The organism is Shewanella sp. A32 (assembly GCF_029167175.1).
GTDB lineage: Bacteria > Pseudomonadota > Gammaproteobacteria > Enterobacterales > Shewanellaceae > Shewanella > Shewanella yunxiaonensis.
Genome location: NZ_JARFTS010000002.1, coordinates 115024 through 230366, shown reverse-complemented (window position 1 = coordinate 230366; position 115343 = coordinate 115024). Strand labels below are relative to the sequence as shown.

Below are 115343 nucleotides of genomic sequence, written 5' to 3'. Positions count from 1 at the left end.
TGCCAGAGGACCAGAGTCACTCGCGACATTGCGCTATTTTGAGCATCTTGATAACGCTGCAAGAATAGTGCTTGGCAATCACGAATTGAATCTGTTCGGGATTAACGCCGGATTTCGTAGCCCCCGCCCATCTTGCCAGTTAACTGAGCTTATCCAATCCCATGACTTTCCACGGCTATTGGAGTGGCTTCGATTACAGCCGTTATTGCAAGAGATGCCCGAACATCAGCTGGTAATGACACATGCGGGAGTTCCGCCACAGTGGGATCTATCCGCGTTGCGACGAGAAGCTACTCGCGTATCTGATGCCCTGCAACGTGCAAACTACCTCGAAGCAGTCATCAGCCCCATGTATACTGATGCGCCCGAGGGATGGCATGCAGATCTGCAGGAGTCTGAATTGATCCGCTACTGCATTAATGCACTTACCCGTATTCGTTTTCTCTACACCGATGGCCGATTGGATTTTGCCTGCAAATTGCCCCCGGATGAATGTGATATAGAAGAGCTAAAGCCTTGGTTCAAATTTCCTTCGAAAACCGATGAATTAACTAAGGTTTTTGGCCATTGGGCGGCGTTGATGGGTGAGACTGGCAACGCCAAAATCCAAGCACTGGATACCGGGTGCTGCTGGGATCAATATCTTACACTTTGGCATCTGGAATCGAATCAAAAAATCACCCAGTCCAGGTTGAAAAAAGGTTAAACTAACGCGATTTTTGGCCGATATTTTAGCGATTGCGCTTTATAAAAATTAACCTAATTACCAATCATAAATTGTTCCGGAGTAATGTATGAAGTTAAACATGGCCACACGAGTAATCGCCGGGTTTACGGTGGTGACCTTGTTATTGCTAATACTTGGTGCAGTGTCTTGGCTAACGAATGACGAGTTAAAAAAGGCCACTCAAGTGACTCAAAAATTGAGCATTCCGGCACTTGATACCACTAACTCGTTGTCGGAAATTCTCAGCGAACAGCAAAGACTGATCCTGGTGGCGTTTCATACGCCCTACTCTTCTGGGATGCCAGAGATAACCGGCAAATTTGAACAACAGAACGCAACTTTTGATAATCAATATAATGAGTTATTAACCCTGCTGCAGGGCCAACAAAATATCCAGACCATCCTGCCCGAAGTTAATAGTAGTTACCAAGCGTTTACCGAGCTAGGTAAACGGATAATGGATAATAAATTGCAGGCGCTCAAGATCCAGGAAAGTCTTGAGAAAAGACGAGAGCAACTGGACTCAAATACTGATGATGTCGGTTCAGTGTTACTCGACTTAGTAGATCTAGAGAGCAATGGTGATGCAACTAAACGGGATATCGCAGCCGCAGCCTCGGCTGTCGATAGCAACATGACCAGCATGGCCAGTACTGTATATGATCTCATCGCGGCTAAAGATCAAAGTAAATATGACCTGATTAACAAAGAGTTGGGTTATATCATCAATGATGCTCAAACAAAAGTTGCTTATATCGCTCAACACGGTGAAGGCATCGTCAAGGCTAGTACGCTCAAAGACATCGCCCAACAGACTGGCGCGATTTTCAAACAATTGCAGGGAGCAGACTCTATTCAGGCGCAAAAGGGACTGGAAGTACAACTACTCACCAGTACTCAAAATGATTTGAACCAATCAGAAACGCTTAAAGGTAACGCGGTTACCTCAATGAAACATCTTTCTACCGCGATTGAGAAGCTGTCGAATGATATCAATGCTGAAGTGCTGAATAGCATCAATTCCGCCAGCCTGAAAACACTGTTTGTAGTTGTGATCGCGATTTTAGTCGCTATCGGGGTAAGCATCGCTGTTGTAAAACCGCTGACGGCTGCATTGAAAGAGATTAATCATGCGCTCAGAGTCGTAGCCTCGGGGGATCTGACACATAAACTGGATGATTCAGGTCATGATGAATTTGCTGAGTTATCCGGCAACTGTAACCGGCTTATCGACAGTCTGAGACAATTAATCACCAGCATTCTTGATCGCTCTAACCAGCTTGCCTCCGCCGCAGAAGAAACCTCTGCAATTACAACGCAAGCAACGGCTAGCGTGCAAGAACAGAAAGCGCAGGTTGACCAAGCTGCCGCCGCCACCACCGAGTTAAGTTCAAGTGCACAGCAGGTATCAGTAAGTGCTGACCATGCATTAGCACAAATCAAGAAGGCTGACGAACAAACGCAGAATATGCATGGCATTGCAGAAGAAAATCGGCGCACTATTGAATCGTTGGCGAATGAGGTGGCAAAAGCTGCCAAAGTAATTAATAAAGTGCATGCCGACAGCGCTACGATTGGCACCATTCTCGATGTCATTCGTGGCGTTGCAGAACAAACAAATCTGCTGGCGCTTAATGCTGCAATTGAAGCGGCAAGGGCTGGAGAACAAGGACGCGGATTTGCCGTGGTTGCCGATGAAGTTCGCAGTTTAGCATCGCGCACACAACAATCTACCAGTGAAATTCAGCAAATGATTGAGATGCTGCAAAAAGGCACTAAAGAAGCAGTAGCAGTCATGGAATATGGTCAAACTCAGGCAAAACTCTGTGTAGAAAAAAATGAGATTTCTAACCAAGCGCTGGTATCGATCAGTGACTCGGTGCATCAAGCTTATGATGCTGGCACACAGATTTCTGGCGCCGCACAAGAACAAAACATTGTTAGCCAGCAAGTGTCTGAGAAATTAGAAGATATTGCACAGATTTCTGATGAAACAGCGATTGGGTCGGCTCAGACAGCAGAGTCAAGTCATCAAGTGGCTAAACTTGCTGAGGAACTGCAATCCTCAGTACGAGAATTTAAAGTTTAAAATTTAAAGGATATACAAAGTAAAAAGCCGCATATATGCGGCTTTTTATTCAACGATTATTCTTCTTCACCGCCACCGGCACCGCCTAAACGTTCTTTAATCGCCGAGGTGATAATGCTACTGCCAAAGCCGTTAGCTTCAGCCCACTGAAGAATGGTCTTACCGTCCGATTCAGTTGCTTGTAGTTCATTGCCAGAAAGACGCTTGGCAATATATTCGCCGGTTTCTTCTGATTTTGATTGGAAAGCTATGCGTAGCAAACTAGTTCCATCACAGACAACTCCAGGATAAATGTTACGTAGTTTTACGCGATTCTCTTTCAATTTTTTACGTAACCGGTTCTTATCGTTAGATTTTACATAATCACAAATACCCGCAATAAAAGCGGCATCATCCGCCTTTGCTGGCGTAGGTATTGAGATTGAGGATACGGCGACCAGCGCAGCTATAGCCACAGGGAATAAGCGCATCATTCACTCCTTATTTATTGTTTTTGTTCCAGTTTTCACTGAGTTTACTCAGAGGTTTTAAATACTTGAAGGATTTTACACACTTTTAACGTATTTGAGAAAGTGAAATTCTAGGCCATCCGCACTGTGTCCAACTTCTTCTGAGGATTTGATCCAGTTCCCATCATCCCAATGGGGAAACCAGGTATCACCTTCAACGTCTAGTGCTATCTCTGTCAGATAAAGGACATCGGCTTGAGGGAGGGCTTCAGCGTAAAGCTGACCACCGCCGATCACCATCAATTCCTCACAGACATCAGCTTTGGTCATCGCATCTTCAAATGAAGAAGCAACTGTTACGCCAGGGAGGATATAATCGCTTCTCCGTGTAATCACAATGTTTTGTCGCCCAGGTAAGGGCCGACCGATTGATTCATAGGTACGCCTGCCCATAACAACCGGTTTGCCCATCGTCACTTGTTTAAAATGGCGTAGATCTTCCGGTAAATGCCAAGGCATCTTGTTATCTTTACCGATGACACGATTATTAGCCATTGCGGCTATCAAGGCGATGCGCATGAAGACTCCGTTGCAAACAGATTAAATAATTGGGCGGGTACGATAATACACGAGCGAAGGCATTGCCAATCCAACCGATAGAGCCCCCAGAATAAATAGTGTTTTAACCCCATTTAACACGACCTGGTTCAATACTTCACTGCGCACTTCGGAGTGAGCCGCCAACTCCACCATTGCAATGACCGTGTTATAGGCGTAGGAACCAGGGATCATCGGAATAATAGCCGCGACGCCATACAACAGCGGCGGAGCCAAATGCCGCTTGGCAAAAATAATGGTCATCACACCTATTAAAGCCGCCGCCATGAATGTTGCCCATTCAATTGGCATAGATAGAAATTGCAGCAAAATTGTGCGAAAGCAGTGGCCGACCGCACCAGCCAGTGCGCAATAGGGTAAAAAGCGCCGTGGTACGTTAAATAACATGGCAAAACCCACGGCAGGAAACGACGCAAAAAAAGCATCGTCAGCTAACTTAAGCAGCAGTTCCATCACTTCAACAGCCCCCCTAATTGCATCGCAATGGTGATACCAATAACGGAGGCTACTGTCATTAAGGTTGCTTGCCCCCAACGTGCAATACCCACATTCATATGGCCTTTCACCATATCCGATATGGCATTAATCATCGGGAAACCAGGGACTAACATCAGCACTGACGCAGCGACAGACAATCTTGGCGTAGTCGTAAGTGGGTACATGAATCCAACTTGCGCCAACATACTCGTGACAAATGCCGTAACGGCAAAATTCACTAGTACATTAAAGTGCTTAGCGGCCATCGCCAAGCGCACATACATCCCAATGGCTGAGGCAAAAAAAGTAATAGAGCAAGCTGTCGCATCGCCACCAGAAAGATGACAAAAACTACCACACGATAGCGCGACAAACGGAATAAGAACCCATTTGGGGTAGGTCCGAGGATGGATGTGAGCTAAACGTTTACGAACGTCGTTAGGCCCATAAAGCCCCTTTTCTGTTAACAGGCAAATTCGCTGGAGTTCACAAACAACAGCCATGTTGATGCCGTGTTGGCGAATGCGCCGTGTGGTTGTCACACAACGTCCGTGCACCAGGCTAGTCAATACAAGGGAATTAGAGGAAATCGACAGTTCAACGCTTGCAAGGCCAAGCGCCTGACCAAGGCGCTGACTTAACTCTTCGACTAAGTCAGATTCAGCGCCATAGGCTAACAAAAGTTGAGCAGCCCGGACTACCTGCCGGGTGATATCATTTTGGGTATCAGCATACACAGGAGTTCAGGCTCTCTTTTATCAGCGATTAACGTTGGTATATAACCTCGACGTCATAATCGTCGTCATCGAAGTCATCGTCAAATTCATCATCATATTCTTCGTTGAGATCGTCAGCGTTTTCCAGATGATCACTACCCCATTTGAACTCGACCTCGTCATCCGGGTCATTATCCTGCTCTTCTGCCGGCAATTTGCTGATGAAGTCATATAACTTCTCAGCCAGTGCCGCAGTTCCCTCGCGGGTATAAGCAGACATGGTATATACATCACCTTCCCAACCTAAGTCTGCGACTACCTTGGCAACTTTTTCCTGAAGTTCTTCTGCAAGCAATAAATCCGTTTTATTGAATACCAGCCAACGGGGTTTCCCTGCAAGTTTAGGCGAATATTTTTCCAACTCAGCGACGATAGAGCGTGCAGATTCTGCAGGATCCGAACCATCAACGGGCTCAATATCCACAATATGCAACAATATGCGACAACGCTCCAGATGTTTTAGAAAACGGATCCCAAGACCAGCCCCCTCTGCCGCACCTTCAATCAGACCGGGGATATCGGCAATCACGAAACTTTGTCCAGGACGTGGGTTAACCACCCCCAGATTCGGCACCAGCGTAGTAAAGGGGTAATCAGCCACTTTTGGAGTAGCACGCGAAACGGCACGGATGAAGGTAGATTTGCCCGCATTTGGCATACCCAACAAGCCTACATCCGCTAACAATAACAGCTCCAAACGTAAACTACGGACTTCGCCGGGAGTTCCCATCGTTTTTTGCCTAGGGGCACGGTTGACACTGCTCTTAAATCGGGTATTCCCTAAACCATGAAAACCACCTTTAGCCACCAACAGTTTCTGGCCGCTTTGAGTCAAATCACCCAACACTTCGTCGGTGTCTTCATCAACAGCGCGGGTGCCAACTGGGACCCTGAGTACCAGATCCTGTCCCCCATGGCCAGTACAATCGCGGCTACGACCATTTTCACCACGCTCTGCGGCATGAAAGCGCTCAAAGCGATAATCGATCAGTGTATTGAGATTTTCGTCAGCCAGCAGATACACGTTACCGCCGTCACCACCGTCGCCGCCATCAGGGCCACCATCAGGCAGATACTTCTCACGCCTGAAGCTGACGCAGCCGTTTCCACCATCACCGGCTTCGACTCTAATCACCGCCTCATCAACAAACTTCATAAACTCTCCTGACACCCCTGAATGTTCGAATTATATCCGCTAATTTCAGCGGGCACCAAAAACAAATAATACCAAAACAAAAGCCCCACCAATGGCGGGGCTTTGCAGTAAAGGTCGAGATTACTCTTCGATGCTAACGAACTTGCGGTTGTTAGGACCTTTAACTTCAAATTTCACTTTGCCGTCAGCCAGGGCAAACAGAGTATGGTCACGACCGATACCTACGTTTACACCAGCGTGGAACTTAGTACCACGTTGACGAACAATAATGTTGCCTGCCAGTACAGACTCACCGCCAAAGCGTTTTACACCAAGACGTTTACTTTCTGAATCGCGGCCGTTACGAGTAGAACCGCCAGCTTTTTTATGTGCCATGAGTCAGACTCCTAATTAAGCATTGATTGCTGTGATTTTGACTTCAGTGAACCACTGACGGTGGCCCATTTTCTTCTCGTGGTGTTTACGACGACGAAACTTCTGAATAGTTACTTTTTCGTCACGACCGTGGCTAACAACAGTAGCAAGCACTTTGCCACCAGCAACCAACGGAGTACCCACTTTTACGTCTTCACCATTAGCAACCAATAATACTTGGTCAAATTCAATGGTTTCACCTGTAGCAACTTCGATTTTTTCTAAGCGTACAGTGTGACCTTCAGCAACACGGTGCTGCTTACCACCACTTTGAAAAACAGCGTACATAGCTATTTTACTCCGAAATTCCTAACACACCGGCCATCTTCCGGTCCGGGTGCTACAAAAACTTTAATGACAATGGGCGCGGATTCTACGCGAAGAATCACCAGCTGGCAAGCCTAAAATAGCCGTGATTAAAAAAAGCCGGCCTTATCGCCCACAAACGCTGCTTAACTACTGTCTTATACAATAATTTTAGGTAAACTTTGCTACATTATAACACTTTATCGGGGCTCGCGCGGTCCCGCTCAATCAGAGTCTACTATGGATTTAACCATTATCCGTCAGCTGGCTGATGCGGATATGCAAGCAGTCAATCAACTGATATACAAGCAGCTGGAATCCGACGTTGCACTGATCAATCAATTGGGCTTTTACATTATTAATGGTGGTGGCAAAAGAATGCGCCCACTGTTATCTGTATTGGCAGCTCGAGCTATCGGTTATGAAGGACAAGCTCACCTAAAGCTGGCAGCCATTGTTGAGTTTATCCACACCGCATCGTTACTCCATGATGATGTTGTGGACGAGTCGACTTTGCGCCGAGGTCGAGAAACCGCTAACGCCCTATTTGGTAATAGTGCCAGCGTTCTGGTTGGCGATTTCCTTTATACCCGAGCCTTCCAGATGATGACTGAGCTGGATTCAATGGTGGTGTTGAAGGTACTGGCCGATACCACGAACGTGCTGGCTGAAGGCGAGGTCTTGCAATTAATGAATTGTAACGACCCAGACACAACAGAAGCCAGCTATATGCGAGTGATTTACTGTAAAACGGCCAAACTATTTGAGGCTGCGACGCGCCTAGCGGGGGTACTGGCAAACTGCCCACCCGAGATGGAACAAGCGCTGGCTGATTACGGTAAATATCTTGGTACTGCATTCCAATTAACCGATGACTTACTGGATTACACTGCCGAGACTGAAGAACTGGGTAAAAATATTGGTGATGACTTGGCAGAAGGAAAACCAACTCTGCCACTTATTTATGCAATGGCTCATGGTGACGAACATGCACGTCAGGTGATACGCAAAGCGATTGAAGAAGGTAATGGTACCGAACATATTGAAACCATTGTCGACACGCTAAATACCTGCGGAGCACTGGATTACACTCACCAAAGAGCTTTGCAAGAAGCTGACAAAGCGATTAGCGCTGTCGCGATTTTACCTGAAAGTGATTTTAAGCAGGCATTAATCAGTCTTGCAAAAATAGCGGTTTCACGTAGCAATTAAGGTATAACCTCGGAAATACGCAGTTTTGATAATAAAAAAGCGGCATGATGCCGCTTTTTTATTTAATTGGTATCGAGCTTATTTTACAAAGTCGACACCTAACTGAATATCAGCTTTCAGCGTATCAAGCATGCTATCTCGTGCTTTGATTTCAAATTCACTGAGTTCGCCACATGGCAATAATTGTTCGATACCATTTTTGCCGAGCAATATTGGTTGCGCAAACAAAGGTGCAAACTCACTGCCACCATCGACATAGGCACATTCCACGACGTTTGCTTCGCCTTGCAAGCCCCTAATCAACGACATGCAGAAGCGGAAAGCAGCTTGCCCCATGGACAAAGTGGCACTACCACCACCCGCTTTGGCATCAACCACCTCAGTGCCTGCATTCTGGATACGTTTAGTCAAAGCAGCCACTTCTTCATCGGTGAAGCTGACGCCTTTTACCTGTGACAGCAAAGGCAGGATAGTGACGCCACTGTGACCACCGATAACCTTGATCTTAACGTCGGCAATATCAATACCTTTTAGCTCAGATATAAAGGTTTCAGAGCGGATAACGTCAAGGGTTGTCACACCAAACAGCCGGTTTTTATCGTAAACACCCGCTTTCTTCAAAACCTCTGCGGCAATGGCCACCGTGGTATTGACTGGGTTGGTAATTACGCCAATTAATGCTGTTGGACAAACTACCGCGACTTTTTCAATTAAGTTCCGCACGATACCGGCGTTAATATTGAATAGATCCGACCGATCCATTCCCGGTTTACGCGCGACACCAGCGGAGATCAGAACAACATCTGCACCTTCGAGAGCCGGAGATGGATCTTCACCCGCAAAACCTTTAACCTTCACGGCGGTTGGAATATGGCTCAAGTCTACGGCAACACCGGGGGTAACCGGTGCAATGTCATACAGTGATAAATCAGAACCAGCAGGCAACTGGGTTTTTAACAGCAGAGCGAGGGCCTGACCAATACCACCGGCGGCACCAAGTACGGCAACTTTCATAGTACTCTCCGTCATTCTCGGGTTTTTATGTGACACAGATCTTATTTTGTGTGGCAAAAATCTATGACATCAATAGGTAAATAGCAATTATCCATTAGTCACATAAGACTTTATAAAGCTTCGAAGGCATTCTCGAAACATTGCTAATAACAATATAGGTCCAGCCTTTATTTCTCTCAAATTAAGCCAAACTGAATTTTTATTCACAAAAAATGACTATTACTTGACAGTAAATTCAAAAATATGCAGTATACGCCGGTCAGGATGAATAGAGACGCTGGACAAATATGACCGCGACCAAGAACCAGGACGATCTGATTAGGACGTTCAAAGCTATTTTAAAAGAAGAACGCTTTGGCTCTCAGAGTGAAATAGTTAACGCTCTCCAGACCGAAGGTTTTACCAACATAAATCAATCCAAAGTATCCCGGATGTTAAGTAAGTATGGGGCAGTACGCACCCGCAATGCCAAGCAAGAGATGGTTTACTGTCTCCCAGCTGAACTTGGTGTTCCTACCGCGGGTAGCCCACTGAAAAATCTGGTACTTGATGTCGATCATAATCAGGCAATGATTGTGGTAAGAACCAGTCCAGGAGCCGCGCAATTAATTGCGCGATTACTAGACTCTATCGGCAAACCAGAAGGGATCCTAGGCACGATTGCCGGTGATGATACCATCTTCATCTGTCCATCAAGCATCAAGGGGATCGAAGATACCCTGGAAACAGTAAAATCACTGTTTAATTATGCGGAGTAATACCAAGAAAATAACAAACGCACGCTAAAGTGCGTTTGTTATGGCTAACTTACAACTCACTGTAATGAATCATGAAATCCAGAGATGGTGCAAAAAATGATGACCCGGTTACAGCCTGAGTGAAATGCATCAAGTGGTCATGGTTCCCTTCGCCATCACCAAACACCATACTGTGAAGCATTTTTTCAAAGTGAGTCGGCGTTTTGCAGGTCGCAATAAACATTAACCCTTGGTGCTTCACAGTACCAAACGGCAAACTTTGACGTAGAATCTCCATAGATTCACCATGCTCATCCTTGAGATTCACTCGTTTAATATGTGCAGTCAAAGGCTTATCTTCAGACTCATATTCGATATTATCCTGCTTAGTCCGACCAATAATATCTTCCTGTTTCTTGGTTGGTAAGCGCTGCCACTTACGCAGATTGTGTACATACTTTTGGACGTGTATGTAGCTTCCACCTCTAAATTCAGGATCTTCTTCCCCCACCAGAGCCACCTGCTGACGGTTTCGGCCTTTCGGATTTTCTGTCCCGTCTACGAAACCAGTAAGATCGCGAGCGTCCATGTAACGGAACCCTCGTTCTTCGTCATCCAGTTCAGCTAACCCCTCAAGCATGCCGTAAACTTCATTTGCAACTAAATGCAGTATGTCCAAACGGTCACAACGCAGATGGAAAAACAGGTCATATTCGATTGCAGGGGCATCACGGTCGCCACTTTCCATTGCTGGGAATGGGCGCAATTCCGCCGGACGAGTGTCTGGGTATAACGCATCCCAGTAATTGGCACCAATCGCGACAAATCCGTTGAAGGCACTGTCTGCATATTGATCTGCCAATTCATAAATATACTGGGCAATATTGGCGAGGCATGGGCGCATCTGAGCCTCAACACCATCATTGGCATTGAACATCAAATAGACAGCGTGTAAATTGCCTTCCGCACAGATACCTAGTTGTTCCCGGGGCATATCTAGTGAGTCCATCCCAAAATCCTTTATCAGCTTAAACCGTATTCGGCACTATTATCCGTTACTTGAGCCAAAATTTACACTGAAACAAAGGGTTTTGAGATCAAAGCCATTAATATCCTGCTACTTGTCCGTCTTTGCGGCTTTCGGAAGCACCGCAATATACGCCAGTTTGCAAATCTCTCGCGATGGCCTGATAACCACCAAAAGCCCCCAGTGAATCCCGCAGAATGTGCCCTTTTTTCATCAATTCGCGTCGAGTTTCCATCGGGAACCCAGACTCAAGGCTTACGTAACCACCATCAGTCATCTGCTCCCCTGTCGGTTGAGTGGAGCCGGTATGTAAAATACGAGGTGCATCTCCTGCTTCTTGCAAATTCATACCAAAATCAATCAAATTGATAAGTATTTGGGCATGCATTTGGGGTTGCGTGGCACCGCCCATCACGCCGAAACTAAGCCAAGGTTTACCGTTTTTGGTCACAAATGCGGGAATAATGGTGTGAAATGGCCGTTTACCTGGTGCATAGCTGTTAAAACGCCCGGGAGTCAGATCAAACAATTGTCCGCGATCTTGTAGCACAAAGCCTAAATCTGGAGGCGTCATACCAGAGCCCATACCACGATAGTTACTCTGGATCAGAGACACCATGTTACCCTCGTTATCAGCGGTAGTGAGGTAGACAGTATCACCATGTTGTAGGTTAGGATTGCCCGGTTCTACGCTCCTTGCGGCTCGTTCCGGATCGATCAATTTTGCGCGTTGATAGTTGTAATCTTGCGAAATCAAGTCTTTAACTGGGATCTTATTAAAATCGGGATCTGCATAGAATTTGGCACGGTCCGCAAATGCCAGCTTTTTCGCCTCGACAAATAAATGCACATATTCAGGGCTGGTCTGTCCCATCGCCTTTACATTGTAGGGCTCCATGGTCTTTAAAATCTGTAATGCGGCAATGCCTTGGCCGTTAGGAGGCAGTTCCCAAACATCATATCCGCGATAATTAGCTGATACCGGTTTGACCCATTCGCTATGATGACTGGCCAGATCGTCGTAACTCAAATAGCCACCCTGAGCTTTCATATAGGCTGCGATACTGCGAGCAATACTTCCTTTGTAAAACTCATCTCTACCGCCCTTGGCTATTTTTTCCAGAGTATTTGCCAATGCAGGATTCTTGAATATTTCACCGGTTTTTGGCATGTGGCCATTGGGCATATAGGTCTCTTTAAAACCCGGATATTTAGCCAAACGCTTGCCACTCAGCTGCATGTAGTACGCAATCAATTCCGAGACGGGAACGCCTTCTCGGGCATAGCGAATCGCTGGCGCAAGATTGCTTTTCATCGGTAATTTACCGAACTTACTGTGAAGCTGATACCAACCATCAACCGCCCCCGGCACTGATACGGGTAACGGCCCGTAGGGTGGTAAGTAATCCAAGCCTTTTGCCTTAAGTATTTCCAGCGTCAATGATTTTGGGCTTCTGCCAGAAGCGTTAAGGCCATAGAGCTGCTTATCTTTCGCACTCCAGACAATGGCAAAAAGATCGCCACCGACCCCAGAACCTGTGGGCTCCACCAATCCCAACATCGCATCTGCGGCAATCGCTGCATCGACCGCACTACCACCGTCTTTGAGGATATCCAGCGCTACTTGAGTTGCCAGTGGCTGGCTAGTCGCAGCCATCCCATGCACTGCATAAACTGCTGAGCGGCTGGCAAATGCCTTCCCCGTTATCCTGTCGTAAGCTAATGCATCAGCAGTGGAGAAAATCAGCAGCGACACAACCGTTAAAAACGACCATCGATAAATATTGATCATAGCGTTAGTCGAAACTTTTACCTTCGGATTAGATGTGAACATAGTCGGTTGAGACCGGTGATTACACAATGCAATAAACGTAACATAACAGTGACATACTGTTCATAACGAGCAATGTATTGAAACAATTCTCTCGATGACTACCTCCTTTCGTAATTCTCCGCTAACACGCCATATTTCAACTAAACTAGAAGGCAATGAAAATACTCAAAAAAATAATCAGGGAGAGTGGTATGTATGAGATAGGGTTTCTGCTGCTGGCAGTGCTGGTGCTCGGCTACCTTTTTCGTCACCGCTGGCAAACAAAAAAAAATAAAGAATCACGTGCTAGAACAGCTCCCCCGAAAGCATCCCCCTTTAAAGCCGTTAGCATTGAGTGCACTGGCTTTCCGTGTAAAGCGGCGGCCCAATTATCGGGGAAACGTTTTCTGCCGCAAGATGCCCCTAGCTTGCCATTAGCCACATGTGATAACCCAGACTGCAAATGCCGCTATATGCACCACGAAGATCGGCGAACTCCCGGCACAGGTCGCCGTATTCATGTTGGTCTAATTACCGATTTATACGGTCATAATGGGGAAGCAGAAAGGCGTAAAAACCCTGCTGGCCGCAGATATATGGATACGTACAAGCTTGGATAGGTTGCGGTAACACAATTGGGACATTATTGACTGACAAGATTTAAGGCTCAACGCAATATTCACAACAATCACACCACTACAGTGTCAAAGTCGTCTTACCACAGGTGCTCGGTGCGGCTTTGCCCAACCTCTGCCGTACAAGTTAAATTCATGCCAATTTCCGCAAGGTCACTTATTTAATAAGTCGGAAACATTGAACACTAAATAGGTTCATGGCGCCTCATATAAAAATCGAGTAATGAAACTTTGTTCATATCCTCCAGCATAAAAGCAGCTCTATAGGTTGCGGATCCAGAAACGTATAGATTTCCATCCACAACTTTGATTGGTGGTAAATTCGGAGCTGGAAAGCAATCGTGGGAATTTAGTTACCAATACTTCTCTGTTGTGATCTGCCCTGGTGCTCGCCGCAAGTTTTTATGTAATCCCCGCGCCGTTAAAAGTTCAATTGTGCTGTGGATCATCCCCGGGTTTCCACATAACATCACCTGAGAATCTGTGGCTGTAATTGTGATACCGGCTTGCCGTTCAATTTCGCCGGAGGCAATGCCATCGGGAATTCGGCAATGTAACATCCCGGATTGCGTTTCGCGGGTCACGCTGGGCAGGAAGCAGAACTGCGTATTCTTACGAGCCAAGGTCTGCAACTTATCAAGATATGCCAAATCAGCCACTAGTCTGGCACCGTAGACCAATATTACTTGCTCAAATCGTTGCCAAGGTTCGGCAGTGTCTAACATCGACAAAAATGGTCCGACGGCCGTCCCAGTCGCTAACATCCAAAGATGTCGTCCCTGTAGCTTGCCAGAGGGCAATTCCGGTAACGTCAGGAATCCGGTAGCAGGAACATTGACCTCAACAACATCCCCTGGTAAGAGCAAGTGCAATGCTGGCGATAAACTTCCGTCGGGAACGGTGACCGCCAAAATTTCGATGTAGTTGCTGCCAGGCGCATTCACTACAGAATAGGCCCTGGCAACTCGCTTGCCTTGTATCTCCATCCCCAGCTTAACGAATTGTCCCGCAATAAAAGGGCCAATATCGACAGCTATCTTCAAACTGAAGAGCCTACTGTTCCAGTCAGTCCGCTCAATCACTTTACCGACGTGCCACATAGTCTCTCCACCGAATGAGTCACCTAACTAAAGTTAAGCATACGCCACACGACACATAACAAAAACCCCTTCCATTGAAGGGGTTTAAGCGACGATACATTTGGATTCAGCTCGCGGTATCTGTAGTAGCATTATCGCTGTTAAAACTGTCACGAAACGCCGTTAATCCTTTCTGAACATACTCATAGGTGGCATTGACACCGTCAGCGATATCCCCATTTAGTACGTTTAACTTATCCAGGATATTCCGCGCCTCAGCAAAACCATTGTCGATGGCGCTACCAATAACATCCATGAAGCCACTAAGCTGGTCTGCTGCACTTTTATCTGGATTTTGTTGTTGATAGACCGAGAAAAACTGCGTCGCAAAATCCACAATTCGTCCAGCGGTAGCTTCCGGCGAATAATCCATTTCTTGCTGTTGTGATAGTTGCGGCGCCGAATTTCCCATGGGCCCGGCCAATTCCTGATTAATAGCATCAATTGCTGTCCGGTAAAGCAATTGCATGGGTTTATCACCGCTGCTTATCGACACCTGTTCCTGTGCTGAAGCAATCGCCTGATTCATCAATTGCTGGCTAATATGACGGGCACTTTTACTGCGGGCGACTTCAGATACGGCTTTACCGTGGTTGCCATCCACCACCGCCGCTTTATCGGTAGCGACCTTAGATACCTGGTAACCATGATTTTGGATTTCCATCATTTAGTCCTCGCGCATATTAAGCATTCATCTCATTATCGACCATTTTTTACACAAATTTAGATCAATTCAGATTTAAGTGCGGCAAGTAACATCGACATACCGGAGCGAACAAGCAGCACGACCATGGCATATAGCAGGCGAAACAAGAGGCGGTAGAGGTGTTTAACATCAAACAAAATATAGGATTGCGGGATTTTAAATTTACAACAGATTGTCACATTGAATGTGTTAAATTAGCATAAAGCTAATTTAGCTATTGCGTAAACTAAAAATATTACCTAAGTTAGATTGTGCGCCACATCACAAAAAATGTTAGAATGCCGCCATTAATCATTTGGAACAGCTGAAAGGGAGAGTTAAAGGTGAAGACCACATATGTCAGCCGAACACCCACTAGCACAGACTGCACAAAAAATGCGTCATTAAGCTGCCAAAACTGTAGCCGACTAATTGAGATTGAGGGCGAAATGCTATGTTACCGGGGGGGTAAAATCACCGGTCTACGCCCTGTGTCCGAACAAGATGGCTGCGTTAATCTCCTCTGTGATGGCTGGCAAACACGTCAAGCTGACAACAAGTAACTCTTTTCCACTCTACTAAAGTCCTGCCATTGTAGCTTGTTCGGCGGCGGCATGTGATGTTCCCAATAAATGCCAATCCATATCGTCGTGTATGGGCAAAGATAGCTTTTTGCACAGCGTAAGACCTCGTGTCGACACAATCAGCCCCGCCAGTAATTCAATATGCAACTGCTGCAACGCACAATCACCCAATCCACGTTGCTTTAAGGTAGCAGCTAAGCTGCGCCAATCTGTAGTGACCCGTTTACTGGTTCCTTCAAGGCTTACCAATAGTGCAATATTTTCCATAGCATTACCTTTTTATAGATAAAGTTGACTACAGAACAAGTATGCAATCGCACAACTGAATCGCTACTGAATTACTTGTGGGTAATTTGCACAGAAATCAGCCAAATGTACTGAGAGTCAATCAGCACTTCACCTCATTTTTCGCTGAACTGTCACATTGTGACGATAGTATGGTGTTCACCGCTAACCGCTGAGATAACATTGTCGCTAACGTTAAAACCTTTTACATTTTTAAACAAAGTATTAGCGCAAATGTGATTATCTCTGACGCAGGAATTTGGTACTCTAAGTCAATTCTCAGGAAGTCAGTTTACCACCTGGATTGTGGGCCCTTTTAGTGCAGCGCTATTAGACAGTTAGTTAAAGGACCTAAGCATCATGGAATCCAAAGTTCAATATCCCCCTTTACCACTGATCCAAACCTGGGTTTGGATGATGGTCGAGTCAGGAAACCCCGAAATTCAAGCAAAAGGCCGAAACAATCTCATTGCTTCATTTGGAAGTCTGGCCAAAGCCAATGAGTATTTGCAGCAGAAAATGCAAAAATAACAGGCACAATAACTGTGCCTGTTATGCTTTGATAACATGTTTAAACTGCAGTAGATTTTCTTCTGGCAAGCACACTTTCATTAAGTAAGGCGAGCAGTTTTTCTGTGTCATCCCAGCCGATACAAGCATCGGTGATACTCTGACCATAGCGTAATGGTTGGCCGATTTTAAGTTCCTGATTTCCTTCAACCAGGTTACTTTCTACCATCAGGCCGAACACACTCTGCTCGCCTTGCTGTAGCTGCAGACATACGTCTTCGGCTACCTGCATCTGACGCCGATAATCTTTATGCGAATTGGCATGACTGATATCAATCATGATTTTGAGCGGCAATCCAGCTTTCTTTAATTGCGCTTTGGTTGCGGCAACAGATGCTGCATCATAGTTTGGTTCTTTTCCACCGCGCAAAATGATGTGGCAGTCATCATTTCCTTTGGTTGACACAATCGCTGAGTGCCCGAATTTAGTCACCGACAGAAAATAGTGCGAGGCACTGGCAGCCCCAATCGCATCAATGGCAATCTTGATGTTGCCATCAGTACCATTTTTAAAACCTACCGGGCAGGACAAACCTGAAGCCAGTTCTCGGTGTACCTGAGACTCAGTGGTACGGGCACCTATCGCCCCCCAGCACATCAAGTCCGCAACATACTGCGGCGTAATCATGTCAAGAAATTCACCGGCAGTCGGCAGCCCCATATCATTCAGATCCAGCAATAACTTACGGGCTTTACGCAACCCATCATTTAGCTGAAAACTTTTGTCCATATATGGATCGTTGATCAAACCTTTCCAGCCAACTGTGGTTCTGGGCTTTTCAAAATAAACCCGCATCACCACTTCAAGCTGGTCTTTATAACGTTCCCTGAGCGCTAAAAGGCGCTGACCGTACTCGAGGGCAGCTTCAGGATCGTGAATCGAACATGGTCCAATGATTACCAATAACCGATCGTCTTGAGTATGTAACATCTGGTGGATGCTGCGACGGGCATTGAATACAGTGGCCGATGCATTGTCCGTTGCAGGAAATCGTTCCAGAATAGCGATTGGTGGTAAAAGTTGCTTAACCTCTTTAATTCTCACATCATCATTCTGGTACGACATAGGATTCTTCTAACTCCGACTAATTAATCATAGGTGAGGCTCAAATCTAGCCTTTATGCCACCATGATGCAATGCTGAAAATTACCGGATTAATGCAGCGTCAGTACGTTCAATTTGGCTTGATAGCGCTTAGTCCAATTATCGTCGCGACTCAATAGCAGAGCTTTGCGTAAATTAGCTTCTGCCGCTTTTCGTTCTCCTAACATCCAGTAACTGCGTGATAATCCAAAATAGAATTCATGCCGATAATTCGCTTTTTCAATAGCTTGTCGATACCAACGAATGGCATCGCTAAAGCGTTGTTCGCGATAGGCTTGTTGGCCCATTCCGTAGTAATAATAAGGATTACGGATCCGCTCCAGCTCCAGAATACGATTCACGGCTATCCATTCATCAAGCCGGCCTTCCAGGTCAAGTAACACGGCAAGATTATAAAGTGTGGTCAAATTATTGGGTTCGAGCTGCAAGGCATGACGATATACAACTTCTGCCATCGGCTGCAGGTGATTGTTACGATACACAATCGCAAGATTGTTAAGCGCCGCAATAAATTGAGGTTGCAGCTGTAAACTGACTTTCAATAGCGCGTATGCCCTATTCCAGTCATCATTAATCATCGCTTCTGCCGCCAGATTATTGAAAAACATCGCCTGTACCATTGACTCATCAACTCTGTCGGTGCGATAGGCTCTTAAGGTTTCAGCAGGCACAAAATCCACCACTAGTTCAGTATCTGCAGCATCAAAGATATTGGGCTGCTCTAACGCTTTCAGACGCAGATTAATGTGGCCATTGAGCAAGTTAAAATTGCCTCGTTGATCCCAGACTGGGGGAACCGAGACACTTTGATAGATCACACCGACATCCAGCACTTTGGCCAATGCCGCAGTCAGTACAACCAACGACATGCAGTTACCGTGACGTTTATACAAAGTGTCGGCAGCAATTCGAGTGTCGTTATCCTGATAACGAAATCCACCGCGACTCGCACTAAGATAGTTAGCTAGCCATTTGTGTGCAGGTAAGCCTCTTCGTAAGGTTTGCTGCCGTTGGAAATCAGCTCTGATTTCGCGGATCTCATCTGGCGGCAACTGAAAAATCACATCCGGTGCGGGAATATCAGACACTGCTTTAAAATGCGCGTCCTGCCATAACGCAGAGAGATCCGTTGAGACTTGTGCCGTAGTCGAGCATCCCGAGACCCACAACAGACAAAGCAACACCATCAAAGGTATACGCAATAACACCATTAGCATCCCACATCACTTTGACAAATATTACCTCTATAAGCTTATGTCAGCTTTTACTGAAATGCAGATTATCTAGCCCCAGATGGCGTGGGAGTTGGCACACCGATATAACCCTGTCGCCCACGAAATTGATAAGCGCGATACGAAAACCCGTTGCAGCGGTAGTGCACATAAGGCGTATGAAATGAGCGACATCCTAACGGTAACGTTTGAATAAGTTGGATTTGCTGTTGATTACGCAAAAACTCTTGCCATTCATGTTGCTGTTTTAACTCATCTCTGATGCCAAAAATCTCTTCAGGCGACACATCGCTTTTGACAATCACTTGCCCTGCATGCACCAAACAGGGCCAAAAAATTAACAATAACAAGGTATAGCGCATCGTCTATTCCTTCTACACATAAAAAAACAGGGTCATATAGGACCCTGTTTCAGTATAAATGCTGTTATTGACTAATTAGGCATTTTTAACAGTAACGAATTCTGGATAGGCATCAACACCACAGTCAGCAGAATCAACACCGTTATATTCTTCTTCTTCACTGACACGGATGCCCATGGTGGCTTTCAGAATGATCCAAACGATCAGTGATGTGATAAATACCCAACCGAAGATACAAGCAGCACCCAGCGCCTGAGCGCCGAAGGTCGCATCAGCGTTTGAAACCGGCACCATCATCACACCGAACAAACCACACACCCCATGGACAGAAGTTGCGCCTACTGGGTCATCAATCTTGATACGGTCAAAGAAGACGATAGAGAAAACGACCAGTGCGCCAGCAACTAAACCGACGATACCAGCCATGACCAGTGACGGACTCAGAGGATCAGCAGTAATCGCTACCAGACCAGCCAAAGCACCGTTCAGGATCATGGTCAGATCTGCTTTGCCCCATACCACTTTACAGACGATCAGCGCAGATACAGCACCAAATGCGGCAGCAGAGTTAGTGTTCACAAACACCTTACCAACGGCATCGGCGTCAGCCATGCTAGAGATAGCCAGCTGTGAACCGCCGTTAAATCCGAACCAGCCCATCCACAGAATGATGGTACCTAATGTTGCTAAAGGCAGGTTACAACCAGGAATAGGCGTTACAGAACCATCTGCACCAAATTTACCTTTACGGGCACCGAGCAGTAACACACCAGCCAACGCCGCAGAAGCACCGGCCAAGTGTACGATGCCAGAACCCGCGAAGTCAGAGAAACCAGCGGCTTTAAGGAAACCCCCGCCCCAAGTCCAAAAACCTTCAACGGGATAGATGAACGCAGTCATCACTACGCTGAAAGCCAGGAAAGCCCACAGCTTCATACGTTCGGCAACGGCACCAGAAACGATTGACATGGCAGTTGCTACGAACACAACCTGGAAAAAGAAATCGGATTCTAGAGAATGTGATGCATCAGCAGCCTGAGTACCGATAAGTCCACCAAAACTAGGCAGCCAACCACCTTCAGTATTATCAACATACATGATGTAGTAACCCACCAGCAGGTAGGTCACACAAGAAATTGCATACAGCACAATGTTCTTAGTCAGAATTTCTGTGGTATTTTTCGCTCTGACCAGACCAGCTTCCAGCATGGCAAATCCAGCAGCCATCCACATTACCAGGGCACCGGAAATCAGCAGATAAAACGTATCCAGTGCAAAGCGTAGCTCTGTCACTGAAGCCCCCAATTTGGTTAATTCTTCCATCGTTTTCCCCTTTAAAGCGCTTCGTTATCAGTTTCGCCGGTGCGGATACGGATGACCTGCTCCAGATCGGTTACAAAAATTTTGCCGTCGCCAATCTTCCCTGTATGAGCCGCATTAGTAATGGCTTCAAGCAGGTGCTCAAGGTTCTCATCCTTGGTGGCAATCTCCAATTTTACTTTCGGCAAAAAATCCACCTGATACTCTGCTCCACGGTAGAGTTCGGTATGCCCTTTTTGACGGCCAAAGCCTTTTACTTCAGTGACAGTCATACCTTCTATGCCAATGCCCGCAATTGCCTCGCGGACATCATCAAGCTTAAATGGCTTGATGATTGCGCTGACTAATTTCATCGAGACCTCCCAAATTGCCTTTTTTGTGTGTGATGTTGACTTGAGCAATTCAATCATCAGGCCAAGATGTTAATTTTTTGTTTTATAATGACTTAGCTAAACATCGCCTCTTTTTTGCGCCTTTGGTTGCACCAAAATAGTTCATCACCAAACTTGTTGCACAAAGTTGATGCATCAAAATATCGACTTTGGCCTTATTGGTTCAATGAGTGGAACAGGTTAATTTGTCAGGGATTATTTACCGCGGAGGCGATTATGTTGGAAAGCACAGAGACCATTCTGGTGATCGTGGATGTGCAAGGTAAACTTGCCAGGATCATGGCGCAGACAGAGCGACTTCATCAGCAATTACAAATCCTCGCCAAAGCGATGCCATTGTTTGGCATTCCCGTGCTATGGCTGGAACAATTGCCTGATAAACTCGGACCTACCAGCGAAGAACTGGCCACTATATTGCGCCAAATCACTCAACCAATCGCCAAAGAACACTTCAGTGGCTGGCAGTGCAATGAATTTCGTCAGCAACTATTAACCAGTGGTCGTAAAAAAGTGTTACTGGCCGGGATTGAAACCCATATCTGCGTTTATCAAACCTGCTGCGACCTGTTAAATGCCGGCATGGAAGTCCATGTAATTGCAGATGCGGTAGACTCACGCAATAGCGACAATTGCCAGTTGGGGTTACAAATGATGCAACAACATGGTGCCTGGTTAACACAAACAGAATCGTTGCTGTTTGAACTGCAGCAGCAAGCAAGTGGCGACAGCTTCAGACAATTACTGTCGTTAATCAAATAACCCATAAAAATGTATGGTCCGCCTCGTTGTTGCAAGAATAAAATTCAATAACGAGGTGGGTCTGCGCTAATGTATTCGGAGTCTCTGTTGGAGGCTCTCGCCTACCGCTCCACGATGAGTTCCGCGCCGGAATATCCTCAAAAAGCCCAAAGCATCTTACTGCTGTTTTTTATGTCAGGTTTTACTCCGGTGGTACTGCCGTTTTCGTCATCTTCACTCTATTCATGTCATGCAAACTCAGGTTGCAGCTTTGCTGCATTAAATTGCTCTTTTGTTCTTAACACTGACCATACGATGCGCGCCAGTTTGTTTGCCAACGCCACACACGCCACATTGAATGGCTTGGTTGCCCTGAGCTTTATCAGCCATTCGCCAAACACCGCGCCCGTCTTCTCGGGTCTCGATAAAATCGCTCTCGCACCGTGAATGAGTAACGTGCGTAGATGCTTGTTACCACGCTTGCTTATCCCGAGTAATCGCGGCTTACCTCCGGTGGAGTGTTGATGAGGCACTAACCCCAGCCAAGCTGCTAAATCGCGCCCATTTTTGAATTGCGCAGCATTACCTAACTCGGCTACACATTGAGAAGCCGTGATGTCACCAATGCCCGGTATCGACTTCAATAACTGTGCATCACCGTGCGTAGCCAGTTGTTGCTTAAGCTTGATGTCTTGCTCGGCAATCCGCTCTGAGAGGTCATCATAATGCGAATGAAGCCCCGCAAGTTCAGCGATGAACTGCGCTGGCAGTTTTTCAGCATGCTCTGCCAACCACAGGAATAAACGCTTCATGACGCTATGGCCTCTTGGCAGACTGACACCAAATTCCAATAACAACGCCCCAATGCGTGACATACAAGCTGTGCGCTCTTTGATATAGCCTTGTCGCACGCGATGAATCGCTGACATCATCTGTGCCGCTTCTGTTTTTACCGCGACAAAGCGCATCGATGGCCGTCCGGCCGCTTCAGCTATCGCATCGGCATCAATAAAGTCGTTCTTGTTACCTTTGACGTAAGGTTTTACATACTGCGGTGGGATGAGTTTGACGTGATGCTCAAACTGCTGACAAAGACGCCCGAGCCAATGAGCACCACCACAAGCTTCAAAGGCGATAGTGGTAGGTGGTAGTTGCTGAAGAAAAAGAATGAGTTGTTTACGGGAAAGCTTCTTACGTACAACCGTTTTACCTGCACGGTCATGGCCTACAAGATGAAAGTTTGACTTGCCTAAATCGATACCGAGTACTTGAATAAACATGATGGTCTACCTCCTGTCTAGCCTAATCTCAGCATAGTCGCTGAGAAGGGAGGCGGACCATCACATTAAGTCCCCGCTATGCAGGGACTTTTAATCTTACATGTCGGTTATTTATAGGTAGCTTCGCGTTTCTTCGCTTCAGCATCCCATACTGGCAACACTTCTTTCTTAAATGCGGCTTTTTCAGAAACCAGTTTATTCATATCCAGACCCACCGCAGCCTGAGCTTTAGCTTTAGTCGAAATGTCTGGGATGGCAACGGGCTGTTTAACCCCTTTTGCACTTAACAGTTGCGCCAGTTTGATCCGCGCATTACCGGCAATCTCGACGGCAGAGCCAAGAATACGCAGTGCTTCAGTCGGGTTATGGGCATATACACCATGAGATGCAATGGAATAATCCCAACGCCATTGTGCATGACGGATATCTGTCAGAATCGGTTTCATTTCATCAGCAGTAGCACCTGCGGCCCAGGCAGCCCCCGCTTCAAAATGAGCATGCACCAATTGCTCTTCCGCTTTTGCTTTCAGTTCTTTCACTTTTTTCTTGCCGGCTTCGTACTGTCCCAGCATCACCTCTTTGCTGGCACTGTGGCAGCGAGCACAGGTTTCTTCAAAACGATCAAATGGATTGCCGACTTTATGATCGGTATAGCGCTTACCTTCTGCATTAGTGACTTTCGGCATATGGCAGTCAACACAGCTGACATTGTTTTGGCCATGCACGCTCATAGACCAAGTTTCATAGCCAGGGTGCTGTGCTTTTAGCATCGGAGCTTTAGAGATCTTGTTGGTCCAGTCAGCAAAGTCGAGCTTGTCATAGTAGGCTTCCATCTTCTCGACAGTCATACCGTCATCCCATGGAAACTTCACAAAACCTTTGCGGCCATCCACTTTTTCAAAGTAATACTCCACATGGCACTGTCCACACACCATCGATTGCTTATCCGCACGAGAAGCCTTATCAAATGGCTTACCGATAGTTTCAAAAGCACGTTGTGCAAACGGACGGCTGACACGCAGCTTTGGTGAACCTTTTTCGTGGCAATCAGAACAACCAATGGTATTGGTAATTTCAGCACCACCTTTGAACCACTTGCCGGTAAAGTAAGCTGACTCACCCTGATCTTCAATCACTCTTGGCACGTCCGGGCTTTTACAGCTCCAGCACGCCATTGGCATCGGGCCGTCTTCTGCTGAACGTGGCGCACCGGTACGCAACGTACTACGAACGTCGGTTACCGCATACATGTGACCACGCGGCGCATTGTAGTCTTTGGAAAAACCGTAACCAGCCCACAACACCACCAAATTGGGGTCAGCAGCCAGTAAATCGGTGTTTTCAGTGCTCTTGGCAGTGTCATGCCAGCTGTTGTATTGCTTGCTAAATTTGTCTTTATAGACATCGCTGCGAGGTTCAGTTTTATCACTGGCGAATGCGCCTGCAGTCAGGGCAGATGCAGCAACCAGTACACTAAGAGCAACCGATTTTTTGCTGATAATGTTCACCATCTCATCTCCGAATTATTTATTGTATGGGCATGCGCCACGATATGTACAAGATTGAAATTAGCGACAATGACCGTTTAAAAATATACCTCTTAGGAGATATCCACGGCCAAATTTGCGCCAGATCAAATTGTAAGAGCGATGTATGTCACAATTTTAACTGATTGTTAAGTAACTTTATTTTGTTCTAAAGTATCGATTCGTTATTTAGCATTTTTTTAATGGTTTTATACGGTTGCTCTGTTAAGCTGATTGCCTCATCAGCGTGGCCTGCCCACAGTTATGTGGTTAGATTTTGGAGTGATATTGATGAAACGCGGCAGCCTCACCGCAACCATCTTTTGGCTATTGTTATTATTGATCCTGTTGTCCAGCGGACTGGCAACATTTGCGATTGTGAATCTGAGTTATAGCCTAGGTGATGCACGTGCAATCAACGCTTCAGGTTCGTTACGCATGCAAAGCTACCGCTTATTGTTCTACGCGAATTCCGGCAGCGATCAAGCCGCACAAAAAATTCAGGAATTTGAAGATACCCTGTATTCAGATGCATTGAAACGCTCTATGGACTGGTCCAGTCCGCAAGCCCTCAAAGATCAGTACCAACTCGTCATCCGCAAATGGCAGGTGATGAAAACATTTGTACAGCAGGAAGACTCTCGTGATTACGCCGAATCAGTAAAGGACTTCGTTGATACCATTGATAAACTGGTATCGGAAATGGAGCACCATGCCGCATTTAAGCTGAAATTACTGGAGATCAGCCAGGTTATCGGCCTCGGACTGATGCTGATTATCGCGTTTGTCACCATGCATGTTATGCGGCGTAAAGTGGCGACACCGCTACGGCAGATGATGGAATCAGCAAACACCATTGCCAAGGGCGACTTTAATGTCACGTTGCCAGAAACTGAATACATTGAACTAAGTGCGTTATCAGAGGCGCTGCATTACACCGTCAAAGAGTTAGCCACGCTTTATGGTGATTTGGAATCGCAGGTACAAGAAAAGACGCTGGCGCTCACCAAAGCCAACAATGAGCTGACCTTTCTCTATGACAACCTGATCATGTTGAACTCTGGCAAGCTCAATGTTGAGCTGATGCGAAAGTCACTCATCAAACTGAAAAACTACGAACAACTTTGCCATCTACGCTTGATTATTCAACAGGATGGCGAGGAAATGGCGATTATCTCCGCCAATGATGATTGGCCGGAAGATCGCCCCGCCACCAAATTTGCCGTCACCTTTGAAGACAAGCAGTTAGGATTCCTGGAAGTTATTTCGCCACATCAGCTTAACAAGGTGTTATTCGATAACTTCGCCATTATGCTGGCGCGTTCCATCGTGATTCACAATGCCAGTGAAGAACGGCAGCAGCTGGCATTATTGGAGGAACGGGCCGTAATTGCCCGAGAGCTGCACGATTCACTTGGACAAGTGCTGTCATTTCTGAAAATTCAGCTCAGCTTGTTACGTAAAAGCCTAAACGGTAGTTGCAAAACCGACCAGGTCGAGAAACAGCTAAATGAACTGACTGATGGCGTCAGCACCGCCTATGTCCAACTACGGGAATTGTTATCCACTTTCCGACTGACGGTTAATGAACCTAACCTGCGCAATGCCATGGAAGGAATGCTGGATCAGCTTAGAGCCCAGACGGAAACCGAGATCATACTGGACTTCAGACTGCCGTCGCATCTCATGGGTGCGCACCAGCATATTCATATTCTGCAACTGACACGTGAAGCCACGTTAAATGCCATCAAACACGCAAATGCCAGTCAAATCAAAGTTTCCTGCGAACGAAATGCTGATAATATGTTGAAAATTGAGATCAGTGACAATGGTATCGGCCTCGATCATCTCAGGGAAAGGGATCAGCATTTCGGCATCGGCATTATGCATGAACGTGCCAGCCGCCTATCAGGCGATGTGAGCTTTTCCAGTAATGAATCCGGTGGTACATCGGTCACTCTGGTATTTCCACCACAGCAGGAGTCTGATAATGGCTAAGCCCTATTCCGTATTGGTCGTCGATGATCATCCATTGTTGCGTCGTGGTATCTGCCAATTGCTGGAATCCGATAGTGACTTTGTGCTGTTCGGTGAAGCGGGGAGTGGTATCGATGCCCTCGCTGCGATATCAGACAACGAACCCGATATCGTGCTGCTGGATCTCAATATGAAGGGGATGTCAGGGCTCGATACCCTTAACGCCTTACGTCAGGAAGGTGTGACTTCCAGAATCGTCATTCTCACCGTTTCTGATGCCAAACAAGATGTGATACGCTTGCTCCACGCCGGAGCCGATGGTTACCTGTTAAAAGACACCGAGCCCGATCTGCTGCTGGAACAACTCAAAAATGCGATGTCAGGACAACGGGTTGTGAGCAGCGAAGTCGCCGATTACTTGCTGGAACAACACAGTGAAACCAATGAAGAGGACTGGATCGCAGAACTGACCCCACGCGAGTTGCAGCTATTACAGCATTTGGCAGAAGGTCTGAGTAATCGCATGTTGTCTGAAGTGCTGCATATCAGTGAAGGTACGGTAAAAGTCCACGTAAAGAACTTGTTACGCAAGGCCAATGCCAAATCGCGGACAGAAATGGCCGTGCGCTACCTGAACCGTTAAAGCGCCCATCACCTGGAGTGGAGACTTTAGCCAACAATTAATTGCCTGCCAGGTAGCTGCACCAACTGTGCAGCACCGACTGAAAATCTTCCAGACCACAATCCGCCATAGATTCAGCATCATAGAGTGACAGTCCTTCTTCTTCCAATTCGGTACTGCCGTCATACCCCAGCACATTGGCAAAAATCCTGACCTGTTCGCGCTCCATCTCCAGAGTTAAATCGCGCCCGACCCAACGCCATTCCTGAATACTACCGTTCAGCAACGCGTCGATTGCATTTTCTAGCTTGAGGCACAATGCCTTGTCGTCAGCCAATTCCTCAGAAAACCAGCGGCCGAAAACTTCATGTTCCATACTGAAACTGGCAAAAGGCAGACCGGTAATGGGATTGCGCCGAAATTCGTATTCCATAGATTTTCTCACGCAGGGGAAACTTACTATTTTATTTTAACCCAGCAATAACGGGATTGCTGTTCAATCCTTGCACCAACACTTCTTTTTCCGGCCAGTCTGCGTTACTTTTTGATTATTGAACGTTATCAGGAGCTCCCATGCCGGAAGGACTCATCAGTGGTTTACTACTTAACGGCCCCAATATTGGTCAAAACATGACGCTTGAACAAGCGAGTCAGTGGCAGCCAGAAGATGGTTTACTGTGGATGCATTTTGACTATAAACACAAAAAAACCCGCAGTTGGTTGAAGAATGTCTGCAAATTGCCAGCACTGGAAACCGAAGCCTTGATGATGCAGGACACGCGGCCACGTATTGTGCGCGCAGGGAATGGCCTGTTGCTGGCGCTGCGAGGTATCAACCTTAACCCAGGCGCCGATCCAGAGGATATGGTATCTATCCGGTTGTATATCGATCATCAACGCATCATCAGCACGTGTAGTCGGCAATTGCTCTCGGTGAAAGAACTACAGGATGCCATCACTGACAGGCGCGGTCCGCAAAGCAGTGGCGATTTTTTACTGAATTTGTGTGACAAGCTGACTTCGCGCCAGATCGATTTTATCGACCAATTGGAAGACAAACTGGCGGACATGGAAGAGCTGCTGGTGTCTGACGAAGGCCGCGATTTACGGCTAGATGTTGCGGAAATGCGACGGCAAACCGTTGTTTTAAGACGTTATCTGGCGCCACAACGGGAAGCCTATATCAAGCTGCTGAGTGATACATCCACCATGTATGATGACAGCCAGAAGCGCCGTTTTGGTGAGATCAGTGACACGCTGGTACGAGGTATAGAAGATCTGGATTCTATCCGAGAGCGGGCCACCGTAGCTCAAGAAGAGCTGCAAAACCGGCAAACGGAAGCACTCAACAAACGCTTGTATTTTCTGGCACTCATCAGTGCGATTTTTCTGCCACTGGGATTTCTCACCGGGCTTTTAGGCGTCAATATTGCCGGGATCCCAGGCGCAGATAGTCATTGGGCATTTGCCGCATTTTGTGGATTTTTAATCTTGTTGGTCGGCATGCAATTATGGCTGTTTTACCGCTTTCGCTGGCTATAAAATGGGACGAATCTGCGTCCCATTTTCATTATCTGTCGACACTTATTTAGTGCTGTCAGCCTTGGCCGCATCTGCTGGCTTAGCAGCATCCGCAGGTGTTACCCCCAACAGTTCAACTTCAAAAATCAGTGTAGAGTTCGCTGGAATTGTGCCCATATCGCGATCGCCGTAAGCCAGATTAGCAGGGATCACAAACCGATATTTTGAGCCAACGGACATCAGCTGCACACCTTCAGTCCAACCAGGAATAACACGGTTCAGCGGGAATTCAATCGGCTCACCGCCGTGCTTGTCGGTACTGTCAAACTCGGTACCGTCAATCAGCGTACCTTTGTATTTCACTTTTACAGTGTCTTCCGCTTTTGGCTTAACGCCAGTCCCTTCCTGCAATACTTCATACTGCAGACCAGAGGCGGTAGTTTTTACGCCAGACTTGCTCTTGTTCTGATCCAAGTACGCCTGGCCATCTTTCAGATTCTTCTCTGACACTTCTTTCGCTTTAGACTGACGTTGGTCGTTAACTTTCTTATCCAAACCTTCAAGGATCTTCTGCATCTCGTCATCCTTGAGTTGGATATTGCCCGCCAGACCTTGCTTGAAGCCGGTCACAATCAGATCACGATCAACTGGGATCCCCAATTCTTCCTGTTCTTTAATATGGCTGGCCATATAACGTCCGATGGAAGCTCCGACACTGTACGCTTCCTTCTGCGTGTCAGTGTTCAGCTGTACATTGGTATCGCTTGCAGCGGTCTTTTGTTCCTGGTTACAAGCCGCTAGCCCAAGCACAGCCAGCGCTACCAATGAAAATTTATAAAATGGTTTCATGAAAAGCTTCCTCAGGATCTTCAGTTGGTTACAATTAACCTAAAATAGTTAGAGCGCCTCACTTTATACCAGTTGCCGGGAAGTTACAAAAGACAGATAGCGGCGACTGAAAGAGACTACAACTACATGTGTATACGGGAAACAGACCATTAACATTGGGACTAGTTCATGGATTCGTACCGTTTGATGCAATTTTATGCAGTGCTCCTATTTACGCTCCTACTCGGCGGTTGTTCACCAGGGCCACAGAGCAGTATCGCGCTACTGTCAGAACCCAGTTACAGTGCCAGTTTGTCTGAGGATGGTAAGTTCGCCCTCATCAGTAACAAAGACGGCATCTATTTTTGGGATGTGACCGCAGCACAACCGCGTTATCACTGGATCCAAGGCAGTCGTAACAATGACGTGATCGCGACCGCTATCTCGCCTAATAACCAATACGCCATCACCCTCAGTAATGATTCCGTGGCACTGTGGCATACCACCGATGGCAGTGCGGTAGGTTGGTGGTCGTTGTCAGCAACAGCGCAATGTGTCTCCGTCGCCAACAACGGACAGTTTCTGGTGGGGCTGGCAGATGGCAGCGTCATGGCACTTAACCTGCAGCAACAGCGACTAATTAAATTTCTTGGCCATACTGAAAAAGTGAATAGCGTGGCCATTTCGGCTGACGGCAGTTTAGCGCTCAGTGGCGATAACAATGCTGCGGTATTACTGTGGCATACCGGGAACGCGCAGATCCTGCAAACATGGCAGATGGCGTCGCGTATCCTCAAAGTCACTATGAGCGCTGATGCCAGCTTATTGTTTATGTCTGACAGCACGGGGAATGGCTGGATCCGCGATAGTCACAACGGCAAAAAAATCAGCAATTTGAAAATTCATACTCGGCAGATGAACTTTTCCAGCGCTCGCTTTATCCAACAAAACACCCGGTTACTGACAGGCACCCCCGCTCGGGAACTGCAGTTGTGGCAAGTAAAATCCGGCAAAAAAATCGCCGCTTGGCAGGTTTCATTACCTGAACGACCGTTTCCACAGAGCGCAGTCGTTTACTCTGTGTCACAATGGACAGGAAACAGCGTTCAGAGTCTTAGCAGTACCAGTCTGTTAGAGCGCTGGCAGATCCCGGAACAGAGGTAGAAAATGCAACAAATGGCGGACAGAATTGAAGAACTTGAAACAAAGCTGGCGTTTCAGGAACTCAGTTTGGAAGAACTGAATCAGGAAGTGATTTCCCTGAACAAGTTAGTGGCCGAGCAACAATTCCAGTTACAGTTGATTTTAACTAAATTGAAAGCCATTGAACCAAGCAATATCGCGACCCAGAGTGAGGAAACTCCACCACCGCATTATTGATGTGGAGCGGCCGAATTAGACGCAACGGAGGGATAACGTATGCTGACAATCATGACTCACGGACAGCCGGTATTAGCACAAACAGCTGCGCCGGTAACAGTGTTTGATGAACCGTTGAAAGCCCTTGCTGATGAAATGCTGCAAACGATGAAAGCCGCCAATGGCGTTGGCATTGCCGCACCGCAGGTGAACCGCAGCTTGCAACTGTTTATCATGGCGTCCAATCCCAATCCCCGCTATCCCGATGCGCCGGTGATGCCGCCGCAAGTGGTAGCCAATCCCCAAATATTACATTGGTCAGACGAGATGCAAAGTGGTGATGAAGGCTGTTTGTCGTTGCCCGGTGAACGTTGCAACATTCTACGACATCAAGCAATTGAAGTTCGCTATCAGGACCTGACTGGCGAGTGGTGTCAGGAGCAACTGACAGGGTTTGTTGCACGAATTTTCCAACATGAATATGACCACCTTAAGGGCATTACGCTCCGAGAACGCTTAGCACTGCAACAGGAGGCGCAATCTTGATATTGCGCGGTATTCGCTACTGTTCGATGTGCCTGTTACTGCTGTTACAGGGCTGCGCTTACAATAGTGTATTAATTGCGTATCCCGCTCAGCTCGCCAGTGCCAAGACTGCACTAAACAGTGCTGACCCCAAATCCGCAGTTGATAAGCTCGCCGGAGGGATACAAAGTCGTGACGGGCTGCTCTACGCTGAAGAAGCTGGCAGAGCAGCGCAGATCATCGGGGACTTCACCGCCAGTAAGCAGTACTTTCAATCAGCTGTCAGTGCCTACGAAAAATTTGACGATCAGGCGGTTGTCAGTCTGTCAGATGTCAGTGCTAAGGGCAGCAGTTTTCTGGTCAATGACAACGTCATTCCCTATCGTGGTGCAGGTTATGAGCGGATCCTGCTGCACCAGTATCAGGCGCTCAATTATCTGTTCAGCGGTGATGCTACGGGCGCATTGGTCGAAGTCCGACGCAGTAATGAATTACAACAGCTGGAACAACAGCGTTATGAAGCGTCCAGTAAAACAGTGCAGCAGATGGACAATGGTACCGTCAGTGCCGAAATGGACAGACTGTCACAAGCCTCAGGCAACCTTACCAGCTCGTTTCTTAGTGCCTATAGCTACTACGTCACCGGGCTGTTGCATGAATTGCTCGATGAGGCTAACGATGCGTTTATCGATTACCGCAAAGCCGCACAGCTCGCACCAGAAAATACCTATGTACAACAGGATTTAGTACGCTTAGCCAAAGCATTACAGATGCCACAATATGAGGAATTTAGGCAACGCTGGGGCGAAGCGCCACTGCCGCAAGCCAATCAGGGCAAAGTCATATTTATTGTCGAACAGGGGTTTGTGCCCTATAAAGACAGTTTTGGCGTACCGTTTACCATTAATGGCAACTGGCAGACCATAGCATTGCCCACCTATAAGGGCAGCTATATTGCGCCCGGCGGCGATACAATTGATGGACTCAGCCAGCCACTGGTAACTGAGCCGATCGTGAATATCGGTGCGCTGGCGATTACTGATTTGAAAGAGCAATTGCCCTGGTTACTGACCCGGCAAGTCGCACGGGTTTATGCCAAATCCGAGATGGCACGCAACGCAGAAGGTAGTAACGGACAGACTCTCGGAAGTGTGCTGATGCAGGTGTATAACGTAGTCACTGAACAAGCGGATCGCCGCAGCTGGCTGACCTTACCGGCACAGGCGCAAATCGCTCAACGTTATGTCGATGCAGGAAATTATCAGATTAATTTGTTGCATGGTAATGCCGAAATTGAAGTACAACAGGGTAAAACCACCCTGGTTTGGGTAATAGACACTGGCAATATAACGCGCTTTTATACTAGATTGATTTGACAACATGGAAATGGAACGGACTATGAAACACTTTAAGTTGCTTATGCTGATGGCGATGACCATTGGGCTCACCGCTTGTCAATCCAAGGTGGAATACGGTGATGCCACCGAGGTGGAAACCGTAAACGAGAATTTCGGTTCCACTGATTTACAAGCGATTACCGATAAAATGGTAGACAGCATGATGACGTTTCCGTCAGTGGTAGCGTTAACCGCTAACAACCGCCCCATCATTTTTGTCGATTCCGTTAAGAACAAAACCTCCGAACATATCGACACCGAGTCTGTGACGGACTCCATTAGCAACAAACTGCTGCGCTCCGGTAAATTCCGCTTCATTGATATGACTAAAGTGGATGCCGTGCGTAAACAGCTGGATTATCAGAACAATGCCGGGATGGTAGATCCTTCTACCGCTATCAAGTTTGGGCGGCAGATCGGAGCGCAATATATGCTCTATGGCAACCTTTCTAGCATAGTGAAACAGGATGGCAGCACTAAAGATGTTTATTACAAAATGACCATGCGCCTGATGGATCTGGAAACTGGTCTGATCGAATGGTCCGATGAAAAAGAGATCCGCAAAACCCGGAGCAAGTCGTTCTTGGGCCTGTAATCACCTGCTCATCAACAAAGCCGCCTAATAGGCGGCTTTTTTGTAACACTTCTGTTTTGGTGTTTTACATTATTTGACGTAATTTATAGCGCTGGGACTTTGGCCCACCTTCTCAACAAAAAACCACAAAACAGCAAGGATATAACAGTGAAATCGCTTACGCGGATTAAGCAATTTGGCCTTATAGCACTGGCAACTGCGGCCCTCGGAGCCTGTAGCACCAGCAATACCGAAGTTACCTCACGGGATAACGCCCCCTACCTGACGCAGGCACAAGCGATGGCGCGTTCAGCCAGAGTTTCCAATGTCAGCTATGACCTGAATTTCCAACTGGATGGCAGCGACAGCTTTGCCAATCAGGAGACGGTATATTTCACCCTGAGTGATACTAATAGCCCACTGACCATCGATCTGAACCGAGCCAATATTCAGCGCTTAGAAATCAACGGTCATGTGTTGTATCCCAATTACAACGGTATCTATCTGAGTCTTAATCCCAAGCTGTTACAGACCGGTGATAACCAGATCAAAGTCAGCTTCACGCGCAAGCATTCTACCAACGGTGAAGGCTTACATCGTTTTGTCGATCCCGTCGATGGCAGAGTCTATCTGTATTCCCATTTTGAACCCGCTGCGGCGCAGCAGATGTTTGCCGTATTTGATCAGCCGGATATCAAGGCCACTTACAAACTGACCGTACGTGCTCCGGCAGACTGGCAGGTGATCAGCGCCACCCGTGAAGACAGCATCAACAATGATGGTGATTTCCGCGTCTGGCATTTTCCGGTCAGCCCTAAATTAAGTGCCTACAATTTCTCGCTACATGCTGGTCCTTACCATATGTGGCAGGATGATAAGAGCGGCCCATATCCAATGCGATTGTTTGCTCGCCAGTCGGTTGCAGCGCAGGTTGCCCCTGAAGAATGGTTCCGTTACACCGCCGCTGGTCTGAAGTTTTTTGAGAATTACTTTGGCGTGCCCTACCCATTTAAGAAATATGACCAAGTGTTGGTGCCAGATTTTCTCTATGGCGCGATGGAAAATGCGGGCGCGATAACCTTCGCCGAAGGTCATTTCCTGCATAAAGCCAAAATGACCGCAGAACAGAAGCAGTCGCTCGCCGGTGTGATCCTCCATGAAATGGCACATCAGTGGTTCGGCGATCTGGTCACCATGAAATGGTGGAACGGTCTATGGCTGAATGAAAGCTTTGCATCTTTTATGGGCACGCTTGCCACCGCTAACGCCACTGAATTTGATTATGCTTGGCGCAGTTTTTATGCCAAAGGCAAACAAAGTGCCTACGAGAAAGACAGCCGGGTGACGACTCATCCGATTGAAGTACCGGTGCCAACAACCGGCAACGCATTTGATAACATCGACGCCATCACCTACTCCAAAGGGGCATCGGTATTAAAGCAGCTACGGCAGTTACTCGGTGAAGAAGTGTTCCGTAAAGGCGTCAGTGACTACCTGAAAACTTACGCCTGGCACAACGCCACACTGGATGATTTTATCGGCAGTCTGGCCAAAGCAGCGCATCGCGATCTTCATCAATGGACCCAAGATTGGCTTTATACCGCTGGCGTTAACACACTCGAAGCCAGTTACCAGTGTAGCAATGGCACCATTAGCAGCTTTAGCTTAGTGCAAACACCTGCGGCAACTGGGCAAACCGTACTGAGAGAACAAAAGGTTCAGGTGGCGTTGCTACGCAAGGGCCATCATGAACTGGAACTGATGAAAACCGTCCCGGTGATTTACCAAGGCGCTAACACCCAGATACCAGCACTGATAGGCGAGCGATGTCCGGATCTGGTTTACCCCAACTATGATGACTGGGGATTTGTCAAAGTGAAGCTGGATGAGCGCTCCTTTGCCACCGCCCAGAGCCAACTGGCAAACGTCAGTGATCCGTTGTTGCGTTCCATGCTATGGCAAAGTCTGTGGGATAGCGTTAAAAGTGGCGCCCTCCCCTTGAACGACTACCTTGATACCGTGTTTGTTAATCTGCCCAAAGAGAAAGACTACACGTTGATCGGTCAGATCCTCAGCACCCTGTATAGCAGTAAAAACTGGCTGGAACAGATGGCACCACTGCATGTCGATTACCGCGACAAGGCCATCAGAGCACTAGCTCAGATGAGCCTGCGATTGACCATGGAAACCGAGGGAAATAACGATCTGCAACGGCGCTGGTTTAATGCCTATATCGATTTTGCTCGTGACAGTGAATCACTCGCGCATCTGCAAGAGTTGTTACAAGGCACCAGCAAATTAGAGGGCGTTACCCTGGATCAAGATACTCGCTGGCGGATTGTGCGGCAGTTGAACCGTTACGACTATCCTGGCAGCAAAATGTTATTGCAACAGGAAGCACAGCGAGATCACAGCGATACTGGTATCAAAGCAGCGATTGCGGCTACCGTGATCCGCCCTGAAGCTGATATCAAACGTGAATGGCTGGCGCGCATTCAAAACGAAAGTGGCGAAGCCTATCCAAAACTGCGTATTGCCATGGCGAACATGTATCCGGCTGAGCAGCAATTGCTGAACGCCGCAACCGCCGAAGAGCGCTTGCAAACGCTCAGTCAAATGGATAAAACCAAAGGACCAGTGTTTATGCGAACTTATGCACCAACAATGATCCCAATGGCGTGTAACAACGGTTCGGTCGATCGGTTGCAGCAAGTAGTGAGTAATAATCCGCAGCTGTCAGTGATTACTATGCGTACCTTGATGGAGCTGTTGCAGGAAGAACAACGTTGTGTGGTGATCGCAGAGAAAATCACCCGTTAGCCGTTAAAGGCCGCGCCAGTAGCGGCCTTGTAAACGCTTGGACTGGCGTAAGGAGGCCGGAATGAGCTTAATTTCATTGATTGCCATGGTTGTTATCGGATATTTCGTTGTCAATCTGGTGAAGGATTATAACGGGCGCCAACAGCAGGATTCACGGCAATTGGAAGCCCTACAACAAGAAGTGGCAGATTTGAAACAGCGGGTCATTACCCTGGAAGCGATTGTCGTCGACAAAGATGAGGCGCTGAAACAAAAATTCCGTGACCTCTAACTGAGCCAGTAACAACAAGGGCACCACTATGGTGCCCTGTTTTTTTGGCTTACTGCAGCGAATTATAAAAATAGTTCGCGAATGTTGTGCAGGTCACTTTTGCCTTCGCTGAGTTCTTCCGGTGTCAAACCAGAGACTTCATGCGGGAATACCAGCCACTCATCGGAGGAATGGATATAGTAATCCGGCTTCATCGGTACCATGGTGTTTTTAGGCTTGTAATAAGGGCAAGCAATACGGATATCCCGCGGCATATTTAATCGCATCATCTGCGACAGCTTCTCTTTCAGTGCAAAGACGCTACGACCGGAGTCAAACACGTCATCCACAATGAGCAGACGATCATCGGCATTAGCATTCTCCATAATGTAATGCAAACCATGCACTTTGATCTCTTTGCTCTGCTTGTCGTTACCAATGCCATAGTAAGATGACGTACGTACTGCGATATGGTCAGTATCAACCTTTTTAAAATCAAAATATTCCTGAACCGCGATACCAATGGGAGCGCCGCCACGCCAGATCCCGACGATAAACTGCGGGCGGAAACCACTGTCATATACCTGAGCCGCCAGACGGAAAGAATCTTCCAACAATTCCTGTGCGGTGATATAGCGTTTTTCGATCATTGCAACGACCCCATCAAGTAACTTACCAATAACCTGCCATTTCCACTTGTTGCCTGATAAGCTTCGCTAGTGAGACTAGCATCAGCATGCATGTGAAAAATGGCCTCCGGTTTTGGGCGCGCATTTTATACCAATTTAGCGATTGCTGCTTTGCTTTATCCCGATACTTTTGTGAATTTCAGCAAAAGATGTGGCAAAAAGTCGGCTGGTGGCATCCATGCTAGCGGGCGGCGACGTCCGACATTGTAAAACCATCACAACGTCGTAAAATGCCAAATCGATATTAAGTGTAATGCAGGAAAGTAACATGACTGATTTAGCAACTATTGTTAAGCGTCGCTACACCAGCAAGGCGCTGGATCCGACTAAAAAGATCCCCGAAGAAAAAATTGATCAGCTAAAAACCCTGTTGCAGTATGCGCCGTCATCGGTGAACTCTCAGCCATGGCATTTTGTCATCGCCGCAACAGCTGAAGGCAAAGCAAAAATTGCCGAAGCTACCGCCAACTATGCGTTTAATACACCGAAGATCCTCAACGCATCACATGTTGTAGTGTTATGCACCCGCAACTATATCTCTGATGAATATTTAGAGCACCTCGTTGCGCAGGAACAACTCGATGGCCGAATTCCTGACGATGCCGCCAAACAGGCACTACAAAATGGACGCAAGTTCTTCGTTAATATGCATCGTTATGAAGCAAAAGATCTGCAACATTGGATGGAGAAACAAACCTATCTGGCATTAGGGACCTTATTGATGGGTGCCAGTGTGCTGGAGATTGGGGCGACGCCCATTGAAGGTTTTGACGCTACCACCTTGAATAGTGTGTTGGGGTTACGAGACAAGGGCTTTACCGCCAGTGTTATCGTTGCGCTGGGGTACAGTGACGCTACTGATTTCAATGCCAAGCTGCCCAAATCACGCCTGCCACAAAGCGAAACCATCGACGAAATTTAAGCTTTTGCAGGGAACAACATCCGGTTGTTCCCTGCCATTTCCCGGTCATTTTTAACTTGCGACGCCCTTGCGCTGTGGCATAGTAGGTTTATCGCCAGTCGAGGAAGAATGACGCTATGCTGTTAGCCAAGCCCGCTATCACCCAAACTGATGATGCTCTGGGCATGTCTCGCCATCAAGAGGACAACCCGTTGATTTGGCCTTTGATGAGTTTGCTTCGAACGTCAGTGCAGAGCTGGAAAATACATCATCTCGCCGCGGAATTACAGCAACGTGGGTTACTGAGCCAACTGGATGAAAATCCGGAAAAGGATCTGTTCAAACGCAATTTCCTGCTGATGAATGCCCTGTATGAATTGCAGGACATGCTGCTGCCACAACAGTGGCTACAAGTGCAGTCAATGGAGATAAAACTGTTTCGTCTCGTACCTGCAGATGCCAAATTGTTGCAGTTACACGATCAGTCGCTGCGCGATTACTATCAGGATTGGCGCAATTACGACACTTGTGCCAACGTTGTCAAAGAAATGCTCGCCTCATTCTGGCACTCTTATCAACAATACATCGGTGCAGTACCTGAACGCTTGGCTTACCTTGAAGCGTTGCAGATAATGGATCTCAACCGCGATGCCAGCGAACGAGATATTCGTCGGCAGTGGCGTAAATTGGCGCTACGTTGGCATCCAGACCGCCCGGACGGTGATGCGGCCAAGTTCCGGGAAGTTTGCGAAGCATGGCAGGTGTTGCGAGGTAGCTAAGGCTGCGCCGCGTCACATCTCACGTTGCCGCTTGCTCACCCCGTAGCTAAATTAAGTGATAATTAAGTGTGCCCATCTAAGCTCGGCACCAGCTGTTCTGACGATCTAACTGAGAATTAAGGAGTTTATTTTGCTCAAGCCCATTCTGGCCGCCGTGGTAATTTCCGTGGCATCCCTCTCCGCTCAGGCAGCGGATTTTATTGAAGGCAAACATTACACTCAAGTTGCCGATAAAGGCAGTGCCACCCCCAAGGTAAGTGAATTTTTCTCCTTTTACTGCCCTCACTGCTACCACATGTCGCAAAAATATTTGCCATTCATTAAAGCTAACCTTAAGCCCGGCGTTACCTTTGAAAGTAAGCATGTCGATTTTATGAATAGTGCACTCGGGACTGAGGTGATGAAATCGTTGGCGGTGATGGAACAACTGGGACTGGAAAGTCAGTTATTACCTGAAATGTTTAAAGCCATCCAAGGACCTACACCTGGCGAGCAATTCAAATCAACCGTTAACAGCCGTGACGATATTAAAGCGGTATTTGCCAAAGCCGGTGTTGATGCAGCTAAATACGATGCAACCGCTGACAGCAGCGCAGTGAATGACACTATCAAGTTATGGCGTCAGCAGCAGAACGATTTTCGTATCGACAGTGTGCCGACCTTTATCGTTAATGATAAATACATGATCAACCTTTCAGAAATGCACAGCATTAAGGATCTGGTCGACATCATCAATTACCTGGCAACTGAAAAAGATAAAGAAAAATCAGGTGGTAGTGTCGGCTGGCTGTTTCTAGCCTTTGCCGGATTAGCTGCCATCACTCGCCGCCGGGTGTAGCGAGCAATGAGGTAAAACGGGCCACCAGTGTGGCCCTTTTGTTATCCGTAAAAAGGCGGTTCAGCCACCGAACATACGTTTCCACCACGGCGAAGAATCACCGCAATTATCTGCCGGATGATAACTGTCAGCCAATGCCGGTGCCGCCACCACGGCGCGGCAATCCCGTTGCCTAGCAATCCCGGTATCGCGATCAAAATATCCTTGCACCACACCGTTTACCGGCGGTAACCGCAGCGACAGTGGCGCACGCTCATTCAGGAAATTACGATAGATCGCCATCGCACCGCTGCTGCCATAAAGCCCGGTTTTACCATTGTCGTCACGGCCAACCCAGATTGCGGCCACGTTACGTTCATCAAATCCAGCAAACCAGGAATCACGTTGGTCGTTACTGGTGCCGGTTTTACCTGCGAGCGTCACCCCCGGGAATGCCGCACCGAGTTTAGCTGCCGTGCCGGACTGGACAACTTGGGTTAAGGCATACTGCACCAGATAATTCACCGCGGGGTCAATTGCTTCGCTCTGGGGTAAGTAACTGACTTGTAAAGGCTGATTGTCTTTATCTAGCACTGCGGTAACCGCATTTAACTGCCGATAATGACCATTGTTCGCCAATGTCTGATAAATCTGCGCCACCATTAACGGAGAACCGTTGACGGCACCCAACAACATTGATGGATAAGCAGGCACTGACTCACGCCACCCCGATTGCCGCAGCGTCGTTGCGATGGCATCCAGACCTATTGCCATCCCGAGGTTCACCGTCGGCACGTTCATTGAGTTGGTCAGCGCTGTCAGTAACGGCACTTGTCCGCTAAATTGTCGATCATCATTTTTGGGTGACCAGGTCTGCCCCTGTTCGTTTTTCAGGGTAATGGGTTCATCTTTTAACGGGGTAAACAGGTTATATTTTGTGCCCTGCGCCAGTGCGGTAGCATAGACAAACGGTTTCACCAATGAACCGATTGGACGACGGATCTCTTCCGCCCGATCATAACCGTCATAACCCGGATTACGGTCCCCCACCATCGCGGCTATGCCATAGGTGTAACGTTCAGTTACCACCATACCCGCCTGTAGGCCACTGTTTTTACTATCGAGAGATTTGAGGGTCGCACTCACCGCTTTTTCAGCAGCTTCCTGCGCTAACGGATCGAGCGTGGTATATACCTTAATCCCGGACTGCTTCAGTAATGCATCACCGTAACGGTCACGCAGCTCCTGCTTTACTCGTGCAAAAAAGGCCGGCAGTTTCTGATGCACAGGCCGCGCCGCATTACGCAGCCCCAGCGGGGATGACACTGCCACCTTGTATTGATCCACATTAATTTTGTTGCCTTCCATCATCAGTCGCAGCACCAGATCGCGCCGTTCCTGAGCCCGCTGCGGATAACGCCAAGGGTTGTAATAAGACGGACCTTTAATCTCTGCCACTAATAGCGCCTGTTGTGCGACGGTCAGCTCGCCGATCGGTCGGCCAAAATAAAATTGGGAGGCCAACCCCATGCCGTGAATTGCCCGGTTATGGTCCTGCCCCATGTAAACTTCATTCAGATAGGCTTCGAGGATTTCCTGTTTGCTGTAGCGCGCATCAATGATCACGGCCATCAGGGCTTCACGGATCTTGCGGATCAGCGAGCGTTCACTGGAAAGAAAGAAATTCTTGGCCAACTGCTGGGTCAACGTTGAGCCCCCCTGCACGGTGCGCCCGGCGCTGAGGTTCACCATCGCCGCCCGCACAATTGCCAGCGGATTAATGCCATAGTGTTCGTAAAAACTGCGATCTTCGGTCAGGATCAAGCCTTCCACCACGGTTTCAGGGATCTCCTTCGTCGGGACAAACAACCGATCTTCGCCATCACCGGTCACAATCCGATCGAGTAATACCGGCTCCAGATGAAACACCGCCAATTGCCGATGATCGCTCAGGCGCTCAACTGACGCCACCCCATTAACATCGAAGCTCACCATCACCTGCTGTGCCGGTTGCTGACCTTCAGGGTGTAAAAACGGTCGACGCCACAATTCCACGCGGCTGGATGACGCTGAAAACTCGCCGATCTGCCTGGGATTTGCCACTTTACGATAACCCAGCAGTTTCAGTTCATCGATGAACTGTCCGTGACTGACCGGCGCACCGGGGTATAACGCCATCGAACGGCTGAAAATCTGCGCCGGCAGATACCATTTCTGCCCTTCAAATTTGCGGGCGATGATCTGATCCAGGTAGATACAATAAACCGCCAGCACCGCGGTAGTGACCAATGCTAGTTTCCAGCCTACGGACCACAATCCGCCCCAAAAGCTAGAGTTACCGCTGGCAGCCGCCTTTTTGGCGGGCTTTTTGTTAGTGGGCTTTCGGTTATTTTTCGCAGTTGTCATGATAATTCCACATCAGGACGACATAGTCCCCATTCTTTTCTTGGTGTACTTCGTCGGCAGGGTATTTGCCGGATCGTCTGGCCATAAATGCTTAGGATAACGACCCCGCATCTCTTTTTTGACCGCTTCATACGGACCACGCCAGAAACTGGCGAGATCAGCGGTCAATGCCAGCGGTCGTTGTGCCGGAGATAATAACTCCATGGTCACGGACAGTTTCCCCTTAAGCAGTTTTGGACTGTCTGACATCCCTAGCGCTTCCTGTAAACGCACACTCAGCAACGCACGACCGCTATCATCATAGCGAATTGGTGCATGGGTACCGGTTGCCATCGGCCAATGTCCTGGCAACCATTCCTCTAGCTGCTGCCGGGCAGACCAGGATAATCGGTTCAACAGTAACCCATAAATATCCAACTCCGCCAACTGCTTAAGTTGTGAGATGTCATCAAGATACGGTCCTAACCACACTTCTAACGAATCTAATAGCGCGCTGTCACTGCAATCCGGGAACAGCGTTGGATCTTCAGATTGTGCAAGGGTTAACCTGAACTGTAACTGTCTCACCCGATCGTCGAGATTCAGCAAATTCAGCCCCCGCTGGCGGATCACAGTCAGCAATGCCTGCCTTTTTAGTTGCTTATCAACTTTGGGTAATGCTTCACGTTTCAAAATTAATTTGCCGAGCCGTAATTGCCGCTCCGCAGAAAAACGGGCTTTAGCATCATCCCAGCCGGCTTCTTCTTGCCAATGGCACAAAAACGCCAGTTCCGTTGTTAGCAGCGCTGGCGGCAACATCGCGGCAAGATATGCCCGTCCGCTGCTGCGTCCCTCTTGTTCCTGAAAATCGGCGACGACCAACCACTCGGCACTGGCGAGTGCATCCTGACTGTCCACCGTTACCCCGGTGCCATTCGCCAGTAAAAACCCTGCCTGACCACGAGCTCTGGCGATTCTGTCGGGATAAGCCAGTGCCAGCAATAACGCGACATCATAATTGTTGGCAGCCTTGAGGTAATGCGCCGGAGACTCGCGTAGCTGACAGCGAGTTAGCCATTGCTTGACCTGATGATTGTCTGGTCCGCGAAGCAGTGATGGTAGCTTATCCAATACATCACAACCCGTGCCACCGCTGGCGCGCCCCGCTAGTAATGCGGCCAATAAACAGGCCAAGCCCAATAACTGTTGGTCATCACTGCCACGTGTCATTAACTGGGCTTTTACCATCATGTGTGCCAGCCGTGGTGACGCGCCAAATTGATACGCTGCCCGGCCATGTGCCGTCAGCTTATGCGTTTCATCGACCAACTCCAGTGCGGCTAATAATTCCCAGGCAACAGCTTCATTACCGGGATTTGGCTGGGTCAACAACGGTAATTCGGCTAAAGATTTCACGCCCCAGTTTGCAGCTTCCAGCACTACCGGAAGCAAGTCTCCGCTAAGAATTTCCGGATCATCGGCCGCAGCCAAACGCCCTTGTTCTTCCTGTGGCCATAACCGCAAACAAAAGCCAGCGCTGAGACGACCGGCACGACCAGCGCGCTGCTGCGCTGATGCCTGACTGATACGCTTCAGTCCAAGGCGGGTCACACCGGTACGCGGATTGAAACTCGCTTGCCGACGATAGCCACTATCGACCACCATAGTGATCCCTTCGATGGTGAGACTCGATTCCGCCACGTTGGTCGATAACACCAGCTTGCGTTGTCCTCGCGTTGGCGGCGCAATCGCCGCATCCTGCAATTCTGCCGGTAACTCACCGTAAAGCGGGTGAAGGGTGACATCTTGTGGCAGTCTGGACGCGAGATAATCCTGTAATTTCAAAATTTCGGCTCGTCCCGGTAAAAAGGCCAACAACGAACCGCGCTGCTGTGGCTCACTGACACCCAATGCTGCGGCGTCATTGAACATCGCAAGAATGACCTTGCCCATATGACTGAGCCAAGAGGGCATAGTGTTGCTATCGCGCAGATTTGTCGGTGGAGCACTATAGCTTATGCTGACAGGGAAACTCCGCCCGTCACTGCAAAGGTGCATCGCCTGTGGCATTAACTTGGTAAAATCCAGCCCTTGCAGGGTGGCGGACATCGCCACTATTTTGAGGTCGTCCCGGAGTGAAGCCTGCACTTCCAGCGCCAGTGCTAGACCAAGATCGGTAGTGAGATGCCGTTCATGGATTTCATCAAAGATCACTACCGCGACCCCCTCAAGCGTGGGGTCCTGCTGGATCATCCGCGTCAAAATGCCTTCAGTAATGATCTCCAGCTTGGTGTTGCTGCCAACACGCGTGTCACCACGGACGCGAAAACCGATATCTTGACCAAGCGATTGCTGGCGATTACGCGCCAGATAAGCCGCGATACTGCGGGCGGCAACCCGGCGCGGCTCCAGCATCAAAATTCGGCCATTAATTTCTGGCCAATCAAGCATGGCAAACGGCAACGCCGTAGATTTACCGGCACCGGTTGGGGCTTCAATAATAAGCTGATTGCTTGAGATCAATGCCTGCCGCACTTGCGGTAACAGACGTTGAATAGGTAGCGCGTCCAAATGATCTTAACTGGCAATAAAAAATTGGCTGACAGTTTACCCAGTTTCGCCGTCGCTGGCTAACCGGAGCTGGCAGCAAATACGACAGGCGTTATCATTAGCCTAAGAGCTCAACAATAAAGGAACGCGTTTTGACCACAGCAGCACCACAACGGTTATTTTTAGGATTTGCTATTGAACGCCAACAACTGCAGCAGTTAATTACCTTACAGCAAACGTGCTTAGCCGTATGTCATGGTGCACGGCAGGTCGCTGCCGACAACTTACATATGACACTGGTGTTCCTCGGCCAGACAACGGCACCAGTCAAACAACAGTTATTGCTTGAAGTGCCTAAATTGCCGTTAAAGCGATTTAGTGTTGCGCTTTCACAACTACAACTCTGGCCCAAACCGAAAATTTTATGTTTAACCGGTAACGCCGAGGCCCCCCTGATAACGCTGGCCAATGCCGCAGCCGATTTGTCAGAAACGCTGGGGCTAGCGCCCAAAGAACACAGTTACCGACCACATATTACCTTATTGAGAAAAGCGAAACGTTTACAGCATCCTGTTGTACCTGATGCACTACAGCTGTCGCCGACGACCTTAAATCTCTATCACTCTGTCAGTACCACCACGGGCGTCGAGTACCGGATCTTACAGCGTTGGCCACTTATTTGAACGACGCTGTTACAGCCTTTTCTCCATCCGCATGCAATCCAGCGTAATTCCTTTCGGAGAGTGGTAGCGAGCATGACCCAGTGGCCGCCAGCCACAGCGTTGGTAAAAGATCACAGCGTTCAGCGAGGACTCCAGTACTAATTTGCGTATATTTAGCGCAAACGCCTGTTGTTCCAGATGGTTCAGCATCTGTCGACCATAACCTTTGCCCATGGTATCGGGTTTGACAAACAGCGCTTCAACTTTATGGTTTGTCACGTCCAGCATACCGCACGCTACAATCTCTTGTTGCTGCTGCAGCAGATAAAATTCGCCAGCCACCATCTGTGCAAACCCTTGGGGCATTGCACCATCAGTCCAGCGCGATAACACCGCGGCGGGGTAATATCCTCGGCAGCCTGCCAGAATTGCTTGATTACGCAACTCCCACAAAGCTTCAGCATCATGTACTTTTGCTGCACGGATCGGCATCCATTAACTCCCGTTGCCATTCATATGATCAGAAAGGCCGCCATTTAGGCGGCCCATTCTTGTGTTGGGCTTACTTAGTCCATCAACATCTCGGCGATGGTGAGCATGCCATGAGTAGTTGCGCCGGCTGCCCACAAAGAACCGGCATCATCTTCAAATGCTGCGGCAAGGTCGATGTGTAACCATGGAATATCCTTTCCGACAAAGCGCCACAAAAAGGCTGCGGCATTCGATGCACCACCGGCGCCACCACCTTTTACCGGGCGGCTATTGGCAGTATCAGCATACGCGGACGGACACATCTCTTTGTGCCAAGGATCTAATGGCAGTGGCCATACATGTTCAGCGACACTTTCAGCCTTTTCTGCCGCCAGCTGCAATACCGCTTTCTGCGGCGAAAAGATTGCATTGTAGTTGCTGCTGACCGCCATTACCGCGGCACCGGTCAGTGTGGCAGCATCAATGATAAGCCCAGCTTTAGCTTCAGTAGCCGCCTGCAAACCATCAGCCAGCACCAAGCGACCTTCCGCATCAGTGTTCACCACTTCAACCGTAGTGCCATTTTTGTAGGTAATAATATCCCCGAGTTTATAGGCATGACCACTTACGAGGTTTTCAGCACAGCATAGATACAGTTTAACCCGTTTGTTCAGGCCGCGTTGAATGGCTAATCCCAAGGCGGCGGTTACGGTGGCAGCGCCCCCCATATCAGCTTTCATGCCGAGCATACCCTGAGAACTTTTCAGGCTGTAACCACCGGAATCAAACGTAATGCCCTTGCCGACCAATGCCACCGCCACCGGTGCATCTGGACCAGCTGGATTGTAGTCCAATTCCAACAGTGCTGGCGCTCGTTCGCTACCACGGCCAACGGCATAAATACCGGCCCATTGCTGTGCCAGCAGCTCTTCGCCTTCGGTAATACGATAGTTAATGCGCGCGCCACCTAGCTGCTGCAACCATGCTGCGGCCGCCAGCGCGAGTTTTACCGGTGAGAGGTTTTCAGGTGTTTCATTAATTAACTGTCGCGCGTAATTACTGCAGCTGGCACGCAGCGCCAGTTCCTGCTGCTGGGCTTCATCCCCCGTCCAAGCAATAGTATGTCCGCCCTTGGCAGTCACAAACCCCTGATGAAATGCCCATTGGCTATTCACATCCCATAACGGGCCTTCCAGTTGTACGTTGCTCACGCCCTGATTACGCAACTTGCGGGCAGCCTTCTGCACACTGCGTAACGGCATATCTTCTGACCGGTGGATGAGTGCGCCATCGCCAGCAAAACTCAAATCAGCCTTTCCCCAAACGGCTGCGGCGGCCTGATCAGTCAGTACCACCTTCATTACTTGATCCATGATATATCCTTGTTAACAACCAGCACCTAACAGTGCTTATTGCTATCAGTGTATAGCATCAGGCCAGAGGGCTAAAGTTGTCGCAGCACAGATATTTGTGAGAAACCGTAAAGCCTGCTAGGCTGTGGCGTTTTCATTTTCAGCGGTAATAAGGTGAGGTTATGAAGTTCAGCCCGCCACTACAACAGGCTACACTTGTAAAACGTTACAAACGTTTTTTAGCCGATGTGCAGTTGCCTGATGGACAACAGATAACGCTGCACTGTCCCAATACCGGCTCGATGAAAAACTGCCAGTTTCCCGGGGGCTCTGTTTGGTACTCATTATCAGCAAATCCCAAACGCAAATATCCTGGCACCTGGGAATTGATACAGAACCCGGATGGGCAGCTGATAGGTGTCAATACCGGCAGAGCGAATGAGCTGGCAGAGGAAGGGATCCGCAGCGGTGTTATCAGTGAACTACAGGGCTATGCTTGTCTGCGTCGAGAAGTCCCTTATGGCGAGGAAAATAGTCGAATTGACATTTTTCTCAGTGATGGTGAAAAGCCAGACTGCTATGTCGAAGTTAAAAATACGACACTGCTGGAAGGCGATTGTGGTTATTTTCCAGACGCAGTCACCGTTCGGGGTCAAAAACATGTAAGAGAATTGATGTCAGTAGTAGAAAAAGGGTATCGGGGAGTGCTACTGTTCCTCGTCCAGCATACAGGCATCAAAAAAGTCACCGCAGCACGGCATATTGACCCGGATTATGCGGACTTGCTTGCTCAGGCACAGACTTTGGGTGTTGAAGTGCTAGTGTACGCTACTTCCCTGAGCTCGCAGGAGTTTTGTGTAGAAAGGCAGTTACCGTTTCTGGATTAAAAGCGGGAAAAATAACGTAAAAGTTTGCTCAAATGGAAATTAGCAGACATATTCAAATATATGATCACCGATTTTTGGAAATGTTTGCCTAGGTAAAAAGATTCTGCTATAGATAGCGGCCGTTCTCAAAAACGCCCTATGACGCAAATTGAAACAGGAGATGCGTTATGCCTGAAGGCACTAAAACACTTGGTGTACTCGCTATCGCTGGTCTGAGTCCTTATCAGGAACAACCTGGTGAGGAGTACATGAACCCTAAACAGTTGGCGCACTTTAAAGCCATTCTGGAAGCCTGGCGTAAACAGTTGCGTCACGAAGTTGATCGTACCGTAACGCACATGCAGGACGAAGCAGCTAACTTTCCTGATCCGGTAGACCGTGCCGCCCAGGAAGAAGAGTTCAGTTTGGAACTGCGTGCTCGTGACCGTGAACGTAAGCTGATCAAAAAGATTGAAAAAACACTGAAAAAAATCGAAGACGATGATTTCGGTTTTTGTGAATCCTGTGGTGTAGAGATTGGTATCCGTCGTCTGGAAGCCCGTCCTACCGCTGATCTGTGTATCGACTGTAAGACGCTCGCTGAAATTAAAGAAAAACAGATGGCAGGTTAATTTCTGCTTCAAATAGCGCGGGGTTCACTTTTGCCCCGCGTTGATGTTGCCGTTGGTCACGATATGAATATCACCACCAGACCGGCCTACGTCGGGCGTTTCGCGCCATCCCCATCCGGTCCCCTGCATTTTGGTTCTCTGATTGCCGCACTCGGTAGCTATCTGCGTGCCCGCGCGTGTAATGGCAAATGGTTGCTGCGCATTGAAGATATCGATCCCCCACGAGAGGTTGAAGGGGCAGCTGACGACATCCGTCGAACCTTGGAACTATATGGTCTGCACTGGGATGACAAAGTGTTGTACCAGAGTCAGCGCTTTAATGCTTATCAACAGTGTATTGATCAATTGTTAGCTAAGGGTGATGCCTATTTTTGCCAATGTAGCCGTAAGCAAATTCAGGAAGAGATGCACGGTATCTATGATGGCCGCTGCCGCAATCGCAAACTCGGCGAAGGCGCAGTCCGTCTTTATAACCAACAAAAGATAGCTCGCTTTGACGATCTGCTGTTAGGAAATGTACAAGTAGACGGCGCCTTTGCGAGTGAAGATTTTGCGATTCAGCGCAGCGATGGTTTATACGCCTACCAGCTCGCCGTCGTACTGGATGACGCCTATCAGGGCGTAACCGAAATTGTGCGCGGCGCCGATCTATTGGAGGCCAGCTGTCGGCAGCTCAGCCTCTACTGCCAACTCGGATTGCCATTACCACAGTTTATGCATCTGCCATTAGCGTGCTTAAAACAGGGATTTAAGCTGTCCAAGCAAAATCACGCACAAGCATTGGATAAACGCCATCCACATGTTGCATTGCAGCAAGCGCTGTTATTTCTCGGGCAACCTGCAGTAATTGCAGATGACCCCACCAAAATGCTGGCACAAGCCGTCAGTCAGCTTGATTTAAGTCGGATCCCGAGACAAACCGAGATCCTCATTGGCCGCTGATATACTCATCCCCCGCTAATTGGTATATCATAGCCGCCAGTTTTATTCCCAAACTTTGTGATCAGATTTCAGAGGTGTCCTATTTTTCGCCGTATCACACAGTTCTGTAAGCAGTTGTTTGACGAAGGCCCATCCGCCAAACTTCCCGAAGAAGCCAATACAGACACAGCTTTAAGCCTGGAGATCGTCCCTCGCGATGGTCACAGCATCTCTCGTAAGCAAATTAGCGAAAATGCGCTGAAAGTGCTTTATCGCCTGCACAAATCTGGCTACCAGGCTTATCTGGTGGGCGGCGGTGTGCGTGATCTGCTGTTGGGCCTGGAACCTAAAGATTTTGATGTGGTGACGAATGCCACGCCAGAAGAAATCAAAAAGCTGTTCCGTAACTGTCGTCTGGTCGGACGCAGATTTCGACTGGCGCATATTGTGTTCGGTCGTGACGTCATTGAAGTGGCTACTTTCCGTGGTCATCACGGTGAGAGTAGCGAAAACATCTCCAAAGTTAATGCTGCTGGCAGACTCCTGCGGGATAACGTCTATGGTGACATTGACCAGGATGCCGAACGGCGCGATTTCACCGTTAATGCACTGTACTACAGCATTGATGATTACAGCATCCGCAGTTATGGCGGTGGTTTGCAGGATTTACGTAATCGCACCTTGCGGCTAATTGGCGATCCCGAAACCCGTTACCGCGAAGATCCAGTGCGGATGCTGCGTGCGGTACGTTTTGCCGGGAAATTGGGGATGCAGATTGATGCACACACTGCCGCACCCATCAAATCATTGGCTTTACTGCTAAAAGATATTCCGGCTGCGCGTATGTATGAAGAGGTGCTGAAACTGTTCTTCGCTGGTAAGGCGGGACAGAATCTGCGACTGATGCGCGAATACCACCTGTTTGAACCGCTATTCCCGTTGGTAGAAGCACAGCTAAAGGACAATCCGAAAGGACCCGCAATGCGCATGGTGACAGAGGTGATGCACAACACCGATGCCCGCATCAACGAAGATAAGCCAGTGACGCCCGCCTATTTCTTTGCCGCATTGTTGTGGTATCCACTGCAGGCAAGGGCTCAGGATATCGCATCAGAAAGTGGCTTAACTAGCTACGATGCGTTTTATGCCGCCATGGGCGACGTGTTAGAGCAGCAGTGCCAGAGCATCAGCATCCCTCGCCGGTTCAGTACACCCGCGCGTGATATCTGGCAATTACAGTTGCGGTTCGAACGTTCTAAGGGCGGTCGGGCATTTAAACTGCTGGAGCACCCCAAATTCCGTGCCGCTTACGACCTGTTATTGATGCGCGCCAATGCTGAAGGCGGCAATCTGGCGAAACTCGCCAGTTGGTGGCAGCAGTTTGTGGATGCCGATGACGAACAGCGTCAGGAACTGGCTAGCAGTGGTAATAAAAGCAGTCATCGCAACCGCAATGCCAGTCAACGGCGACGGCGTCCACGCCGTGATCAAGCCAGTGCCAGCACCGAGGTGACCGACTAGCATGCCATTGGTGTATGTCGCGTTAGGCGCTAATCTGGCGCAGCCACAACAGCAGCTAGATAGCGCTTGCCGCAAGTTAACGGCTTTAGCGACAGACCATCAGCTCCGCGTGTCCTCATACTATCGCAGCACTCCTATGGGTGAGGTGCCGCAGCCAGACTATGTCAACGCAGTCGCAAGCTTCAATACTGACCTCAAACCACTGGCATTATTGGAAGCGTTGCAGGCTATCGAATTGCAACAGGGGCGCACCCGCGAGGTTCGTTGGGGTCCAAGAACGCTGGATCTGGATCTGCTCCTTTATGGTGACGAAATTATCGACTTACCCAGACTGAAAGTTCCTCATTACGGCCTTAAACAGCGGGCTTTTGTGCTGGTGCCACTGGCAGAACTTTCCCCCCGCTTACAACTGCCTTGTGGTACATTAGTCAGTAATTTAATCGATGACACTATGCGCAATGCATTGCAGCGGTTGCCATCGAGCTGATAAACCGGCAGCAGCCATTGCTAAGCCCCGAGTGATGGCATATAACTCAATTCACACACGTGTTTGGAAGAGATACTTATGTCCAAAGTCACTATCACCACCCTGCTAAAGTACAAGCAGGAAGGTCAGAAATTTGCTTCGCTCACTGCTTATGACGCCAGTTTTGCCAAAGCCTTTGATGAAGAAGGTATTGATGTATTACTAGTCGGGGATTCACTGGGTATGGTTCTGCAAGGACAGGAAGATACCCTGCCGGTAACCGTTGAGGATATGTGTTACCACACCCGCTGTGTACGCCGTGGTATCAGCCGTTCATTGTTGGTGTCAGATCTACCGTTTATGGCCTATGCCACACCGGAGCAGGCACTAGAAAACTGTGCCAAGGTCATGCAAGCTGGCGCCGCCATGGTAAAACTGGAGGGCGGCCACTGGCTGATGCCAACAGTCAAGATGCTTACTGAGCGCGGTATTCCAGTCTGCGCCCACATCGGCCTGACACCTCAATCTGTGCACGTATTTGGCGGATTTAAAATACAGGGCCGCGATGAAGACAACGCCAAACGTATTCTCGATGAAGCCATTGGTTTCGAAGCCGCTGGCGCGCAGCTATTGGTTTTGGAATGTATTCCGGCGGCCCTTGCGAAAGCCGTTACCGAGGCTGTTAAAATCCCGGTTATCGGTATTGGGGCAGGTAAAGATACCGATGGTCAAATCCTGGTGATGCATGACGTGTTGGGCATCTCCACCGGCTACATTCCACGTTTTTCAAAGAATTACCTCAAACAAACGGGTGATATCCGCGCAGCGATTAGAGCCTACAATGAGGAAGTACAACAGGGACTGTTCCCTGCTGATGAGCATACATTCAACTGAACATCTTTTGGATCATTACGTAAATGTTGACAACCGCTAAGATTGAAGAAATCCGCGCTCGGATAAAAACCTGGAAAAACAAAGGTGAAAGCGTCGCGTTTGTGCCGACTATGGGCAATCTGCACGCTGGCCATATCAGCCTGATCACCGAAGGCAAACGACGTGCGGATCATGTGGTAGCTTCAATTTTCGTCAACCCGATGCAATTCGGCCCTAACGAAGATTTGGATGGTTACCCGAGGACGCTGGAAGCTGATCAGCAGAAACTGGTAGAAGCTGGCTGTGAGTTACTGTTTCTCCCAACTCCGGAGATCATCTATCCCCGTGGTCTGGCGGTGCAGACCTATGTTGAAGTTCCCGGACTCTCGGAGCAATTGTGTGGTGAAACCCGTCCAGGTCATTTCCGTGGGGCCGCCACCATTGTCTGCAAGTTGTTTAATATCGTGCAACCTGATATTGCGCTGTTTGGTCGCAAAGACTATCAGCAGTTGCAGATTATCCGCACCATGGTAGAAGACCTTTCCCTGCCAGTCGAAGTGATGGGCGTTGATACGGTGCGCGAGTCTTCAGGGCTGGCCATGAGTAGTCGTAATGGCTACCTCACCGCCGAAGAAAAGGCTAAGGCCCCTGCGCTGAAACGGACACTGGATGACTTAGCGGAAGCTATTAAAAATGGCACGGCAATCGAACTCGCCATCGCTGAGGCCAAGAGTACCCTGCAGCATGCCGGTTTGTGTCCGGATTATATCGAAATCCGTCAGGCACAAACCCTGGCCCCAGTGACTGAGACTGATAAAGAGCTGGTGATTCTGGCAGCCGTCTATTTGGGAAAGGCCAGATTGATCGATAACCTCGTTGTCCATCGCTGAAATGCATTACCGCCAGCACAATAACAGTGCTGGCGGGCAAACTGACTGAATGTTAACTAGGTCATATGTCCGCCCTGCCAAAACGCTAGCCAACCCCACCAAATTAGGTCATGATAATTAACATTGTAAACTTGGATAAGTTTGCCGATGTTATCTTATAGGGATCTGTTTTTATTTGTTTTATTAATTTCTTCAGCGACATATGTCAATGCTGAGGACAGTAAATTAATTTACAAATGTATCACAAATAACCAGATAGCTTTTAGCCAACAACCCTGCCCTGATAATTACACGCAATACCAGATTGAGTACCAGAATGGTCTGGCAAAAGAGACGCCAGAAAAAACCGCGGAGGTCGATCCACTGCAAAAAATCCTCGCCACGAAAGGGCTGACGACAGGTCAATTAGGCCGTTGGCTGGATTCTGAAATCAATCGCCTGCAGCAGGAACACGGCTATTTGGAAACGCTGCGCACCAATGAGTTACAAAAGCTAGAGCGGGAAAGATATTGGGAACATACCGCAACGACTGATAGTGGGTACTTGCAGAAACAGCAACAAATCAATCAACGTTACGACACACTGCAACAACGTAATCACCAGTCACTGGCAAAACTGCAGCAATATAAACAGCAACTCCCGGAACCACAGGCTCATCCTTGAGCCTGAAACGCATCAGGTACGCAAACCAATTCCGCGCGACACCAGATAATAGGCCAATAGCCATAATCCGGCACAAAAACCAATGATGACCGCGACAGATAAACCGACACTGATATCCGCAAAGCCGAGAAAGCCATAACGGAACACGTTGATCATATACACGATAGGGTTAAGTGCCGACACGCCTCGCCAGAAATCAGGTAATAACGACAGTGAATAAAATACCCCACCGAGATAGGTCAAGGGGGTCAGTACAAATGTCGGAATGATGCTGATGTCATCAAAATTACGGGCAAATACGGCGTTAATCAGACCGCCTAGAGCAAATAGCACTGAGGTCAAGAACACGGTTATCACTACCAGCAATGGATGTTGTAAGTGCAAGTCCACAAAGCACATTGCCACCACAGTCACGATTAAACCCACCAGCAGACCACGAGCCACACCGCCCGCCACGTAGCCACCGATCATGACATAATGGGGTACAGGTGCGACTAATAGCTCTTCCAGATTACGCTGAAACTTCGCACTGAAAAAAGATGAAGCAACGTTGGCGTAGGAGTTAGTGATCACCGCCATCATGATCAGCCCGGGGGCAATAAATTCCATATAGGACACCCCGCCCATCAAGCCGATACGACTGCCGACCAGATTACCGAAAATTAAAAAGTACAGCGTCATGGTAATGGCGGGCGGTAACAGGGTTTGGATCCAAATCCGGGTAAAACGGGTGATCTCTTTGATAACGATGCTTTTAAAGGCGATAAAATACAGGCCTTTCATGCGTTAGCTCCTTTGTCGCGCTCGACCAGTTCTACAAACAGTTCTTCCAAGCGGTTGGTTTTATTCCGCATCGACAGCACATCAATGCCCTGCGCGGTCAGCGCTGCAAATACGCTGTTGAGGCTATTAGACTTGGCCACATCGACTTCTAAGGTATTGGCGTCGATTAACCTTGCTTGAATACCGGGCAGTTCGGGTAACTGTGTCTGCGGCTGCTTGAGATCCAGCACAAAGGTTTCCATGTCCAGCTTCGCCAGCAAGGCTTTCATACTGGTACATTCCACCAGCACGCCGTTATCGATGATGCCGATATTACGGCACAGCATTTCAGCTTCTTCAAGATAATGCGTGGTCAGGATGATGGTGACACCTTCCTGGTTGATGCGTTGCAGGAATTCCCACATGGAGCGTCGCAGTTCAATATCAACCCCGGCAGTTGGTTCATCGAGAATCAACAGCTTCGGTTCATGCATCAACGCCCGGGCAATCATCAAACGCCGTTTCATGCCGCCGGATAACTCCCGCGCTTTGGCATTGCGCTTTTGCCACAGATCTAACTGCGTCAGATATTTCTCGGCCCTTACATAGGCTTCCGAACGTGGGACACCGTAGTAACCTGCCTGATTCACCACAATTTGCAGCACGCTTTCAAACTGATTGAAGTTGAACTCCTGCGGCACTAAACCGATACAAAGTTTGGCTTGTTCGAGTTCTTGATCCAGATCGTGACCGAACACTTCTACCTTGCCGCCGGTTTTATGGACCAGCGAACTGATAATGCCGATGGTAGTAGACTTTCCGGCACCGTTAGGCCCCAACAAGGCAAAGAAATCCCCCTGCTTTACCTGCAGGTTAATCCCCTTGACGGCTTCAACACCGCCTTTATAGGTTTTCTTCAGGTTTTCCAGCGCCAGCGCCACCCCTGCTGTCATCGGTTGTATCCTCTGTAGGGTAAAACAAAACTCCCGCCATAGCGGGAGTCAGATTGTCTGTCAAAACCACCTAATGCAGGTTATTCCTGAGGAATAACCCTGGCAATATAGGGGAGATTGCGGTATTGCTCCGCGTAGTCGATACCATAACCTACCACAAATTCATCGGGAATGGTAAAGCCGACAAAATCCACCGGCACATCGACTTCGCGACGATCGGGCTTATCCAGCAATGTGCACAACGCCAGACTTTTGGGATCGCGCAGCCGCAGCATTTCACGGACTTTGTTCAGGGTATTGCCGGAATCGATGAGGTCTTCGACAATTAAGACATCGCGTCCGGCAATGTCTGACTGGACATCCTTGAGGATCTTCACATCGCGGGAGCTGGTCATAGTACTGCCATAACTGGACACCGACATAAAGTCGATCTCCACATGACCGTTGATACGGCGACACAGATCCGCCATAAACACCACTGAGCCTTTTAACAGTCCCACCATCAACAGCTTATCTGTATGCTGATAATGGGCATTAATACGCGCGGCCAGTTCATCCAGTTTGCGATTGATCTCTTCTGCAGAGATCATCATTTCGATGGTGTGCTTCATACTTATCTCAATCTTCGATGCCGCCGCCAACCGGCTGATCATAGCCCCAGCGGCCCGTTAATGAATGTGCCACGCCCAGATGGTCGAGGATCCGGGCGACGACGAAGTCTACCAGATCCTGAACGGATTTGGGATGGTGATAAAAACCTGGCGCGGCAGGCAAAATCACCGCCCCCTGCTGGCTCAGACTCAGCATATGTTGTAAGTGAATGGTATTAAAAGGCGTTTCTCGCGGCACCAGGATTAACTGTCCGCGCTCTTTGAGTACCACGTCGGCCGCCCGTTCCAACAGATTATTACTCATGCCCGTGGCTACGGCGGCCAAAGTGCCGGTTGAACAAGGACAGATCACCATCTGCTTTGGCGCCGCAGAACCGGATGCGGGCGGTGAAAACCATTGATCCTTACCCAATACCCGTAGCGCTCCACTCGCGGGCATAATAGCCTGTAACTGTTCCGTGGCCTTTTCCGGCGCAGCACTGAGCTTAATACCATGCTCTTGCGCCAGTACCACTCTGGCGGCAGAGGAGATCATCAAAAATACCTGATAATCCGCTTGTAGCAGGCATTCCAACAGTTTCAGGCCATAAGGTGCCCCTGAAGCGCCAGTCCAGGCCAGACTGATACTATTCATCGCTGCGTCTCCGCATGAAAGCGAGCCTTAAGTGCGGCCAGTAATTTGCCGTGAATACCGCCAAAGCCGCCATTGCTCATGATGACAATGCTGTCACCAGCCTGTGCTTCAGCAGCCACTGTTTGCACGACATCCTCAAGCTTGTATAGCACAGCAACGGGAATCGGCGCATCCGCCATGGCTGCCGAAATATCCCAATGGATAGTATCTGCCTGATACAAAATCGCGTTGTCTGCATCATGCATCGACTCGGCGAGAGTGGCCTTGTGTACGCCACTTTTCATCGTGTTAGAACGGGGTTCCAGCACCACGGTGATATGACCATCGCCAACCTTAGCCCGCAGCCCTTGCAGCGTTGTGGCTATGGCTGTTGGATGATGGGCAAAATCGTCAAATACCTGAATGCCATGTATATCGCCAATCAGTTCCAGTCGTCTTTTAGGCGGAATAAACTGCATCAGCGCGGCGATGGCATCGGCCGGCTTTACGCCTACGTGACGCGCTGCAGCCACGGCCATCACCGCATTTTCCATATTGTGTTTGCCGAGTAATGACCATTCCAGTTTGCCCTGCGAGCCCCCCGCCAGAAACAACTCAAAATGATGTCCATCAGCGGCTAACGGCTCGATATGCCAATCCCCCACACCACTCATGTGGCTTACCGTTTCCTGTTCACTCCAGCAGCCCTTGGCGACAACCTCAGCCACAGCTTCACTGTCTTTCGGCCAGATCACCCTGCCGTTACCAGGCACTATCCGCAGCAGGTGATGAAACTGCTTCTGAATGGCCTTCAGATCGTCAAAGATATCGGCATGGTCATATTCCAGATTGTTAATTACCAACGTCCGCGGTTGGTAATGCACAAATTTGGAACGCTTATCGAAGAAGGCACTGTCATATTCATCGGCCTCCACCACAAAAAACGGCGAATTGCCGAGCCGCGCCGAGACACCAAAATTGCGCGGAATACCGCCGATAAGAAAGCCTGGCTGATAACCACAGGACTCTAAAATCCACGCCAACATACTGGCTGTCGACGTTTTACCGTGAGTTCCTGAGACTGCCAGCACCCAGCGTTCAGGTAAGATATAATCATGCAAAAACTGCGGGCCTGAGGTGTATTTCAGCCCGTTATCCAACACGGCCTCGACGCAGGGATTGCCGCGGCTCATCGCATTGCCAATCACCACCAAATCCGGTGCAGGGTCTAACTGGGCAGGGTCAAAGCCTTGGATCAGAGCGATACCCTGCTGCTCTAACTGAGTACTCATTGGCGGATAGACATTGGCATCAGCGCCAGTCACTTTATGGCCCATAGCTCTCGCTAAAATTGCCAAGCCCCCCATGAAGGTGCCACAAATCCCTAAAATATGTATATGCATGATGCAGTTCCTGCGCGTAACAACTGCCGCCTATTCTACCCATTGCCAACGGGATTGTCAGTGTAACCTCAGCATCCACAACTAACGTTAGCTGTCGCTTTTCATATATATAGAAGTAAAAACATCTAGACGGCTAAATTGACAGCTATCAGCCGATCCCCTATGCTGCGACAGATTGCCACAGCCATGTCTGTTGCATAAGCTGAAAAGACTTTTTGCCGGGTTAACCGCCACCATCGTTAAATACCGGGCTCATAAAAACAGAGAATAAGATTTTGACTACAAACACCAAACCTGAGGCTGCGCCGTCTGCGATAGCCCTATTACCGCTGTTACTGTTTCTGGTGCTATTTATTGGTGCCGGTCTTTATTTTCAGGCAAACGGCGTGGCGATGGCGTTTTATCAACTGCCAAGTCCGGTAGCGATTTTGCCCGCGATTGTGTTGGCAGTGTTGTTATCAAAACAAAAGCTGAATCAGACGCTGGATACCTTTATGGCCGGCATTGGGCATAGCAACATCATTGCGATGTGTCTGATTTATCTCCTGGCCGGGGCTTTTGCCTCGGTGGCTAAAGCGACCGGCGGCGTGGATGCGACGGTGGCACTGGGATTGCAGTTTATTCCATCACAACTGCTGTTACCGGGGTTCTTTGTGATAGCGGCCTTTATTGCGACAGCCATGGGCACTTCTATGGGTACTATCGCAGCAGTAGCCCCCATTGCACTGGGTATTGCAGAAGAAGCGAATATCGATTTAACCCTGATGGCCGGGGCGGTGATGTCTGGGGCGCTGTTTGGTGACAACCTGTCGATTATTTCCGACACCACTATTGCCGCTACCCGCACCCAAGGCTGTTACATGCGGGACAAGTTTCGGGAAAACCTGATTTTCGCCATTCCGGCAGCCATCATCACACTAGTACTGTTTACCTTGGCTTCTAAGGGCAGCGCGGCTATCCCATCACAGCAGGTGGATGTCGTAAAAGTTTTGCCGTATATCAGCATTCTGATCCTCGCAGTTTCAGGACTTAACGTGTTCGTCGTGCTGGCGCTAGGGATTGTCTTTGCTGGCGGTGTCGGCATGTATAGCAGCGATTACGGATTGGTTGCCTTTACCAATGATATCTACAAAGGTTTTGGCAACATGCAAGAGATCTTTGTGTTATCCATGTTTGTCGGCGGCCTGGCAGCACTGATGCAACAGCAAGGTGGCCTCGCGTTTATCAGTCACCGCATTGAAGGCCTCATTCGGCGCTTTTCTCGCGATGCAGGGGAAAACTCCAGCAGAGCAGCAGAATTGGGAATGGCCGGGATGGTGGCGCTGACCAACACTTGTGTCGCCAACAATACCGTATCAATTGTGATCAACGGCGATATAGCCCGGGAATTGGCGCAGCAAAATGCGGTCAGTGCCAAACGCGCGGCCAGCGTGCTGGATATCTTCGCCTGTATCATTCAGGGATTAATTCCGTATGGTGCGCAAGCGCTGTTGATTGCCTCGCACTTTAAAATCTCCCCGCTGCAAGCGGTTTCCGATGTCTGGTACTGCATGGTGCTGGCGGTGGTATCGGTGATTGTGATTGTGCTGCGGCCGCGCAGCCATTAATTGTACGTCAGGTATCAAAAAGCCCGCAACTGCGGGCTTTTCTTTAGCATCAAAATCGTTATTAACGATTAATTTGCGGATCTAATTCACCGGTCTGATAACGCTTGTACATGGCCTGCAGTGACAGTGGCTTGATCTTAGAGCCCATACCCGCACAGCCAAACGCTTCATAGCGTTCCACACAGATTTCCGCCATAGCTTCCATAGAAGCTTTAAGGAATTTGCGTGGATCGAACTCCCGCGGATTTTCCGCCAGGAATTTACGCACGGCACCGGTTGATGCCAAGCGCAGGTCAGTATCGATATTCACTTTGCGCACGCCGTGCTTGATGCCTTCTACAATCTCTTCGACTGGAACACCGTAAGTTTCTGGCATGTCACCACCGTACTGGTTGATGATCTGCAACCATTTCTGCGGTACGGATGAAGAACCGTGCATCACCAAATGGGTGTTAGGAATACGGGCATGGATCTCTTTGATGCGGTCGATACGCAGAACATCGCCAGTAGGTTTACGGCTGAATTTGTAAGCGCCGTGGCTGGTGCCGATGGCAATCGCCAAGGCATCCACATGGGTATCGGCCACAAACCGAGCCGCTTCATCTGGGCTGGTCAGCATCTGATCATGACTCAGGGTACCTTCAGCGCCAATGCCGTCTTCTTCACCGGCAGTACCGGTTTCCAGACTGCCAAGACAGCCAATTTCACCTTCCACAGACACACCACAAGCATGAGCAAAGGCAACGGTTGTGCGAGTCACATGCACGTTATAATCATAAGTGGCAGGGGTTTTCCCGTCTGACATCAATGAACCGTCCATCATCACAGAAGACATGCCCAGCTGAATTGAACGCTGACATACGTCTGGGTGAGTCCCGTGATCCTGGTGGATACACACTGGGATATCCGGATATTGTTCCAATGCAGCAGTCATCAGATATTTCAGGAACTGCGGACGGGCATATTTACGAGCACCCGCAGAGGCTTGCACGATAACCGGGCTGTCAGTCGCTTCGGCAGCCTGCATGATGGCACGCATCTGTTCCAGGTTGTTAACGTTAAATGCTGGGACACCGTAGCTATGTTCAGCAGCGTGATCCAGCAACTGGCGCAGAGAAATTAAGGCCATAATCTGTTATCTCCATTCATGGGCAACTCACATTGCCCGGTCCAATTGTCTATAAGCTTTATGATAGCGCTGCCGGTCATAGTCGGCAGCTTATGATAAGTTTTTTATCTCGGTTCAGTTAGCGCGCGCTTGCAACATAGCAACGGCTGGTAGCTCTTTACCTTCCAGGAACTCCAGGAAAGCACCACCGCCGGTTGAGATGTAGGAAACTTTATCCGCAATGCCGTATTTATCAACTGCCGCCAGGGTATCGCCACCGCCAGCAATTGAAAACGCCGGAGATGCCGCAATTGCCTCAGCAATGCACTTAGTGCCGGCACCAAACTGATCAAATTCAAATACACCGACCGGGCCGTTCCATACGATGGTACCGGCTTTCATAATGATTTCGGCCAGAACTTCCGCACTGTCAGGCCCGATATCAAAAATCATGTCATCATCCGCCACGTCAGCCACATCTTTTAATGTCGCAACCGCATCGGCACTGAATGCCTTGGCGACAACCACATCGGTGGGCACTGGAATATCACCACCACGACTCTGGGCATTAGCGACCAGGCGTTTGGCCTCATCAATCAGATCGGCTTCATACAACGACTTACCAACATTGTGACCAGCTGCTGCAATAAAGGTGTTAGCAATACCACCGCCCACCACCAGTTGATCGACAATCTTGGAAAGGCTGTCTAATACCGTCAGCTTAGTGGAGACTTTGGAGCCACCCACAATTGCCACCAACGGCCGTTTCGGGTTATCCATGGCCTTTGCCAGAGCTTCCAGCTCAGCCGCCAACAGTGGGCCGGCACAAGCTACCGGGGCAAACATGCCTACACCATGGGTTGATGCCTGCGCGCGATGCGCGGTACCAAAGGCGTCCATGACATAAACATCACACAGTGCTGCCATCTGCTTCGACAAGGCTTCATCATTTTTCTTTTCGCCCTTGTTGAAACGAACGTTTTCAAACACTACCACTTCACCGACAGCAACATCGACACCGTTCAGGTAATCGGTGACCAGTCGTACCGGGCAATCTAAGGCTTTGGCCAGATAATCCACTACCGGTTGCAGTGAAAATTCTGCGTTATACTCACCTTCCGTTGGCCGTCCCAGATGAGACATCACCATCACCGCCGCACCTTTTTCCAGCGCTAGCTTGATAGTGGGCAAAGAGGCACGCAAACGTGCATCACTGGTCACCACCCCATCGGCTACCGGCACGTTGAGATCTTCACGGATAAGCACACGCTTTCCTTGAAGATCCAGATCTGACATTTTAATAATCGCCATGTTCATGCTTCCTGTTCTAACTAAAATATGCGGTTGTATTGATAGCGGTCATTCCCTGCCACTACCCCAAAATTTACTCAGCTGGCTGAAACATTGCCAACGCCGTATCCAGCATTCGATTGGCAAATCCCCACTCGTTATCACACCACAATAACAGCTTGATCAGATGGCCATCGCTGACGCGGGTTTGCGTGCCGTCTACCACGCTGGAGCGAGGATCATGATTAAAGTCACATGATACCAAAGGCTCATCGGTAAAGCCCAGAATGCCATCCAGTCGGCCACGAGTCGCTTCCAGCAATACCTGATTCACCGTCGCAATATTCACCCGTTTGTCGACGGTCAGTGATACGTCGATAGCCGTGACATTGACGGTCGGAACTCGCACCGAGATCGCCTCAAATTTGTCTTTCATCTGCGGCAATATGCGCTCGATACCACGCGCCAACTTCGTATCGACTGGAATAATCGACTGACTGGCAGCACGCGTGCGGCGTAAGTCATCATGATAGGCATCAATTACCTGCTGATCATTCATCGACGCATGAATAGTGGTGATTGCGCCGCTGCGAATGCCGAAATGACGGTCCAGTTCGGAGATCACCGGAATAACGCAGTTGGTGGTACATGAGGCGTTGGACACCACGGTATGTTGCGGGGTTAACAGCTCATCATTGACACCATAAACAATCGTGGCATCGACATCAGCAGAGGCGGGATGGCTGATCAACACCTTGCGAGCGCCCGCTTGCAGATGAGCAGTGCAAGCTGCGCGGTCATGTAGGGCCCCGGTACATTCCAGCACCAGGTCCACATCCAGCGCTTGCCACGGCAATTTAGTGGCATCCGCTTCATGCAGCAGCGTGATGCTGTCGTTGCCCACCTGCATCTGCTCCTGCTCCAGACTGGCGCGCAGTGAAAAGCGGCCGTGCGTGGTGTCGTAGTTAGTCAGATGTACCATGGCTTCGGGTTTGGCCAACTCGTTAATTGCCACAATCTGCAACTGTTGGCGTTTGCCGGATTCATATAATGCGCGCAGCACTGAGCGGCCGATACGGCCATAACCATTGATAGCAACTCTGATCATCAGTAATTCTGTTCCCTCTAATTCAGGGCGATAAAACAACGGCCTATCATAAGACAGGCCGTTACGAATGGCGAGTGAAGGAACGCCCTGTCAGGCGTTCCATTCAGCAACAGTTCATGCCAGCAAAGATTCGGCAGCAGCAATCACGTTATCGACGGTAAAGCCGAACTCTTCAAACAATTGACCCGCTGGAGCCGACTCACCGAAGGTGGTCATGCCGATAACCTTGCCGTTAAGACCGACATACTTGTACCAGTAATCGGCGATCCCGGCTTCAACGGCAACGCGCTTGGTCACAGCGGCCGGTAATACAGCTTCTTTATACGCCGCATCCTGTTTATCAAACACATCAGTGGCAGGCATAGATACTACGCGCACTTTACGTCCGGCAGCAGTCAGTGACGCTTGTGCTTTCACGGCTAATTCTACTTCAGAACCGGTGGCGATGAAGATCAGCTCAGGCGTACCAGCACAATCCACCAGCACATAACCACCTTTAGTGACATCGGCCAGCTGCGCAGCGTTGCGAGGCATCTGCGTCAGGTTTTGCCGTGAGAAAATCAGTGATGTTGGACCATCCTGACGTTCAATAGCATATTTCCAGGCGATCGCAGATTCCACTTGGTCACATGGACGCCAGGTACTCATGTTAGGCATCAGACGCAGGGTGGCAGTTTGCTCAACCGGCTGATGGGTTGGACCGTCTTCCCCCAGACCAATGGAGTCATGGGTATACACAAAGATTACCCGCTGTTTCATCAATGCTGCCATACGCAGTGCGTTACGGGCATATTCCATAAACATCAGGAAAGTTGCGCCATAAGGCACAAAGCCACCATGCAACGCAATACCATTCATCATCGCTGACATACCGAACTCACGCACCCCGTAGTGCAGATAGTTACCAGTAGCGTCTTCGCGGCTGATGGACTTGGAAGCGGAATACATCGTCAGGTTAGAAGGCGCTAAGTCAGCACTACCACCGAGAAATTCTGGCAGTAATTTACCGAAGGCTTCCAATGCGTTTTGCGATGCCTTGCGTGACGCGATATTGGCCGGGTTGGCTTGTAACTGTTCGATATAAGCCTGAGCGCCGGTTGCAAAGTCGGCTGGCAGTTCGCCACTGACACGGCGTTTCAGTTCAGCCGCCAGCTCAGGGTATGCCGCGGCGTAGGCAGCAAACTGAGTTTCCCAATCCGATTCTGCGGCACTACCGGCAGCCTTTGCATCCCAAGCGGCATAAATTTCCGCAGGAATTTCAAACGGCGCATAAGGCCATCCCAAAAATTCTCGAGCAGCGGCCACTTCAGCATCACCCAGTGGTGAGCCATGACAGTCATGGGAACCGGATTTGTTAGGTGATCCATAACCGATAATAGTTTTACAGCAGATCAGTGATGGTCGTGGATCCGCTTTGGCTTGCTCAATGGCCGAGTTAATCGCTTCAGCATCATGGCCATCAACCGCAGCAATGACTTGCCAGCCATAGGCTTCAAAACGTTTCGGAGTGTCGTCGCTAAACCAGCCATCAACGTGACCGTCAATTGAAATACCGTTGTCATCCCAGAAGGCAATCAGCTTGCCCACCCCCAGAGTCCCCGCCAGCGAGCAGGCTTCATGGGAGATACCTTCCATCATGCAACCGTCGCCCATGAACACATAAGTGTGATGGTCAACAATCTCATGGCCTTCACGGTTGAACTGCGCCGCCAACACTTTTTCGGCAATCGCCATCCCAACCGCATTGGTAATACCCTGTCCCAGCGGCCCGGTGGTGGTTTCGACACCAGGAGCATAGCCGTATTCAGGATGACCAGGCGTGCGAGAATGCAACTGACGGAACTGTTTCAGATCGTCAATACTGAGATCATAACCGCTCAGATGTAACAAGGAATAAAGCAACATCGAACCGTGGCCATTGGACAACACAAAACGGTCGCGATTAGCCCATTTCGGATCAAGTGGATTGTGCCGCAGATGCCCGCGCCAGAGTACTTCTGCGATGTCAGCCATGCCCATAGGAGCACCTGGGTGACCGGATTTAGCTTTTTGCACTGCATCCATACTTAAAGCACGAATAGCGTTAGCGAGTTCTTTACGGGAAGACATGCTTACTCCTGCGTAGTGAGACTTGAGAATTGTAGGGCTAAAATTTGGCGGTTATTTTCCCGCAGAGGGCCGGTTGAAGCAAATATATTTCCCGCGTTTTGCCTAGGAAATATGTCAAGAAAAACCCAACATCACCTTTTACTGAGTAGCCAGCTCCCTTGAAGCACTGGCCGGGCTTGCATGCGGCTGTAAAGCTAGCTAGACAGATGCGCTTTTCCAAGGCATGACAATTCCGATTAATTCACTGATATATATAAATAATCTCCCGTACATCACAGTACCGGTATGGGGGGTATCGCACAAATATCAGCAAAAGGGGTTTTATAAAAACTAAATTAAATTAAAATAGACGTCTAGATGTAGATGCTTCTATACGGATGTAGCAGCAGCTAACGGTTTTTCTATATTAATCGCGAGATTTTCCAGACTATGGCAAGACACCTGTTTACTTCTGAATCTGTGTCAGAAGGACATCCTGATAAAATCGCCGATCAGATTTCTGATGCGGTGCTCGACGCCATTCTCACCCAGGACCCTAAGGCCCGCGTCGCCTGTGAAACCTATGTCAAAACTGGCATGGTGATGGTAGGTGGTGAGATTACCACTTCTGCTTGGGTGGACATTGAAGAACTGACCCGTAACACTGTGCGTGAAATCGGCTATACCAGTTCCGAAATGGGATTTGATGCTAACTCCTGTGCGGTATTAAGCGCTATCGGTAAACAATCACCTGATATCAACCAAGGTGTTGACCGTAAAGACCCGAAAGAACAGGGTGCGGGAGACCAGGGATTGATGTTCGGTTATGCCAGCAACGAAACTGACGTACTGATGCCAGCCCCAATCACTTATGCACATGCGCTGGTCAAACGCCAGTCACAAGTGCGTAAACAAGGCCTATTGCCATGGTTACGCCCTGATGCCAAATCTCAGGTGACCTTCGTATACGACAATGATCAGATTGTCGGTATTGATGCCGTGGTGCTATCAACTCAGCACAGCGACGAAATCAGCCTGAAAGAATTGCAAGAAGGCGTGATGGAAACCATCATCAAGCCCGTATTGCCACAGCAATGGCTGACCAAAGACACCAAATTCTTTATCAACCCAACCGGTCGTTTTGTGATTGGTGGGCCGATGGGCGACTGCGGTCTGACAGGTCGTAAGATTATCGTCGATACCTACGGTGGTATGGCGCGTCATGGTGGTGGTGCATTCTCTGGTAAAGATCCATCAAAGGTGGACCGCAGTGCGGCATACGCGGCCCGTTATGTTGCTAAGAACATCGTGGCTGCCGGACTGGCGGCTCGCTGTGAAATTCAGGTTTCCTATGCCATTGGGGTAGCAGAACCGACTTCTATCAGTGTGGAAACCTTTGGTACTGGCAGATTGCCAGAAGAACAGCTGATTGCGCTAGTACGCCGTCACTTTGACCTGCGGCCATACGGTCTGACCGAAATGCTGGATCTGGCTCGCCCAATCTATCAGGCAACCGCAGCATACGGCCACTTTGGCCGCAGTGAGTTCCCGTGGGAGCAAACCAATAAGGCTGAAGCCCTGCGTGATGACGCGGGCTTGTAATTAAATTAGCCGATAAAAAAGCCGCCTACTGGCGGTTTTTTTATCGTTAAAAATCAATAACAATGGTCGAAATGGGCGCTTTCCATGCACATAAATGCCAGTTGCTGTGGGGGTAATGGTGTCACCGAAACCGCTTCAGCATCTTTGACTAACGCCTCATCAGCCACTAATGCCAGCTGACTGTGATAATTATTTGTGCGACCACAATCAAAGATACTATCCAACGCCTGCACCAAAAAACGTCGGCCTTCTTTTCCCTGAATACCCGCCTCAATCACTCGGTACTTTTGTTGCTGTAACGCCAATAACGATACCAGCCAACGGGCCATATCAAATGACGATAATCGCAGTGTTTTGCTGAGCGAGAGTAATGACGCCTGAGTATGTAATTCCTGAGTTCCCATCGTGTTCACCCACCACAATTGATGATGCTTTAAGGCTAGCAAATCCGTCGATATTCGGATATCGATCTCCACCCCATGACGATATTTTTTAATCATGCATCAAATAAGTGCTGACAAAGACCATTAATGTCAATAAGTTATACCTGTAGGCAAGCATTAACTCATCCATAAATTGCTAATGGTAACGTTATCAAGATTAATGCCCCGGATTGTAACGACAATGTTGACAATGATCAGAACATCGCCTACTCAAAGTTGCAAAATTTGTATAACAAATCCACACTTAATGCCAATTGACCACTAAAAGGGACAAGGCCATGCTGCCTGAATCGGTTAAACCTGGAATTAGCTTACTGGAAAACGATAATCATGGACTGAATTTAGTGCGCTGGATGCATCAGTGCGAGCTAATGAAACATTATTATCAGGCAGATAAGGTATTTGTACTGCAAAAAACTGACAGCGGGTTTGAAGTGATTGTCAGTGCGGCTGACAACAGCATGCAATTTGCCCCAGGCAAAACCTTTGCGGCAGACTCAGGGTTGTTACATCAGATGGCTTACAGCAGTCCTGATGGTTTAAACCTGGATTTGACTCAAGGAACCGCCGATGAATATCCCGATGAATTCCGTAGCGTGTTGAGTATTCTTTCACGCCCGGTACATTGGCCAGACGGTTCAATATTTGGCTGTTTGTGTGTCCTAAATGCCCATGCCAACGAAAATCAGCATGTCAGCCCATTGATGCTGGAACCGTTCCAAATCCTGCTACAACAAGATCTGGCACTACTGTGTCAAAATCATCGTATTGAAGCCTTGTCGATGCGTGATGCCGATACCGGGATGCTGAATAATTATGGCTTCATCATGATGGCGCCAAGACAACTCAATTTAGGGCGGCGCTTCGGTGCTCACTGCGGTGTGATTTTCTTTGAACTGGAACCCAACGGTGTCATGGACGATGAGCTGTTAAAACGCTGCCATCAGGAACTGGCCAATCTGTTACTGACCACGCTCCGGGCCGCCGATATTGCAGCGCATTACGACAATACTAAATTTGTGTTGCTCGTGTTCGTCGATCTGGAACGTGACCTCGAACATATTGTTCGACGGGTTGAGCGACTGTTCAGCCAGTCCCCTTTACCTATGTCCATCGACTATAGTTATCGCTTCTTTACACCGGATTCCACCGCTAAATTGGTGGCCATGGTGGATGAGGCAAAATCCGGTCTGCGCTCTTCAGTTCCTAAAAACGACGCGTAACAATCATCGGGCCATGGATACATGTGGTTAACATGGCCTAATGAAAAATAACCTGCCCATCAGTAACTGGTGGAAATACTTCATTTCTCCCTGAAAAGTTGGCAAACTGCCGCCTTCCCGGTTCAATGGATATCCCCAATGCTGAAACACATTTTGTCAGTGTTATTGCTGGCATCACTGACAGCCTGCCAATCGCTCTACACCACGCCTATTAGCCTTACTGAGTTACAAGGCAACTGGCATATTGATAGCATTCGGGGAAAAGCCGTCACTGACTACAGCCCGGCGCAACTTACGTTTGCTGCAGATGGCAAACTCAGCGGTAACAACAGCTGCAATAATTTCTTTGGTAGCTACCAGCTTGACGGCAAGATGCTGACGCTGAAACCCGCAGGCTCGACGATGAAAGCCTGCATTGATGAATTGATGGCACAGGAACAGAACGTTATGCACCTGCTGCCCAAGGTCACTACCGCCGCATACAACGATGGCAAACTGTTACTGCTGGGAAGTAAAAGCAAAGTGTTGCTGACACTCAGCCGCCGCTAACATCGCGGCGAAGTTTATGAGTGTCACTTAGATTTACAATGACAAAACATTCAGTAAAAAACGCAAGTTTGACGATGACAAACATCCATCGTCAGAAAGTTTATCGATCAAAGTTACCCTTGATGGAGCAACGTTACTGACAGCCAGAAGCATACACTTCAAGCGTCAAAACGAACTTCGTCTGCCAGATCGAAACGCAACGGATGTAAGGCGGCTGGGGGTTCATCACGCTCAACAATATAATCCCAGTAGTCGTTATCGAAACGATGAAAGAATCCTTCGTCTTTTACTGAACCACGATTCGCATACCACCACCAAACCGGCCCCCACAGACCCAGTGTTAGCATAGTCAGTAGAAAGTGTAACGAATGTGCCAGCAGCTGACGTTTGGCACGGTTAGCGTCAGAGGTATTGATTGATGATTGATTCATGATACTTCCCCCGATCAAGCGAGACGACATTACCCGTTAACCGGGAACTGCTCAAAAAACAGCTTCATTATATCCAGAGTTAGACTTTAGTCTAATAAGTTTTAACGCTAAGCCCATACACTGCTAAAGCCATTTGCACCTGTAATGGTGCACTGCTAGATTGTGCAGCCACCTCATTAAAAAATCTGACGAGAGATCTTATGCAAATCCGCAAAGGCCGCAGCGAAGATATCAACGCGCTGGTTGCCTTTAACCAGGCAATGGCCGAAGAAACTGAAGGTCTAAAGCTTGACGCGACCACGTTGACGCGCGGCGTGACCACCATGATTAACGAGCCTCAACGTGGTTTTTATCTAGTTGCTGAGCAACAAGGAAACATTGTTGCCTCGTTAATGGTGACGTTTGAATGGAGTGACTGGCGCGCCGCCAATTACTACTGGATACAGAGTGTCTATGTCACCCCAAGCAGTCGCCGTCAGGGTATCTATCGCCAACTATATCAAGCGGTAAAAACCATGGCAGAAGCCGAAGGTGGAGCCGCAAGCTTCCGCTTATATGTTGAACATGACAATCAACGGGCCCAGCAGACCTATACCGCGTTGGGCATGGCTCAAAGTCATTACCTGATGTTTGAAGAAGTCGTTAAAGCCTAATATGAATAAAATCATTCGCGTGGTGGTGGGCTCGACAAACCCAGTCAAAATCAACGCTGGCAAAAAGGCCGTTGCCAGTTTGCACCCCGATGCTGAAATTCTCTGTGAAGGTGTAAAAGCCCCCTCCGGCGTGGCAGATCAACCCATGACGGACGAAGCCACTCGACAGGGCGCCATCAATCGCGTCAAGTGGTGCCAGCAGCAGACTACTGCCGACTATTACCTGGCAATGGAAGGCGGTGTCGATCTGATTGCCGATCATGCCTACACCTATGCCTGGGTAGTCATCGCCGATAATCGTCAACTCAGTCTAAGCCGCAGTGCCCATCTGCCGTTACCCACGAAGGTATACCAGGCATTGCAACAGGGACAGGAACTAGGCGATGTCATGGATGCCATGTTCAATACTGTTAATATCAAGCAAGCGGGTGGCGCCATAGGTCTGCTGACCGAAGGCCATGCCACGCGTGAAGGCACCTATACTGCCGCGTTGATTATGGCGGCCGCGCCACTGCGGTTTCCCGAACTCTACTGAAGTATTTTGGGTAGAAATTAAACTGATGAATACATTAACAAAAGCGCTATTCCGGCCATTGACTGCAGCGGATGACTCAGCAATTGCAGCAGTGATTCGTGAAGTATCCGCAGAGTATGGTCTAACCCCCGATAAAGGCTACAGTGTTGCCGATCCAACACTGGATCAGCTGTCTGCCATATACGGTCAACCAGGATATGGCTACTGGTTAGTAGAACATAACGGCAAGGTAGCTGGCGGTGCGGGAATTGGCAAAGTCAGCGGCTATCCGCAGATTTGCGAACTGCAAAAGATGTATTTTTTGGCAGAATTGCGCGGCCAAGGTGTTGGTCAGCAATTGGCTGAATACTGCATTGCCAAGGCGAAAGCGGCTGGCTACCAGCAGATGTATCTGGAAACCACTTCGCTGTTACCAGAAGCGCTGAAACTTTATCATAAACTCGGCTTCAAGCAGTTAGCGGCGCCGATCGGCAACACCGGTCACGATGCCTGCGAAATTCCGATGTTGCTGGATATCGACTAATTAGCGCAATATTTAGCCAACTCCGCAAAGATCGCTGTCCAGCACGAGAAAAACTTGCTAGCGTGCAAGTAAACAGGAACCAAGGGAGCAGTCAATGGAATATATGCGTATTCCCAATTCCAACCTGGAAGTAAGTAAACTTTGCCTGGGCACCATGACCTGGGGACAGCAGAACACGCAGGCGGAAGCCTTTGAACAATTAGATCTGGCCATCGGTGAAGGCATCAATTTTATTGATGCGGCGGAAATGTATCCGGTTCCACCAATGCCGGAAACTCAGGGTGAAACCGAACGAATCATCGGTAATTATCTAAAAGCCAGAGGTAACCGGGATAAGCTGGTTATTGCGACCAAAGTTGCCGCACCCGGTGGGCGCTGTGATTACATTCGGCCGAATATGGCACTGGATTGGGACAATATTCATGCAGCGGTGGATGCATCACTGCAGCGCCTTGGGGTTGATACCATCGACCTTTATCAGATCCATTGGCCGCATCGAAACACGAACTTTTTCGGTGAGTTGTATTACCAGCAACAGCCCAAAGAGTCACAAACGCCAATCCTGAAAACATTAGAAGCGCTGGCAGAAGTCATCCGCCTCGGTAAAGTGCGCTACATTGGGGTCTCCAATGAAACGCCTTGGGGATTGATGAAATATCTGCAACTGGCGGATAAACATGGCGTGCCGCGCATTGTTACGGTGCAAAACCCATACAACCTGCTAAACCGTAGTTTCGAAATCGGCATGAGCGAAATCAGCCACCGCGAACAACTGCCGCTACTGGCATACTCACCGCTGGCGTTTGGCACGTTGAGTGGTAAATACCTTAATGATGCCTGGCCGGAAGGTGCACGGCTGACGCTGTTCAAACGTTTTTCCCGTTACACCAGTAGTGAGCTGGCATTAAAAGCCACGGAAGCTTATGTGACACTGGCGCGCAAACTGGGACTTAGCCCGGTACAGATGGCGTTGGCGTGGGTCAGTTCTCGGCCGTTTGTTGGTGCCAACATTATCGGCGCGACCTCTACTGAGCAGCTACGGGAAAATATCAACAGCCAGCAATTAACCCTGTCAGAAGAAGTATTAGCGGAATTAGAAGCATTGAGTCTGAAGTATCGCGTGCCCTGCCCTTAAACCGCAGATTACAGACATACTTGCATTAGGCGCCCAAATCTTTGAAGATCTGTGCGCCTTTTGATTATCTAAGCCCTACTCATGAACGGTTCTTCAATACGCGACCAGTTTCCGCTGCTACACCAGATGATGGGCGATTACCCACTATGCTATCTGGACACGGCGGCGACCAGCCAGAAACCCTTAGCGGTGATACAGGCAATGGATGACTATTATCGCCGCCACAATGCTAATGTGCATCGTGGCAGCTACCAGTTAGCAGCGGCTGCGACTCGTGGTTTTGAAGCCGTTCGCGAAAAAGTTCAGCGGTTTATCAATGCTGAAAAACAGCAGGAAGTCATCTTTACTCACGGTACCACAGAAGCGCTGAACCTGCTGGCTCATGGGCTGGCGTCGCAAATTCGCGCCGGCGATCGAATTCTGGTAGATAGCACAGCCCATCACGCCAATCTGGTGCCTTGGCAACAACTGGCCAAAAGCACCGGGGCGACATTAATCCCGATCCCACTGACATCAACCTTACGCTTGGATCGCCAAGCGCTAACGACACTACTGCAGCAACCGACGAAACTGGTAGCGCTAAGTCATGTCTCCAACGTATTGGGGACTGTGAACGATATCCGTGCCTTATCGCAGCAAATCCATACAGCTGGTGCTATTTGCGTGGTAGACGGTGCACAGGCCATCGGACACCTGCCGGTGGATATACAGCAACTCGGTTGCGATTTTTACGCTTTTTCTGGTCATAAGATGTATGGACCGACAGGCATAGGGGTGCTGTGGGGGCGTTTTGCGCTGCTGGATACGCTGACACCATTACTCACCGGCGGCGAGATGATAAAAACGGTGAGCTTTGACCACACTGAATTTGGTGAACTGCCCTTCCGTCTGGAAGCAGGCACACCACCGATTGCCGAAGTGATAGGTCTGGGGGCCGCGGTTGACTTCCTCAGCAGTCTTAACCGTGAAGCGGCCCAGCGACAAGAGCAGCAGCTACTGCAGCAATTACAGCAAGAGCTGGCACAACTTCCCGGTGTTAAACTTTATGGTGCGCATCCAGATAACAGCGGTTCGGTAGCGTTTAATCTCGCCGACGAACATCATCAGGACATCGGCATGTTGCTGGATCAGCAAGGGATCGCCATTCGCTGTGGTCATCACTGTGCCATGCCACTGATGCAGCTCATGGGAGTTAAAGGCTGCTGCAGAGTATCGCTCGGGATCTATAGTAATGCCGCAGATATCAAGTGCTTTATACAGGGGCTGCGTACCGCTATCAATTTACTGACGGAAGTATAGTCGTGGGAACATTCATGAACGGTCCTGATAATCGGTTATTCGAAGCATATCGTGACTGTCTGCCACAATTGCAACACGCGGTGGCAACTGTACATGAGGCGAGCAATTGGCAAGATAAATACCGCTTACTGATGCAAGTGGGCAAATTACTGCCAGAATTGCCAGCTGAGTGGCAGCAGGACTCTGCCAGAGTGCGCGGCTGTGAGAGTGCAGCGTGGTTGTATCATCAAACGTGCGACGGACAGCATCTGTATGTCGCTTTTAGTGATGCCAGAATCATAAAAGGACTGATTGCGCTGCTGCTCGCGGCGGTCAACAACCGCAGTGCCGATGAGATTATGACATTCTCAGCTGAACATTATTTTGCCAGTTTAGGATTGGCCGGACAGCTGAGCCCTTCGCGTACAAATGGCTTGTATGCCATTGCTACCACAATGAAAAATCTGATTGGCTAAAAATAAGCTGAATTCAGCTTAAATTTACAGCAAACGGTATTTTGGCTATCACACTTCCGAAAAATTTGTGGCATCATACGCAGCGTTGCAGGGCGGCGGCATCTACCTTCGCTATGTAACGTCAGGAATGTCGGAGCGGAGCGTAGCTCAGCCTGGTAGAGCACTGTCTTCGGGAGGCAGGGGTCGGAGGTTCGAATCCTCTCGCTCCGACCAGTTCCATCGCCCTTTCTTATGCGTCACATTACTCCAGTAATACCATCATCAGCCCGGCGAACAACATCATGCCACCGATGCCATAGGCAATAGGTTTATGGTGCGTTTTAACTAGGGTACTGCAAGTCGCCTCGCCAAACAGACTCATCAGAATGGCGGCCACTAATCCCGGCAACATCATCAATAGCCAATCGTAAATGCTGACGCCATGCTGCCAGCCCATCAGTCCCAAATTAACGTGTCCATACGCATAACCATGAGAAAATGCCAGCATTCCCACCAAGGCGGCTGCCACATGGGTCGATAATTTAACGTTACCGGCGATCAACATACCGACAATAAACACTGATAATAAAATGCTGGCTTTGGCAATAATTAACACCACCGATGACGGGGCTACCACAGTGCCCAATGCGAGCATTAACAGGTAGGCCAGTGGCAATGCCCATATGGCTCGACCACCAAGTTGTACCGACCAAATCCCGACCCCAGTGGTTACCAGTATCCCGGCAACTAATGCTAAGGGCGGTAGTTTCATCAACGGCGTGAAATATTCACCAGAAAAGCTGAGAGAAAGTAGAATAAGCGCAACTACGCTCACCAGCATAGTTAAACTGTGGTCAAACATGGCTTTTGGCATTTTTGCCTCCCCCTTGTCCGTGTCGCACAGTTTTAGCTTAGTCTTAAGCTGTAAACACCTGTTTGATTCAGTTCAATAAAACGTCAAAAAAATTTTAAAATTTTGACATTTTTTTAATGATCAAAGCTTGTTATTACCCACCACAAGCATCTCACATTTCAGACAATCAAAAACCAGTTTCAGGGTGTCATTACCCACTTCCAGCAACATAGGTTCAGCCTTGAGTTCTGGATGCTCTTTCGGACACATATTAAAGCTGTAACGCAGGCAATGCTTGGTGATCATCAACGGCGTATCTTCAAGTAATTGATTTTGCTCGTATGAAGGTTCAATCTTAATTACGCCATGTTGCTCATAGAAGGCTTTAGCACTGGCATTATTCACATTGCCCAGATAACTGAGATATTTCTGCGGGAAAATGGCGTCGGGGTCGCGCGGCCAAGGTTGCGGACGCTGGTAATGCTCCCGTCGGACTTGTTCCAAGGCATCCACCGCTTCACGGCGTAAACCATTCAGTACCGCTGCAGGAACAAACCACGCTTGTGAAGTGGCTATCTCAATATTACGCGCACGATAACGAGTACCGCCAAGCTTCGCCAAACCACTTTGCAGATGCTGCGAGGCTTTTTGCGGATCGTTGGCTGGCTGACGCTCAAACGCCACCATCACATCAGCGGTGTTGCCATAACTATCACTTATCGCCAACCCCAGACCGGCATCGGTATCAAACAGTCTGAGGTCAACATCAACTAAGCGTTTTGATGACTCTTTACCGAGCAGGTTTTCAAAATCATGATCGAGGTTGCGGAACAGCTCCACGCCAACACGCAGATCCCCCGGCACGGCTCCGGCCAACCAGACACGGTCCCCCTCCGCTCGGTTAACACGCAGCCCATTGAGCTTAGCATCTGAGTGCACTGCTTTGGCAAAATCGATAGTGAAGTAACACAAGCCATCGCCATTGTGCAACTCGCCCGCTTCAGCGCCATCACGGTTGATCTCCAGCCAGTCCTTACCGATACGACTGACGCGACCAGCACTCTGCCCTAAATACTTAGGGGTACGGAAGTCATTAAGACCACCATGACGTTGATTAACAAAATAATCAGTTTTCCCACGGTTGAAGCTTTTGTCAGGATTCGGCGTAAATGTGTATTCGCAATGTCCGTGAGATGCAGGCTGCAATCCGGAATGCCGCGCCATTATCGCATCCAGTTGTTGCCGGTAATGTGCGGTGACATTTTTTACGTAACTGAGATCTTTTAATCGACCTTCAATTTTGAACGAACGGATCCCTGCCTGAATTAAGGCCTCCAGATTATCAGTCTGGTTATTATCTTTTAATGACAACAAATGCTGGTTTTCGGCCAATGTCTCGCCTTCGCGGGTCTTGAGATTGCATGGCAGACGGCACATCTGTGAACACTCACCGCGATTCGCACTGCGTTTGCTGTATGCATGGCTGAGGTTACACAGACCGGAATAGCTGACACATAAAGCACCGTGGATAAAAAATTCCAATCGGGTTTTGACCTTGGCAGCAATGGCACGGATTTGCTCCAGGCTAAGCTCTCGGGCCAGCACCACCTGAGAAAAGCCCACTTGCTCCAGAAACGCCACTTTTTCCGGGGTTCGATTATCGGTCTGAGTACTGGCGTGTAGCGCTATCGGTGGCAAATCTAACTGCAAAATGCCCATATCCTGCACAATTAACGCATCAGCACCCGCCTGATATAACTGCCGGATCAGTTGATCTGCTTGCTGTAATTCTTGATCGCTGAGGATGGTATTCAGCGCCACAAACACCTGCGCACCATAGCCGTGAGCATAGTGACACAGCCGTTCAATATCCTGCACACTGTTGCCCGCTGTGGCTCGGGCGCCAAAAGCAGGTCCACCAATATACACCGCATCAGCACCGTGGCTGATTGCCGCAATACCATAATCAGCGTTTTTCGCCGGAGCGAGTAACTCCAGAGAACCATCTACCGGAAGGGAAAGCGCTGGTGAGTATATCTGTACCATGGTTAAGAACCTGCTAATCAAGAGGAGGCGGAGTATAACAAAGTCAATTTTGACTGCACAGGCACATTTTACCTCAGTTACTGTGACTGCGGCGGCTTAATCATTAAGCCCCGATACCATGAGTGACACCAACCTAATGGGACCCTGCCCACTCAGTGACAAACGAAATATCACTTATGGTTCATGCATGACAAAGTATCTTTGTGAGGTGAGCATCACTTAAATCGTATTAATTTTAATCACCATTGTAACTTTTAGTTCACGTTATATACTTTCTCACAAACCCGCTTTTTAAATGTGGGTATCATTCGTTTAATCTCATTATTGGATGATTTTTATGTGGCCACGAAAACAGTCTGAGAAACAAATTGCCCATCTACAACAGCAAATCCAACAACTTCAGGCTGAGCATGACAATGAAATTGGCATGCTAAAGCAAACCATTAGTGAGTATGAACAGAATCTGCAACATCAGGATCAACAACATCGGCAATTTACCGATATGCTGACCTGTCAGAATCAAGGCGGACAGATGTTGCTGTCGGTGCGTGAGGCAATGGCCAATAATGCCAGCGACATGCAGCAGGAAGCGCAAAATCTGCAGCAATTGGACAGCGTTTTTGCACAGACTCGCCGAGCAGTGGTGCACTTGGGAAGTCGGGCGAGCCAGCTTAACAGCCACTCAGCCGCCAGCCAGCAAGCAGTGCAGCAGTTAGAACACAGCACACAGAGCATCAATCAATTTGTTAGCGCCATTCAGGCCATTTCGGATCAGACTAATCTCCTGGCATTAAACGCTGCGATTGAGGCCGCCCGGGCTGGCGAAGCGGGACGCGGCTTTGCCGTTGTTGCCGATGAGGTACGCAATCTGGCGGCAAAAGCCCACGACTCCAGCAATAACATTGAAAAATTGGTGGAAGAGATTGTGAAACAGGCTCAGGCGTTAAGAACCGTTTCGGATGAAACCCGCCATTGTGCGTCGGAAGTTGCCACCTCTGCCAGTCAGATAGATACCGTCGTGAATCAGGTACTGGACAGTTCAGAACAGATGCAAAAAGTCATTAATAGCAGTGCCACCATTGGCTTTCTCACCACGACCAAACTCGATCATGCGGTATGGAAAAACCATATCTATGCACTGATTGAGAAGCAAAACATGGATGAAACCGTTAATGATCACCATCACTGTCGTCTGGGTGAGTGGTATTACAAGGGGGAAGGTGCCGAACGCTACAGCCACCTGACTGGCTTCAGGGAACTGGAAAAGCCACATCATCAAGTCCATGAAGCAGGCAAAATGGCATTACAAGCCCGGCGACAGGGCGATACTGTCGCCATGGTACGGCAGCTGAAAATCATGGAAGATGCCAGTCTGCAGGTAGTGTACGCCATTGACCGCTTAATTGCCGCCGTAACGCATTAACGCTAGTTGCGAATACTTTGATTCGCCAGTCGGTCTCAAGACTGGCTACTTCAATGCCCGGCCACCATCCAGGTTTAAGCAGCTCCCCGTCATATAACGGCTGTGCAGCAGATAACGCACGGCATAAACAAATTCTGCATCACCGCCCGCTTTTGGCAGCAACGCCTTGGCCAGTGTTTTTTCCCGGTATGCGGCATCATCTTGTTCATTAAACAGCATCATCGCCGGAGCAATACTGTTGACCTTGATTGTGGGTGCCAACTTGGCAGCAAAGGATAATGTCAGGTTTTCTAACGCAGCCTTACTGGCGGCATAGGCGATATGCTTTGCGCTACCTTTTTGTGCAACATAATCCGTCACGTGAATAATATCCGCGCCGCCAATTTCATCACTGTCGAGTAAATCTGCCAGCGCCAGGTTCAGTTGATAAGGGACTTCAGCGTGGATCCCCATCATCCGGCTAAAAACTTCAGTGACCGGCAAACCGGCATCATCTGCCACCCAGTCTGATGCGTTATGTACAATTGCCCTTAACCCCTTACACTCATGTCTCAACCAGGCGATAAATGTTGTCAATGCCTGAGCATCTAACAAATCGATACGGTATAGCACGGCGCCATGGCTTCTAAGTTCATCCAACTCCGGATAATGAGTGCGGTAAGTGCCGATAATTGGCCAGCCCTCAGCCAGCAACGCTTTAGCGGTGGCGAGGCCGAGGCGTCGGCCAACGCCGGTGATCAGAATCGGTTTCATGTTGATTTACTGCCGTGAGTTTGGCTCCGATTGTTTCAGTATTTGCCAGCGGCTTCAAGGTTGCCAGTCGATGGCCGGTTCCCCCAGTGCCTGTAGTTGTTTATTGATGGCCGAAAAATGACGACAACCGAAGAAACCGCGATAGGCCGAGAGCGGTGACGGATGTGGCCCGCTGATGATGCGGTGATGAGGCGCTGTAATCCATTTGCCTTTTTTAATGGCGTGACTGCCCCACAACACAAAGATAATCGGTCGAGGCTGTTGATTCAAAAAACTCAGCACGTGGTCAGTAAAGGTTTCCCATCCTGCTTTAGCATGTGAATGTGCCTTGCCTTCCTCCACGGTCAATACCGTGTTAAGCATCAGAATGCCTTGCTGGGCCCATTGCTCTAAAAAACCGTCTTCCGGGATGTGAAAGCCTTCAATATCCGTGGCGAGCTCTTTATAGATATTTTTCAGCGATGGTGGCAATGGCACGCCCGGCTTTACTGAAAAACATAACCCATGCGCCTGACCTTGGCCGTGGTATGGGTCTTGCCCCAATAACACCACACGAACCTGGTCTAAAGGCGTCAGCTCAAACGCACGAAAAACCTCTCGCTCTGGCGGGAAAATGAGCTTCCCAGATTGCCTTTCTGACGCCACAAAATTAGTTAACTTTTGAAAGTAAGTTTGCTTCTGTTCAGCTTCTATAAACGTTTGCCAGTTATTAATCATAATGTTATCTCTGCCTTTTTATGGCATACAGCTTAAAAGTCGCAACACTGACACACAAGGGATTTCCTCCAGGATGGGACTCGCCGTGCAAATTGCCCACAACCGGCTTACAATCACCTTTCAAAGTCATCATAAGGAGCCAATTATTATGCCGTTACTGGTATTCGATATGATTGAAGGGCGTACACCACAAACCGTCCGTAAAATTCTGGATTGCACACATCAGGTGGTGCTCGAAGTCTTCGGGGTGCCTACACGCGACCGTTACCAGATAGTCCATGAAAATAAAGATTATCAGATGGTTGTTGAAGATACCGGTCTGGGTTATCAGCGCAGTAATGATGTGATTATACTGCGCGTGTTCACCAGTCCCCGTAGCACTGAACAAAAGCACTTGTTCATGAAACGCCTCTGTGAAGACCTACAGCAGCAATGCGCCATAGCGCCACAGGATCTGATGATCTCATTTTTCACTAACACCCAGGATGACTGGAGTTTTGGTGAAGGTGAAGCGCAATACAGCACCGGTAGACTTGGTGGCAAACCCGCATAACCCACGTCCAGCTGTGACTGCTTGCAGTTTTTTCTTGGCGGCGGCGCAGATTTGAGTAAAATCTGCGCCTAAACCATAAGCAAGAGCGACTCTACGATGTCACAAGCCAATAATACTGAAACCACCATTTTTCAGCTCGCGGATCAATTTATCGCCCTCGCCAATGAGTTGACGCAACAACATCAGGATCTGGGGAAAATTGGTACGGCGTTACGCTTTGCGGCTGCACGCTTTAATGCCTTTGAAGCGTCAGTGAAAGCGGCGGATCTGAAAACTGAAAAAGATAGCGCATTGGAGTGGTTCACGAATGAATACCGTGAGATGCTCGCCGATAATCTGGAAGATCATATCGCCAATCCGCCAGCAGTGGCTGACGATGAAGATACGGCTGATAACGATGTCGAGCAGTTTCGTCCGTGACGCCCGGTGTGCAGAAAACGAAGGGAAGCGTGATTGCTTCCCTTTTTTATCGCTTAAAACCCTTCCAACACAATTTTGCCACGGGCCTGATGCGATTCTAGTAGCGCATGCGCTCTCAATAGGTTGGTGGCATTTATCACGCCGAAGTGCTCACTGACGGTTGTTTTCAACGTTCCGGCCTCGACCAGTTTGGCAACTTCATTGAGGATTTGCTGCTGACGAACCATATCTTCGGTCTTGAACAGAGACCGGGTATACATAAATTCCCAGTGCAAAGCCAAACTTTTACGTTTCAATAATTTAATATCGAATACGTGCGGATCATCAATCAATCCTAAGTGCCCTTGCGGCAACAAAGATTCCACAATCTGTTCAATATGCTCATCGGTATTATTCAGAGATGCCACCCAATGAACCCCGGCAAAACCTACCGCCTGGATCTGTTGACTCAGCGAACCATGATGATCAATGACATGATGCGCGCCTAAAGAGGTTAACCACGCCTTCGATTCCGGACGACCAGCAGTGGCAATGACGGTGACATCTGTCAGTTGCCGCGCTAATTGCACTAGAATTGAACCAACACCACCGGCGGCTCCCACCACCAGCAACGCCTTTCCTTGCCCGGCGCCAATGGGCAATCCCAGTCGATCAAACAACAATTCCCAAGCAGTCAACGCTGTCAAAGGCAAAGCAGCGGCTGCGGCGTCTGGTAAATTGTTAGGCGCTAATCCAACAATTCGCTCATCCACCAATTGCTGCTCCGCATTACTGCCTGGCCGCGAAACATCACCGGCATACCACACGCGATCGCCGACGTTAAACGCGCTTACCTGATCCCCCACTTGCAGTACAGTGCCAACCGCATCCCAACCGAGAATTTTATACTGGCCGTTTTCGCCACCGACCCGGCTTCGAATTTTTGTATCCACCGGATTGACCGAAATCGCCTGTACCGCCACCAGTAGATCTTGTCCTTTAGCGGTTAACTGAGGTAACTCAATATCTTGTAGTACATCATCACCGCCAAGCGTATGTGCTTGTTTGTATCCTACTGCTTTCATTATCTCTCCCTCTAACAATTGCTGATAATGTGTGTCATAAGTGTCGGCCACGGTTAGCCTTTTGCCTAATCTAGCGGTGTCATTGCGTTAGAAAAACCGTTAATATTTAATAATTGATTTAAATAATATTTGAAAATCAGCTTAAAAATCGCCTTTCGACTGACGGGTAATGTCTTATGTTGCGTGCTTTGCAGGATCTACAAATCTTTGTTGAAACCGCCAGACAAGGCAGCCTTTCCAGTGTTGCCCGGGCGATGAATCTGACGCCGGCGGCCACCAGTGCGGCGATAAAACGCCTGGAACACCAATTAGCGGCACCACTGTTTGTTCGCTCCACCCGCAGCCTGCGGTTAACCAAGGAGGGTGAACAGTATCTGCAATATTGTGAAGAGGCATTAAAGCAACTGGAACAGGGCGAAATGCTGTTGCGCAGTGGCAGACAGAGGCTTCAAGGTAAACTGCACTTGTCACTGCCATCTGACCTCGGACGCAATCTGTTGGCACCTTTACTCGACAGTTTTATAGCTACCCATCCACAGGTAGAACTAAAACTGCAGATTAGTGATCATCTGACCAATATCTACCATCAACCGGTCGATTTAGTGATCCGTTACGGATTACCGCCCGATTCCAGCTTAATTGCATTACCGTTAACACCTAATAATGACCGGGTCTTATGTGCTGCGCCAACCTACTTGGCACGCGCGGGAACCCCAAAACATCCACAGGAATTGTCACAGCATAATTGCTTATGTTTTATGCTGGCAGACCGCGTACATGATCGTTGGCAATTTAACCGAGGCGAGGAGTTTATCAGCGTCAACGTCAAAGGAGATCGGGTTGCCGATGATGGTGACATGGTGCATCGTTGGGCTTTAGCCGGCTGTGGTATTGCGTACAAATCACGTCTGGATATCGCGGCAGATTTGCAACAGGGGCGATTACAACAACTATGCAGCGACTGGCATGGTGAGGCTGCGCCGCTGAACATGTTGTTACCCGACCGACGTCAACTCACACCGCTTATTAACGCGTTACGCAGTCATCTGTTGCAACATCTCGGCACCAGTCGCTGATACGGTGGGCGACACCGTCAAATAGACGCAACCACACGCAACGCTAACAACAACAATACCCCACCAGTTAGCTTATCGATAAGATTGGCTTTGTTACGCAGTTTATCGAGCACCTTGGGCTGTGACAGCATAAATGCAATCAAGGTATACCAACAGCCATCCACAATCAGCGGCGTCAGCACGATGAGTCCTTTGCCAGAACTATGCTGCGCAGCTAATACAAACTGGCTGAACAACGCTGTAAAAAATAACATGATCTTCGGGTTTAACATGGAAATGGCGATGCCATCGCGTGCGGCTTCCAGCACGGTGGTTTGTCTACCCGCCGCTAATTTTTGCTGCATTCCCCCCTTTGACATCAGCGCTTTTATGCCGAGCCATGCCAGATACAATGCGCCAGCAACCGCAATCACCTTAAAAATGATGGGAAAATGCTTTAATAACGCGGCCAATCCCAGCAAGGTGATCAAGGCGTACATGCCAATCCCAACAGAATGTGCCCAGGCACAAGCAATCCCTTGCGCGCGACCGCCACCTAAGGTATGACGGACCACCATAGCCAAACTGGGCCCGGGAGACATAGCTCCCAAGCAGGAGATCGCCAACAGTCCCAGCCACATACTCCAACTCATATTTACCTTTTCCCGTATTAAAGTCTTATTTGTGTGGAAATTGCGCTCGAAGCGTCAACACTATATACCAGTGCATCTGGCTGACAATACTGCATTCGATAAAAAGCAAATGGAAAATTCAGCGAGGAGTATTGATAGAAATGGACATAAAAAAAGGCAACGGGGTCACTAACAATTGTCAAAGACCCCGCGGCAGCAACATAGTAAAAACGATACGTAACACGTCCGCTGTATAGCTACCATTAAAGCCATAGGGAGAATAATCTGATGTTTCATGTCGGCAACCCAAACCAGGACGGGGAACATTTGAAAAGCATCCGAGTACAAAAGCAGACTCGGCTGCCATTGTTCACGTCAGAAATCAATTGCTCAAAGCTGACGAGCTAAAAATCACATTTAGCAAACATAATTGCAATATAAGTAAACAGAAAAGCAAACATTGCCCAATACTGAATAAATTTTCATCATTAAATGAATACATTTAATGAACAATTATCAATATATATTGATTTACAGTGTTAAACCATTTTGATTATCTGAAAAGTTTTGAATTTATCTTATTTAAAAAATCCAGCAAAGGTATTGGCTTCAATGCAGAGTTACGCCGGTTGCCACCTCACTTGAAGCTAACAGCGTAGTAGGTAGATAAAATAAAAAGCGGACTTGGCGTTACAGATTATTCTCAAAAAACGACATTGTTTAGTCACGAATGAGGTCAAGTAAATGACTTAACGCGCAAAGCACATGCAATATTAATAACGTGACAAATACATAGATCAAAGAGTGATGCCAACCGCGCCAAAACAGCGCGTCTTTACTGCCCTGTTCAAAAAACCACATGCAACCACTAAAGCATACGGCTAACAGCGCGATCATGGTCAGACCTTCAATCAGGCTGAATAGCCCCACACCGCCAGCAGCCGGAATACGTCCCTTGCCTAAACCACAGAGGTCATGCCATACCGGATGCCAATTGCCCGCCACAATACCGTAATACTGACGCCAGCTGCCGCCGGTAAGGTTGCTGATAAAAAAAGTGAATGCCACCACACTCGCCAGTAACCCCAGCCATACGTGTGTCAGATTCCAGAATCCTGCGTGAGCGGGTAGCGAACGTAACAGCGTCAACTGACCACTGCCTGCCAACAACACTACGCACAACACAATGAGCAACAAATGCTGCAATCTTTGATAGAGCGCCAGCAGGCTTCCCATAACCGACTCCTACGCCGCGGTGGCAAACTGATCGACAAACGCCGCTACTTTATCCCAATTGGTATATTCCACACAGGTATTAGGATCGGTAGGGCCCTTAGTTATCCACATGATAAATCTTATGATATTGCGATCCATGGCATCATATCCCTGGTAGTTCAGGTTTCCGCCAAACACTTCCAGCAACTTGGGTTTCCAAGCGGATTTTGCCAGAAATGCCTGCATGTAAGGATTGGTATCAGGCGTATTTTTGGCGGGCTTTCTGGCAACAAGGCTGACTGAGAAAAAACCATTGGGTTTGACCTCTAGCTGCGCCTGGTGCTGTGCAATAAAATCATAAACCGCAGGGTTGTGCTTTCCATGCCGGATACTGGCACCAATCAAGATTCTGTCGAATTCACCTAATTCCGGCGCGTCCGTGATTGCAGCCAAAGTTACCTGATGTCCCTGCTGTTCCAGACGCTTAGCCATAAAGTCACATATTTTTCGGGTCTGGCCATGAACACTGGAAAATAGAATAAGGGTTTTGTCCACATTAACACCTGTACGTTCAATCTGTTAGCTAGCGATTATATTAGGGAAATAATGCAATAGTTTACATGAATCGGATCACGCCCATCGGCAACAACTCGCGCAAAAAGTCATTAATTACGTGCAGTTCACAAAATGGCTTTTACTTGTTCAGTTAGCTGAACAATCATGCAGTTTCTAACAACTTCTGGACATCCTAGTCACCTTTCGGCTTATAGTAAGCCATGCCAACCTTAATCCAGACTGATGCAATGGCCGACCCCCATGAGCTTAACGAATCATCGCCGATAGAAAGTGCGCAAGAGATGTCTGCGCGCAAGAAAGTGCTGCGTCTTGGCCGGCTCTTGGGACTGGCCTCAGACAATGATTATCACCCGGCCAATGCAACGTTGAGTCAACGGGCAGTGTTTAGACAAAAATTGCAGCAACAGCAGTATCAGCAAAACCTGGAAAACATTTATGCGATGACACTGAGTTACTCGTCATCTGATGTCACTGGTGCTGAACTTGACTCCGACTGGGTCCATCAATTTTTTCAACTAGCGGAACAGATCCATAATCGTAAGATGCAGGATCTTTGGGCACGTATCCTTGCCAGTGAAACCGTGAATCCAGGTAACTTTAGTCTGCGTACCTTAACCACGCTAAAACAGTTGACGCTACGTGAAGCGCAACTGCTGGAAAAAGCGCTGGGAATGATGATAAAAATCAATAATGAAAACCGGGGAAAACTGCTGAGTAGCTATCGCATATCAGGGGGATTTGGACAGTATTTCCGTAAACACCCTGCGGTGAACTTGGGATTATCGCAGTTTGGGCTGCCCTACTCCAGTCTGTTAACACTGATGGATGCGGGCATACTGCATAAGAGCGAGTTTGAAACTGGATTGTTGCCAGCCAAACAAGCGTTAGTGCTGCAACTGCCACATCAACAGCAGCTGACACTTACCCCAAAATCTAATCACTTACTTTTTGGCTATTATCGGCTAACGGCGGTTGGAGAAGAACTGGCACATTTAGTTGCTCCGCGTGAAGACGTTGCGTATGTCAGCGCCCTCAAGACCCTTTTGCAAAAAGACTTTACCGTCACCGCCTAACTTTAGCGCACGATTCATCCTTGTATGGAAGATTCTGTCGCTACGGCACTGTGTTGCCGCGAAGCAGTTTCAAACCAATTTAGCTGCTGCGCCAACTGCACCACATGGCCTATGATAATGAGCGCAGGCATCTGTAATTGAGGATCAGCCGCTAACCGCTCCAATTCCGATAATGTCCCCTGAAATGTTTTTTGTTGTGGCGTGCTTGCACGAGACACGATCGCAACCGGGGTATTGGCCGCCCTACCGGCAGTTAGCAGCTCATGTTGGATAATATTGGCCTTGAGTACGCCCATGTAAATCACCAGAGTATGGTCAACTGCGCTGTAGGCCTGCCAGTTGATCGGCTGCTCGGCGGTTTGGCAATGAGCGGTAATAAATGTAACAGACCGGGCAAGTTCACGGTGCGTCAATGGAATGCCCGCATAAGCCGCTGCACCACTGGCAGCAGTAATCCCTGGGACCACTTCAAAGTGCACTCCGGCATCCGTTAATGCCAACAGTTCTTCCCCACCGCGACCAAAGATGAAAGGATCGCCCCCCTTTAAACGCACAACGGTTTCTCGGGTATAAGCCTTAGTAACCAATAAGCGATTAATCTCATCCTGAGAAGCACTGTGATGACCTGCGCGTTTACCGACGGAGATCTTTTCGGCCGCAGTTGGGATCAGCGCCAAGATCTCTTCGCTGACTAATGCGTCATATAACACGACGTCGGCACTTTTCAATAAGCGCCAGGCTTTGAGGGTTAATAGCTCCGGATCGCCAGGACCGGCACCCAACAGATAGACTTTACCTTTGGCTTGACGCCCAGCGAGTTGCAACAGTGCCATCTTCAATCACCCCCTAATTACCTAGGGGCAATATAACTGTCTCAATATTCTTTATTAAATATATAATTATTAGTTTTTATTCTTAATAGTTATATATAAACAAGGCATCGAAGCACCATTCAGAAATCATCTGATGACATTCCCCCGCGGCAAATTCAAGCTACTGTTAATACGGCCATTTTCAATGCTACACTGCATTCGCAGTGGATATTTTACGTTACCAGGGAGACAAGGTCGCATGAAAATCCCCCAGCTTACCGCCGTAATTATTGGAGTGATCGGCGTATTAAACTGCCAGACAGTCTTTGCCGAGACTGATGCTAATCCACAGCCATCGTTGGTAGAAGAGCGGGTCAATAAAGAGTTGCAGGCTTCAGACAACCCATTTGTCATCATGCCTCACAAGGTGAATTATTTTCTGCCGATAACTTACAGCTCGGCCCCCAATACCACACCCTTTGCTGCAGAGATGGAGCAAGGCGATTACGCCTTGGACCACACTGAAGCTAAATTCCAGATCAGTTTTAAATTTCCGCTGGCATACAAGGTGTTCGGTGATAATGGGCATCTGTTCTTTGCTTACACAAACCAGTCCTGGTGGCAGGTTTACAATAAAAACAGCTCTTCACCTTTCCGGGAAACCAATCATGAACCGGAACTGTTTATGCTGTTTAACAATGACTGGAAAATTGGTGATTTCACCAATTCGTTTTTCGGATTTGGTGCCGTACATCAATCCAATGGTCGCTCTGGCAGCCTATCTCGTAGCTGGAATCGAGTATATGGCAATATGGTCTTTGATAATGGGCCAATGGCCTTTTCGCTGAAAGTCTGGTGGAGGATCCCTGAAAGCGACAAGAAATATGACGGTGACCCTCACGGCGATGACAACCCGGATATTGAAGATTATTTAGGTCATTTTGAATTCACTGCCCTTTATGGGCCGGGCAAGCACCGCTTCAGTCTGATGCTGCGGAATAACCTAAAAACCAGCAATAATCGTGGTGCCGCACAATTGACATGGAGCTATCCGATTCTCGGAAATTTGCGGATCTATGCGCAGTATTTCAACGGCTATGGTGAAAGTCTTATCGATTACAACGCGCACACCGAGCGTATCGGTCTCGGTGTCGCGCTCAATGACCTGCTGTAAAGGGCGATATTGTTGTCATGGCAATGAGATCCGGGTTCAGAGAAATTTTTTATCTATTTCTGCTGGCATTATTGATCAGTAGCCTGCAACTACTGCGTTTTGTCTTGCAGCGACCACTCGCCCAGGGGTATTAACCCATGAGCAGTTGGTATTGGATCTTAAAACCTTGCAGCAGCAAGTGGCCGATTACTCGGCCTTTATTGTGCTTCATCCAGAGAATTTAAAACGTTTACAACAGCGTGTAGGTCAAGTCACTGTTCGTTATCCGCAACATATTGACCTTAATCGCTTTAATACGGAAGTACGGAAACTGCTGAGCCTAATTAATGACCCAGGTGCCAGTGTATCTGCCCTGCCCATGGCCTCCGGCATTTTACCCATCAAGTTACAACAGATGCAGCAACGCTGGTTGGCATTAGACAACAATAATCAGCCTATCGATAGCAAACGCCCATTCCTGACACACATAGACGGCGTGCCCATCCAGCGCTGGGAAACAGCAGCCAAACGCATGCTCGCAGCCAAGCTGCCTATCACGACACAGCTACAGCAGTTGGATGTATTGCGTCGAGAATTAGGCTTACAAGTAAAACCTACAGTAACCCTGACCTTAAGCAGTGATGACAGCAATATCACCCATCTACAATTACCGGTATCAGACAAAGCTACCAGCAAACGTAGCCCTGCCATCAGTCAATGGCAATGGCTGGGTGATAATACGGAGTTGTTTCGTTTTGGCGATTTAGAGCGACTGGAAAATGATCGTCAGCTGCAACGGGATTTCCAAAAAGCGCTGCAGGCTGGAACGCTGATCCTGGACTTACGACAGACCACTGGATTCAGTCCGATATTGCTACAGCAGTTAGCACAAGGCAGACAATACCCGGCAACACAGCCCATAGGTTATGGACGTTACCGCCGCGCCTCACAGCTACGCAGTGATTTTCTCGCACCGCTAGGTTTGGTATCGCTGCAATACTTTCAACTGTTTCCCGCTATCAGCGTCACCTTAGCCAAACAGCAGCAACCCGAGCTAAGTCAATGGTTTGCAAAACCGCCCGTAGTATCGCCAGCGTCAGTAGTCCCGGCAACATCGCAGCAATTGGTACTGCTGATTGGTCCAGGATGCCGTTATGAATGCGAATGGCTGGCGTATTATGCCAAAGATTGGCGCAAGACCTTGCTGATAGGTGATGCCACCTTGGGCGATATGGGGCGTAAACACGAATTCCGCCTCCCCAGCAGCGATATCAGCGTGAGTATTACCGCATCATTAGCCTATGACCAATACGGCAATCAATTGTCCGGGAAGGGGATTACGCCGGATCTACAGCTACCGCTGCCACCAAATGTTAAGTGGCCTCAATTGCTTAAGGCGTTGCGACAATATTTTGGGAAAATTAACGCTTCGGGGGAGAGCCCCGAATAACCTGAATACCCAGGCTATTCGGGACGGGAAAATGCTTTGAGACTGCGCCAGCAAGCCAATCAAAGCGGCAGTGAACGGCAACATCGATAAGTCATCACCTGCTACCCGAAGGAGTACACTGCCATCAGCACGTCAATCACACTGTCTGCCGAAGGCTGATGCCCAATAGGAACACCGGATACAGAATGACATGCCTTATTTCCCCAACGGGGAATGTTTAGTATAACCAAGAAATTTACGTTGTGCATAAGTCTGTGTACAAACTGGTAAAAACCTTGATCGCTAAGCGTGCCCATTCTGAGCAGTTCTGAACACAGACAACCTAATATATTGAATTATAATAATTATATTTCAAAGTGCAGGCCACACTCACGTTTGATGCCGTTGAATCGGGTTTCCGCTTCTGTCATTTCCGCAGTTAACGGCCGCGTAGAATGCGTATCACCAACCGACACATAATTTTGATACCACAACGGATGGTAAGGTAAATTGTGTTGTTGCAGATAAACATGTACATCACGATTACTCCACTCAATGATGGGTAACACTTTGTAGTGACCGCCATGAATTGCAAGGATCGGCAAGGCTTCGCGAGTCGCGGCCTGACTATGGCGCAGACCAGCAAACCAGGTCCCCACCTGTAACTCCTCTAAGGCCCGTTTCATCGGCTCAACTTTATTCATACGGTTATAAAATTCGAGTCCATCCAGACCTTTTTCCCACAATTTGCCAAATCGCGCTTCTTGCCAGGCCGGCGTCAATTCTGATCGGTACACCTTAAGATTCAGCTGCAGTCGTTGCGTCAGCTCATCTATGAACTGGTAGGTTTCCGGAAACAGATAGCCGGTATCAGTGAGGAGGACCGGCACGTCAGCCCAAATGCTAGTTACCAGATGCAGCATTACAGCCGCCTGAATACCAAAGCTTGAGGATAGCGCATGGGTTCCCGGCAAATACGCCAAGGCCCACTGGACACGCTGCTGTGGCGTTAATTGACCGAGGAAAACATTAATATCAGCCAGCTGTTGTTGTTGCTCATGTTCATCCAGCTGCAACAACGCAGTTAACTGTGCGGCCGTTACCGGCGAACTTATCTCAGCCATGGAAATCCCTGGCGGCATCCAGTACCGCTTTCACAACGCCAACACGCACCACGAAATCACCGAAGTACTCCCCAGCATTACGTTCCAGCGCATAGCGCGCAAATAAGCCATCCAGCTCGTTTAATATCTCAGCTTCCTGGATATTTTCCCGATACATTTTGTTGAGCCGGGTGCCTTCAAAACTTGCGCCCAAATACAGGTTGTAGCGTCCGGGCGCTTTACCTACCAAACCAATTTCTGCCGCGAAAGGACGCGCGCAGCCGTTAGGACAACCGGTCATGCGCACCACGATCGGCTGCTCGGCAAGGCCATGCTTCTGTTGCAGTGCCTCGACTTTATCCATGAATTCAGGGAAATAGCGTTCTGCTTCAGCCATCGCTAACGGACAGGTCGGCAGTGCCACACACGCGATGGAATGGCCGCGGCTGGCACTGATCACTTCGCCCAGTAAACCATGCTTGCGCGCTAACCCTTCAATCTGTTGTTTGGCAGCCTCCGCGACCCCGGCGATGATGATATTCTGGTTGGAGGTCATACGAAAATCGCCTTGATGGATTTTGGCAATCTCCCGCAAACCAGTTTGCAACGGTTTTCCGGGGAGATCCTTAATACGACCCCCTTCGATAAACAACGTCAGATGCCACTGATTATCGACACCTTTGACCCAACCATAGCGATCGCCACGATCGCCGATAACCACTTTGCGCTTAGGCTCAAATTTCACCCCCGCACGATTTTCAACTTCCGCTTTGAATGCCGCAAAACCGCGATCCACAATAGTGTATTTCAGACGTGCACGTTTACGGTTACTGCGATTACCCCAGTCCCGTTGCAACGTCATGACCGCTTCAGCGAATTTGATGGTGTCTTCAGCGCGAATAAAACCGAAGTCATCGGCTAGCCGTGGGAAGGTTTCCACCTCACCGTGAGTCGAGCCCATGCCGCCACCGGCCACTAAGTTGAAGCCAACCAATTCATCGTGTTCGGCAACCGCGATCAAGCCAAAGTCGTTGGTATAGACATCCACATCGTTATCTGGTGGCACGGCAACGGCCATTTTGAATTTACGTGGCAGATAAGTATCACCATAAATCGGCTCGGCTTCAGTTTCGGTGCTTAACAGTTTTTCATCATCCAGCCAGATCTCGGCATAAGCCTTGGTGTGCGGCAGCATGTGATCTGACAGTTTTTTCGCCCAGTAATATGCCTGCTGATGCAGTTTGGACTGCACTGGGTTGGGGTTACACATTACGTTACGGTTCACATCGCCACAGGCGGCAATGGAATCCAATGCTTTACGGTCTAACCCTTGAATAATGGTTTTCAGATTACGCTTGGGAATACCATGATACTGAAAGGTCTGACGCGTGGTCAGGCGAATACTGTTCGAGGTGGTCAACTCAGATGCAATACGGTCGACTTCTAGCCACTGCTCTGGCGTACACACACCGCCAGGAACCCGTGCTCGTAGCATAAAGCTGTAGAGGGGCTCCAGTTTCTGCTCTTTACGCTCATTACGCAGATCCCGGTCGTCCTGTTGATAGAAACCGTGGAATTTGATCAGTTGCTGATCATCATCGCTGAAAGCCCCGGTAACATCTGTGGACAATCCTTGCTTTATGGTGCCGCGCAGGTGCTGACTGTGACTTTTAATGCGCTCATTAGCAGATAATTTTGGCTCGCTCATAACTCACTCTCTTTGATGCCAGCCTGCCAGTGGCAGTGCTGTCCATGGTTCTCAGTAAACATCTTTCAGGAAGCGACCTTGTTGTCGCAGGTTTTCCAGATACTCGGTGGCGGCTTCGGCGTCCAGACCACCATACGCGACAACCACATCCACTAACGCCTGCTGCACGTCTTTGGCCATGCGCTCGGCATCACCACATAAGTACAGGTGGGCACCACGTTGCAGCCACTGCCATAACGCTTCACCCTGTTCACGAATACGCTGCTGCACATAAATTTTTTGCTGTTGGTCGCGGGAAAATGCCAGAGAAATCCGGCTAAGCTGACCGGTTTTGAGGTACTGCTGCCACTCGGTCTGATACAGAAAATCCTGCTCAAAGTGCGGATTACCAAAGAACAACCAGCTGTCACCGCTAGCCCCCTGTGCGGCTCGTTGTTGCATGAAAGCACGAAATGGTGCCACGCCGGTACCGGGCCCGATCATAATCACCGGGGTCGCTGGATCAGTCGGCAAACGGAAATGCTTGTTAGCTTCCACATAAACCCGCAGCTTCTGCCCTTCTTCGGCGCGAGCCAGAAATCCAGATGCGGCCCCATAACGCGGAATGCCATCGCGCACTTCCTGAACTAGCCCTACTGTCAGATGCACTTCGGTGTCGACTTCGCTCTGGCTGGACGCGATGGAATACAAGCGCGGTGTGATTGGACGCAACACATCGATCAATTGCTGGGCGTCAACGTTGGTGATGGGATATAAACGCTGCAAATCAGCCAACTGATGGTGCCTGATGAATAACCGGCTCTGCTCACGGTCATCGGCGATTGCTTGCAATTCATCGCTGCCGCAGTGCTGCGCCCAGAATTGCACTAGGCCGGGATACAGCTGTGTCAATTCCTTCTCGTCCAATAGCGCCTGACGCAGGCTCAGTGCTCGATCTTGCAACATCACCGCACTATTGCCATCAAGCTGGAGGCTGGAGAGCAGTTCATCCACTAACGCGGCATAATTGCTGAAGTAAACGCCGAGGGCGTCTCCCGGCTGGTATTGAATGCCAGATTCGCCTAAATCGATTTCAATATGTCGGGTGTCTTTTGTCGAATCACGCCCAGTGATTTTCTGGCTAAGCAGAATGTCCGCTTCATACGGCTGCTGTTTGCTATATCCGCTTGCCGTATTGGCTGGCTTGACGCTATCAATCGAGACAACTTGTGCGGATGTTTGCAGATGTGGTTGCACGGCCACCAATAACTGCTGCTGCCATTGTTCACTTAGCTGCTGATAATCCACATCGCAATCCACGCGTGGTAACAGCGGCTTTGCCCCCAACGCCGCCAAACGTTCATCAAAATCTTTGCCGGTCTGGCAGAAAAATTCGTAAGATGAATCACCGAGCGCCAGCACAGCATAATGCAGATGTTCTAGTTTTGGTGCTCGTTTTGACGCTAAAAATTTATGTAATTCAATCGCATCATCCGGAGCGTCGCCTTCACCCTGAGTGCTGACGATCACAACTAACAACTGCTCCTGTTTGAGCGATCGCACATTATACTCGCCCATAGCGCTGAGATTCACCGCATAACCATTGGCCCTTGCCTGCTGCGCCAGTTGGCTGGCTATACTGCGGCTATTCCCCGTCTGGCTGCCGTACAAGATGGTTAAGGTATTACCGGGCTGCACCTGAGCCGTAGTTTGAGCAGCGACACCGGCACTAGCGGCGAGATAGCCACTGACCCACGCTTGCTGCAGTGGGCTGAGCTGCGCAGCCAATTGCTGTAACTGGGTCACTTGGGATTCCGTTAACGGAGATGCCAACGATGAGAGTTCTTTTAACGACATGGAGCCAAACCTTGCGACAGAGAGATAGCCGCAAGCTTATCTGTGCTCACGAAAGTCAAAAAAGAATAATATTTAATTTTTTATATTTATTTGGAATATGAGATTTGCGACAATTAAGTTAAAAAAATGTGGCCTAGCGCATATTATTTGCTCCGACCAGCTAAGAAATACTCGGCTTGAGCAATATGCGCTTGTTTCCGAGCAAAGAGTTGCGACAATGCCCTAGCACTAAATGTGTGGCAAAAGGAAGACTGTCGGTTCTCAAAAAACGGAGTAGTCTAATAGACCGGCTGTTCAGGTAATTATTTATCACTTGATTGCAACATAGTTGCCGATAACTGACCGGGAAAAGCAGATTTTTATCTGCCTGCAGAAGGAGCACTGCGGGCAGGTGTTTATTTATCAATCATCAGGAATCAGTCATGCAAATTGGAATACCGAGAGAAATTCTCCCCGGTGAAACCAGGGTCGCAGCGACCCCGGCCACCGTCGAGCAATTGAAAAAGCTCGGCTTCGAAGTCATCGTAGAAGTAGGCGCGGGGGCGCTGTCCAGCTTTGACGATGCAGCCTTTGAAGCCGCAGGCGCTGTTGTCGCACCCGAAGTTTGGCAAGCGGATTTCATCTTTAAGGTCAATGCACCTACAGATGAAGAGATCGCCAAGATTAAAGATGGTGCCACCCTGGTCAGCTTTATTTGGCCGGCTCAGAATGCCGAATTAGTGGAAAAACTCTCCAAACGCAACATCAATGTGATGGCGATGGACATGGTTCCACGTATTTCTCGTGCCCAATCCATGGATGCGTTGTCTTCCATGGCCAACATCGGGGGCTACCGCGCAGTCGTCGAAGCCGCTCATGAATTTGGCCGTTTCTTTACGGGTCAAATTACTGCGGCCGGTAAAGTGCCTCCTGCTAAAGTGCTGGTCATTGGTGCCGGGGTTGCGGGTCTCGCCGCAATCGGTGCCGCCGGTTCATTAGGCGCGATTGTCAGAGCATTCGATACCCGCCTGGAAGTGGCTGAACAGATTGAATCGATGGGCGGTGAATTCCTCAAGCTAGACTTTGGTGGTGAGGACGGAGCGTCTTCTGACGGTTATGCCAAAGTGATGAGCGAAGAGTTCATCAAGGCCGAAATGGAACTGTTTGCCAAACAGGCCAAAGAAGTCGACATCATCATTACCACCGCGCTGATCCCAGGACGCCCTGCACCACGGCTGATCACCAAGGAAATGGTCGACACCATGAAACCAGGTTCTATCATTGTTGATATGGCTGCGGCGACTGGTGGCAACTGTGAATATACCCAGCCGGGTGAATTGTTTGTCACCGCTAATGGTGTAAAAGTTATCGGTTATACCGATCTCCCAGGCCGATTACCGGCACAATCTTCACAGCTTTATGGCACCAACTTGGTGAACCTGATGAAGCTGATGTGCAAAGAAAAAGATGGCAATGCGGTTATCGATTTTGAAGATACCGTGATGCGTAATATGACTGTGGTCAAGGCGGGTGAAGTGACCTTCCCGCCACCAAAGATCTCAGTCTCTGCGGCACCGCAGAAGCAGCCGGCGAACGCGGTTGCTAAACAAGCGGCCGCGCCTAAAGCCCCATCAAAACTGAAATATGTGTTGGGCGCAGTCGGCGCAATTGCCTTTGCAGCAGTAGCCTCTGTCGCACCTCCAGAGTTTTTATCGCATTTTACCGTGTTCCTGTTGTCCTGCATCGTCGGTTACTACGTGGTATGGAACGTGACTCACTCACTGCATACCCCGCTGATGTCGGTCACCAACGCTATCTCCGGGATTATCGTTGTGGGTGCATTGCTGCAAATTGGTCAGGGTTCAGCGCTGGTTACTGGCCTGGCCTTTTTTGCGGTGCTGATCGCCAGTATTAACATCTTTGGTGGCTTTACGGTCACTCAGCGCATGCTGAAGATGTTCCGTAAAGGTTAAGGGGGAAGATATCGTGTCTCAAGGACTGGTAACAGCGGCCTATATCATTGCAGCGCTGTGTTTTATTTTGAGTTTGGCTGGGCTTTCCAAGCAGGAAACCGCTAAACAGGGCAATATTCTAGGGGTCTCCGGGATGGCGATCGCCTTGATTGCCACTATCCTTAACCCCGAAACCACAGGTGTTCAGTGGATCATTCTGGCGATGGTGATTGGCGGTGCCGTAGGCGTACGTCTGGCACTAAAAGTAGAAATGACTCAGATGCCAGAATTGGTCGCTATCCTACACTCTTTCGTAGGTCTGGCAGCGGTTCTGGTAGGTTTCAACAGCTTTATCGACCTGCATCCGGCAACCACTACCAGTGTGGTAGTGACTGCGGGTTCAGATCTGCAAGCAACATTGGATGCCGCAACTGAAGCCTTTAAAGAAGCCGCCAAAGCCGCGCAGCATGCCGAGCTGACAGGTGCAATGCTTAACATCCATCTGGTTGAAATCTTCCTCGGTATCTTTATCGGTGCGGTAACCTTCACTGGTTCAATCGTGGCCTTTGGTAAGCTTCGTGGCATTATCTCCTCCAAGCCACTGATGCTACCGCATCGCCATAAGCTGAATCTGCTGGCAGTTGTCGTAGCATTTGTATTGTTGCTGTACTTTGTAAATGCCGGTGGTAACACCTTCGCGGTATTGTTGATGACCCTGATTGCCCTGGCCTTTGGCTGGCATCTGGTGGCTTCTATCGGCGGAGCTGACATGCCGGTAGTTGTGTCAATGTTGAACTCATATTCAGGATGGGCTGCTGCGGCGGCGGGCTTCATGCTGTCGAACGATCTGCTGATCGTAACCGGCGCGTTGGTAGGTTCTTCAGGTGCAATTCTGTCTTACATCATGTGTAAGGCGATGAATCGTTCATTTATCTCTGTTATTGCCGGTGGTTTTGGTACTGATGGTGCTACCAGCAGTGGCGACCAAGAGCTGGGTGAATATCGTGAAACTACTGCCGAAGAAGTTGCCGATCTGCTGAAAAACTCCAGCTCAGTGATCATCACTCCCGGGTATGGGATGGCGGTTGCGCAAGCACAATACCCTGTGGCAGAGATCACCCAGAAACTGCGTGCAATGGGCGTCAAAGTCCGCTTTGGTATCCATCCGGTTGCCGGTCGTCTACCAGGCCATATGAACGTACTGCTGGCTGAAGCCAAAGTGCCCTATGATATCGTGCTGGAAATGGATGAAATTAATGACGATTTCGAAGACACAGACACTGTATTGGTGATCGGTGCCAACGATACCGTTAACCCTGCTGCGGCAGAAGATCCAGGTAGCCCAATTGCCGGTATGCCGGTATTGGAAGTGTGGAAAGCACAGAATGTTATCGCATTCAAACGCTCTATGAATACTGGATACGCAGGCGTACAGAACCCACTGTTCTTCAAAGATAACACCCAGATGTTGTTCGGAGATGCCAAAGAATCTGTGACTGCAATTCTTAACGCACTGTAATTCTGCGACTCTGCTTCCCATATAACAAAACCGGTGGCATGCCACCGGTTTTTTATTAGGGCAAACGGTTAACCGTTAACGACTTGCAGTGGCTCCAACCCATGGCTTTCACGTAACTGCCGTAAAATCTCCAGTACTTCGCCGCCTTTATCACGAAATGTCGGTGCATGCTCTAAACGCGCGATCATATCTTCCGCACTCAGCAAACCCCGCATTTGACCATTACTATCCAATACCAGCATAAAATCGCGTTGGATACTACGGAATGTTTCCAGCACATCAAGTACCGTAACATCCTGTAACTGAGCGTCATCAACAGCTGGCAGTTCAGAGATAGGTAACATCAGGTCAAATACGCTCCAGAACGAAGGCCCATGATTTTTATCGGTATATTTCATCAGATTGTCACTGGATAGCCAGTTGCGGCTGACGATACCCAACAGTTCATGATGATCATTAACCACATAATTGATCTGACTGTTTTCAGCCGTCATGATTTGGTAGGCATCAGGTACGGGCATATCGGCATTTAATGCCATGCGAGTTGAGTAGCTGAAATTCATCAACGCAGCAGTTGCTTTAGAATCTTCCTTCAATAAACGGCTATTATCGTTTATTTCCAAAGAGTTAAGAGTATAAGTTTGCAGTGTTTTCATAATACACCTCTGCTTGAATCCAAAAATTGAACAACGTTATTGGGATATCAGGCAAAGGCAGGGGGAGCGCGGGTCAGCGCTTGCGGAAAGACCGATGTCTTAACAAGTGCACGTTTATATTCCGACTGTGGCAATACACTACTGAGAACTCTACGTGGCGCCAGCTTAGTGCGAGTACGCGGAATAACTGGTTCGATGGGTTCAAAAGCATTCTCAAGCAACAGCGCGGGTAACGAGTTATCCGGCAGAATTGCCTGCAGCATTGACTGGTCGTCGGCAAATAGCAACGAACCTTCAGCCAAATCTCTGGGGGCAGAAATGACAGCAAGCGACAACGTCAGCGTTACGCTGGCTAGCCACAGAGTGATTGCTTGCTGCATTCTTTTCATGTGTGACCTACGTCTCACTTTTGAACATGCTTCGACACTAGCACAGTTTGAAGTAAAGATGCAACGACTAAAAAAACGGCTGCCAGAGTAATCCTGACAACCGTCTGTTAGGAATATTTATACAATGTAAGCAATATGTTACATCTTACCCTTTAGGCAGCTTTTGCCAGCAAGGTGCAGGAAGATAACTGCAATGCGGTGGCACCTAATAACTCTTGTACCTGTTCGCGGCCGGCGACACCGAGCGCAGACTCGGCTTGCCGCAATGCCTGCTCAACCGCAATAAACTCCGACATTTCATCTTCAACACGGCCACAGATGCTGAAAAACAGCCGCAGCACCGCTTGCTGTTCCGGCCGGGTCATGGCCTGTTGCCACGAATATTGCAGCGCTTCACTGCTAGAGAAATCCAGTGCAGAGATAAAATGCTCGCCGATGCGTTCATTGAGTCTTAATAAAAAATCCAGTTTGCGCGGGAAATGATGGCTTACACCGGTACGGCTGATGCCCAAGGCATCAGCCAACGTAGAATAGGACATAGTTTCGAAGCCAATGGTCAGAATCTGACGGAATGCTTCATCCATGATTTGCTGAATGGTAAGTTCGGTCTGTGCCTTTGATCGCTTCGCCATAATGACTGTCCTCTGATACTGTCGCCTGTTCAATCGAACCAAAGCTTACCAAAGGATTTTCGCGATGGCTTGCACCAAAACCCACTCATGGAGCGGTTTTTAAGGTTTGTTCAGGGCAGATTCAGATACCTGAACCAATGACGGTGTCTGAGTCAGCATACGTTGCTGCTGCAACCATTTCTTAGCGGCTGATTCGCCCATCAGTCTGGAAAACGTCGGTCGCAGAATCTGTCCTAAGGCTGGACGACGCCAGAACATATAGCCCGGTAACGGATGCACGCTACCGGAGCCGAACACCCGCTGCAACAGACTGGAAAACTCCGCAACGGCATCATTATCGAAACGGTGAACTTTCGGGAAAAAATCTGCGACAAAATCTTTAAAAGTCGGGAAACTGGCAATCTGTGCGGCACTGTAATCAGTGAGCACCGGTAACAGATATAATGCACTCCAGTGCGATAAGTTATCGATATCGGTAATCACCCCAAGATTGCGGCGATCATACTGTTGCCAGGCCAACGCCAGCGTTCCGGTGCTTTTGGCGCTGCGCCAGGTCATATAGCAGTCAGCCAACCACTCATATTCCAAAGTGGTCAAATTCATCGGCAACACACTTCCCTGTAACCGCTTAATCTCCAGATGCCCCAGCTCATGCCATAACGTCAGCAAGGGCTGCTGCTCCAGCGGCAGTTGGTAAACCTGCCCGTTCCAAAGTGCACTCTGACTAGAGGCAAGTTGTTCAGGAGCCCACAACACAATACCGGCAATAGCAGGGTCATTAACGGGAATGGCCATCGCTGCACGCAGCGCTAATGCATCACTGTAACGAGTTTTATCACTCGGCAATTGCTGACGGACTTTATCTGGCAGGGTTGCCAGACACTGGGTAATAACCGCTGGCGGACACACCAACGCCTGTTTGGGACCGATATCAGCCCAAAACAGTGTGGCCGTCAGCAAGCTGGCTAACATCAGGGTTTATCCATAATGCGCTGGATGATTGCCGTAGTGGAGATGCCATCTTCAAATCCCAGCACTTTAACGCTACCACCGGCAGCGATCACTTCCTTACCACCGGCAATCTCATCCACCCGGTAATCGCCACCTTTAACTAACAGGTCGGGTAATAACCGCGCAATAATACGTTGTGGGGTGTCTTCACTGAATGGAACCACCCAGTCTACGGCAGCTAAACCGGCCAATACGGCCATACGCCGCGCCACATTGTTCACAGGACGACCATCGCCCTTCAAACGACGCACAGAATCGTCATCGTTGACCGCTACAATCAAGCGATCACCTAACGCGCGGGCTTCTTTGAGATAAGAAACATGTCCCGCATGCAAGATATCGAAGCAACCATTAGTCATTACCACTTTTTCGCCTCGCAATCTGGCTTGCTCTAGTGCGTAAGCTAATTGCTCTTCGGAGACGACACCAAACCCGGATTCCCCGTGACTCAACGATAATGCTTCAATCAGTTCAATACGGCTAACCGTTGAGGTGCCCAATTTACCAACCACCACACCCGCTGCCGTATTGGCTATAGCGCAAGCTTGAGCCAATTCGCTGCCTGCGGCCAGCGCACTCGCTAACGCGGAAATGACGGTATCGCCAGCACCGGTGACATCATAGACTTCACGGGCCACCGTCGGGATGTGCAATTCATCGCCAGCGCTGGTAATCAGAGTCATCCCCTGTTCGGAGCGAGTAATCAGCATGGCATCCAGTTGGTGTTCAACAATCAGCTGGCGAGCTTTGCTAACCAATTCGGCATCAGAGGATACCGGTCCGGCAACCGCTTCAAACTCGCTCAGATTAGGCGTGATCAACGTCGCGCCATGGTAACGGGAAAAATCACTGCCTTTAGGGTCAACCAATACTTTGATCCCTTTGGCGCGCGCAGTCTGAATAAAGAGCCGCGGGTCACTAATAGCCCCCTTGGCATAATCAGACAAAATGACAACATCACAGTTATCCAGCTGTGGCTCAGCATTCGCCATCAGTTGCTGACTCTGCGCCACGCTAAAGGTTTCTTCAAAGTCCAAACGGATCAACTGTTGGTTACGACTGAGCACGCGTAACTTGGTAATGGTCGGTTTGTCTTCAACTTGCAACCAACCTGGGACCACGCCTTGTGCCTTAAGCCCCACCGACAGCGCACTCGCCGCTTCATCATTGCCCACTATGCCACAAAGTGTTACCTGCCCGCCCAGCGCCGCGATATTCAGCGCGACGTTGGCGGCACCACCGGGGCGGTCCTCTAACTGGCTAATCTTCACCACAGGCACCGGCGCTTCCGGTGAAATACGGCCAGTGGGGCCGGTCCAGTACCGGTCTAACATCACGTCGCCCACGACCAATACTCGGGCTTTTTCAAAAGGCGGCAGTGTCACTTTCATCTGCAACTTATCCAGTCTTGGCAAAATAAAGCTGATTGTACCTAATTTTCCGAAGAATTTGCGTTAGAATAGCCGCTAATTTTTTCGTAACACTTGGGAATACCGTGGTAGAAAAGGCGCAGTTTTCGGCTCATTTATTACATCCCAGATACTGGCTGCTGTGGCTAGGTATCGGCTTGGCCAAACTCACGACCATGTTGCCACTTAAATGGCAGATGCAGTTAGGGGCGGCCTTGGGGCGGTTGGCGATGACACTTGCGGGGAGTCGGGTCAAGATCGCCCGACGTAACTTGGCACTCTGTTTTCCTGAGCAAACTGCAGAGCAACAGCAACATCTGCTGCTCCGTAACTTTGAAGAAACTGGCAAAGCGATTTTCGACACGATTAATGCCTGGTGGTGGAGTGATGCGCGTATCCAGCGGCACATGCAGATCAAAGGACAAGAGTATGTGCAGCAGACGCTTGATGCCGGTCATGGCGTAATTCTGTTTGCAGTGCATTGCTTACCATTAGAAATGGGCGCTCGTATTTTCGGTCAGTTTCATCCCGGGGTGGGTGTATATCGCCCCCATAATAACCCATTAATGGAATATCTTCAGGTACGCGGCCGGCTGCGTTCCAACAAGGCGTTGATCCCTAAACGCGATCTAAGACAAATGGTACGTTGCCTGCGCAATCCCGACGTGATCTGGTACACCGCCGACCAAGATTTTGGCCGCTCCAGTGCCGTATTCATTCCATTTTTTGCAGTTAAGGAAGCCGCCACCATCACCGGCGGCACGACGCTGGCAAAATTGGGCAAAGCCAAGGTCTTACCTTTCTTCGTGGAGCGTAATGCCGATGACAGTGGCTACACTATTGAAATTGAAGCACCGTTAGAAAACTTTCCGGGTGAAAACGAGTTAGCCGATGCTATTCGTGGCAATCACATTATCGAAAGACTGATTAGTCGTAATATCCCGCAGTACATGTGGTTACACCGACGCTTTAAAACTCGGCCGCAACAAACCGATCCATCGCTCTACCAATGAAACTGAGTTCATTAAACCTACGGGGCTGACGCCCCGTGGATTCATAACTCTTGCGGATTCATAACTCTTGCGTCGGTAGACGGATCCCCATGCGAACAACTTGGCCATCCTGAACATCTGCCACAATCCAGCCGACGCCCTGCCAAGTAAACTGATCGCCCACCACCGGAGAACTGCCCAACTGTTCCTGTACTAACTCATTAATCGTCAGGCTCAAGTGTGTTTCATCCAACGTGAACCCATAAATCGGCGCCATATCTGCCAGTTTTACATCCATGGCAATAAAGAAGTCGCCGAAAAAACGCGGCAAATCTTTTTTCTGAGGCGCCTCACTGAACAGTTGGCTCAAAGGCCCGAGATCCTTCTCTTGCGCTAACACACAAAGGATATCGTCAGCTTCTAACCGGGTACTCCCTGACGGATGCATCAGTTCATGATCTCTGAATACCGCTGCAATGCGAGTACCATTTGGCATGGATAAATGCCGTAGTGGCTCGCCGACACACCATTTACTGGCTTTTAGGCGGTACACAAAAATCTCCCACTCGCTAGTTGGGTATATCTCTATCCCCGCACGAGACACCGGCTCTGGCTTAGGTGGTAACTCAATTTTCGCCAACCGGGCAGCTGACGTTAATGTACTGCCTTGTAAAAGCAACGAAACCAACACCACAAAAAATGCCAGATTAAAATACAACTGGGCGTTAGGTAGGCCGGCCATCATCGGAAATACCGCCAGAATAATCGGCACGGCCCCCCGAAGTCCCACCCATGAAATGAAATGTAATTCACGCGCTTGGAAGCTGCGAAACGGCCAAAGGCTTATCCACACCGCGATGGGACGAGCAATAAAAATCATGCCAAAAGCCAACAACAGTCCCGGCAGCCAGATATCCGTCAGTTCCGAAGGGGTCAGCAACAATCCCAGCACCAGGAACATACCAATCTGCGCCAGCCAGGTCATGCCGTCCAGCACGTTGAGAATGGCATGTTTGCCACGGGTGGCTCGGTTTCCCAAAAACAATCCGACCAGATAGATAGACAGGATGCCACTGCCACCGAGCGCATTGGAGATAGCGTAGACAATCAGACCACCGCTGAGCACCAGAATGGAATATAAGCCATCAGCAAGCTGAGTACGATTAACCGTGCGCCAGATTAACCAGCCCCCCACCAGTCCAAAGAGTCCCCCGAAACCGAACTGTTTGATAAAACTGAGTGCTAGAAAACTTGCCGAGATCCCCTCATGACTAGTGCTACCGAGCACCGCAATCAGGGTAACCGTCAGAAACACCGCCATGGGATCGTTACTACCGGATTCAATTTCCAAAGTAGCGCCCACACGTTCATTAATACTGCGACCTTTGAGCAGACTAAATACTGCGGCGGCGTCGGTAGACCCAACAATTGCCCCTAGTAATAGCCCTTGCAATGGTTGTAAATGAAATAACCAGGCAGCCAGCATGCCGGTAAGGCCGGTAGTGATCACTACCCCAACGGTTGCCAACGATAACGCAGGCCACAGCGCTACGCGGAAACTAGCGACACGTGTTCGCATACCACCATCGAGTAAAATGACTGCCAGTGCGAGGTTACTGATTAAATAGGCGGTTGAATAATCGTCAAAAACAATCCCACCAGGGCCGTCTTCTCCGGCCAGAATGCCAACCGCCAAGAACACCACCAGGATAGGGATACCCAAGCGTGAAGATACCGGACTAATCAACACACTGATTGCCGTCAGTAATGCGCCAATCAGAAAAAGACTATTGATCGTGTGTGCGTCCAAAACTACCTCCTTTTATCCGCCGGGTTGTTGCTTTATATCTTGATAAAAGTCACTCCTAATGACATTTTCTGCGTAATTATCATGACCCTAGTCACTGTAACATAATCACATGATAACTTTCAGTTATTAAAAATATTTTTGTTATTAATTTTAAATTCTTATAAAGCTATTGACCCCATATAGCTAAAGTTAATTTCGATTTTTAACAGTTTGATAAAATTTTTAGTGATAGGCATACATTAAATGCCATTAATGCATATATTGAAGTTCCAATCGGCATCATCTGACACCCGCAATCAGCAAAACAAAGAATATCTGCTGGCAGCTCTATAGTTTCTGAGCAAATTTCACTAAAATGCCTCTCCCGGTTGAAATTCTTCGACAATTAGGGAAGGATGCCTGCTCCGGGTTAAAAAAGCAGTAGTCAAATTCAGCAGGTAAAAACCAAAATTCCTATGCGTAATCTGTTCTATACCGCCCTGTCCTTGGGCCTGATGATATGTAGTGTCAATGCCAGTGCCATTGAATACTCTTTACCCACTAATGGTAGTCGGTTGATTGGTCACAATGAGTACTATGTGGTACCAGAGAAAAAACTGACACTTGAAGGCATCGCTGCCGAATACCAGTTGGGGCTGACCAACATGCTGGAAGCCAATGCAGGGGTTGATCCTTTTCTGCCCCAGCCACGCAGCACGCTGTTAATTCCCCATAAACTGATCCTGCCAGATGCGCCGATGGAAGGGATCGTGATCAACGTGGCGGAAATGCGCTTGTATTACTATCACAAAGAGCGCAATAGCGTAGAAGTATTGCCTATCGGTATTGGTCAGTTAGGTAAAGATACGCCGGAAAATTGGGTGACTAAAGTCCAGCGTAAAAAAGCCGGACCTACCTGGACTCCGACTGCGGCGATGCGCAAAGAGTATGCAGCAAAAGGTGAAACCCTGCCGCCAGTTTGGCCAGCCGGTGCTGACAATCCGATGGGACTTTACGCGCTGTATGTGGGACGTTTGTATGCCATTCACGGCACCAACGCCAGTTTTGGTATTGGTTTACGAGTCAGCCATGGCTGCGTACGTTTGCGTAATAACGATATCGAACATTTGTTCAAAACTGTTCCGGTCGGTACCCGAGTACAGTTCGTCAATCAACCGATAAAGACAGCGCTGGAGCCGGATGGCAGTCGCTGGGTCGAGGTGCATAACCCACTATCACGCACCGAAGCAGAATTTAATTCTGCCGAGCCGACAGTGTTGCAACTTACTCCCAAAATCAGCCGGTTCATTGCACAGCGCGATACCAACTCTCTGGTATTAAAACGTGTGTTAGATGACCGCAGTGGTGTACCCACTCGCATCAACTGATGCATAAAATGCCTTTGAACTAAACGCCCACTGCTTTGTGGGCGTTTTTTAGTTATGGTAGCCAGCGATAAATTGTTGCATGACCGCACTGTTGGCTAATATTCGGCGATCAAAATTCGCTTTAGCTGGTGTTTCACTACACGCCCCGGCTTTAGCGCCACTGCGTACCAGCCAGGCTTCAAAAGAACTGTCAAAATGGTTGAAGATAATGCCGTTTTCAACGGGGCAATCGTCGATAACTGCGGCCTCTGTTACCGGGAAATACTGCGTCAGTGCAGCTAATAACCCCTGACTAAACGCGCCGGGTTGCTTACTGGGCTCAAAGGCATAAAGGTAGGTTTGCTGTGATAAGATGTCTTCATGACAGGTAAGAATGCCATCACGACTGGCCGCCAATAACAATTGCGCATGAGCCAGCAGCAATTTGCCCTCCACTGACGGTGTTGCACCATCACCAACCGATAAATAACCACGGTTAGGGTTTTCACCAAAGCGATTGAATCGATGACCTTTGCTGAATCCAGTCGGATTTGCTAGTGGCAACAAGGTCAGATTTATCTGGGTAAAAATCGTGTCCGTTAGCTCAGACATGAAATGCAACATGCCCCATGGACCCGCCGCTTCCTCACCGTGAAATCCGCTACTGATCAACACTGAAGGCAAGCCAGCATTGGCCGCAGGTGACTGCCATAGCTGCAGTGGCCAGCCATCAATATGCCCGATAACCCGAGGCTTGAGTTGTAGTCGTGCGGTTTCTTGCAGCAGCTGACGCTCAAACTGTTCTATATCATTGCTGTAACAATCAAAAATTTCTGAGTGCCAGCGAAATGTTTGATAAGGGGTGCGACTATTCATGACTTTCCTTGGCTTTCAGTTTTCCATCAATGAGTCACTGGTGGAGTTTGATCATGGCTGACATCACCAGGTAGCAATACCTGTTCAAAAATTTCGTACACCTGCTGCGTCTTTTGCGCAACCTCAACCAAAGGCAACAAACCGGGTTTGCCAGCCAGCGTGAGTCGATGATTATCATCGCGCAACTCACAATACACCTGAGTCAGTAACTGTGCCGTCATGGTTGGCAGCAATTCCAGATCAGCCAATACTTCAAATATTCGAACATTATCCGACCACACGCAAAGTTCTGGATAAGCGTGCGCATTGGCCAGCACCAGATATTGGGCAATGAATTCAATATCGGTGACCCCCCCCCGGCTCTGCTTCAAATCAAACATATCGGCAGGGGCTTTCAATAAATGATCACGCATCTTCTGTCGCATATTTCTGACATCGTTACATAGCTGTTGCTGGTCTCGTGGCAACTGCAACACCTGACTGCGAATATCAGCAAAGCGTTGCGCTAAACTGTTATCGCCGTAGATAAACCGCGCGCGCACCAATGCCTGATGTTCCCAGGTCCAGGCCTCATTAAACTGATAATCAGCAAACGCCTCGATACTGCTGACCAGCAATCCAGATGAACCTGAGGGACGTAGCCGCAAATCAACTTCATACAAGGTGCCAGACATTGTGCGGGTGGTGAACAGATGCTGGATCCGCTGCGCCAATTTGACATAAAAGTGGCTGACATCCAGCGGCCTTTCGCCATCGGTCATACCGCTGTTGTCACCGTCATGTAGAAATACTAAATCCAGATCCGAGCCATAGCCCAGTTCAATACCGCCGAGTTTGCCGTAACCGACTACCGCAAATGAGGTTTGACCGGCCTCTAAACCTATAGGCTTACCATGACGTTCTGTGATTTGGCGCCAGGCTTGTTGTATCACCTGTTCAATAATGGCTTCCGCGAGAAACGTCAGATGGTCACTGACCTCCATCACCGGCAAGACCCCGGTAACATCGGCAGCCGCTATTTTTAATTGTTGTGACAACTTGAACTGCCGCAACGCCTCCATCTGTTGTTCCAGATCATCTTCGGGAATGCGCAACAAGTACTGCCGCAGTTCACTGGCGTAGTCATCGAGTGATGTGGTGTTGTAAAGCTGCGAAGGATCAATTAACTCATCTAGCAACATCGGGAAATGCGCTATTTCAGAGGCAATCCAAGGACTGGCCAAACATAAGCTTATCAGTTGCTGTCTGGCACCCGGGTTTTCGTAAAGCAACTCCAGATAAGTCGTGCGCGTCAGGATCTGTTCCAACACCCCTAACACGGGCTTAAGCGCGTGTGACGGTAACGGCTGTAAACCAATCTCTTCCAGCAATTTTGGCATCAACTTATCTAGGGTTTCCCGACCGCGCGGACCGATAGTGCGGTGACTGATAGTGTCACACCAGGCGCGTAGCAACGGCGCAAACTCATTATCCTCAATGCCATGTTCCGCTAACATCGACTGTGCCAGCTCTGGTGTCTGACAACCCCACAACTGTACCGTCCAGCAATCATTGATAGCATCGGTGCTCTCTTCACCACCAACTGCGGCGCGAAAATGGCGATGCACGCTGCGCATGGCACCCGTGATCACGTCTCGCAGCTGCTTTTCATCTTGCATTTCCAGCGCAAAACATAAGCGCTGCCAGTCAAGCGGATGACTGGGCAGTGTCTGCGTCTGTTGATCCGCTATCGCTTGCATCAGATTTTCTACCCGACGCAGTAAACAGTAATTCTGGCGTAATTCCTCCGCCGACAAGTAGTCGATTTGCCCGAGCTCATAAAGCGTGTTGATCGCAGTAAAGAGGTTTTGAACGCGTAAGTCAGGTTCACGACCACCACGGATCAACTGGAAACTCTGGACCACGAACTCGACTTCGCGAATTCCCCCCGCGCCCAGTTTGATGTTATCTGTTAGTTGCCGCCGTCTCACTTCTTGCGCGATCAGGGCTTTCATGCGCCGCAAAGAGTCAATCGCGGAAAAGTCGATATATCGACGGTAGATAAAGGGACGTAACAGATCGTGTAGCTGGTCAGAAAAGCGGTTCCATGGTCCAAGCGCTCGCGCTTTAATCATCGCGTAGCGCTCCCACTCTCGGCCCTGTTCCTGGTAGTAATCCTCTAACGCACTGTAACTCACCACCAGCGGGCCACTTTCGCCATAAGGACGCAATCGCATATCCACCCGAAATACGAAGCCATCGGTGGTTACCTGCCCCAACAGATTCACTAAGCGTTGTCCCATGCGGATAAAAAACTGCTGGTTATCCAAGGTCCGACGGCCACCTTGCGTTTCGCCATGCTCTGGGAACGTAAAGATCAGATCGATATCAGAGGAAAAATTGAGTTCACGGCCACCGAGCTTTCCCATCCCGAGGATCATCAGTGGTTGCGGATTACCCTTTTTATCACAAGGCGTTCCTAACGTGTTGCACAGGTCTTGATACAGCCAGTCACGTGCACAAATGATCAGGGCTTCCGCCAGTACCGAAAGGTCCAACAGCGAGGATTCCAGTGGAGCCCGGCCCATGAAATCACGCCATGCTAGTCGGGTCATCTGCTTGTTACGGAAGTATCGCAGTACCGCTTTGGCTTGTTCTTCGCTGTTGACGTTCTGCATCAACTGCTGCAACTGCTGGCTGAAAAATTGTCGTTCCGGCTTTGCAAAATCTTCGGCAAAAAACTCTTGGATCCATTCTGGATGATGAGTCAATTGCTCCGCAATGAAATCACTCAGCCCCAGTACCTGCTTCAATTCATGCTGCTGTTCTGGGGTCAATTCCGCCTCTACCTCCGGCGCACGACTGCGCAGATGCTGCAGATGCTTGTCCGAAGTTTGTTCAAGAAGTGGATAAGAAGGCTTTAGATCGCCTGTGGCAGTCCCCATATTGCTCCCAGTACGTCAAAATCAGATCGACATAATATGTCAATAATGTTATAGATAATTCCAAGTATGGCTTGCCCCAAGCAAGCTAAACACAATCTATCCGGTATGGCATTGTTAAACAGTGTTAATACCTTACGGAACAGATTACACCAACTTGATGGTCCGGCCTATGGTCCAGATAAAATCTGGATAACGCCGATCTAACTAAAGATGGAGAAAACATGGCAGGGATACTTACCCGTATTGTCACAGTGCTCATGTTGTTGTCTCTCACCGCTTGTGGAGATGACCGACCCGAACAAATTACCCAGCTACAGCAACTTGACAGTCAACGTCTGCAAAAATTGTCTCAACAACTAGAGGCTGGACAGATACGCAACGCCATGCTGTTAACTCAATATACTCGGATACTCGCATCCGAGCGGCCCGACCTGCAACCCTTGATGACCGAGATGGCCAAGGATGGTGGGAACAGCGGCCCCATGTTCAGTGCACTCAAACAGCGACTACAAGATGCCAGTAACACCGCAAACTTTCCCGGTCTGGATGCGCAACTGCAGGAGCTGAAAAATATCTATCAGGCAACCGATCCGAGTCAGTACAACGATATGCTGTCAGATCAGGTAAATGTGGTTGCCGATATGTCTAACGGTAAATTAGCGCGAGTAAATGCCGTCAGCAAGGAAACCTCTACCGTTGCCAACAATGCGAAAAACTTCGGTCCTGGCAGCCAGTTGGTCGGTAACCCGTCTTATGGCCATTGGGTAAGTGGTTCCAATGGGACCTCTTTTTGGGAATGGTATGGCATGTATGCCATGTTTTCCAACTTGTTCAATCGTCCCATCTACTACGATAACTGGTCTCGCTATCGTGACTACAGTTATTACAACGATGTTGGTCGCTACCGTTATACCTCACCTAAACAAGCCACGACTCAGGACCAGCTCTATCAACGCACTAAAAAAAGCTTTGATTCACAAGGGAAACGTTTTGATAGTCCCTATGCCAAATCACGTACTGGCTCAACAGCGCTATCGCGGCAGAGTATCAGCACGCCAACAAGCAATAGTAGTTTTGGCAGCGGCAGTAAGTTTCGTTCCAATTATGCCAAAGACAGTAGTTTCCGTAATTCAGGTTTTCGCACCAGCCGAGGCATCAGTCGCGGTAAGTAAACAGCAACAGTAAAGGAATTAAGATGACACTCTTTCAGGAATTCGGTATCACTTCGCAATTGGCGGGTATACTCGCCATCGATCTTGGGATAGCGGTGATTCTGCTGGCACTGATGCGCTATATGCAGGGCTGGAGCGTAAAGGTCAACAGTAACGAAGAATTGGCGGTACGTGATAACTTTGCCTTCGGCATCAGCACAGCCGGAGCCGTAGCGGCACTCGGCATCGTTCTGACCGGGGCGATTACCGGTGCCGCAGCGCATACCTATCTGCAAGAAGCGATTGGCATGACTGCCTACGGCCTCTGCGGACTGATTCTGATTAAGCTCGGGCGATTCCTGCACGATAAAGTCGCGCTCAATCAGTTCAATAAAGATGAGTTAGTGCTTAAAGGCAATATCTCCGTCGCGATAGTCGATGCCGCCGCCGCCATCGCAACCGCACTGGTGATTCGCGCAGTGTTGCTGTGGGCAGAAGATCTGACCGTAAATACATTTATTGCTATCTTCAGTGCCTTTGCCGTATCACAGCTAATGCTGGTAGTGCTGACTCGCGGACTGGAAATTGCCTATGCCCGCCGTAATCAAGGTGCCGCTTTGCAGCTGGCATTGATGGAAGGCAACACAGCGCTGGCACTGCGCCATGCAGGTACGATGATTGCGATGGGCCTGAGCTTTAACGCCGCCAGCCACTTTATGGATTATGCCCCCACCGCCTACCTCAGCAATTTGTTAGGTTGGCTGTTGTTCTCTGTGATGATGCTATTAGTACTGACTGTGCTAATAAAAATTGTCAAATGGTTGGTGTTAGCAAAAATCGACCTGTCGGAAGAGGTAGAACGACAACGGAACATCGGCTTAGCGTCTGTTGAAATGGCCATCAGTATTGCTGTGGCACTCATTCTGACTGGTTTGATGGCATAAGTCGTGGTAACAGCTACTACGGTAACGCGCAACGGCCTGACTCGGCTGGATGATATGCTGCTGCTGGGGATCATGGGCATTCTTGCTGGCTGTGGTCTCATCTACGAATATCTGCTGTCTCATTACGCCGGGCGCATCCTTGGGGCGTTAGAAGCTGCCATCTACACCATGATCGGTCTGATGATCGTGTCAATGGGGTTCGGAGCCTTTGCCGCCCGTAAAATCAAATCAGCTTTTGACGGCTTTGCCAGGTTAGAACTGAGCGTGGCGCTGCTGGGGTCGTTAGCCATCCTCATCACCGCCGCCGTTATCGGTTTCGGTCATGAACTCCCAAAACTGATTGCTCAAACCATGGAGTTACCGCCGGATCAAATCCCCGATGGCGGTTTTATCGGTAAATTTCAATCCATTGCCGTCTATCTTCCCTATTTATGGGGGGTGCTGCTGGGTTTAATGATCGGTATGGAAATCCCGCTGATTGCCAGGGTACGTCAGGCGTTGAGCGATGAACATCTGCTGCATAATGCCGGCACAATTTATGGTGCGGATTACATTGGCGCAGGCATCGGAGCCGCCATTTGGGTTGCTTTCATGCTGGCGCTCGATACCCAATTAGCGGCCGCACTGACAGCAGGGTTTAACCTACTGGCTGGCTTACTGTTTATTCTGCGTTTTCGTGAGCGCATCCGCCATGCCAACTGGCTGCTAGCCGGACACCTGCTGGCAACCGGCTTATTGTTGCTCCTTGCGACCCAAGGCCCAATCTGGGAACAGTCGTTTAACAACCTGCTGTATAAAGACAATGTTATTTACAGCAAGGCGACCCGCTTTCAGCAGTTGAACTTTACCGAACGGTTGATGGGCAATCATCTACCGCCGGTATATTCCATGTATATCAATGGTCGGTTGCAGTTTTCCTCTATTGATGAGCACATTTACCACGCCTATTTGGTACATCCGGTACTGGCAGCCAGTGCCCGTCATGACAAAGTGCTGGTGATTGGTGGCGGTGATGGCTTAGCCCTGCGCCAAATCTACAAATGGCAACCGCATCAGGTGACCTTGCTGGATCTGGATAAAGAGGTGGTGACACTTTTTAAAACCCCACCGGATGACATGCCGAAACGGCTGGCACATGCGTTACTGGCGTTAAATGGCAACGCGTTTAACGACCCGCGGGTAGAGGTCATGTTTAATGATGCCTTTAATGGCGTAGATACCCTGCTACAACAAGGGCAGAAATACGATGCCATTATTGTGGATCTGCCAGATCCGTCCCATCCGGACCTCAACAAGCTGTATTCCGATCTGTTTTATCGCAAGCTGGCACAACTATTAAGCGCCGATGGTGCTATTGGTATTCAGTCCACTTCACCATATCACGCCACCAAAGCGTTTATCTCCATCGGTAAAACGCTGGCGTTAGCCGGCTTCAAAGTCGATCAATATCACCACAATGTGCCAAGCTTTGGCGAATGGGGCTGGACCATAGGCACTCTCAGTGGCAAAGATGCCCGCAGTCGTCTGCAAACCTTACAAAAACTGCCAGTAGATGACGATTGGCTAACGCCTGGACTTATCCGTGCTGCGTTTGAATTTCCGAAAAATTTTTACAGTAAAAATGATCAGGTTAAGGCCAATACCATAGGGTCATTGCAGTTGTATCATTACCATCTGCAAGCATGGAGCGACAGCCAGGGCGTCGCGACTTTTTAAGGTAAGATAATGCTTGACATAATATGTCTCGGTGTTATCTTTATTCACGGACATAATATGTCAGCGAGGACAATAATGAATATTCACACTATTGCCAACCACCTCAATGGACTTGGCGACAACAGCTCAACCGGGCAACGGTTCGATTGTTACCCCATTGATGGGGATGTGGAAGTTTTACAAGTCAACGTGGTAGGCCGTGAAGAGATCCCGATTTTCGTGTCCGCAACCGAGAATCAAATCCTGTGCATCAGCTACCTCTGGGGTGAAGACGAAGTGGTGCAGGAAAGCCGCACTGAGATGTTCGAAACCATGCTGGGGCTGAACATTCCGATGCCGCTGTCATCCTTCGCCAAGATTGATGACAAATATGTATTGTTTGGTGCTCTGTCGCTGGATTCCAGCATGCTGGAGATTGAGCAAGAGCTGTCGGTACTATCAGACAACTGTCTGGAAGTGATCGACGAAATGGCCGACTATTTGAAATAAGGAGCCAACTTATGGGTATTCTGAATAAAATTCTGACAGCCTTCCGTGGCGGTGCCACCGAAATCGGCCAAAACATTGTAGATGCGAACGCCACTCGAATCTTCGAACAGGAGATCCGTGATGCTGAGAAGCATTTAACCAAAGCCAAGCGCGAATTGACCGACGTGATGGCAAAAGAGATGCAGGCTGCACGCGAAGTCGAACGTCTGAAGCGCACCATCGCCGAGCATGAAGGCTACGCAACACAAGCCTTGGAAAAAAACAATGAAACACTGGCGTTAGAAGTGGCGCAGAAGATTGCCGAACTGGAACAGCAGTTAGAAGAACAGCAGACAGCCAACGCCAGCTTTAGTGACCATGCTGCGCGGCTGAAGGATCTGGTGAAGAAAACCGAACGACAGCTCGCAGATTATCAACGCCAGTTGTCGATGGTAAAAACCACTGAAAGCGTACAGAAAGCGACAGCCTCTATTACAGACTCCTTTGCATCCAGCAACTCTAAGCTGCTGAATGCCAAAGACTCGCTGGAACGTATTAAAGCGCGGCAGCAACAGTTTGACGACCGATTGAAAGCGGCAGAAGAACTGGAAACTGACAACAGCGACAAATCGCTAAAAGCCAAACTGGCCGAAGCGGGTATTGGCGAGCAGAAAACCTCTGCGAACGATGTGCTGGAACGTCTGAAAGCCAAGAAAGGTTCATAATTTATGAGCTTGTTCGGTAAGTTATTCGGCAAAGATGCTCCGGTTACCCGTCAGCTCGCGCAGCCAATGGATCT

114 protein-coding genes and 1 tRNA gene (2 of these 115 only partly in view) are annotated in these 115343 nt (G+C 49.0%); 57 read left to right on the top strand and 58 right to left on the bottom strand.

From position 1 onward, the window contains the following. A protein-coding gene (locus tag PY479_RS03020; RefSeq protein WP_275482833.1) for a symmetrical bis(5'-nucleosyl)-tetraphosphatase crosses the window boundary here: on the top strand, positions 1–706 show its 3' portion. It extends 116 nt beyond the left edge of the window; 706 of the gene's 822 nt are visible here — the last part of the coding sequence; its start codon lies beyond the left edge, outside the window; its stop codon occupies positions 704–706. A gap of 88 nt (positions 707–794) precedes the next feature. Further along, positions 795–2816 (top strand): methyl-accepting chemotaxis protein, encoded by a 2022-nt coding sequence (locus tag PY479_RS03015; protein WP_275482832.1) that lies wholly within the window; start codon positions 795–797, stop codon positions 2814–2816. A 56-nt stretch (positions 2817–2872) separates the two neighbouring features. Here PY479_RS03015 and PY479_RS03010 read toward each other — a convergent pair whose 3' ends face one another. From PY479_RS03010 to rplU, 7 genes are all read right to left on the bottom strand, one after another. Next, positions 2873–3286 (bottom strand): DUF3718 domain-containing protein, encoded by a 414-nt coding sequence (locus tag PY479_RS03010; RefSeq protein WP_212596516.1) that lies wholly within the window; start codon positions 3284–3286, stop codon positions 2873–2875. A 75-nt stretch (positions 3287–3361) separates the two neighbouring features. Continuing rightward, positions 3362–3844, bottom strand: coding sequence for a dihydrofolate reductase (locus tag PY479_RS03005; protein WP_212595596.1), 483 nt, complete (start codon positions 3842–3844; stop codon positions 3362–3364). A gap of 21 nt (positions 3845–3865) precedes the next feature. Further along, positions 3866–4339 (bottom strand): threonine/serine exporter family protein, encoded by a 474-nt coding sequence (locus PY479_RS03000; protein WP_212595595.1) that lies wholly within the window; start codon positions 4337–4339, stop codon positions 3866–3868. Continuing rightward, a complete protein-coding gene (locus PY479_RS02995) occupies positions 4336–5097 on the bottom strand; it encodes a threonine/serine exporter family protein (RefSeq protein WP_275482831.1) in 762 nt (253 codons plus the stop codon). The genes PY479_RS03000 and PY479_RS02995 overlap by 4 nt, the downstream gene beginning before the upstream one ends. A 28-nt stretch (positions 5098–5125) precedes the next feature. Continuing rightward, the gene (cgtA, locus tag PY479_RS02990) at positions 5126–6292 is read right to left on the bottom strand and encodes an Obg family GTPase CgtA (RefSeq protein WP_212595593.1); all 1167 of its coding nucleotides are present in this window, start codon (positions 6290–6292) and stop codon (positions 5126–5128) included. Between the two features lie 120 nt (positions 6293–6412). Continuing rightward, positions 6413–6667, bottom strand: coding sequence for a 50S ribosomal protein L27 (gene rpmA, locus PY479_RS02985; protein ID WP_212595592.1), 255 nt, complete (start codon positions 6665–6667; stop codon positions 6413–6415). A 15-nt stretch (positions 6668–6682) separates the two neighbouring features. Next, positions 6683–6994: a 50S ribosomal protein L21 gene (gene rplU / locus PY479_RS02980; RefSeq protein WP_133040353.1), complete on the bottom strand. Its 312-nt coding sequence runs from the start codon at positions 6992–6994 to the stop codon at positions 6683–6685. A gap of 258 nt (positions 6995–7252) precedes the next feature. Between rplU and ispB the strand changes: the two genes are divergently transcribed. Continuing rightward, positions 7253–8224: an octaprenyl diphosphate synthase gene (gene ispB / locus PY479_RS02975; protein WP_212595591.1), complete on the top strand. Its 972-nt coding sequence runs from the start codon at positions 7253–7255 to the stop codon at positions 8222–8224. Between the two features lie 78 nt (positions 8225–8302). On the opposite strand, the gene mdh is transcribed toward ispB, so the two are convergent. Next, positions 8303–9238, bottom strand: a complete 936-nt coding sequence (gene mdh / locus PY479_RS02970; protein WP_212595590.1) for a malate dehydrogenase — start codon at positions 9236–9238, stop codon at positions 8303–8305. A gap of 287 nt (positions 9239–9525) precedes the next feature. Here mdh and argR point away from each other — a divergent pair, with 287 nt between their 5' ends. After that, complete coding sequence (argR, locus tag PY479_RS02965; protein WP_212595589.1) at positions 9526–9996, top strand: transcriptional regulator ArgR; 471 nt, start codon at positions 9526–9528, stop codon at positions 9994–9996. 49 nt (positions 9997–10045) lie between these two features. Here the strand turns inward: argR and PY479_RS02960 are convergent, their stop codons facing one another. Together PY479_RS02960 and ggt are read right to left on the bottom strand one after the other, a co-directional pair. Further along, the gene (locus PY479_RS02960; RefSeq protein ID WP_212595588.1) at positions 10046–10984 is read right to left on the bottom strand and encodes a Dyp-type peroxidase; all 939 of its coding nucleotides are present in this window, start codon (positions 10982–10984) and stop codon (positions 10046–10048) included. A 97-nt stretch (positions 10985–11081) separates the two neighbouring features. Continuing rightward, positions 11082–12794: a gamma-glutamyltransferase gene (gene ggt / locus PY479_RS02955; RefSeq protein WP_275482869.1), complete on the bottom strand. Its 1713-nt coding sequence runs from the start codon at positions 12792–12794 to the stop codon at positions 11082–11084. A gap of 197 nt (positions 12795–12991) precedes the next feature. On the opposite strand from ggt, the gene PY479_RS02950 reads away from it, so the two are divergent. Further along, positions 12992–13435, top strand: coding sequence for a hypothetical protein (locus tag PY479_RS02950; RefSeq protein WP_275482829.1), 444 nt, complete (start codon positions 12992–12994; stop codon positions 13433–13435). A gap of 368 nt (positions 13436–13803) precedes the next feature. Here PY479_RS02950 and PY479_RS02945 read toward each other — a convergent pair whose 3' ends face one another. The 3 genes from PY479_RS02945 to PY479_RS02935 form a co-directional block, all read right to left on the bottom strand. Further along, positions 13804–14550, bottom strand: coding sequence for a ferredoxin--NADP reductase (locus PY479_RS02945; protein ID WP_275482828.1), 747 nt, complete (start codon positions 14548–14550; stop codon positions 13804–13806). Positions 14551–14656: 106 nt separating this feature from the next. Continuing rightward, positions 14657–15253, bottom strand: a complete 597-nt coding sequence (locus PY479_RS02940) for a DUF5610 domain-containing protein (RefSeq protein WP_275482868.1) — start codon at positions 15251–15253, stop codon at positions 14657–14659. Between the two features lie 599 nt (positions 15254–15852). Then, positions 15853–16125, bottom strand: a complete 273-nt coding sequence (locus PY479_RS02935; protein ID WP_275482827.1) for a hypothetical protein — start codon at positions 16123–16125, stop codon at positions 15853–15855. Positions 16126–16503: 378 nt separating this feature from the next. On the opposite strand from PY479_RS02935, the gene PY479_RS02930 reads away from it, so the two are divergent. After that, positions 16504–16674 carry a hypothetical protein gene (locus PY479_RS02930; protein WP_275482826.1) on the top strand — a complete coding sequence of 57 codons (171 nt, stop codon included), beginning with the start codon at positions 16504–16506 and terminating at the stop codon, positions 16672–16674. Between the two features lie 40 nt (positions 16675–16714). On the opposite strand, the gene aroG is transcribed toward PY479_RS02930, so the two are convergent. The 5 genes from aroG to glnK form a co-directional block, all read right to left on the bottom strand. Next, entirely contained in the window at positions 16715–17779 is a 1065-nt protein-coding gene (gene aroG, locus PY479_RS02925; protein ID WP_275482825.1) for a 3-deoxy-7-phosphoheptulonate synthase AroG, read from the bottom strand. Between the two features lie 89 nt (positions 17780–17868). Next, on the bottom strand, positions 17869–19029 hold the full coding sequence (locus PY479_RS02920; protein ID WP_228730412.1) for a hypothetical protein: 1161 nt from the start codon (positions 19027–19029) through the stop codon (positions 17869–17871). Positions 19030–19097: 68 nt separating this feature from the next. Beyond that, on the bottom strand, positions 19098–19412 hold the full coding sequence (locus PY479_RS02915) for a hypothetical protein (protein WP_275482824.1): 315 nt from the start codon (positions 19410–19412) through the stop codon (positions 19098–19100). A gap of 75 nt (positions 19413–19487) precedes the next feature. Further along, positions 19488–20735, bottom strand: a complete 1248-nt coding sequence (locus tag PY479_RS02910; RefSeq protein ID WP_212595581.1) for an ammonium transporter — start codon at positions 20733–20735, stop codon at positions 19488–19490. 11 nt (positions 20736–20746) lie between these two features. After that, on the bottom strand, positions 20747–21085 hold the full coding sequence (glnK, locus tag PY479_RS02905) for a P-II family nitrogen regulator (RefSeq protein ID WP_212595580.1): 339 nt from the start codon (positions 21083–21085) through the stop codon (positions 20747–20749). Positions 21086–21340: 255 nt separating this feature from the next. Between glnK and PY479_RS02900 the strand changes: the two genes are divergently transcribed. Further along, complete coding sequence (locus tag PY479_RS02900; RefSeq protein ID WP_275482823.1) at positions 21341–21883, top strand: isochorismatase family protein; 543 nt, start codon at positions 21341–21343, stop codon at positions 21881–21883. 227 nt (positions 21884–22110) lie between these two features. On the opposite strand, the gene PY479_RS02895 is transcribed toward PY479_RS02900, so the two are convergent. Both PY479_RS02895 and nrfA read right to left on the bottom strand, forming a co-directional pair. Next, positions 22111–23145: an IS110 family transposase gene (locus PY479_RS02895; RefSeq protein ID WP_275482867.1), complete on the bottom strand. Its 1035-nt coding sequence runs from the start codon at positions 23143–23145 to the stop codon at positions 22111–22113. Between the two features lie 104 nt (positions 23146–23249). Next, positions 23250–24653 (bottom strand): ammonia-forming cytochrome c nitrite reductase, encoded by a 1404-nt coding sequence (nrfA, locus tag PY479_RS02890; RefSeq protein WP_212595578.1) that lies wholly within the window; start codon positions 24651–24653, stop codon positions 23250–23252. Between the two features lie 306 nt (positions 24654–24959). Between nrfA and narQ the strand changes: the two genes are divergently transcribed. Both narQ and PY479_RS02880 read left to right on the top strand, forming a co-directional pair. Next, positions 24960–26666: a nitrate/nitrite two-component system sensor histidine kinase NarQ gene (gene narQ / locus PY479_RS02885; protein WP_212595577.1), complete on the top strand. Its 1707-nt coding sequence runs from the start codon at positions 24960–24962 to the stop codon at positions 26664–26666. After that, positions 26659–27288, top strand: coding sequence for a response regulator (locus tag PY479_RS02880; RefSeq protein ID WP_275482822.1), 630 nt, complete (start codon positions 26659–26661; stop codon positions 27286–27288). Before narQ ends, PY479_RS02880 begins: the two co-directional genes overlap by 8 nt. 37 nt (positions 27289–27325) lie before the next feature. Here the strand turns inward: PY479_RS02880 and PY479_RS02875 are convergent, their stop codons facing one another. Then, the gene (locus PY479_RS02875) at positions 27326–27700 is read right to left on the bottom strand and encodes a YacL family protein (RefSeq protein ID WP_212595575.1); all 375 of its coding nucleotides are present in this window, start codon (positions 27698–27700) and stop codon (positions 27326–27328) included. Between the two features lie 140 nt (positions 27701–27840). Between PY479_RS02875 and PY479_RS02870 the strand changes: the two genes are divergently transcribed. After that, positions 27841–28809: a zinc transporter ZntB gene (locus PY479_RS02870; RefSeq protein WP_212595574.1), complete on the top strand. Its 969-nt coding sequence runs from the start codon at positions 27841–27843 to the stop codon at positions 28807–28809. A 42-nt stretch (positions 28810–28851) separates the two neighbouring features. On the opposite strand, the gene fkpA is transcribed toward PY479_RS02870, so the two are convergent. Further along, positions 28852–29637 (bottom strand): FKBP-type peptidyl-prolyl cis-trans isomerase, encoded by a 786-nt coding sequence (gene fkpA, locus PY479_RS02865; protein ID WP_275482821.1) that lies wholly within the window; start codon positions 29635–29637, stop codon positions 28852–28854. 168 nt (positions 29638–29805) lie between these two features. On the opposite strand from fkpA, the gene PY479_RS02860 reads away from it, so the two are divergent. From PY479_RS02860 to PY479_RS02830, 7 genes are all read left to right on the top strand, one after another. After that, positions 29806–30780 (top strand): hypothetical protein, encoded by a 975-nt coding sequence (locus PY479_RS02860; protein ID WP_275482820.1) that lies wholly within the window; start codon positions 29806–29808, stop codon positions 30778–30780. 3 nt (positions 30781–30783) lie between these two features. After that, positions 30784–30996 (top strand): SlyX family protein, encoded by a 213-nt coding sequence (locus PY479_RS02855; RefSeq protein ID WP_212595571.1) that lies wholly within the window; start codon positions 30784–30786, stop codon positions 30994–30996. Positions 30997–31035: 39 nt separating this feature from the next. Beyond that, positions 31036–31521, top strand: a complete 486-nt coding sequence (def, locus tag PY479_RS02850; RefSeq protein ID WP_275482819.1) for a peptide deformylase — start codon at positions 31036–31038, stop codon at positions 31519–31521. A 26-nt stretch (positions 31522–31547) separates the two neighbouring features. Next, positions 31548–32876 carry a hypothetical protein gene (locus PY479_RS02845; RefSeq protein ID WP_275482866.1) on the top strand — a complete coding sequence of 443 codons (1329 nt, stop codon included), beginning with the start codon at positions 31548–31550 and terminating at the stop codon, positions 32874–32876. A gap of 22 nt (positions 32877–32898) precedes the next feature. Next, entirely contained in the window at positions 32899–33492 is a 594-nt protein-coding gene (gene lpoB / locus PY479_RS02840) for a penicillin-binding protein activator LpoB (RefSeq protein ID WP_212595569.1), read from the top strand. A gap of 147 nt (positions 33493–33639) precedes the next feature. Continuing rightward, positions 33640–36291 carry an aminopeptidase N gene (gene pepN, locus PY479_RS02835; RefSeq protein ID WP_275482818.1) on the top strand — a complete coding sequence of 884 codons (2652 nt, stop codon included), beginning with the start codon at positions 33640–33642 and terminating at the stop codon, positions 36289–36291. Between the two features lie 61 nt (positions 36292–36352). Beyond that, positions 36353–36562, top strand: coding sequence for a hypothetical protein (locus tag PY479_RS02830; RefSeq protein ID WP_275482817.1), 210 nt, complete (start codon positions 36353–36355; stop codon positions 36560–36562). A gap of 62 nt (positions 36563–36624) precedes the next feature. On the opposite strand, the gene PY479_RS02825 is transcribed toward PY479_RS02830, so the two are convergent. Continuing rightward, positions 36625–37191 (bottom strand): phosphoribosyltransferase family protein, encoded by a 567-nt coding sequence (locus PY479_RS02825; protein ID WP_212595567.1) that lies wholly within the window; start codon positions 37189–37191, stop codon positions 36625–36627. A gap of 307 nt (positions 37192–37498) precedes the next feature. Here PY479_RS02825 and nfsB point away from each other — a divergent pair, with 307 nt between their 5' ends. The 3 genes from nfsB (at position 37499) to PY479_RS02810 (ending at position 39748) form a co-directional block, all read left to right on the top strand. Next, positions 37499–38152, top strand: coding sequence for an oxygen-insensitive NAD(P)H nitroreductase (gene nfsB / locus PY479_RS02820; protein ID WP_275482816.1), 654 nt, complete (start codon positions 37499–37501; stop codon positions 38150–38152). A 116-nt stretch (positions 38153–38268) separates the two neighbouring features. After that, complete coding sequence (locus tag PY479_RS02815) at positions 38269–38910, top strand: DNA-J related domain-containing protein (RefSeq protein ID WP_275482815.1); 642 nt, start codon at positions 38269–38271, stop codon at positions 38908–38910. A gap of 130 nt (positions 38911–39040) precedes the next feature. After that, positions 39041–39748, top strand: coding sequence for a DsbA family protein (locus PY479_RS02810; protein WP_212595564.1), 708 nt, complete (start codon positions 39041–39043; stop codon positions 39746–39748). Between the two features lie 60 nt (positions 39749–39808). Here PY479_RS02810 and mrcB read toward each other — a convergent pair whose 3' ends face one another. Together mrcB and hrpB are read right to left on the bottom strand one after the other, a co-directional pair. After that, positions 39809–42133: a penicillin-binding protein 1B gene (gene mrcB, locus PY479_RS02805; RefSeq protein WP_275482814.1), complete on the bottom strand. Its 2325-nt coding sequence runs from the start codon at positions 42131–42133 to the stop codon at positions 39809–39811. Positions 42134–42145: 12 nt separating this feature from the next. Next, on the bottom strand, positions 42146–44683 hold the full coding sequence (gene hrpB / locus PY479_RS02800; RefSeq protein WP_275482813.1) for an ATP-dependent helicase HrpB: 2538 nt from the start codon (positions 44681–44683) through the stop codon (positions 42146–42148). 131 nt (positions 44684–44814) lie between these two features. Between hrpB and thpR the strand changes: the two genes are divergently transcribed. After that, a complete protein-coding gene (gene thpR / locus PY479_RS02795; protein WP_275482812.1) occupies positions 44815–45345 on the top strand; it encodes an RNA 2',3'-cyclic phosphodiesterase in 531 nt (176 codons plus the stop codon). Between the two features lie 9 nt (positions 45346–45354). Here the strand turns inward: thpR and PY479_RS02790 are convergent, their stop codons facing one another. Continuing rightward, on the bottom strand, positions 45355–45816 hold the full coding sequence (locus tag PY479_RS02790; RefSeq protein WP_275482811.1) for a GNAT family N-acetyltransferase: 462 nt from the start codon (positions 45814–45816) through the stop codon (positions 45355–45357). Between the two features lie 74 nt (positions 45817–45890). Continuing rightward, positions 45891–47168 (bottom strand): aminopeptidase PepB, encoded by a 1278-nt coding sequence (pepB, locus tag PY479_RS02785; protein ID WP_275482810.1) that lies wholly within the window; start codon positions 47166–47168, stop codon positions 45891–45893. 161 nt (positions 47169–47329) lie between these two features. Here pepB and sfsA point away from each other — a divergent pair, with 161 nt between their 5' ends. The 8 genes from sfsA to PY479_RS02745 all read left to right on the top strand — a co-directional run bounded on the left by sfsA (position 47330) and on the right by PY479_RS02745 (position 53979). After that, positions 47330–48034 (top strand): DNA/RNA nuclease SfsA, encoded by a 705-nt coding sequence (gene sfsA / locus PY479_RS02780; RefSeq protein WP_275482809.1) that lies wholly within the window; start codon positions 47330–47332, stop codon positions 48032–48034. A 167-nt stretch (positions 48035–48201) separates the two neighbouring features. After that, a complete protein-coding gene (gene dksA, locus PY479_RS02775; RefSeq protein WP_212595557.1) occupies positions 48202–48645 on the top strand; it encodes an RNA polymerase-binding protein DksA in 444 nt (147 codons plus the stop codon). A 63-nt stretch (positions 48646–48708) separates the two neighbouring features. Then, the gene (gluQRS, locus tag PY479_RS02770; RefSeq protein ID WP_275482865.1) at positions 48709–49587 is read left to right on the top strand and encodes a tRNA glutamyl-Q(34) synthetase GluQRS; all 879 of its coding nucleotides are present in this window, start codon (positions 48709–48711) and stop codon (positions 49585–49587) included. Between the two features lie 183 nt (positions 49588–49770). Then, positions 49771–51087: a polynucleotide adenylyltransferase PcnB gene (pcnB, locus tag PY479_RS02765; protein ID WP_228730468.1), complete on the top strand. Its 1317-nt coding sequence runs from the start codon at positions 49771–49773 to the stop codon at positions 51085–51087. Between the two features lies 1 nt (position 51088). Beyond that, complete coding sequence (gene folK / locus PY479_RS02760; RefSeq protein WP_212595555.1) at positions 51089–51574, top strand: 2-amino-4-hydroxy-6-hydroxymethyldihydropteridine diphosphokinase; 486 nt, start codon at positions 51089–51091, stop codon at positions 51572–51574. 78 nt (positions 51575–51652) lie between these two features. Beyond that, positions 51653–52447, top strand: a complete 795-nt coding sequence (gene panB, locus PY479_RS02755; protein ID WP_212595554.1) for a 3-methyl-2-oxobutanoate hydroxymethyltransferase — start codon at positions 51653–51655, stop codon at positions 52445–52447. A 23-nt stretch (positions 52448–52470) separates the two neighbouring features. Beyond that, on the top strand, positions 52471–53316 hold the full coding sequence (panC, locus tag PY479_RS02750) for a pantoate--beta-alanine ligase (RefSeq protein WP_275482808.1): 846 nt from the start codon (positions 52471–52473) through the stop codon (positions 53314–53316). A gap of 147 nt (positions 53317–53463) precedes the next feature. Beyond that, positions 53464–53979 carry a DUF4124 domain-containing protein gene (locus PY479_RS02745; RefSeq protein ID WP_275482807.1) on the top strand — a complete coding sequence of 172 codons (516 nt, stop codon included), beginning with the start codon at positions 53464–53466 and terminating at the stop codon, positions 53977–53979. A 12-nt stretch (positions 53980–53991) separates the two neighbouring features. On the opposite strand, the gene PY479_RS02740 is transcribed toward PY479_RS02745, so the two are convergent. The 5 genes from PY479_RS02740 to mpl form a co-directional block, all read right to left on the bottom strand. Next, the gene (locus PY479_RS02740; protein ID WP_275482806.1) at positions 53992–54762 is read right to left on the bottom strand and encodes an ABC transporter permease; all 771 of its coding nucleotides are present in this window, start codon (positions 54760–54762) and stop codon (positions 53992–53994) included. Continuing rightward, positions 54759–55694 carry an ABC transporter ATP-binding protein gene (locus PY479_RS02735; protein WP_212595550.1) on the bottom strand — a complete coding sequence of 312 codons (936 nt, stop codon included), beginning with the start codon at positions 55692–55694 and terminating at the stop codon, positions 54759–54761. Before PY479_RS02735 ends, PY479_RS02740 begins: the two co-directional genes overlap by 4 nt. Positions 55695–55774: 80 nt before the next feature. Beyond that, the gene (hpt, locus tag PY479_RS02730; protein ID WP_212595549.1) at positions 55775–56305 is read right to left on the bottom strand and encodes a hypoxanthine phosphoribosyltransferase; all 531 of its coding nucleotides are present in this window, start codon (positions 56303–56305) and stop codon (positions 55775–55777) included. Between the two features lie 7 nt (positions 56306–56312). Continuing rightward, positions 56313–56939 carry a flavin prenyltransferase UbiX gene (locus PY479_RS02725; RefSeq protein ID WP_275482805.1) on the bottom strand — a complete coding sequence of 209 codons (627 nt, stop codon included), beginning with the start codon at positions 56937–56939 and terminating at the stop codon, positions 56313–56315. Further along, a complete protein-coding gene (gene mpl / locus PY479_RS02720; protein ID WP_275482804.1) occupies positions 56936–58321 on the bottom strand; it encodes a UDP-N-acetylmuramate:L-alanyl-gamma-D-glutamyl-meso-diaminopimelate ligase in 1386 nt (461 codons plus the stop codon). The genes PY479_RS02725 and mpl overlap by 4 nt, the downstream gene beginning before the upstream one ends. Positions 58322–58596: 275 nt before the next feature. Here mpl and PY479_RS02715 point away from each other — a divergent pair, with 275 nt between their 5' ends. Beyond that, a complete protein-coding gene (locus PY479_RS02715; RefSeq protein WP_275482803.1) occupies positions 58597–59928 on the top strand; it encodes a Na+/H+ antiporter NhaC family protein in 1332 nt (443 codons plus the stop codon). A gap of 61 nt (positions 59929–59989) precedes the next feature. Here PY479_RS02715 and fba read toward each other — a convergent pair whose 3' ends face one another. The 4 genes from fba to tkt all read right to left on the bottom strand — a co-directional run bounded on the left by fba (position 59990) and on the right by tkt (position 65543). Next, the gene (gene fba, locus PY479_RS02710) at positions 59990–61057 is read right to left on the bottom strand and encodes a class II fructose-bisphosphate aldolase (RefSeq protein ID WP_212595546.1); all 1068 of its coding nucleotides are present in this window, start codon (positions 61055–61057) and stop codon (positions 59990–59992) included. 114 nt (positions 61058–61171) lie between these two features. Continuing rightward, the gene (locus tag PY479_RS02705) at positions 61172–62347 is read right to left on the bottom strand and encodes a phosphoglycerate kinase (protein WP_212595545.1); all 1176 of its coding nucleotides are present in this window, start codon (positions 62345–62347) and stop codon (positions 61172–61174) included. Between the two features lie 73 nt (positions 62348–62420). Further along, the gene (gene epd / locus PY479_RS02700; protein ID WP_212595544.1) at positions 62421–63434 is read right to left on the bottom strand and encodes an erythrose-4-phosphate dehydrogenase; all 1014 of its coding nucleotides are present in this window, start codon (positions 63432–63434) and stop codon (positions 62421–62423) included. Positions 63435–63548: 114 nt separating this feature from the next. Then, positions 63549–65543 (bottom strand): transketolase, encoded by a 1995-nt coding sequence (gene tkt, locus PY479_RS02695; protein ID WP_275482802.1) that lies wholly within the window; start codon positions 65541–65543, stop codon positions 63549–63551. A gap of 429 nt (positions 65544–65972) precedes the next feature. On the opposite strand from tkt, the gene metK reads away from it, so the two are divergent. Beyond that, positions 65973–67124: a methionine adenosyltransferase gene (metK, locus tag PY479_RS02690; RefSeq protein WP_212595542.1), complete on the top strand. Its 1152-nt coding sequence runs from the start codon at positions 65973–65975 to the stop codon at positions 67122–67124. 53 nt (positions 67125–67177) lie between these two features. Here the strand turns inward: metK and PY479_RS02685 are convergent, their stop codons facing one another. Beyond that, positions 67178–67624, bottom strand: a complete 447-nt coding sequence (locus PY479_RS02685) for a hypothetical protein (protein ID WP_212595541.1) — start codon at positions 67622–67624, stop codon at positions 67178–67180. 221 nt (positions 67625–67845) lie between these two features. Here PY479_RS02685 and PY479_RS02680 point away from each other — a divergent pair, with 221 nt between their 5' ends. Both PY479_RS02680 and PY479_RS02675 read left to right on the top strand, forming a co-directional pair. Next, entirely contained in the window at positions 67846–68790 is a 945-nt protein-coding gene (locus PY479_RS02680) for a GGDEF domain-containing protein (RefSeq protein WP_212595540.1), read from the top strand. A gap of 138 nt (positions 68791–68928) precedes the next feature. Further along, positions 68929–69339, top strand: a complete 411-nt coding sequence (locus tag PY479_RS02675; protein ID WP_275482801.1) for an META domain-containing protein — start codon at positions 68929–68931, stop codon at positions 69337–69339. Between the two features lie 158 nt (positions 69340–69497). Here the strand turns inward: PY479_RS02675 and PY479_RS02670 are convergent, their stop codons facing one another. Then, positions 69498–69770 (bottom strand): hypothetical protein, encoded by a 273-nt coding sequence (locus tag PY479_RS02670; RefSeq protein ID WP_275482800.1) that lies wholly within the window; start codon positions 69768–69770, stop codon positions 69498–69500. Positions 69771–69970: 200 nt separating this feature from the next. On the opposite strand from PY479_RS02670, the gene PY479_RS02665 reads away from it, so the two are divergent. The 7 genes from PY479_RS02665 (at position 69971) to PY479_RS02635 (ending at position 74583) form a co-directional block, all read left to right on the top strand. Then, positions 69971–70423, top strand: coding sequence for a GNAT family N-acetyltransferase (locus tag PY479_RS02665; protein WP_275482799.1), 453 nt, complete (start codon positions 69971–69973; stop codon positions 70421–70423). A gap of 1 nt (position 70424) precedes the next feature. Next, a complete protein-coding gene (gene yjjX / locus PY479_RS02660) occupies positions 70425–70958 on the top strand; it encodes an inosine/xanthosine triphosphatase (RefSeq protein ID WP_275482798.1) in 534 nt (177 codons plus the stop codon). A 25-nt stretch (positions 70959–70983) separates the two neighbouring features. Beyond that, a complete protein-coding gene (locus PY479_RS02655) occupies positions 70984–71481 on the top strand; it encodes a GNAT family N-acetyltransferase (RefSeq protein ID WP_343377246.1) in 498 nt (165 codons plus the stop codon). Positions 71482–71575: 94 nt separating this feature from the next. After that, positions 71576–72616, top strand: a complete 1041-nt coding sequence (locus PY479_RS02650; protein ID WP_275482797.1) for an NADP(H)-dependent aldo-keto reductase — start codon at positions 71576–71578, stop codon at positions 72614–72616. A gap of 81 nt (positions 72617–72697) precedes the next feature. Beyond that, positions 72698–73915 (top strand): cysteine desulfurase, encoded by a 1218-nt coding sequence (locus tag PY479_RS02645; RefSeq protein WP_275482796.1) that lies wholly within the window; start codon positions 72698–72700, stop codon positions 73913–73915. 14 nt (positions 73916–73929) lie between these two features. Continuing rightward, a complete protein-coding gene (locus PY479_RS02640; RefSeq protein ID WP_275482795.1) occupies positions 73930–74370 on the top strand; it encodes a SufE family protein in 441 nt (146 codons plus the stop codon). Between the two features lie 136 nt (positions 74371–74506). Continuing rightward, positions 74507–74583 (top strand) — tRNA-Pro (locus PY479_RS02635). Positions 74584–74611: 28 nt separating this feature from the next. Here the strand turns inward: PY479_RS02635 and PY479_RS02630 are convergent. Next, the gene (locus PY479_RS02630; protein ID WP_275482794.1) at positions 74612–75223 is read right to left on the bottom strand and encodes a HupE/UreJ family protein; all 612 of its coding nucleotides are present in this window, start codon (positions 75221–75223) and stop codon (positions 74612–74614) included. A 120-nt stretch (positions 75224–75343) separates the two neighbouring features. After that, a complete protein-coding gene (locus tag PY479_RS02625) occupies positions 75344–77248 on the bottom strand; it encodes a U32 family peptidase (protein WP_275482793.1) in 1905 nt (634 codons plus the stop codon). Positions 77249–77585: 337 nt separating this feature from the next. Between PY479_RS02625 and PY479_RS02620 the strand changes: the two genes are divergently transcribed. Then, positions 77586–78671 (top strand): methyl-accepting chemotaxis protein, encoded by a 1086-nt coding sequence (locus PY479_RS02620; protein ID WP_212595529.1) that lies wholly within the window; start codon positions 77586–77588, stop codon positions 78669–78671. Positions 78672–78716: 45 nt separating this feature from the next. Here the strand turns inward: PY479_RS02620 and folM are convergent, their stop codons facing one another. Together folM and ung are read right to left on the bottom strand one after the other, a co-directional pair. Next, the gene (gene folM, locus PY479_RS02615) at positions 78717–79424 is read right to left on the bottom strand and encodes a dihydromonapterin reductase (protein WP_275482792.1); all 708 of its coding nucleotides are present in this window, start codon (positions 79422–79424) and stop codon (positions 78717–78719) included. A gap of 54 nt (positions 79425–79478) precedes the next feature. Beyond that, on the bottom strand, positions 79479–80141 hold the full coding sequence (ung, locus tag PY479_RS02610) for a uracil-DNA glycosylase (protein ID WP_212595527.1): 663 nt from the start codon (positions 80139–80141) through the stop codon (positions 79479–79481). Positions 80142–80289: 148 nt separating this feature from the next. Between ung and PY479_RS02605 the strand changes: the two genes are divergently transcribed. Further along, a complete protein-coding gene (locus PY479_RS02605; protein ID WP_275482791.1) occupies positions 80290–80694 on the top strand; it encodes a tautomerase family protein in 405 nt (134 codons plus the stop codon). A 96-nt stretch (positions 80695–80790) separates the two neighbouring features. After that, positions 80791–81114 carry a DUF3144 domain-containing protein gene (locus PY479_RS02600; protein ID WP_212595525.1) on the top strand — a complete coding sequence of 108 codons (324 nt, stop codon included), beginning with the start codon at positions 80791–80793 and terminating at the stop codon, positions 81112–81114. A 53-nt stretch (positions 81115–81167) separates the two neighbouring features. Here the strand turns inward: PY479_RS02600 and PY479_RS02595 are convergent, their stop codons facing one another. Next, positions 81168–82178, bottom strand: a complete 1011-nt coding sequence (locus tag PY479_RS02595) for a zinc-binding alcohol dehydrogenase family protein (protein ID WP_275482790.1) — start codon at positions 82176–82178, stop codon at positions 81168–81170. A gap of 176 nt (positions 82179–82354) precedes the next feature. On the opposite strand from PY479_RS02595, the gene PY479_RS02590 reads away from it, so the two are divergent. Then, positions 82355–83254 (top strand): LysR substrate-binding domain-containing protein, encoded by a 900-nt coding sequence (locus PY479_RS02590; RefSeq protein ID WP_343377245.1) that lies wholly within the window; start codon positions 82355–82357, stop codon positions 83252–83254. Positions 83255–83271: 17 nt separating this feature from the next. Here PY479_RS02590 and PY479_RS02585 read toward each other — a convergent pair whose 3' ends face one another. The 3 genes from PY479_RS02585 to hemG form a co-directional block, all read right to left on the bottom strand. Further along, positions 83272–83886 (bottom strand): LysE family translocator, encoded by a 615-nt coding sequence (locus PY479_RS02585; protein WP_275482789.1) that lies wholly within the window; start codon positions 83884–83886, stop codon positions 83272–83274. Positions 83887–84585: 699 nt separating this feature from the next. Continuing rightward, on the bottom strand, positions 84586–85101 hold the full coding sequence (locus PY479_RS02580; protein ID WP_212595522.1) for a cytochrome b/b6 domain-containing protein: 516 nt from the start codon (positions 85099–85101) through the stop codon (positions 84586–84588). 9 nt (positions 85102–85110) lie between these two features. After that, positions 85111–85635 carry a menaquinone-dependent protoporphyrinogen IX dehydrogenase gene (hemG, locus tag PY479_RS02575; protein WP_275482788.1) on the bottom strand — a complete coding sequence of 175 codons (525 nt, stop codon included), beginning with the start codon at positions 85633–85635 and terminating at the stop codon, positions 85111–85113. Between the two features lie 248 nt (positions 85636–85883). Between hemG and PY479_RS02570 the strand changes: the two genes are divergently transcribed. Further along, the gene (locus tag PY479_RS02570) at positions 85884–86729 is read left to right on the top strand and encodes a TIGR03899 family protein (RefSeq protein WP_275482863.1); all 846 of its coding nucleotides are present in this window, start codon (positions 85884–85886) and stop codon (positions 86727–86729) included. A gap of 14 nt (positions 86730–86743) precedes the next feature. On the opposite strand, the gene cobA is transcribed toward PY479_RS02570, so the two are convergent. Continuing rightward, a complete protein-coding gene (gene cobA, locus PY479_RS02565) occupies positions 86744–87562 on the bottom strand; it encodes a uroporphyrinogen-III C-methyltransferase (protein WP_275482787.1) in 819 nt (272 codons plus the stop codon). Between the two features lie 238 nt (positions 87563–87800). Between cobA and PY479_RS02560 the strand changes: the two genes are divergently transcribed. Then, positions 87801–88715 carry a phospholipase A gene (locus PY479_RS02560; protein WP_275482786.1) on the top strand — a complete coding sequence of 305 codons (915 nt, stop codon included), beginning with the start codon at positions 87801–87803 and terminating at the stop codon, positions 88713–88715. 151 nt (positions 88716–88866) lie between these two features. Next, positions 88867–90144: a S41 family peptidase gene (locus tag PY479_RS02555; protein WP_275482785.1), complete on the top strand. Its 1278-nt coding sequence runs from the start codon at positions 88867–88869 to the stop codon at positions 90142–90144. 344 nt (positions 90145–90488) lie between these two features. Here PY479_RS02555 and PY479_RS02550 read toward each other — a convergent pair whose 3' ends face one another. The 3 genes from PY479_RS02550 to PY479_RS02540 are packed head-to-tail and all read right to left on the bottom strand — an operon-like array spanning position 90489 to position 94770. Continuing rightward, the gene (locus PY479_RS02550; protein WP_275482784.1) at positions 90489–91247 is read right to left on the bottom strand and encodes a phosphoadenylyl-sulfate reductase; all 759 of its coding nucleotides are present in this window, start codon (positions 91245–91247) and stop codon (positions 90489–90491) included. Beyond that, positions 91240–92934, bottom strand: coding sequence for an assimilatory sulfite reductase (NADPH) hemoprotein subunit (cysI, locus tag PY479_RS02545; protein WP_275482783.1), 1695 nt, complete (start codon positions 92932–92934; stop codon positions 91240–91242). Before cysI ends, PY479_RS02550 begins: the two co-directional genes overlap by 8 nt. A 51-nt stretch (positions 92935–92985) precedes the next feature. Then, the gene (locus PY479_RS02540; protein WP_275482782.1) at positions 92986–94770 is read right to left on the bottom strand and encodes an assimilatory sulfite reductase (NADPH) flavoprotein subunit; all 1785 of its coding nucleotides are present in this window, start codon (positions 94768–94770) and stop codon (positions 92986–92988) included. 422 nt (positions 94771–95192) lie between these two features. Here PY479_RS02540 and PY479_RS02535 point away from each other — a divergent pair, with 422 nt between their 5' ends. Beyond that, a complete protein-coding gene (locus tag PY479_RS02535) occupies positions 95193–96722 on the top strand; it encodes a Re/Si-specific NAD(P)(+) transhydrogenase subunit alpha (RefSeq protein WP_212595514.1) in 1530 nt (509 codons plus the stop codon). Between the two features lie 13 nt (positions 96723–96735). Continuing rightward, on the top strand, positions 96736–98220 hold the full coding sequence (gene pntB, locus PY479_RS02530) for a Re/Si-specific NAD(P)(+) transhydrogenase subunit beta (RefSeq protein WP_212595513.1): 1485 nt from the start codon (positions 96736–96738) through the stop codon (positions 98218–98220). Positions 98221–98288: 68 nt separating this feature from the next. On the opposite strand, the gene PY479_RS02525 is transcribed toward pntB, so the two are convergent. From PY479_RS02525 to hldE, 5 genes are all read right to left on the bottom strand, one after another. Beyond that, positions 98289–98876 (bottom strand): CBS domain-containing protein, encoded by a 588-nt coding sequence (locus tag PY479_RS02525; protein WP_275482781.1) that lies wholly within the window; start codon positions 98874–98876, stop codon positions 98289–98291. A gap of 47 nt (positions 98877–98923) precedes the next feature. Further along, positions 98924–99265 carry a hypothetical protein gene (locus tag PY479_RS02520; protein ID WP_275482780.1) on the bottom strand — a complete coding sequence of 114 codons (342 nt, stop codon included), beginning with the start codon at positions 99263–99265 and terminating at the stop codon, positions 98924–98926. A gap of 152 nt (positions 99266–99417) precedes the next feature. Next, complete coding sequence (locus PY479_RS02515) at positions 99418–99897, bottom strand: TetR family transcriptional regulator (protein WP_275482779.1); 480 nt, start codon at positions 99895–99897, stop codon at positions 99418–99420. Positions 99898–99996: 99 nt separating this feature from the next. Beyond that, positions 99997–100869, bottom strand: a complete 873-nt coding sequence (locus PY479_RS02510; RefSeq protein ID WP_275482778.1) for a hypothetical protein — start codon at positions 100867–100869, stop codon at positions 99997–99999. After that, positions 100869–102299, bottom strand: a complete 1431-nt coding sequence (gene hldE, locus PY479_RS02505) for a bifunctional D-glycero-beta-D-manno-heptose-7-phosphate kinase/D-glycero-beta-D-manno-heptose 1-phosphate adenylyltransferase HldE (protein ID WP_275482777.1) — start codon at positions 102297–102299, stop codon at positions 100869–100871. Before hldE ends, PY479_RS02510 begins: the two co-directional genes overlap by 1 nt. A gap of 104 nt (positions 102300–102403) precedes the next feature. Here hldE and PY479_RS02500 point away from each other — a divergent pair, with 104 nt between their 5' ends. Further along, positions 102404–103330 (top strand): LpxL/LpxP family Kdo(2)-lipid IV(A) lauroyl/palmitoleoyl acyltransferase, encoded by a 927-nt coding sequence (locus PY479_RS02500; RefSeq protein WP_275482776.1) that lies wholly within the window; start codon positions 102404–102406, stop codon positions 103328–103330. Between the two features lie 58 nt (positions 103331–103388). Here PY479_RS02500 and PY479_RS02495 read toward each other — a convergent pair whose 3' ends face one another. Continuing rightward, entirely contained in the window at positions 103389–105119 is a 1731-nt protein-coding gene (locus PY479_RS02495; protein ID WP_275482775.1) for a potassium/proton antiporter, read from the bottom strand. Between the two features lie 455 nt (positions 105120–105574). Here PY479_RS02495 and PY479_RS02490 point away from each other — a divergent pair, with 455 nt between their 5' ends. Beyond that, positions 105575–106486, top strand: a complete 912-nt coding sequence (locus PY479_RS02490; protein ID WP_212595505.1) for a L,D-transpeptidase family protein — start codon at positions 105575–105577, stop codon at positions 106484–106486. 48 nt (positions 106487–106534) lie between these two features. On the opposite strand, the gene PY479_RS02485 is transcribed toward PY479_RS02490, so the two are convergent. Together PY479_RS02485 and glnE are read right to left on the bottom strand one after the other, a co-directional pair. Next, the gene (locus PY479_RS02485; protein ID WP_275482774.1) at positions 106535–107341 is read right to left on the bottom strand and encodes a M14 family metallocarboxypeptidase; all 807 of its coding nucleotides are present in this window, start codon (positions 107339–107341) and stop codon (positions 106535–106537) included. A gap of 26 nt (positions 107342–107367) precedes the next feature. Beyond that, entirely contained in the window at positions 107368–110265 is a 2898-nt protein-coding gene (glnE, locus tag PY479_RS02480; RefSeq protein WP_275482773.1) for a bifunctional [glutamate--ammonia ligase]-adenylyl-L-tyrosine phosphorylase/[glutamate--ammonia-ligase] adenylyltransferase, read from the bottom strand. Between the two features lie 221 nt (positions 110266–110486). Here glnE and PY479_RS02475 point away from each other — a divergent pair, with 221 nt between their 5' ends. From PY479_RS02475 to PY479_RS02450, 6 genes are all read left to right on the top strand, one after another. Then, positions 110487–111437, top strand: a complete 951-nt coding sequence (locus PY479_RS02475; protein WP_212595502.1) for a hypothetical protein — start codon at positions 110487–110489, stop codon at positions 111435–111437. A 23-nt stretch (positions 111438–111460) separates the two neighbouring features. Further along, positions 111461–112360, top strand: a complete 900-nt coding sequence (locus tag PY479_RS02470) for a DUF350 domain-containing protein (RefSeq protein WP_275482771.1) — start codon at positions 111461–111463, stop codon at positions 112358–112360. Positions 112361–112363: 3 nt separating this feature from the next. Continuing rightward, complete coding sequence (locus PY479_RS02465) at positions 112364–114076, top strand: polyamine aminopropyltransferase (protein ID WP_275482770.1); 1713 nt, start codon at positions 112364–112366, stop codon at positions 114074–114076. A gap of 75 nt (positions 114077–114151) precedes the next feature. Further along, on the top strand, positions 114152–114565 hold the full coding sequence (locus PY479_RS02460) for a DUF2170 family protein (protein WP_212595500.1): 414 nt from the start codon (positions 114152–114154) through the stop codon (positions 114563–114565). A gap of 11 nt (positions 114566–114576) precedes the next feature. After that, positions 114577–115269 carry a PspA/IM30 family protein gene (locus tag PY479_RS02455; protein WP_212595499.1) on the top strand — a complete coding sequence of 231 codons (693 nt, stop codon included), beginning with the start codon at positions 114577–114579 and terminating at the stop codon, positions 115267–115269. 3 nt (positions 115270–115272) lie between these two features. Further along, positions 115273–115343, top strand: partial view of a hypothetical protein gene (locus PY479_RS02450; RefSeq protein WP_275482769.1) — the 5' end (the start) only. It continues 580 nt past the right edge of the window; only the first 71 of its 651 coding nucleotides appear in the window; it begins with the start codon at positions 115273–115275; the stop codon falls past the right edge of the window.

Coding starts and splice junctions, on each gene's coding strand:
- PY479_RS02650 (WP_275482797.1), top strand. CDS start 71,576: ATGGAATATATGCGTATTCCCAATTCCAACCTGGAAGTAAGTAAACTT.
- PY479_RS02665 (WP_275482799.1), top strand. CDS start 69,971: ATGCAAATCCGCAAAGGCCGCAGCGAAGATATCAACGCGCTGGTTGCC.
- PY479_RS02655 (WP_343377246.1), top strand. CDS start 70,984: ATGAATACATTAACAAAAGCGCTATTCCGGCCATTGACTGCAGCGGAT.
- PY479_RS02855 (WP_212595571.1), top strand. CDS start 30,784: ATGCAACAAATGGCGGACAGAATTGAAGAACTTGAAACAAAGCTGGCG.
- mdh (WP_212595590.1), bottom strand. CDS start 9,238: ATGAAAGTTGCCGTACTTGGTGCCGCCGGTGGTATTGGTCAGGCCCTC.
- ispB (WP_212595591.1), top strand. CDS start 7,253: ATGGATTTAACCATTATCCGTCAGCTGGCTGATGCGGATATGCAAGCA.
- PY479_RS02735 (WP_212595550.1), bottom strand. CDS start 55,694: ATGACAGCAGGGGTGGCGCTGGCGCTGGAAAACCTGAAGAAAACCTAT.
- PY479_RS02485 (WP_275482774.1), bottom strand. CDS start 107,341: ATGAATAGTCGCACCCCTTATCAAACATTTCGCTGGCACTCAGAAATT.
- PY479_RS02680 (WP_212595540.1), top strand. CDS start 67,846: ATGCTGCCTGAATCGGTTAAACCTGGAATTAGCTTACTGGAAAACGAT.
- nrfA (WP_212595578.1), bottom strand. CDS start 24,653: ATGGTGAACATTATCAGCAAAAAATCGGTTGCTCTTAGTGTACTGGTT.
- PY479_RS02815 (WP_275482815.1), top strand. CDS start 38,269: ATGCTGTTAGCCAAGCCCGCTATCACCCAAACTGATGATGCTCTGGGC.
- PY479_RS02645 (WP_275482796.1), top strand. CDS start 72,698: ATGAACGGTTCTTCAATACGCGACCAGTTTCCGCTGCTACACCAGATG.
- PY479_RS02860 (WP_275482820.1), top strand. CDS start 29,806: ATGGATTCGTACCGTTTGATGCAATTTTATGCAGTGCTCCTATTTACG.
- folM (WP_275482792.1), bottom strand. CDS start 79,424: ATGAAACCGATTCTGATCACCGGCGTTGGCCGACGCCTCGGCCTCGCC.
- cgtA (WP_212595593.1), bottom strand. CDS start 6,292: ATGAAGTTTGTTGATGAGGCGGTGATTAGAGTCGAAGCCGGTGATGGT.
- PY479_RS02915 (WP_275482824.1), bottom strand. CDS start 19,412: ATGCGCTATACCTTGTTATTGTTAATTTTTTGGCCCTGTTTGGTGCAT.
- rplU (WP_133040353.1), bottom strand. CDS start 6,994: ATGTACGCTGTTTTTCAAAGTGGTGGTAAGCAGCACCGTGTTGCTGAA.
- PY479_RS02590 (WP_343377245.1), top strand. CDS start 82,355: ATGTTGCGTGCTTTGCAGGATCTACAAATCTTTGTTGAAACCGCCAGA.
- PY479_RS02790 (WP_275482811.1), bottom strand. CDS start 45,816: ATGCCGATCCGTGCAGCAAAAGTACATGATGCTGAAGCTTTGTGGGAG.
- PY479_RS02670 (WP_275482800.1), bottom strand. CDS start 69,770: ATGAATCAATCATCAATCAATACCTCTGACGCTAACCGTGCCAAACGT.
- PY479_RS02595 (WP_275482790.1), bottom strand. CDS start 82,178: ATGAAAGCAGTAGGATACAAACAAGCACATACGCTTGGCGGTGATGAT.
- PY479_RS02605 (WP_275482791.1), top strand. CDS start 80,290: ATGCCGTTACTGGTATTCGATATGATTGAAGGGCGTACACCACAAACC.
- PY479_RS02705 (WP_212595545.1), bottom strand. CDS start 62,347: ATGGCGATTATTAAAATGTCAGATCTGGATCTTCAAGGAAAGCGTGTG.
- fba (WP_212595546.1), bottom strand. CDS start 61,057: ATGGCCTTAATTTCTCTGCGCCAGTTGCTGGATCACGCTGCTGAACAT.
- PY479_RS02640 (WP_275482795.1), top strand. CDS start 73,930: ATGAACGGTCCTGATAATCGGTTATTCGAAGCATATCGTGACTGTCTG.
- PY479_RS02455 (WP_212595499.1), top strand. CDS start 114,577: ATGGGTATTCTGAATAAAATTCTGACAGCCTTCCGTGGCGGTGCCACC.
- PY479_RS02880 (WP_275482822.1), top strand. CDS start 26,659: ATGGCTAAGCCCTATTCCGTATTGGTCGTCGATGATCATCCATTGTTG.
- PY479_RS02875 (WP_212595575.1), bottom strand. CDS start 27,700: ATGGAATACGAATTTCGGCGCAATCCCATTACCGGTCTGCCTTTTGCC.
- PY479_RS02900 (WP_275482823.1), top strand. CDS start 21,341: ATGTTGGAAAGCACAGAGACCATTCTGGTGATCGTGGATGTGCAAGGT.
- PY479_RS02740 (WP_275482806.1), bottom strand. CDS start 54,762: ATGAAAGGCCTGTATTTTATCGCCTTTAAAAGCATCGTTATCAAAGAG.
- lpoB (WP_212595569.1), top strand. CDS start 32,899: ATGAAACACTTTAAGTTGCTTATGCTGATGGCGATGACCATTGGGCTC.
- def (WP_275482819.1), top strand. CDS start 31,036: ATGCTGACAATCATGACTCACGGACAGCCGGTATTAGCACAAACAGCT.
- hpt (WP_212595549.1), bottom strand. CDS start 56,305: ATGAAGCACACCATCGAAATGATGATCTCTGCAGAAGAGATCAATCGC.
- PY479_RS03015 (WP_275482832.1), top strand. CDS start 795: ATGAAGTTAAACATGGCCACACGAGTAATCGCCGGGTTTACGGTGGTG.
- fkpA (WP_275482821.1), bottom strand. CDS start 29,637: ATGAAACCATTTTATAAATTTTCATTGGTAGCGCTGGCTGTGCTTGGG.
- PY479_RS02910 (WP_212595581.1), bottom strand. CDS start 20,735: ATGGAAGAATTAACCAAATTGGGGGCTTCAGTGACAGAGCTACGCTTT.
- PY479_RS02845 (WP_275482866.1), top strand. CDS start 31,548: ATGTGCCTGTTACTGCTGTTACAGGGCTGCGCTTACAATAGTGTATTA.
- PY479_RS02825 (WP_212595567.1), bottom strand. CDS start 37,191: ATGATCGAAAAACGCTATATCACCGCACAGGAATTGTTGGAAGATTCT.
- PY479_RS02470 (WP_275482771.1), top strand. CDS start 111,461: ATGACACTCTTTCAGGAATTCGGTATCACTTCGCAATTGGCGGGTATA.
- PY479_RS02580 (WP_212595522.1), bottom strand. CDS start 85,101: ATGGGAAGCCTGCTGGCGCTCTATCAAAGATTGCAGCATTTGTTGCTC.
- PY479_RS02570 (WP_275482863.1), top strand. CDS start 85,884: ATGGCCGACCCCCATGAGCTTAACGAATCATCGCCGATAGAAAGTGCG.
- PY479_RS02535 (WP_212595514.1), top strand. CDS start 95,193: ATGCAAATTGGAATACCGAGAGAAATTCTCCCCGGTGAAACCAGGGTC.
- PY479_RS02560 (WP_275482786.1), top strand. CDS start 87,801: ATGAAAATCCCCCAGCTTACCGCCGTAATTATTGGAGTGATCGGCGTA.
- tkt (WP_275482802.1), bottom strand. CDS start 65,543: ATGTCTTCCCGTAAAGAACTCGCTAACGCTATTCGTGCTTTAAGTATG.
- PY479_RS03005 (WP_212595596.1), bottom strand. CDS start 3,844: ATGCGCATCGCCTTGATAGCCGCAATGGCTAATAATCGTGTCATCGGT.
- PY479_RS02540 (WP_275482782.1), bottom strand. CDS start 94,770: ATGTCGTTAAAAGAACTCTCATCGTTGGCATCTCCGTTAACGGAATCC.
- panC (WP_275482808.1), top strand. CDS start 52,471: ATGTTGACAACCGCTAAGATTGAAGAAATCCGCGCTCGGATAAAAACC.
- PY479_RS02685 (WP_212595541.1), bottom strand. CDS start 67,624: ATGATTAAAAAATATCGTCATGGGGTGGAGATCGATATCCGAATATCG.
- ggt (WP_275482869.1), bottom strand. CDS start 12,794: ATGATCAATATTTATCGATGGTCGTTTTTAACGGTTGTGTCGCTGCTG.
- yjjX (WP_275482798.1), top strand. CDS start 70,425: ATGAATAAAATCATTCGCGTGGTGGTGGGCTCGACAAACCCAGTCAAA.
- glnK (WP_212595580.1), bottom strand. CDS start 21,085: ATGAAATTAGTCAGCGCAATCATCAAGCCATTTAAGCTTGATGATGTC.
- ung (WP_212595527.1), bottom strand. CDS start 80,141: ATGATTAATAACTGGCAAACGTTTATAGAAGCTGAACAGAAGCAAACT.
- nfsB (WP_275482816.1), top strand. CDS start 37,499: ATGACTGATTTAGCAACTATTGTTAAGCGTCGCTACACCAGCAAGGCG.
- narQ (WP_212595577.1), top strand. CDS start 24,960: ATGAAACGCGGCAGCCTCACCGCAACCATCTTTTGGCTATTGTTATTA.
- argR (WP_212595589.1), top strand. CDS start 9,526: ATGACCGCGACCAAGAACCAGGACGATCTGATTAGGACGTTCAAAGCT.
- PY479_RS02625 (WP_275482793.1), bottom strand. CDS start 77,248: ATGGTACAGATATACTCACCAGCGCTTTCCCTTCCGGTAGATGGTTCT.
- PY479_RS02460 (WP_212595500.1), top strand. CDS start 114,152: ATGAATATTCACACTATTGCCAACCACCTCAATGGACTTGGCGACAAC.
- PY479_RS02745 (WP_275482807.1), top strand. CDS start 53,464: ATGTTATCTTATAGGGATCTGTTTTTATTTGTTTTATTAATTTCTTCA.
- PY479_RS02525 (WP_275482781.1), bottom strand. CDS start 98,876: ATGAAAACACTGCAAACTTATACTCTTAACTCTTTGGAAATAAACGAT.
- PY479_RS02550 (WP_275482784.1), bottom strand. CDS start 91,247: ATGGCTGAGATAAGTTCGCCGGTAACGGCCGCACAGTTAACTGCGTTG.
- PY479_RS02510 (WP_275482778.1), bottom strand. CDS start 100,869: ATGTTAGCCAGCTTGCTGACGGCCACACTGTTTTGGGCTGATATCGGT.
- mrcB (WP_275482814.1), bottom strand. CDS start 42,133: ATGACAACTGCGAAAAATAACCGAAAGCCCACTAACAAAAAGCCCGCC.
- PY479_RS02935 (WP_275482827.1), bottom strand. CDS start 16,125: ATGGAAAATATTGCACTATTGGTAAGCCTTGAAGGAACCAGTAAACGG.
- PY479_RS02675 (WP_275482801.1), top strand. CDS start 68,929: ATGCTGAAACACATTTTGTCAGTGTTATTGCTGGCATCACTGACAGCC.
- PY479_RS02515 (WP_275482779.1), bottom strand. CDS start 99,897: ATGGCGAAGCGATCAAAGGCACAGACCGAACTTACCATTCAGCAAATC.
- PY479_RS02600 (WP_212595525.1), top strand. CDS start 80,791: ATGTCACAAGCCAATAATACTGAAACCACCATTTTTCAGCTCGCGGAT.
- panB (WP_212595554.1), top strand. CDS start 51,653: ATGTCCAAAGTCACTATCACCACCCTGCTAAAGTACAAGCAGGAAGGT.
- dksA (WP_212595557.1), top strand. CDS start 48,202: ATGCCTGAAGGCACTAAAACACTTGGTGTACTCGCTATCGCTGGTCTG.
- PY479_RS02920 (WP_228730412.1), bottom strand. CDS start 19,029: ATGGTGTTATTGCGTATACCTTTGATGGTGTTGCTTTGTCTGTTGTGG.
- PY479_RS02520 (WP_275482780.1), bottom strand. CDS start 99,265: ATGAAAAGAATGCAGCAAGCAATCACTCTGTGGCTAGCCAGCGTAACG.
- folK (WP_212595555.1), top strand. CDS start 51,089: ATGCCATTGGTGTATGTCGCGTTAGGCGCTAATCTGGCGCAGCCACAA.
- PY479_RS02830 (WP_275482817.1), top strand. CDS start 36,353: ATGAGCTTAATTTCATTGATTGCCATGGTTGTTATCGGATATTTCGTT.
- PY479_RS02725 (WP_275482805.1), bottom strand. CDS start 56,939: ATGAATAGTATCAGTCTGGCCTGGACTGGCGCTTCAGGGGCACCTTAT.
- rpmA (WP_212595592.1), bottom strand. CDS start 6,667: ATGGCACATAAAAAAGCTGGCGGTTCTACTCGTAACGGCCGCGATTCA.
- PY479_RS02870 (WP_212595574.1), top strand. CDS start 27,841: ATGCCGGAAGGACTCATCAGTGGTTTACTACTTAACGGCCCCAATATT.
- PY479_RS03010 (WP_212596516.1), bottom strand. CDS start 3,286: ATGCGCTTATTCCCTGTGGCTATAGCTGCGCTGGTCGCCGTATCCTCA.
- PY479_RS02945 (WP_275482828.1), bottom strand. CDS start 14,550: ATGTGGCACGTCGGTAAAGTGATTGAGCGGACTGACTGGAACAGTAGG.
- PY479_RS02960 (WP_212595588.1), bottom strand. CDS start 10,984: ATGGACTCACTAGATATGCCCCGGGAACAACTAGGTATCTGTGCGGAA.
- metK (WP_212595542.1), top strand. CDS start 65,973: ATGGCAAGACACCTGTTTACTTCTGAATCTGTGTCAGAAGGACATCCT.
- gluQRS (WP_275482865.1), top strand. CDS start 48,709: ATGAATATCACCACCAGACCGGCCTACGTCGGGCGTTTCGCGCCATCC.
- glnE (WP_275482773.1), bottom strand. CDS start 110,265: ATGGGGACTGCCACAGGCGATCTAAAGCCTTCTTATCCACTTCTTGAA.
- PY479_RS02630 (WP_275482794.1), bottom strand. CDS start 75,223: ATGCCAAAAGCCATGTTTGACCACAGTTTAACTATGCTGGTGAGCGTA.
- sfsA (WP_275482809.1), top strand. CDS start 47,330: ATGAAGTTCAGCCCGCCACTACAACAGGCTACACTTGTAAAACGTTAC.
- PY479_RS02475 (WP_212595502.1), top strand. CDS start 110,487: ATGGCAGGGATACTTACCCGTATTGTCACAGTGCTCATGTTGTTGTCT.
- pepB (WP_275482810.1), bottom strand. CDS start 47,168: ATGGATCAAGTAATGAAGGTGGTACTGACTGATCAGGCCGCCGCAGCC.
- PY479_RS02940 (WP_275482868.1), bottom strand. CDS start 15,253: ATGGAAATCCAAAATCATGGTTACCAGGTATCTAAGGTCGCTACCGAT.
- mpl (WP_275482804.1), bottom strand. CDS start 58,321: ATGCATATACATATTTTAGGGATTTGTGGCACCTTCATGGGGGGCTTG.
- PY479_RS02585 (WP_275482789.1), bottom strand. CDS start 83,886: ATGAGTTGGAGTATGTGGCTGGGACTGTTGGCGATCTCCTGCTTGGGA.
- hldE (WP_275482777.1), bottom strand. CDS start 102,299: ATGAAAGTGACACTGCCGCCTTTTGAAAAAGCCCGAGTATTGGTCGTG.
- cysI (WP_275482783.1), bottom strand. CDS start 92,934: ATGAGCGAGCCAAAATTATCTGCTAATGAGCGCATTAAAAGTCACAGT.
- PY479_RS02930 (WP_275482826.1), top strand. CDS start 16,504: ATGGAATCCAAAGTTCAATATCCCCCTTTACCACTGATCCAAACCTGG.
- PY479_RS02490 (WP_212595505.1), top strand. CDS start 105,575: ATGCGTAATCTGTTCTATACCGCCCTGTCCTTGGGCCTGATGATATGT.
- PY479_RS02620 (WP_212595529.1), top strand. CDS start 77,586: ATGTGGCCACGAAAACAGTCTGAGAAACAAATTGCCCATCTACAACAG.
- aroG (WP_275482825.1), bottom strand. CDS start 17,779: ATGTCGTACCAGAATGATGATGTGAGAATTAAAGAGGTTAAGCAACTT.
- epd (WP_212595544.1), bottom strand. CDS start 63,434: ATGATCAGAGTTGCTATCAATGGTTATGGCCGTATCGGCCGCTCAGTG.
- PY479_RS02950 (WP_275482829.1), top strand. CDS start 12,992: ATGAAAATACTCAAAAAAATAATCAGGGAGAGTGGTATGTATGAGATA.
- cobA (WP_275482787.1), bottom strand. CDS start 87,562: ATGGCACTGTTGCAACTCGCTGGGCGTCAAGCCAAAGGTAAAGTCTAT.